The 112,647-nt window shown below is 37.0% G+C and carries 135 protein-coding genes and 1 riboswitch (2 of these 136 running past the window's edge); of the genes, 25 read left to right on the top strand and 110 right to left on the bottom strand.

Going from position 1 to position 112,647, the window contains the following annotated elements:
- Together mfd and pth are read right to left on the bottom strand one after the other, a co-directional pair.
- On the bottom strand, positions 1-1,734 hold the 5' end (the start) of the coding sequence (gene mfd, locus IGJ52_RS01160) for a transcription-repair coupling factor (protein WP_010714993.1). It extends 1,806 nt beyond the left edge of the window; only the first 1,734 of its 3,540 coding nucleotides appear in the window; it begins with the start codon at positions 1,732-1,734; its stop codon lies off the left edge, out of view.
- Between the two features lie 19 nt (positions 1,735-1,753).
- A complete protein-coding gene (gene pth, locus IGJ52_RS01155) occupies positions 1,754-2,320 on the bottom strand; it encodes an aminoacyl-tRNA hydrolase (protein WP_002361556.1) in 567 nt (188 codons plus the stop codon).
- A 335-nt stretch (positions 2,321-2,655) separates the two neighbouring features.
- Between pth and IGJ52_RS01150 the strand changes: the two genes are divergently transcribed.
- Positions 2,656-3,639 carry an L-lactate dehydrogenase gene (locus IGJ52_RS01150; protein ID WP_002356251.1) on the top strand — a complete coding sequence of 328 codons (984 nt, stop codon included), beginning with the start codon at positions 2,656-2,658 and terminating at the stop codon, positions 3,637-3,639.
- 233 nt (positions 3,640-3,872) lie between these two features.
- Here IGJ52_RS01150 and IGJ52_RS01145 read toward each other — a convergent pair whose 3' ends face one another.
- The 5 genes from IGJ52_RS01145 to IGJ52_RS01125 all read right to left on the bottom strand — a co-directional run bounded on the left by IGJ52_RS01145 (position 3,873) and on the right by IGJ52_RS01125 (position 9,466).
- Positions 3,873-5,363 (bottom strand): aldehyde dehydrogenase family protein, encoded by a 1,491-nt coding sequence (locus IGJ52_RS01145; RefSeq protein WP_174094122.1) that lies wholly within the window; start codon positions 5,361-5,363, stop codon positions 3,873-3,875.
- A gap of 277 nt (positions 5,364-5,640) precedes the next feature.
- Positions 5,641-7,152, bottom strand: a complete 1,512-nt coding sequence (locus IGJ52_RS01140) for a glucosaminidase domain-containing protein (RefSeq protein ID WP_289854218.1) — start codon at positions 7,150-7,152, stop codon at positions 5,641-5,643.
- 227 nt (positions 7,153-7,379) lie between these two features.
- Positions 7,380-7,892: a transcription repressor NadR gene (locus tag IGJ52_RS01135; protein ID WP_002356248.1), complete on the bottom strand. Its 513-nt coding sequence runs from the start codon at positions 7,890-7,892 to the stop codon at positions 7,380-7,382.
- Positions 7,893-7,902: 10 nt separating this feature from the next.
- Positions 7,903-8,748 (bottom strand): chorismate mutase, encoded by an 846-nt coding sequence (locus IGJ52_RS01130; RefSeq protein WP_002383873.1) that lies wholly within the window; start codon positions 8,746-8,748, stop codon positions 7,903-7,905.
- 4 nt (positions 8,749-8,752) lie between these two features.
- The gene (locus IGJ52_RS01125) at positions 8,753-9,466 is read right to left on the bottom strand and encodes an NAD-dependent protein deacylase (RefSeq protein ID WP_010816261.1); all 714 of its coding nucleotides are present in this window, start codon (positions 9,464-9,466) and stop codon (positions 8,753-8,755) included.
- 172 nt (positions 9,467-9,638) lie between these two features.
- Between IGJ52_RS01125 and IGJ52_RS01120 the strand changes: the two genes are divergently transcribed.
- The 3 genes from IGJ52_RS01120 to IGJ52_RS01110 all read left to right on the top strand — a co-directional run bounded on the left by IGJ52_RS01120 (position 9,639) and on the right by IGJ52_RS01110 (position 12,829).
- Positions 9,639-9,935: a hypothetical protein gene (locus IGJ52_RS01120; RefSeq protein WP_002356244.1), complete on the top strand. Its 297-nt coding sequence runs from the start codon at positions 9,639-9,641 to the stop codon at positions 9,933-9,935.
- Between the two features lie 189 nt (positions 9,936-10,124).
- Positions 10,125-10,299: riboswitch (Lysine riboswitch) on the top strand.
- Between the two features lie 194 nt (positions 10,300-10,493).
- Complete coding sequence (locus tag IGJ52_RS01115; RefSeq protein ID WP_002381368.1) at positions 10,494-12,077, top strand: ABC transporter substrate-binding protein/permease; 1,584 nt, start codon at positions 10,494-10,496, stop codon at positions 12,075-12,077.
- Between the two features lie 11 nt (positions 12,078-12,088).
- Positions 12,089-12,829, top strand: a complete 741-nt coding sequence (locus IGJ52_RS01110; RefSeq protein ID WP_438791837.1) for an amino acid ABC transporter ATP-binding protein — start codon at positions 12,089-12,091, stop codon at positions 12,827-12,829.
- A gap of 44 nt (positions 12,830-12,873) precedes the next feature.
- Here the strand turns inward: IGJ52_RS01110 and IGJ52_RS01105 are convergent, their stop codons facing one another.
- On the bottom strand, positions 12,874-13,458 hold the full coding sequence (locus tag IGJ52_RS01105) for a TIGR00730 family Rossman fold protein (RefSeq protein WP_002383869.1): 585 nt from the start codon (positions 13,456-13,458) through the stop codon (positions 12,874-12,876).
- 173 nt (positions 13,459-13,631) lie between these two features.
- Here IGJ52_RS01105 and IGJ52_RS01100 point away from each other — a divergent pair, with 173 nt between their 5' ends.
- The 3 genes from IGJ52_RS01100 to IGJ52_RS01090 all read left to right on the top strand — a co-directional run bounded on the left by IGJ52_RS01100 (position 13,632) and on the right by IGJ52_RS01090 (position 16,012).
- A complete protein-coding gene (locus IGJ52_RS01100) occupies positions 13,632-14,123 on the top strand; it encodes a GNAT family N-acetyltransferase (RefSeq protein ID WP_002376398.1) in 492 nt (163 codons plus the stop codon).
- Positions 14,124-14,213: 90 nt separating this feature from the next.
- A complete protein-coding gene (brnQ, locus tag IGJ52_RS01095; protein ID WP_002383868.1) occupies positions 14,214-15,569 on the top strand; it encodes a branched-chain amino acid transport system II carrier protein in 1,356 nt (451 codons plus the stop codon).
- Positions 15,570-15,700: 131 nt separating this feature from the next.
- Positions 15,701-16,012 carry a heavy metal-binding domain-containing protein gene (locus IGJ52_RS01090; protein ID WP_002381365.1) on the top strand — a complete coding sequence of 104 codons (312 nt, stop codon included), beginning with the start codon at positions 15,701-15,703 and terminating at the stop codon, positions 16,010-16,012.
- A gap of 50 nt (positions 16,013-16,062) precedes the next feature.
- Here IGJ52_RS01090 and truA read toward each other — a convergent pair whose 3' ends face one another.
- The 42 genes from truA to rpsL all read right to left on the bottom strand — a co-directional run bounded on the left by truA (position 16,063) and on the right by rpsL (position 43,653).
- Positions 16,063-16,812, bottom strand: coding sequence for a tRNA pseudouridine(38-40) synthase TruA (gene truA, locus IGJ52_RS01085; protein ID WP_002376397.1), 750 nt, complete (start codon positions 16,810-16,812; stop codon positions 16,063-16,065).
- A gap of 18 nt (positions 16,813-16,830) precedes the next feature.
- Entirely contained in the window at positions 16,831-17,628 is a 798-nt protein-coding gene (locus IGJ52_RS01080; protein ID WP_002373841.1) for an energy-coupling factor transporter transmembrane component T family protein, read from the bottom strand.
- Complete coding sequence (locus IGJ52_RS01075; protein ID WP_002381364.1) at positions 17,625-18,494, bottom strand: energy-coupling factor ABC transporter ATP-binding protein; 870 nt, start codon at positions 18,492-18,494, stop codon at positions 17,625-17,627. The genes IGJ52_RS01080 and IGJ52_RS01075 overlap by 4 nt, the downstream gene beginning before the upstream one ends.
- Positions 18,470-19,309 (bottom strand): energy-coupling factor ABC transporter ATP-binding protein, encoded by an 840-nt coding sequence (locus IGJ52_RS01070; RefSeq protein ID WP_002359354.1) that lies wholly within the window; start codon positions 19,307-19,309, stop codon positions 18,470-18,472. The genes IGJ52_RS01075 and IGJ52_RS01070 overlap by 25 nt, the downstream gene beginning before the upstream one ends.
- A gap of 201 nt (positions 19,310-19,510) precedes the next feature.
- Positions 19,511-20,686: a M20 family metallopeptidase gene (locus IGJ52_RS01065; protein ID WP_002419398.1), complete on the bottom strand. Its 1,176-nt coding sequence runs from the start codon at positions 20,684-20,686 to the stop codon at positions 19,511-19,513.
- A 15-nt stretch (positions 20,687-20,701) separates the two neighbouring features.
- Complete coding sequence (locus IGJ52_RS01060) at positions 20,702-21,901, bottom strand: DUF819 family protein (protein ID WP_002356229.1); 1,200 nt, start codon at positions 21,899-21,901, stop codon at positions 20,702-20,704.
- Positions 21,902-21,927: 26 nt separating this feature from the next.
- Complete coding sequence (locus IGJ52_RS01055; RefSeq protein WP_002383863.1) at positions 21,928-22,131, bottom strand: hypothetical protein; 204 nt, start codon at positions 22,129-22,131, stop codon at positions 21,928-21,930.
- A gap of 45 nt (positions 22,132-22,176) precedes the next feature.
- The gene (rplQ, locus tag IGJ52_RS01050; protein WP_002356228.1) at positions 22,177-22,560 is read right to left on the bottom strand and encodes a 50S ribosomal protein L17; all 384 of its coding nucleotides are present in this window, start codon (positions 22,558-22,560) and stop codon (positions 22,177-22,179) included.
- Between the two features lie 73 nt (positions 22,561-22,633).
- Complete coding sequence (locus tag IGJ52_RS01045; protein ID WP_002356227.1) at positions 22,634-23,572, bottom strand: DNA-directed RNA polymerase subunit alpha; 939 nt, start codon at positions 23,570-23,572, stop codon at positions 22,634-22,636.
- Between the two features lie 80 nt (positions 23,573-23,652).
- Positions 23,653-24,042 carry a 30S ribosomal protein S11 gene (rpsK, locus tag IGJ52_RS01040; RefSeq protein WP_002356226.1) on the bottom strand — a complete coding sequence of 130 codons (390 nt, stop codon included), beginning with the start codon at positions 24,040-24,042 and terminating at the stop codon, positions 23,653-23,655.
- 27 nt (positions 24,043-24,069) lie between these two features.
- Positions 24,070-24,435 carry a 30S ribosomal protein S13 gene (rpsM, locus tag IGJ52_RS01035; protein ID WP_002356225.1) on the bottom strand — a complete coding sequence of 122 codons (366 nt, stop codon included), beginning with the start codon at positions 24,433-24,435 and terminating at the stop codon, positions 24,070-24,072.
- Positions 24,436-24,454: 19 nt separating this feature from the next.
- Positions 24,455-24,571, bottom strand: a complete 117-nt coding sequence (gene rpmJ, locus IGJ52_RS01030; protein ID WP_002288710.1) for a 50S ribosomal protein L36 — start codon at positions 24,569-24,571, stop codon at positions 24,455-24,457.
- A 32-nt stretch (positions 24,572-24,603) separates the two neighbouring features.
- A complete protein-coding gene (gene infA, locus IGJ52_RS01025) occupies positions 24,604-24,822 on the bottom strand; it encodes a translation initiation factor IF-1 (RefSeq protein ID WP_002356224.1) in 219 nt (72 codons plus the stop codon).
- 210 nt (positions 24,823-25,032) lie between these two features.
- Entirely contained in the window at positions 25,033-25,683 is a 651-nt protein-coding gene (locus IGJ52_RS01020) for an adenylate kinase (protein ID WP_002356223.1), read from the bottom strand.
- A gap of 86 nt (positions 25,684-25,769) precedes the next feature.
- Entirely contained in the window at positions 25,770-27,068 is a 1,299-nt protein-coding gene (secY, locus tag IGJ52_RS01015; RefSeq protein WP_002383860.1) for a preprotein translocase subunit SecY, read from the bottom strand.
- Complete coding sequence (gene rplO / locus IGJ52_RS01010; RefSeq protein WP_002356221.1) at positions 27,069-27,509, bottom strand: 50S ribosomal protein L15; 441 nt, start codon at positions 27,507-27,509, stop codon at positions 27,069-27,071.
- A 47-nt stretch (positions 27,510-27,556) separates the two neighbouring features.
- The gene (gene rpmD / locus IGJ52_RS01005; RefSeq protein WP_002356220.1) at positions 27,557-27,736 is read right to left on the bottom strand and encodes a 50S ribosomal protein L30; all 180 of its coding nucleotides are present in this window, start codon (positions 27,734-27,736) and stop codon (positions 27,557-27,559) included.
- A gap of 14 nt (positions 27,737-27,750) precedes the next feature.
- The gene (rpsE, locus tag IGJ52_RS01000) at positions 27,751-28,251 is read right to left on the bottom strand and encodes a 30S ribosomal protein S5 (protein ID WP_002356219.1); all 501 of its coding nucleotides are present in this window, start codon (positions 28,249-28,251) and stop codon (positions 27,751-27,753) included.
- 20 nt (positions 28,252-28,271) lie between these two features.
- Complete coding sequence (gene rplR / locus IGJ52_RS00995; protein ID WP_002356218.1) at positions 28,272-28,628, bottom strand: 50S ribosomal protein L18; 357 nt, start codon at positions 28,626-28,628, stop codon at positions 28,272-28,274.
- A 160-nt stretch (positions 28,629-28,788) separates the two neighbouring features.
- Entirely contained in the window at positions 28,789-29,325 is a 537-nt protein-coding gene (rplF, locus tag IGJ52_RS00990; RefSeq protein WP_002356217.1) for a 50S ribosomal protein L6, read from the bottom strand.
- 31 nt (positions 29,326-29,356) lie between these two features.
- Positions 29,357-29,755, bottom strand: coding sequence for a 30S ribosomal protein S8 (rpsH, locus tag IGJ52_RS00985; protein ID WP_002356215.1), 399 nt, complete (start codon positions 29,753-29,755; stop codon positions 29,357-29,359).
- A gap of 35 nt (positions 29,756-29,790) precedes the next feature.
- Positions 29,791-29,976 carry a type Z 30S ribosomal protein S14 gene (locus IGJ52_RS00980; RefSeq protein WP_002356214.1) on the bottom strand — a complete coding sequence of 62 codons (186 nt, stop codon included), beginning with the start codon at positions 29,974-29,976 and terminating at the stop codon, positions 29,791-29,793.
- 18 nt (positions 29,977-29,994) lie between these two features.
- Positions 29,995-30,534, bottom strand: a complete 540-nt coding sequence (gene rplE / locus IGJ52_RS00975) for a 50S ribosomal protein L5 (RefSeq protein ID WP_002356213.1) — start codon at positions 30,532-30,534, stop codon at positions 29,995-29,997.
- 25 nt (positions 30,535-30,559) lie between these two features.
- Complete coding sequence (gene rplX / locus IGJ52_RS00970) at positions 30,560-30,871, bottom strand: 50S ribosomal protein L24 (RefSeq protein WP_002356212.1); 312 nt, start codon at positions 30,869-30,871, stop codon at positions 30,560-30,562.
- Between the two features lie 35 nt (positions 30,872-30,906).
- On the bottom strand, positions 30,907-31,275 hold the full coding sequence (gene rplN / locus IGJ52_RS00965; protein ID WP_002356211.1) for a 50S ribosomal protein L14: 369 nt from the start codon (positions 31,273-31,275) through the stop codon (positions 30,907-30,909).
- A gap of 57 nt (positions 31,276-31,332) precedes the next feature.
- Entirely contained in the window at positions 31,333-31,599 is a 267-nt protein-coding gene (gene rpsQ, locus IGJ52_RS00960; RefSeq protein WP_002359348.1) for a 30S ribosomal protein S17, read from the bottom strand.
- A 23-nt stretch (positions 31,600-31,622) separates the two neighbouring features.
- A complete protein-coding gene (gene rpmC, locus IGJ52_RS00955; protein ID WP_002383858.1) occupies positions 31,623-31,811 on the bottom strand; it encodes a 50S ribosomal protein L29 in 189 nt (62 codons plus the stop codon).
- Complete coding sequence (gene rplP, locus IGJ52_RS00950) at positions 31,801-32,235, bottom strand: 50S ribosomal protein L16 (protein WP_002356208.1); 435 nt, start codon at positions 32,233-32,235, stop codon at positions 31,801-31,803. The genes rpmC and rplP overlap by 11 nt, the downstream gene beginning before the upstream one ends.
- Positions 32,236-32,237: 2 nt before the next feature.
- Positions 32,238-32,894, bottom strand: a complete 657-nt coding sequence (gene rpsC, locus IGJ52_RS00945; protein ID WP_002356207.1) for a 30S ribosomal protein S3 — start codon at positions 32,892-32,894, stop codon at positions 32,238-32,240.
- A gap of 66 nt (positions 32,895-32,960) precedes the next feature.
- On the bottom strand, positions 32,961-33,308 hold the full coding sequence (rplV, locus tag IGJ52_RS00940) for a 50S ribosomal protein L22 (RefSeq protein WP_002356206.1): 348 nt from the start codon (positions 33,306-33,308) through the stop codon (positions 32,961-32,963).
- Positions 33,309-33,329: 21 nt separating this feature from the next.
- The gene (gene rpsS, locus IGJ52_RS00935; RefSeq protein WP_002356205.1) at positions 33,330-33,608 is read right to left on the bottom strand and encodes a 30S ribosomal protein S19; all 279 of its coding nucleotides are present in this window, start codon (positions 33,606-33,608) and stop codon (positions 33,330-33,332) included.
- 42 nt (positions 33,609-33,650) lie between these two features.
- A complete protein-coding gene (rplB, locus tag IGJ52_RS00930; RefSeq protein ID WP_002356204.1) occupies positions 33,651-34,481 on the bottom strand; it encodes a 50S ribosomal protein L2 in 831 nt (276 codons plus the stop codon).
- Positions 34,482-34,520: 39 nt separating this feature from the next.
- Complete coding sequence (locus IGJ52_RS00925) at positions 34,521-34,811, bottom strand: 50S ribosomal protein L23 (RefSeq protein ID WP_002356203.1); 291 nt, start codon at positions 34,809-34,811, stop codon at positions 34,521-34,523.
- Entirely contained in the window at positions 34,811-35,434 is a 624-nt protein-coding gene (gene rplD / locus IGJ52_RS00920) for a 50S ribosomal protein L4 (protein WP_002356200.1), read from the bottom strand. Before rplD ends, IGJ52_RS00925 begins: the two co-directional genes overlap by 1 nt.
- 25 nt (positions 35,435-35,459) lie before the next feature.
- Positions 35,460-36,089, bottom strand: coding sequence for a 50S ribosomal protein L3 (rplC, locus tag IGJ52_RS00915; protein ID WP_002356199.1), 630 nt, complete (start codon positions 36,087-36,089; stop codon positions 35,460-35,462).
- A gap of 21 nt (positions 36,090-36,110) precedes the next feature.
- Entirely contained in the window at positions 36,111-36,419 is a 309-nt protein-coding gene (gene rpsJ / locus IGJ52_RS00910) for a 30S ribosomal protein S10 (protein ID WP_002389727.1), read from the bottom strand.
- Between the two features lie 349 nt (positions 36,420-36,768).
- Entirely contained in the window at positions 36,769-37,935 is a 1,167-nt protein-coding gene (locus IGJ52_RS00905) for an SAM-dependent methyltransferase (protein WP_002391607.1), read from the bottom strand.
- 270 nt (positions 37,936-38,205) lie between these two features.
- Positions 38,206-39,030, bottom strand: a complete 825-nt coding sequence (gene thiD / locus IGJ52_RS00900; RefSeq protein ID WP_033600598.1) for a bifunctional hydroxymethylpyrimidine kinase/phosphomethylpyrimidine kinase — start codon at positions 39,028-39,030, stop codon at positions 38,206-38,208.
- 180 nt (positions 39,031-39,210) lie between these two features.
- Positions 39,211-40,398 (bottom strand): elongation factor Tu, encoded by a 1,188-nt coding sequence (gene tuf, locus IGJ52_RS00895; RefSeq protein ID WP_002356194.1) that lies wholly within the window; start codon positions 40,396-40,398, stop codon positions 39,211-39,213.
- A 150-nt stretch (positions 40,399-40,548) separates the two neighbouring features.
- Entirely contained in the window at positions 40,549-42,630 is a 2,082-nt protein-coding gene (fusA, locus tag IGJ52_RS00890; RefSeq protein WP_002356192.1) for an elongation factor G, read from the bottom strand.
- A gap of 83 nt (positions 42,631-42,713) precedes the next feature.
- Positions 42,714-43,184: a 30S ribosomal protein S7 gene (gene rpsG, locus IGJ52_RS00885; protein ID WP_002356191.1), complete on the bottom strand. Its 471-nt coding sequence runs from the start codon at positions 43,182-43,184 to the stop codon at positions 42,714-42,716.
- Positions 43,185-43,239: 55 nt separating this feature from the next.
- Complete coding sequence (gene rpsL / locus IGJ52_RS00880) at positions 43,240-43,653, bottom strand: 30S ribosomal protein S12 (protein WP_002356190.1); 414 nt, start codon at positions 43,651-43,653, stop codon at positions 43,240-43,242.
- 344 nt (positions 43,654-43,997) lie between these two features.
- Between rpsL and rpiA the strand changes: the two genes are divergently transcribed.
- The 3 genes from rpiA (at position 43,998) to gpmA (ending at position 46,156) form a co-directional block, all read left to right on the top strand.
- Positions 43,998-44,678 (top strand): ribose-5-phosphate isomerase RpiA, encoded by a 681-nt coding sequence (rpiA, locus tag IGJ52_RS00875; RefSeq protein WP_002383851.1) that lies wholly within the window; start codon positions 43,998-44,000, stop codon positions 44,676-44,678.
- A gap of 41 nt (positions 44,679-44,719) precedes the next feature.
- Complete coding sequence (locus IGJ52_RS00870; RefSeq protein ID WP_002356188.1) at positions 44,720-45,295, top strand: recombinase family protein; 576 nt, start codon at positions 44,720-44,722, stop codon at positions 45,293-45,295.
- A 174-nt stretch (positions 45,296-45,469) separates the two neighbouring features.
- A complete protein-coding gene (gpmA, locus tag IGJ52_RS00865; RefSeq protein WP_002359343.1) occupies positions 45,470-46,156 on the top strand; it encodes a 2,3-diphosphoglycerate-dependent phosphoglycerate mutase in 687 nt (228 codons plus the stop codon).
- A gap of 56 nt (positions 46,157-46,212) precedes the next feature.
- Here gpmA and IGJ52_RS00860 read toward each other — a convergent pair whose 3' ends face one another.
- From IGJ52_RS00860 to IGJ52_RS00845, 4 genes are all read right to left on the bottom strand, one after another.
- A complete protein-coding gene (locus tag IGJ52_RS00860; RefSeq protein ID WP_002408242.1) occupies positions 46,213-47,415 on the bottom strand; it encodes an iron-containing alcohol dehydrogenase in 1,203 nt (400 codons plus the stop codon).
- A 113-nt stretch (positions 47,416-47,528) separates the two neighbouring features.
- A complete protein-coding gene (locus tag IGJ52_RS00855) occupies positions 47,529-48,533 on the bottom strand; it encodes a FecCD family ABC transporter permease (protein ID WP_438791836.1) in 1,005 nt (334 codons plus the stop codon).
- Positions 48,530-49,540, bottom strand: a complete 1,011-nt coding sequence (locus tag IGJ52_RS00850) for a FecCD family ABC transporter permease (RefSeq protein WP_002367634.1) — start codon at positions 49,538-49,540, stop codon at positions 48,530-48,532. The genes IGJ52_RS00855 and IGJ52_RS00850 overlap by 4 nt, the downstream gene beginning before the upstream one ends.
- On the bottom strand, positions 49,537-50,343 hold the full coding sequence (locus tag IGJ52_RS00845; RefSeq protein WP_002356183.1) for an ABC transporter ATP-binding protein: 807 nt from the start codon (positions 50,341-50,343) through the stop codon (positions 49,537-49,539). The genes IGJ52_RS00850 and IGJ52_RS00845 overlap by 4 nt, the downstream gene beginning before the upstream one ends.
- A gap of 229 nt (positions 50,344-50,572) precedes the next feature.
- Here IGJ52_RS00845 and IGJ52_RS00840 point away from each other — a divergent pair, with 229 nt between their 5' ends.
- Positions 50,573-51,511, top strand: a complete 939-nt coding sequence (locus IGJ52_RS00840) for an iron-hydroxamate ABC transporter substrate-binding protein (protein WP_010816252.1) — start codon at positions 50,573-50,575, stop codon at positions 51,509-51,511.
- Positions 51,512-51,550: 39 nt separating this feature from the next.
- On the opposite strand, the gene deoD is transcribed toward IGJ52_RS00840, so the two are convergent.
- The 12 genes from deoD to IGJ52_RS00780 all read right to left on the bottom strand — a co-directional run bounded on the left by deoD (position 51,551) and on the right by IGJ52_RS00780 (position 64,321).
- Positions 51,551-52,258 (bottom strand): purine-nucleoside phosphorylase, encoded by a 708-nt coding sequence (gene deoD, locus IGJ52_RS00835; protein ID WP_438791835.1) that lies wholly within the window; start codon positions 52,256-52,258, stop codon positions 51,551-51,553.
- Between the two features lie 18 nt (positions 52,259-52,276).
- Positions 52,277-53,095 (bottom strand): purine-nucleoside phosphorylase, encoded by an 819-nt coding sequence (locus IGJ52_RS00830; RefSeq protein ID WP_002356180.1) that lies wholly within the window; start codon positions 53,093-53,095, stop codon positions 52,277-52,279.
- Positions 53,096-53,111: 16 nt separating this feature from the next.
- Complete coding sequence (gene deoB, locus IGJ52_RS00825; protein ID WP_002356179.1) at positions 53,112-54,278, bottom strand: phosphopentomutase; 1,167 nt, start codon at positions 54,276-54,278, stop codon at positions 53,112-53,114.
- Between the two features lie 309 nt (positions 54,279-54,587).
- Positions 54,588-55,541, bottom strand: coding sequence for an ABC transporter permease (locus IGJ52_RS00820; RefSeq protein ID WP_002383846.1), 954 nt, complete (start codon positions 55,539-55,541; stop codon positions 54,588-54,590).
- Complete coding sequence (locus tag IGJ52_RS00815; protein WP_033624533.1) at positions 55,541-56,674, bottom strand: ABC transporter permease; 1,134 nt, start codon at positions 56,672-56,674, stop codon at positions 55,541-55,543. Before IGJ52_RS00815 ends, IGJ52_RS00820 begins: the two co-directional genes overlap by 1 nt.
- Positions 56,667-58,235, bottom strand: coding sequence for an ABC transporter ATP-binding protein (locus tag IGJ52_RS00810; RefSeq protein WP_002383844.1), 1,569 nt, complete (start codon positions 58,233-58,235; stop codon positions 56,667-56,669). The genes IGJ52_RS00815 and IGJ52_RS00810 overlap by 8 nt, the downstream gene beginning before the upstream one ends.
- A gap of 205 nt (positions 58,236-58,440) precedes the next feature.
- Positions 58,441-59,526: a BMP family lipoprotein gene (locus IGJ52_RS00805; protein ID WP_002356169.1), complete on the bottom strand. Its 1,086-nt coding sequence runs from the start codon at positions 59,524-59,526 to the stop codon at positions 58,441-58,443.
- 53 nt (positions 59,527-59,579) lie between these two features.
- Complete coding sequence (locus IGJ52_RS00800; protein ID WP_010714989.1) at positions 59,580-60,653, bottom strand: BMP family lipoprotein; 1,074 nt, start codon at positions 60,651-60,653, stop codon at positions 59,580-59,582.
- Positions 60,654-60,748: 95 nt separating this feature from the next.
- A complete protein-coding gene (locus tag IGJ52_RS00795; RefSeq protein WP_002383839.1) occupies positions 60,749-61,213 on the bottom strand; it encodes a cytidine deaminase in 465 nt (154 codons plus the stop codon).
- Positions 61,182-61,844, bottom strand: a complete 663-nt coding sequence (gene deoC, locus IGJ52_RS00790) for a deoxyribose-phosphate aldolase (protein ID WP_002359333.1) — start codon at positions 61,842-61,844, stop codon at positions 61,182-61,184. Before deoC ends, IGJ52_RS00795 begins: the two co-directional genes overlap by 32 nt.
- 27 nt (positions 61,845-61,871) lie before the next feature.
- Positions 61,872-63,173, bottom strand: coding sequence for a pyrimidine-nucleoside phosphorylase (locus IGJ52_RS00785; RefSeq protein ID WP_010816250.1), 1,302 nt, complete (start codon positions 63,171-63,173; stop codon positions 61,872-61,874).
- 140 nt (positions 63,174-63,313) lie between these two features.
- Positions 63,314-64,321 (bottom strand): substrate-binding domain-containing protein, encoded by a 1,008-nt coding sequence (locus tag IGJ52_RS00780; protein WP_002356164.1) that lies wholly within the window; start codon positions 64,319-64,321, stop codon positions 63,314-63,316.
- A gap of 141 nt (positions 64,322-64,462) precedes the next feature.
- Here IGJ52_RS00780 and add point away from each other — a divergent pair, with 141 nt between their 5' ends.
- A complete protein-coding gene (gene add, locus IGJ52_RS00775; protein WP_002356163.1) occupies positions 64,463-65,494 on the top strand; it encodes an adenosine deaminase in 1,032 nt (343 codons plus the stop codon).
- Between the two features lie 32 nt (positions 65,495-65,526).
- On the opposite strand, the gene IGJ52_RS00770 is transcribed toward add, so the two are convergent.
- Positions 65,527-66,135, bottom strand: coding sequence for a class I SAM-dependent methyltransferase (locus IGJ52_RS00770; RefSeq protein WP_002356162.1), 609 nt, complete (start codon positions 66,133-66,135; stop codon positions 65,527-65,529).
- A gap of 14 nt (positions 66,136-66,149) precedes the next feature.
- Entirely contained in the window at positions 66,150-66,737 is a 588-nt protein-coding gene (locus tag IGJ52_RS00765) for an SGNH/GDSL hydrolase family protein (protein ID WP_002383835.1), read from the bottom strand.
- 154 nt (positions 66,738-66,891) lie between these two features.
- Here IGJ52_RS00765 and coaA point away from each other — a divergent pair, with 154 nt between their 5' ends.
- On the top strand, positions 66,892-67,815 hold the full coding sequence (gene coaA / locus IGJ52_RS00760; RefSeq protein WP_002361524.1) for a type I pantothenate kinase: 924 nt from the start codon (positions 66,892-66,894) through the stop codon (positions 67,813-67,815).
- A gap of 311 nt (positions 67,816-68,126) precedes the next feature.
- Entirely contained in the window at positions 68,127-69,689 is a 1,563-nt protein-coding gene (guaA, locus tag IGJ52_RS00755; protein ID WP_002356158.1) for a glutamine-hydrolyzing GMP synthase, read from the top strand.
- 77 nt (positions 69,690-69,766) lie between these two features.
- Here guaA and IGJ52_RS00750 read toward each other — a convergent pair whose 3' ends face one another.
- From IGJ52_RS00750 to IGJ52_RS00710, 9 genes are all read right to left on the bottom strand, one after another.
- Positions 69,767-70,933, bottom strand: a complete 1,167-nt coding sequence (locus IGJ52_RS00750) for a site-specific integrase (RefSeq protein ID WP_010773682.1) — start codon at positions 70,931-70,933, stop codon at positions 69,767-69,769.
- A complete protein-coding gene (locus tag IGJ52_RS00745) occupies positions 70,926-71,138 on the bottom strand; it encodes a DUF3173 domain-containing protein (protein WP_010773681.1) in 213 nt (70 codons plus the stop codon). Before IGJ52_RS00745 ends, IGJ52_RS00750 begins: the two co-directional genes overlap by 8 nt.
- A gap of 80 nt (positions 71,139-71,218) precedes the next feature.
- The gene (locus tag IGJ52_RS00740; RefSeq protein WP_010773680.1) at positions 71,219-71,587 is read right to left on the bottom strand and encodes a hypothetical protein; all 369 of its coding nucleotides are present in this window, start codon (positions 71,585-71,587) and stop codon (positions 71,219-71,221) included.
- 67 nt (positions 71,588-71,654) lie between these two features.
- Positions 71,655-72,191, bottom strand: coding sequence for an EF0163 family protein (locus tag IGJ52_RS00735; RefSeq protein WP_104846675.1), 537 nt, complete (start codon positions 72,189-72,191; stop codon positions 71,655-71,657).
- Positions 72,188-72,412 (bottom strand): hypothetical protein, encoded by a 225-nt coding sequence (locus IGJ52_RS00730; protein ID WP_342813293.1) that lies wholly within the window; start codon positions 72,410-72,412, stop codon positions 72,188-72,190. The genes IGJ52_RS00735 and IGJ52_RS00730 overlap by 4 nt, the downstream gene beginning before the upstream one ends.
- 19 nt (positions 72,413-72,431) lie before the next feature.
- Positions 72,432-72,728 (bottom strand): hypothetical protein, encoded by a 297-nt coding sequence (locus tag IGJ52_RS00725; protein ID WP_438791834.1) that lies wholly within the window; start codon positions 72,726-72,728, stop codon positions 72,432-72,434.
- 11 nt (positions 72,729-72,739) lie between these two features.
- Positions 72,740-73,768, bottom strand: a complete 1,029-nt coding sequence (locus IGJ52_RS00720; RefSeq protein WP_010773676.1) for a phage tail tip lysozyme — start codon at positions 73,766-73,768, stop codon at positions 72,740-72,742.
- Positions 73,769-73,810: 42 nt separating this feature from the next.
- Positions 73,811-75,856, bottom strand: a complete 2,046-nt coding sequence (locus IGJ52_RS00715; protein WP_438791833.1) for a hypothetical protein — start codon at positions 75,854-75,856, stop codon at positions 73,811-73,813.
- 15 nt (positions 75,857-75,871) lie between these two features.
- A complete protein-coding gene (locus tag IGJ52_RS00710; protein ID WP_438791832.1) occupies positions 75,872-78,376 on the bottom strand; it encodes an ATP-binding protein in 2,505 nt (834 codons plus the stop codon).
- 161 nt (positions 78,377-78,537) lie between these two features.
- Between IGJ52_RS00710 and IGJ52_RS00705 the strand changes: the two genes are divergently transcribed.
- Both IGJ52_RS00705 and IGJ52_RS00700 read left to right on the top strand, forming a co-directional pair.
- On the top strand, positions 78,538-78,756 hold the full coding sequence (locus IGJ52_RS00705) for a hypothetical protein (RefSeq protein WP_002394251.1): 219 nt from the start codon (positions 78,538-78,540) through the stop codon (positions 78,754-78,756).
- 5 nt (positions 78,757-78,761) lie between these two features.
- Complete coding sequence (locus IGJ52_RS00700; RefSeq protein ID WP_002394252.1) at positions 78,762-79,070, top strand: hypothetical protein; 309 nt, start codon at positions 78,762-78,764, stop codon at positions 79,068-79,070.
- 78 nt (positions 79,071-79,148) lie between these two features.
- Here IGJ52_RS00700 and IGJ52_RS00695 read toward each other — a convergent pair whose 3' ends face one another.
- The 5 genes from IGJ52_RS00695 to IGJ52_RS00675 are packed head-to-tail and all read right to left on the bottom strand — an operon-like array spanning position 79,149 to position 81,744.
- Positions 79,149-79,538 carry a conjugal transfer protein gene (locus IGJ52_RS00695; RefSeq protein ID WP_081115961.1) on the bottom strand — a complete coding sequence of 130 codons (390 nt, stop codon included), beginning with the start codon at positions 79,536-79,538 and terminating at the stop codon, positions 79,149-79,151.
- 8 nt (positions 79,539-79,546) lie between these two features.
- Positions 79,547-79,771, bottom strand: a complete 225-nt coding sequence (locus tag IGJ52_RS00690; protein WP_002365201.1) for a hypothetical protein — start codon at positions 79,769-79,771, stop codon at positions 79,547-79,549.
- The gene (locus IGJ52_RS00685) at positions 79,771-80,757 is read right to left on the bottom strand and encodes a conjugal transfer protein (RefSeq protein WP_438791831.1); all 987 of its coding nucleotides are present in this window, start codon (positions 80,755-80,757) and stop codon (positions 79,771-79,773) included. The genes IGJ52_RS00690 and IGJ52_RS00685 overlap by 1 nt, the downstream gene beginning before the upstream one ends.
- Entirely contained in the window at positions 80,738-81,205 is a 468-nt protein-coding gene (locus IGJ52_RS00680; protein ID WP_002365204.1) for a hypothetical protein, read from the bottom strand. Before IGJ52_RS00680 ends, IGJ52_RS00685 begins: the two co-directional genes overlap by 20 nt.
- Entirely contained in the window at positions 81,202-81,744 is a 543-nt protein-coding gene (locus tag IGJ52_RS00675; RefSeq protein WP_438791830.1) for a hypothetical protein, read from the bottom strand. The genes IGJ52_RS00680 and IGJ52_RS00675 overlap by 4 nt, the downstream gene beginning before the upstream one ends.
- A 73-nt stretch (positions 81,745-81,817) precedes the next feature.
- Between IGJ52_RS00675 and IGJ52_RS00670 the strand changes: the two genes are divergently transcribed.
- Positions 81,818-82,438 (top strand): hypothetical protein, encoded by a 621-nt coding sequence (locus IGJ52_RS00670; RefSeq protein WP_438791829.1) that lies wholly within the window; start codon positions 81,818-81,820, stop codon positions 82,436-82,438.
- On the opposite strand, the gene IGJ52_RS00665 is transcribed toward IGJ52_RS00670, so the two are convergent.
- From IGJ52_RS00665 to IGJ52_RS00580, 18 genes are all read right to left on the bottom strand, one after another.
- Positions 82,413-82,595 (bottom strand): hypothetical protein, encoded by a 183-nt coding sequence (locus IGJ52_RS00665; protein ID WP_142428260.1) that lies wholly within the window; start codon positions 82,593-82,595, stop codon positions 82,413-82,415. The two genes, IGJ52_RS00670 and IGJ52_RS00665, sit on opposite strands and share 26 nt — an antisense overlap.
- A 167-nt stretch (positions 82,596-82,762) precedes the next feature.
- On the bottom strand, positions 82,763-85,486 hold the full coding sequence (locus IGJ52_RS00660) for an MSCRAMM family protein (RefSeq protein ID WP_438791828.1): 2,724 nt from the start codon (positions 85,484-85,486) through the stop codon (positions 82,763-82,765).
- A 159-nt stretch (positions 85,487-85,645) separates the two neighbouring features.
- Positions 85,646-86,659, bottom strand: coding sequence for a hypothetical protein (locus IGJ52_RS00655; protein ID WP_438791827.1), 1,014 nt, complete (start codon positions 86,657-86,659; stop codon positions 85,646-85,648).
- A 169-nt stretch (positions 86,660-86,828) separates the two neighbouring features.
- Positions 86,829-87,395 (bottom strand): hypothetical protein, encoded by a 567-nt coding sequence (locus tag IGJ52_RS00650; protein ID WP_438791826.1) that lies wholly within the window; start codon positions 87,393-87,395, stop codon positions 86,829-86,831.
- Entirely contained in the window at positions 87,395-88,009 is a 615-nt protein-coding gene (locus IGJ52_RS00645) for a Phi-29-like late activator (RefSeq protein WP_126268930.1), read from the bottom strand. Before IGJ52_RS00645 ends, IGJ52_RS00650 begins: the two co-directional genes overlap by 1 nt.
- A 77-nt stretch (positions 88,010-88,086) precedes the next feature.
- Complete coding sequence (locus IGJ52_RS00640; RefSeq protein WP_438791825.1) at positions 88,087-89,370, bottom strand: replication initiation factor domain-containing protein; 1,284 nt, start codon at positions 89,368-89,370, stop codon at positions 88,087-88,089.
- A gap of 290 nt (positions 89,371-89,660) precedes the next feature.
- The gene (locus IGJ52_RS00635; RefSeq protein ID WP_002414864.1) at positions 89,661-90,065 is read right to left on the bottom strand and encodes a hypothetical protein; all 405 of its coding nucleotides are present in this window, start codon (positions 90,063-90,065) and stop codon (positions 89,661-89,663) included.
- A 9-nt stretch (positions 90,066-90,074) separates the two neighbouring features.
- A complete protein-coding gene (locus IGJ52_RS00630; RefSeq protein ID WP_002359297.1) occupies positions 90,075-90,362 on the bottom strand; it encodes a hypothetical protein in 288 nt (95 codons plus the stop codon).
- Positions 90,363-90,382: 20 nt separating this feature from the next.
- Entirely contained in the window at positions 90,383-90,916 is a 534-nt protein-coding gene (locus IGJ52_RS00625; RefSeq protein ID WP_002359296.1) for a hypothetical protein, read from the bottom strand.
- 39 nt (positions 90,917-90,955) lie between these two features.
- On the bottom strand, positions 90,956-92,467 hold the full coding sequence (locus IGJ52_RS00620) for an FtsK/SpoIIIE domain-containing protein (protein ID WP_438791824.1): 1,512 nt from the start codon (positions 92,465-92,467) through the stop codon (positions 90,956-90,958).
- Positions 92,468-92,851, bottom strand: coding sequence for a HepT-like ribonuclease domain-containing protein (locus IGJ52_RS00615; RefSeq protein ID WP_002359294.1), 384 nt, complete (start codon positions 92,849-92,851; stop codon positions 92,468-92,470).
- On the bottom strand, positions 92,841-93,173 hold the full coding sequence (locus tag IGJ52_RS00610; RefSeq protein WP_137274391.1) for a nucleotidyltransferase family protein: 333 nt from the start codon (positions 93,171-93,173) through the stop codon (positions 92,841-92,843). The genes IGJ52_RS00615 and IGJ52_RS00610 overlap by 11 nt, the downstream gene beginning before the upstream one ends.
- Positions 93,174-93,284: 111 nt before the next feature.
- Positions 93,285-93,689, bottom strand: coding sequence for a hypothetical protein (locus IGJ52_RS00605; RefSeq protein ID WP_137274390.1), 405 nt, complete (start codon positions 93,687-93,689; stop codon positions 93,285-93,287).
- The gene (locus IGJ52_RS00600; protein ID WP_137274394.1) at positions 93,671-93,862 is read right to left on the bottom strand and encodes a DUF6906 family protein; all 192 of its coding nucleotides are present in this window, start codon (positions 93,860-93,862) and stop codon (positions 93,671-93,673) included. The genes IGJ52_RS00605 and IGJ52_RS00600 overlap by 19 nt, the downstream gene beginning before the upstream one ends.
- 28 nt (positions 93,863-93,890) lie before the next feature.
- Positions 93,891-94,115: a hypothetical protein gene (locus tag IGJ52_RS00595; RefSeq protein WP_137274389.1), complete on the bottom strand. Its 225-nt coding sequence runs from the start codon at positions 94,113-94,115 to the stop codon at positions 93,891-93,893.
- A 154-nt stretch (positions 94,116-94,269) separates the two neighbouring features.
- Positions 94,270-94,677 (bottom strand): DUF961 family protein, encoded by a 408-nt coding sequence (locus tag IGJ52_RS00590; RefSeq protein ID WP_002359289.1) that lies wholly within the window; start codon positions 94,675-94,677, stop codon positions 94,270-94,272.
- A complete protein-coding gene (locus tag IGJ52_RS00585; RefSeq protein WP_002359288.1) occupies positions 94,677-95,003 on the bottom strand; it encodes a hypothetical protein in 327 nt (108 codons plus the stop codon). The genes IGJ52_RS00590 and IGJ52_RS00585 overlap by 1 nt, the downstream gene beginning before the upstream one ends.
- 86 nt (positions 95,004-95,089) lie before the next feature.
- Positions 95,090-95,341: a hypothetical protein gene (locus tag IGJ52_RS00580; RefSeq protein WP_002359287.1), complete on the bottom strand. Its 252-nt coding sequence runs from the start codon at positions 95,339-95,341 to the stop codon at positions 95,090-95,092.
- Positions 95,342-96,533: 1,192 nt separating this feature from the next.
- On the opposite strand from IGJ52_RS00580, the gene IGJ52_RS00575 reads away from it, so the two are divergent.
- Entirely contained in the window at positions 96,534-96,905 is a 372-nt protein-coding gene (locus IGJ52_RS00575; protein WP_142431100.1) for a helix-turn-helix domain-containing protein, read from the top strand.
- 10 nt (positions 96,906-96,915) lie between these two features.
- Positions 96,916-97,554: an ImmA/IrrE family metallo-endopeptidase gene (locus tag IGJ52_RS00570; protein ID WP_137274387.1), complete on the top strand. Its 639-nt coding sequence runs from the start codon at positions 96,916-96,918 to the stop codon at positions 97,552-97,554.
- 41 nt (positions 97,555-97,595) lie between these two features.
- Here IGJ52_RS00570 and IGJ52_RS00565 read toward each other — a convergent pair whose 3' ends face one another.
- Positions 97,596-98,171, bottom strand: coding sequence for a restriction endonuclease (locus tag IGJ52_RS00565; protein ID WP_002359282.1), 576 nt, complete (start codon positions 98,169-98,171; stop codon positions 97,596-97,598).
- Positions 98,172-98,790: 619 nt separating this feature from the next.
- On the opposite strand from IGJ52_RS00565, the gene IGJ52_RS00560 reads away from it, so the two are divergent.
- A complete protein-coding gene (locus IGJ52_RS00560; protein ID WP_113793210.1) occupies positions 98,791-100,626 on the top strand; it encodes a DUF262 domain-containing protein in 1,836 nt (611 codons plus the stop codon).
- Between the two features lie 101 nt (positions 100,627-100,727).
- Here IGJ52_RS00560 and IGJ52_RS00555 read toward each other — a convergent pair whose 3' ends face one another.
- From IGJ52_RS00555 to IGJ52_RS00530, 6 genes are all read right to left on the bottom strand, one after another.
- Entirely contained in the window at positions 100,728-101,927 is a 1,200-nt protein-coding gene (locus IGJ52_RS00555) for a tyrosine-type recombinase/integrase (RefSeq protein WP_208772198.1), read from the bottom strand.
- Entirely contained in the window at positions 101,920-102,117 is a 198-nt protein-coding gene (locus IGJ52_RS00550) for a DUF3173 family protein (RefSeq protein WP_113793206.1), read from the bottom strand. Before IGJ52_RS00550 ends, IGJ52_RS00555 begins: the two co-directional genes overlap by 8 nt.
- A complete protein-coding gene (locus IGJ52_RS00545) occupies positions 102,110-102,922 on the bottom strand; it encodes a rolling circle replication-associated protein (protein WP_113793222.1) in 813 nt (270 codons plus the stop codon). Before IGJ52_RS00545 ends, IGJ52_RS00550 begins: the two co-directional genes overlap by 8 nt.
- Positions 102,923-103,104: 182 nt before the next feature.
- A complete protein-coding gene (locus IGJ52_RS00540; RefSeq protein WP_438791823.1) occupies positions 103,105-103,452 on the bottom strand; it encodes a hypothetical protein in 348 nt (115 codons plus the stop codon).
- A gap of 215 nt (positions 103,453-103,667) precedes the next feature.
- Positions 103,668-104,039, bottom strand: coding sequence for a hypothetical protein (locus IGJ52_RS00535; RefSeq protein WP_113793201.1), 372 nt, complete (start codon positions 104,037-104,039; stop codon positions 103,668-103,670).
- 233 nt (positions 104,040-104,272) lie between these two features.
- Positions 104,273-104,650 carry a hypothetical protein gene (locus tag IGJ52_RS00530; protein ID WP_227280386.1) on the bottom strand — a complete coding sequence of 126 codons (378 nt, stop codon included), beginning with the start codon at positions 104,648-104,650 and terminating at the stop codon, positions 104,273-104,275.
- Positions 104,651-104,983: 333 nt separating this feature from the next.
- Between IGJ52_RS00530 and IGJ52_RS00525 the strand changes: the two genes are divergently transcribed.
- From IGJ52_RS00525 to IGJ52_RS00515, 3 genes are all read left to right on the top strand, one after another.
- The gene (locus IGJ52_RS00525) at positions 104,984-105,325 is read left to right on the top strand and encodes a hypothetical protein (protein WP_002383834.1); all 342 of its coding nucleotides are present in this window, start codon (positions 104,984-104,986) and stop codon (positions 105,323-105,325) included.
- Positions 105,326-105,475: 150 nt separating this feature from the next.
- A complete protein-coding gene (locus IGJ52_RS00520) occupies positions 105,476-106,021 on the top strand; it encodes an ATP:cob(I)alamin adenosyltransferase (protein ID WP_002383833.1) in 546 nt (181 codons plus the stop codon).
- A gap of 14 nt (positions 106,022-106,035) precedes the next feature.
- On the top strand, positions 106,036-106,479 hold the full coding sequence (locus IGJ52_RS00515; RefSeq protein ID WP_113793198.1) for a MepB family protein: 444 nt from the start codon (positions 106,036-106,038) through the stop codon (positions 106,477-106,479).
- Positions 106,480-106,528: 49 nt separating this feature from the next.
- On the opposite strand, the gene IGJ52_RS00510 is transcribed toward IGJ52_RS00515, so the two are convergent.
- The 3 genes from IGJ52_RS00510 to IGJ52_RS00500 form a co-directional block, all read right to left on the bottom strand.
- Positions 106,529-107,797, bottom strand: a complete 1,269-nt coding sequence (locus IGJ52_RS00510) for a RidA family protein (RefSeq protein ID WP_113793195.1) — start codon at positions 107,795-107,797, stop codon at positions 106,529-106,531.
- A gap of 284 nt (positions 107,798-108,081) precedes the next feature.
- Positions 108,082-110,589 carry an EndoS/ChiA family endoglycosidase gene (locus tag IGJ52_RS00505; RefSeq protein WP_113793193.1) on the bottom strand — a complete coding sequence of 836 codons (2,508 nt, stop codon included), beginning with the start codon at positions 110,587-110,589 and terminating at the stop codon, positions 108,082-108,084.
- A 210-nt stretch (positions 110,590-110,799) separates the two neighbouring features.
- The gene (locus IGJ52_RS00500; protein WP_002419416.1) at positions 110,800-111,816 is read right to left on the bottom strand and encodes an NADP-dependent oxidoreductase; all 1,017 of its coding nucleotides are present in this window, start codon (positions 111,814-111,816) and stop codon (positions 110,800-110,802) included.
- A 179-nt stretch (positions 111,817-111,995) separates the two neighbouring features.
- On the opposite strand from IGJ52_RS00500, the gene IGJ52_RS00495 reads away from it, so the two are divergent.
- Both IGJ52_RS00495 and IGJ52_RS00490 read left to right on the top strand, forming a co-directional pair.
- On the top strand, positions 111,996-112,331 hold the full coding sequence (locus tag IGJ52_RS00495; protein ID WP_002356136.1) for an ArsR/SmtB family transcription factor: 336 nt from the start codon (positions 111,996-111,998) through the stop codon (positions 112,329-112,331).
- A protein-coding gene (locus IGJ52_RS00490) for a type 1 glutamine amidotransferase domain-containing protein (protein WP_002359260.1) crosses the window boundary here: on the top strand, positions 112,328-112,647 show its 5' end (the start). The gene runs 361 nt beyond the window's last position; only the first 320 of its 681 coding nucleotides appear in the window; it begins with the start codon at positions 112,328-112,330; its stop codon lies beyond the right edge, outside the window. The genes IGJ52_RS00495 and IGJ52_RS00490 overlap by 4 nt, the downstream gene beginning before the upstream one ends.

Genomic DNA, 112,647 nt, shown 5'->3' with positions numbered 1-112,647 from the left:
AACTTTTCGTTTGGTTTTCGTCCACTCACTGCCGCCTAGCTTGTTAATTTTCGGCGTTTTAGACTCGGAAGCAACGAACTTTTGAATCAAGTTCAATTGTGTGACTGGAATAAATAACTTGTCATCATTTTGGTACAAGATAGTCATGTAATCTTGATGGACCCCATCAACTTCTAAGGTTTCCATACCAATATATTTACCAATCCCGTGATTCGCATGAACGACATAATCGCCCGTTTTTAAGTCGCTATAACTTTTCAAACGTTCCGCATTAGAGATTGTTTGACGACGTGCCCGTTTTTTGGTCGTTGTATGAAAAATTTCTTTTTCCGTAATCGCCACGAGCTTGTTTTTAGGTAATTCAAACCCTGTTTGTAATGCCCCTTGGACAATTTGGACATGCCCATCTAACAACTGATCCCAATTGCTTACTACGCTAGGTATGTCAAAGTCCTGAAATAGCTCTTCGACTTTTTGAATCCGTTCTTTCGTAGGAACAAAAACAACGACCGTTTGGTTTTGCTTTTGCCAACGGTCCACTTCCGCTTTCAGCAACGGCATTTGACCGAAGAATTGTTGCATTGAACGATATTGAAAATTATGGACTTCTTGGAAACGAAGATTCCCCATTCCTTTTTGAAAAAGTGAAAAGAAGGTCGTATTTCGTGCAGTTTTTCGCAATTGATCATGAAAGTCTACGCCAAAAGTTTGTTCAGAAAACACGCGCATTTCTTCAATTTTCAGGGTTTGCCATTCCGCTTCCTCTCTAGCAATCTCTCGCTCCGTTTCCATCATACGAGAATAATCATCCACAAAAAGCAAACTATTTTCTGGTAAATAATCTAACAGCGTAGTTTTTTGTTGGTACAGAAAATCTGTATAATAGTGAGCATTTTCTGTAGGAATTCCTTGTTCCCAAGAAGACAGCAACTGACCAAAATATTCTTCTAAAAAATCGGTCTCCGTTTGATCTTTAGCTGTCGCTAAACGTTTTTCTAGAGCATCTTGTAACCTCATCATGCCATGATTCATATCTGACTTTGAGAACACTAAATCAGTCATTGGTGAAATCGTTACTTCTTCAAGATTTTCTAATGAACGTTGGGTATCCGCTTCAAAATAACGGATTGAGTCGATTTCAACATCAAACAGTTCCACACGAACAGGGTATTCGGCATTTAGCGGATAGACATCAATAATGCTTCCACGAATACTAAATTCGCCGGGTTTTCCGACCATCGATTGGCGTTCATAGCCCATTAACACTAAGCGTTGCGCGAGGATTTCAGGTTCTACTTCTGTCCCGATTTCCCAATGGAGTTGCGCATTTTGCCACGTTTCTTTCGTTGGCAAATATTTTCGTAGTCCAGCTACTGGCACGACCACAATTCCTGCATTCGCTGTCATCAGGAAATTTAACGCACTCACTCGATCTGCGCGCGCTTCTGGTGAAGAAAAGGCCATTTCGGCGGATAACACTTCATCTACTGGAAATAGATGAACTTGTTCTGAAGGTAAAATATTTAAAAAATCATCTACTAATTGATTGGCATAGTATAGGTTTGGGACCGCAATAACAATTTTTTGATGCGTCTTTTGTAAAGCGCCTGCCATCAGTAATGTTTTAGCAGAGCCTGATAACCCAGTAATTAGTTGGCGCGTTCCTGTTGTCATTAGTTGACTGCGCCATGATTTAGCAATTTCTGTTTGGCTAATTCGTTCGATAATATTCAAACAAGGGCCCTCCTTTCTGCTATTTTCCATTAAATTGATTCATTGTTTCAACAAACGTATGTCCTTCGCATGCATATAAAGCGGCATCGGCTGCTTTTTTTACAGCAAGTAACATCTCTTCGTGTGTTTCTTTGGGAAAAGTACTTAGTACATGGTGGATAACTGTATCATTTTTTGAGGGCCGACCAATGCCAATTTTAATTCTAGGAAAGACATTAGTTCCTAAATGGGCAATCAGACTTTTTATCCCATTGTGGCCGCCAGCACTACCTTTTTGCCGTAAACGAATTTTACCGACCTCTAAGTCTAAGTCATCATAAATAACAATCAAGTCTTCCTCATCTACCCCAAAGTAGGTCAACAACGGACCAACAGAGCGACCTGATTCATTCATAAATGTTAATGGTTTCACTAACAATACTTTCTCAGTCCCTATAAAAAACTCTGCAATATCTGCTTCAAAATTACTATTATTAAACGAAACATTTTGCCGATACGCAATTTCATCTAGCGTAATAAAGCCAATGTTGTGTTTTGTTTCTTTGTATTTACTACCGGGATTTCCCAGTCCTACGATTACTTTCATCTTTCATTCTCCTTGGATTATAAGCTTGCCAACACAAAATGGCTGGGAAGCGTATGCGCTACCCAGTTTTATTCATTATACCATAGAAATAAAAAAACTCGCAGTCTTTGAAGATTAAGAAAGATGTAAAAAAATTTTTTAGAAATTTAAATATGCGTAAGATAGTGAAGTTACGCACATGTAAGAGCTACCATTTTGAAACAGGTCTGAAAACTGTATCATTTTTACAATCAAAGTTCGTGACTTTTTTTACAAACCATGTTACTATCACTTTAGCAACAGGAAATAAAAACTCGTTGCTCACGAAAAAGAATGTAGAGGAAGGAATGGTACACATGACTGCAGCCGCAGGGAATAAAGATCACCAAAAAGTAATTTTAGTCGGGGACGGTGCCGTAGGTTCTAGCTATGCCTTTGCTTTAGTAACTCAGAATATTGCTCAAGAAGTTGGGATTATTGATATTAATGTACCAAAAACTGAAGGAGACGCGTTGGACTTATCTCACGCATTAGCATTTACTTCTCCTAAAAAAATCTATGCTGCTACTTATGACGATTGCCATGATGCAGACTTAGTTGTCTTAACAGCTGGCGCGCCTCAAAAACCAGGCGAAACTCGTTTAGACTTAGTTCATAAAAACTTGAAAATTAATAAAGAAATCGTTACAACAATTGTTGATTCTGGTTTCAACGGTATCTTCTTAGTTGCCGCAAACCCAGTTGATATTTTGACTTATTCAACTTGGAAATTCTCTGGCTTCCCGAAAGAACGAGTAATCGGTTCAGGAACTTCACTAGATTCTGCTCGTTTCCGTCAAGCAATTGCCGAATTAGTTGACGTTGATGCACGAAATGTCCATGCCTACATCTTAGGGGAACACGGAGATACAGAATTCCCAGTTTGGTCACATGCGAATGTCGCTGGCTTACAAATTTACGAATGGGTGAAAAATAATCCTGACGTCGATGAAGAAGCAATGGTTAATTTATTCTTCAACGTACGCGACGCTGCTTACACAATCATCGAGAAAAAAGGAGCTACTTTCTATGGAATCGCGGTTGCACTAGCGCGTATCACTAAAGCTATCCTAAACGATGAAAACTCTGTGTTACCACTATCTGTTTATTTAGAAGGTGAATATGGTCAAAACGATATTTATATCGGTGCACCAGCGATCATCAACCGCCAAGGAGTTAAACAAGTCATTGAAATTCCATTAACAGATGCTGAACAAGAAAAAATGGAAGCTTCTGCTTCTGCATTAAAAGAAGTTATTGAAACAGCTTTTGCTAAATTTGAAGCAGAAGAAGCAAAATAACTCCTTCTATAATATTCAATAGTCGAAAATTAAAAACAACCAAGAGTGAACACTATTGTTACTCCGCTTTAAAGCCTGGTACAAAAATCCAAAGTGATTTTTGCACCAGGCTTTACTTTTAATTTGTTTTACTTTACTCATCACCCAATTTTTTCAAAAAATTATTGTTTTGTTTAGCTCTAAAAATAACAATAACCAAAAATAAGTTTATTATCTAAAATTCACTACACTACTTAATACAGTCCATCTGCTTCTTCTTTTGTCACAATGTAAATATTTTTCATTTGCGTATAAGCATCTAGCATTGATTTATGCGTTTCTCGACCAATTCCTGATTTTTTATAACCGCCAAATGGCGCGCCCGCAGGCAATTGATTGTATGTGTTGACCCACATCCGACCTGTCCGTACACCACGAGCAACCCGTAATGCCACATTGATATCTTGAGAAAAGACGGCGCCACCTAGGCCATATTCAGAATCATTAGCTAAACGAATGACTTCTTCTTCCGTTTCAAATTTAATCACTGTTGCAACAGGACCAAAGATTTCTTCTTGGGCCACACACATTGTATTCGTGCCGTTTGCTAATAACGTAGGAGCTAAAAATGCCCCCTTGTCTAGCCCATTTTCTGTTAAACGTTGCCCTCCAGTAATCAGCGTAGCTCCTTCCTTCACACCAATTTCGACATATTTTAAAATTTCTTCCAATTGATGCTCATTGATCTGAGCGCCCATTTCAACATCTTTTTCCCACGGGAATCCAACGTTCACTTGTTCAAATTTTTCCTTTAAAGCTTCTACAAATTGATCATAAATACCTGACTGAACGAACACACGAGACCCAGCACAACAAACTTGCCCTTGATTGAATAAAATCCCTAACTGCACGCCTTCTAATGCACGTTCCCAATTGGCATCTTCAAAAATAATGTTGGCTGATTTTCCGCCAAGTTCTAAAGTGGCTGGAATTAGGCGGTAGGCCGCCGCTTTAGCGACAGTGTACCCCACCTCTGTTGAGCCTGTAAAAGCTAGCTTATCAAATCCTGGATGTGCCAACATATAATTTCCTGAATCAGAACCACGACCGGTGATTAAATTCACTACTCCTTTCGGCAAGACTTGATCAAAAATTTTAAACAATTCCAACAGACTTAATGATGTGCTCGAGGATGGATGAATCACAACAGTATTACCTGCTGCCAACGCTGGCGCTAATTTCCAAGCGCCCATTAATAAGGGGAAATTCCACGGAATAATTTGACCCACAACACCGATGGGTTCTTTCACAACAATGGATAACGTATCCTTATCAAATTCTTTGACAGACCCTTCTTCTGCACGAATCACACTAGCAAAATACCGAAAATGGTCTGCACTGGCAGGAACATCAATCGATTGCGTTTCCCGAAGCGGTTTTCCATTATCTAAAGTCTCCACCATAGCCAAATGTTCTTGATTTTCTTCAATCAAATCAGCAATTTTCAATAAAAGATTGCTTCTTGTTACAACATCAACATCTTTCCATGTCTGAAACGCTTCTTGAGCTGCTTCTACAGCTCGATCCACATCTTCATTTGTGGCATCAACAAATTCTGCTAATTTTTCGCCATTACTAGGATTGTAACTAGCAATCATTTTGTTACCACTACCTGTTGTCCACTCTCCATTAATATACAATTGATAGCTACTGGCAACTACTTGATTTATTTCTTTTTTACTCATTTAACCACCTCTTTTTTTATTTTTTGTATCCGCTTACAATTATAAGACATCTTTCACCTAAAAGTAAATGATTCTACCTAAAAAAAATATAGTTCTCGGCGACTGTTGCTAACTTATCCCGACCTGAAATCTCCTGGCAATAACTGAATGTATTAAACTTTATTGGAGAAACTTTTTGCCACAAAAAAAGCTAGCACTGAAGAATTAAAATTGCTTCTTCAGTGCTAGCTTTGATTTTTACAACTCATTCGTTCTTATTGACAAAGAGCTGATTTTTTTATTTATCCTTTGGAACGATATAGTTCATTAAATGTGTTTCATCGGCTGAGATTGTACGTGTCGAAACAACGTTTAATCCCTTCACGTTCATTTCAGAAATTAAGATGCTACCATCTTTAAAGACTTTTTCCACAAATGCGACATGACCATAAGTATTGTCTGCGCCTAAAACACCAGCTGGGAAGGAAACCGCTGCGCCTGCTTTTGGTGTACGACTTACTTTGTACCCGCGTGCACGACCTGTTTCGCCCCAATCTTGACCATTCCCCATTGTTAAGTCCACACGTTTACCTAATTGCGTAATACGGTTGTAGACATATTGTGTACAGTTGCCCCAAGCATAACTATTAAAGATGTCATAGTTTTTGCCATTATAGGCTGGGAAATTTGATTCCATTGGTTCAACGGTTGCTTTTTCTTTATCATAATAAGTTAAATCGTATGTTTTAATTAACGCATTTAATTTCTTATGATAATCTTTGTCCGTTGCATATTTTCCTGTTAGGAAACGTGTCGCTTCTTTGTATGTTTTGGCTTCCGTTTTCCAGACACCATGATAGAAATCTTTATTGGAATCTAAACCATTTTTCAATAATTTCGCATAATCTTCCATTGATTCTTTATACGTTGGATATTGACGGAATTTTGCTTCTACTGTGTATAGGTTACCGAAACCATTGTCTTCATAGGTAATAAAAGAAACAGATTGACCTTTGTAATCGCCTTTAATACCAAACAAATTGTAGTTTGGTTTCTGGCTTAATTTACTATTGCCGCTGCCACTTTCTAAAATTGCTTGAGCAATCATCACACTAGCATATAAGTTTTTGTCCTTGGCCACTTTCCGAGCAGATTCACCGATTTCTTGAATAAACTCTTCTGTCTTCTTCGTTTTGCTGACCGTAAACGTCTCATCGTCTTCCACTAACCCAACCGTTTCATTTGTAACTGGTGGGACTATTTCAGGCTGCGGTGTTGACGCTGCTGGTTGCTCTACTGGCTTTTCAGCTGGTGCTGTTGGTGTCACTGGTTTCGCCGGCTGTTTTGATTCAGAAGTACTCGTGCCAGGTTTTGGCTGTTCTTTAGAAGAACTTGGTGTGGTCGTTGGCGTGGTACTTGATTCAGTTGTACTTGTTGACGTAGAATCTGTGGTTGACTCTGTTGTACTCGTCGAGGTGGAGTCAGTAGTCGATTCTGTCGTACTTGTGGATGTAGAATCCGTTGTGGAATCTGTCGTTTCGGTTCCTGACGTTTCCGTGGACTCCGTGGTTGCAGATTCACTTGATTCGGTTGAACTTTCTGTTTCAGTTGTTGATTCTTCTGTCGCTTCTGTTGTTTCACTAGTCGCTGTCGTTTCAGTGGCTTCAGCAGTTGTTGCTTCTGCGGTTGTTTCTGCGACAGAACTATTTTCAGCTACCAAGTTATTACCTTCTGCAAATGCACCTACTGGCATTGATGAACCTAAAAGTAATAAGGTAGAGAACAGGGCAAATTGTTTTTTCATACTCATTCTCCTTTTTTATTTTTCTCCATTTATTTTTATGTACCAACATAATAATTGACATAGTTATTGTTTAAATGGCTCCTTTTTTAATAGTATACTGTTTCATAAAAAATTTCTAGCAAAAAGTTAAAAAAATAGAAGAAAATTCACAAATTCTTCTATCTTTTTTTGGTAATTTTCTAAGAAAAAAAAGAAAGGGCTTGAACAAACATCAATGTCCTCTCTTTTTCTCGTTATCCTTCAAACAAAATACTTTTTTTTCGAAGCGCCTCTTTGATTTCTTGGAAAGTTTCTTCGTCTGCACAGCGAATAGTATGCAGATGGACGCCTCCTGTTAAAACTGATAGTAATGTAGCATGCTCTTTTTGATACTTGTCCATAAATTTATCAATATCTTTCTCTGATTGAATGCGCAAACTGCCGATTAATTCCCCATAAAGCGGATGTGCAATACTCACATCTACCACTTCTCCACCTTTGGCAACAATGACTGACAATTCTTCTCTCGTTTGTTCAGGCGTATGTTGACAAGCAATTTTCCGCTCAATTCCTTCTAAAGGTTGTTCCAACATATACCCTCGAGCTGTTGCGACAATTTCGACCCCTGTCGCCCGTAATAGAGCGACATCCCCTACAATAATTTGTCTGCTGACATCAAAAGCTTTTGCAAAACGAGTGGCACTAATTGGCTTTTCGGTCTCTCTTAATCTTTTAACAATCTCTCTTCTTCTGATTTCTCCATCCACAACCTTCGCCTCACTCTCCTAAATGTTTTTCTTGGAAACGTTTAGAGGCGTCCATAATTCCCTGGAAAGTCTCAGATAATGTTTCTTCATAATCGGCATTTTCAACATGATTCAGAATAGTTTCTAATACTTGTTGTTCTCTTTCAGAATCAAAAACCGCATGACCTGCTTTCTTTTTCACTGCAGCAATCTCTGCGACGACATCCATCCGCTGTTCTAATAAACGGACCAGTTCCTTATCGATTTGGTTAATCTTTGCTCGTTGTTGTTCTAAAGAAGTTGTTGGGGCGTCATCTTCAGTCAATTCTTTAATTATCCGTGCTGGATTACCTGCGATCACACAGTTTTCTGGGAACGATTTGGTCACAACAGCACCTGCTGCCACCACTACATTATCACCTAATGTTACGCCAGGAAGGACAATCGCTCCACCGCCAATCCAAACATTGTTGCCAATGATAATTCGTTTCCCTGATTCCATTCCGCTATTACGCTTGGCCGCTTGTAATGGATGCTCGGCTGTATAGAGTTGCACATTGGGGCCAAACATACAGTTATCGCCAATTTCAATTGGACAAACATCTAAAAAAACGTTATTAAAATTGGCATAGAAATTTTTCCCCACAGAAATGTTGTAGCCGTAATCAAATTGAATCATCGGTTCGATGTACGTCCCGACACCCACTTTTCCAAATGTTTCTTCTATTAATTGACGACGAATATAAGTGTCTGGTTGTTGGTTAATTAACGCCATTTGTTCACGGGCTTTTTTGCGATCAGCCACTAATTCAGGATCTGAGGCAAAATATAGTGTACCTGCGATCATTTTTTCTTTTTCTGATTTAAATTCTTCCATTCCGTTACTCCTTTATCGTTAATTCTGCAAATATCGTTTCGGCTTTCGCTTCTAAAAAATAATAAGGTTGTTGTAAAAATAGCGGCGTTTGATTAATGGCTAAAATAGCTGCCGTTGGTTGTTTATAATGAATCAAATCGCAAAATGGATGCACTTGAAAACTCGTGCCGACAATCACGATTAAGTCGGCAGAAGCAACGGCCTGAATGGCTTTTTCGATTGCCTCTTCGGATAATCCTTCTTCATACAAAGTAATAGCTGGACGGATTTGTCCATGACAATCAGCGTGCCGATCACTAAGCAAATAATCTTGCCAAGGAACCGTTGCACCACAAGTTTGGCAATAACATTCATATAAATTACCATGAAAGTCCACCACTTCTTGGCTACCTGCTTTTCGATGAAGCCCATCAATATTTTGTGAAACAATTTTTCCCCGTTTCATTTGCTCTAATTGTGCCATTTTCTGGTGAATGATATTAGGTTGTGCGTCTGGATGATAGAGCGTTTTAACGAATTGATAAAACTTTTCTGGCTCTGTTTTTAAGCAAGTCCGGCTCAATAAGTATTCCGGTTGCTGGATTCCTTGATAGACACCTTTTAAGGAACGATAATCTGGCACACCTGAGGCTGTCGAGATACCCGCACCTGTTAAAAATGTGAGTTTTTGTTGGGTTGCCAACCAATGAATTGCCTCGGCTTGCGTGATATCTTGCATATCGATTCAGCTCCTAATCTTCTATATTATAACGTATTTTAACATTAGCACCAAAAGTTTTTCCACTTTTTGAAAACTTCTTACCTATATATTGATTTATCTTGAAAGAGTTTGTGACAAATTTCTCAACTCGTGGTAAAATATGCATGAGTAAAAGTGAGGTGAAACAACAATGGTCGCATTTATTATTTATTGGGCTGCAATTATTGCCTGCATCGCTTGGGGCGTTTTAAGCATTTGGTTCTCTGTTTTTTATCTTTCTCGTAAAGAAAACGGAAATCTTTGGGCTTTTGCGTTCTTCAACGTTATCGCTATTATCGCCTTAGCAATTGTTTTATTAGTTTACAAAACTTGGGATTTCGGTATCTTAACTTACTCAAGTCTAATTTATACAATTTTAGCTTCTTTAGGTGTATTGACTGTTCTTCAAGCTATTTTAGGTCGTGAACCAAAAGCTGTCAAAGCTTAAGTAAAAAGCAACTGTTCCTTTAGGAATGGTTGCTTTTTTCGTATTAGTTTCTATTTCGTAGGGAAAATGTTACGCTAATTTCATGGTGTTTGTGTCCTCTTGATAAATTCCTTTGCTGGAACATATTGACTTTCTTCTGGATTTATCCTAAAATTAATAACTGAATTTAATAACTGAATAGTGCCTCAAAAAAGAGGTAGAGGTCGCGGTTTTTATTACGCTTGTGGAGTGAGAGGACACTGGGAAGCAAGTTTAGGATCAATCGCCGAAATGCATAACGGAGCCTCTTCTGTTGTGTGTTGGGACGTAAGTTAAGAGCTTGCGGACTGTCTTAGTAGTGATGCTAAGTTGTGCTATGTTTCGTTGAGGAATTTTTTTCGACATTACCTAGCAACCTTACATCTGTTTGGTTGTTTTTTTGTATTCAAAAATAGGTTGTGACAGAAGTATTCTCCTTTAAAAAGACAGAATCGCTTTTGCTCAGCTGATTATCAAAGCTTGTTGATTGAAAAAAGACAAAACGATCAATCAGACAAGAAATTTAAAGGAGAGAAAAAGATGAACAAAAAAGTTTTTTCATTCAGTCTACTACTTGTCACGCTATTTTCGTTACTTGGCATGACAACCAACGCTTCGGCGGAGGAAAATGGTGAATTTCGTGTCGGCATGGAAGCTGGCTACGCCCCTTTTAACTGGTCACAGAAAAATGACGCACATGGCGCAGTGCCTATTCAAGGCAACTCTTATGCAGGCGGCTATGATGTTCAAATTTCTAAAAAAATTGCCGATGGTTTAGGTCGTAAATTAGTAATCGTCCAAACCAAATGGGACGGCTTGGCGCCCGCCTTACAATCTGGAAAAATTGATGCCATTATCGCCGGAATGAGCCCAACCGCTGAACGAAAAAAAGAAATTGCTTTTACAAACCCTTATTATGAATCACAATTTGTCGTAATTGTAAAAAAAGATGGCAAATACGCTAATGCAAAAAGCTTGAAAGATTTAGCTGATGCTAAAATTACAGCTCAACTAAATACATTCCACTACGGATTAATTGATCAAATTCCAAATGTCAATAAACAGCAAGCAATGGATAACTTTTCAGCTATGCGAACAGCACTTGCTTCTGGCATGATTGACGGGTATGTTAGTGAACGCCCTGAAGGCATAACAGCAACTAGTGTCAATAAAGAATTAAAAATGTTAGAATTTCCAAAAGAAAATGGCTTTGATGCTAGCGCTGAAGACTCGCAAGTAGCAGTCGGCATGCGTAAAGGCGATCCAGACATTGAAAAAGTAAACAAAATTTTAGCAGGTATTTCTCAAGATGAACGGACAAAAATTATGGACCAAGCAATCAAGGATCAACCTGCAGCAACAGATAGTGATGAACAAAAAACAGGACTTATTAACGATTTCAAAAATATTTGGAATCAATATGGCGACATGTTTTTACGTGGTGCTGGTTTAACGCTATTTATCGCGTTAATTGGGACGGTCGTCGGAACAACCCTTGGTTTACTAATTGGTGTCTTCCGTACAATTCCAGATTCTGAAAACCCAGTCGCTCGTTTCTTCCAAAAATTAGGAAATTTAATTCTTTCTATTTATATTGAAGTTTTCCGTGGTACACCAATGATGGTTCAAGCAATGGTTATTTTCTATGGTTTAGCTCTAGCTTTTGGCATCTCTTTAGACCGAACAGTGGCCGCACTATTTATCGTTTCTGTGAATACTGGTGCCTATATGTCTGAAATTGTTCGCGGAGGTATTTTCGCAGTGGATAAAGGACAATTCGAGGCAGCACAAGCGATTGGGATGACCCATGGACAAACAATGCGTAAAGTCGTTATTCCCCAAGTATTACGTAATATTTTACCTGCAACAGGGAATGAATTTGTCATTAATATCAAAGATACGGCCGTGTTAAGTGTTATCGGTGTTGCAGATTTATTCTTCCAAGGGAATGCTGCTTCTGGCGCAAACTTCCAGTTCTTCCAAACCTTTACAATTGTCGGCATCATGTACTTGGTAATGACTTTTGTGATCACACGAATCTTACGTGTTGTGGAACGTAAAATGGATGGCCCTTCTGCTTACGTTAAAGTAGAAGAATTAACTGAAGAAGGAAAAGAAAGCTAGGAGGCAAACAGATGAGTACAATTATTGAAATTGAACATTTACGAAAAAGCTTTGGCGAAAACGAAGTATTAAAAGATATTAATATGAACGTCAACAAAGGAGAAGTTGTCACCATTATCGGTTCTTCTGGTTCTGGTAAATCAACGTTACTACGTTGTATTAATTTGTTAGAAAAACCAACAGATGGCAAAATCATCTATAATGGTAAAAATGTTTTAGAACGTGGTTATAGTTTGCCCAAATATCGGACCCATTTAGGTATGGTTTTCCAATCATTCAATTTATTTAATAATATGAATGTCTTAGAAAATTGTACTTCTGGTCAGATGACTGTCCTAAAAAGAAACAAAGAAGAAGCCAAAAAAATTGCCTTAGAAAATTTAGAAAAAGTTGGCATGGCTCGTTTTATTGATGCCAAACCTGCTCAATTGTCTGGTGGACAAAAGCAACGGGTAGCCATTGCTCGAGCATTATCAATGGATCCAGATGTTTTACTTTTCGATGAACCAACTTCTGCATTGGATCCTGAAATGGTTGGCGAAGTGCTAAAAACGATGAAAAATCTTGCCCATACAGGGCTAACAATGGTGATTGTAACACATGAAATGGAATTTGCGCGGGACGTATCCGATCGTGTTATTTTCATGGATAAAGGTGTCATTGCCGAAGAAGGGACCGCTGAAGATATTTTTATCCATCCAAAAGAAGCTCGGACAAAAGAGTTCTTACATCGGATTTTAACGAAAAACTAGTAAAAAAGAGGCAGTCATTCTGGTTAGAGTGACTGCCTCTTTTGTTATTTTTTGTATTGACGAATCATTGGCGGTTCATAGGAATCAATAAATGCACCAATTTCTTCTAAGGAATCTGAAATGAAAATTTTAGCTCGATCCGCTTCTGTTAAGAAACTAGTTTCTACCATTTTATCAAAAAAAGCAGCTAATAAATCATAGTAACCATTCACGTTGTATAAAATACAAGGATTCATATGTTCACCGACTCGGCCCCAAGAGATCACCTCGCTAATTTCTTCTAGCGTGCCGGGCCCACCGGGTAAAGCTAAATATACATCTGCCAATTCAATCATCTTTTTCTTACGCGCATGCATATCGCTAACTGTATGCATCTTTGTAATGCCATTATGTGCAATCTCCCGCTCCATTAAAAAAGTGGGCATAACACCAATTACCTCTCCACCTTCTGCTAAAAGCGTGTCAGCCACCGTACCCATTAGACCAACATTGCCACCGCCATAAACTAGATCATAGTGATTTTCTTTCATCCAAGCGGCTAACGCTACTGCAGCTTGCTGATAGATTGGCTCATTCCCCAGACTGGCGCCACAATATACTGCCATTTTTTTCACAAACATACCCTCCATTTAGATAGATTCTTTTTTACCATCTATCCTCTGGTAGCTATGGTAGCATATTTTGATTTTCTCGAAAAGGTGCAGCCATTTTTCTTTTCGTTTTAAAAGTATTTGAATTTTCAGACAATAAATGCTATAGTCTTTTTATATTTTAAAATTTCAGAAAAAGGAGCCCTATTATCTTGTCTACCTCACTCACTATTCGCTTAGTTGCCGAAGCCGATTGGCCCGCATTACATGCCTTGGACCAAATCATTTGGACAAAAAAGAATACCCCTGCCGAGATACAACCACTCTCGCTTGCGGCATATCAGGAAAAAATGAAAGATGAAACGATTTTTGTTGCCATTAGCGGACAACAACTCGCTGGATTTATTGAAGTCCATCCGCCCACTTCGTTAGCAGCTCATCAAAAACAATGGCTACTAAGTATTGGCGTTTCGCCAGATTTCCAAGGCCAAGGGATTGGTGGTTCTTTGTTGTCGTATGTCAAAGAGATGGCCCAGATAAGCGGGATTCATAAGCTGAGTTTGCGAGTAATGGCTACCAATCAAGAAGCCATTCGATTCTATGAAAAACATGGTTTTGTGCAGGAAGCACATTTTAAAGAAGAATTTTATATAAATGGACACTATTGTGATGATTATCAGTATGCTTATTTCATAGAAAAATAAGAAAACCAATGTTTTCTATAAAAACTGGTTGCTCTCTGTTTCTTCTTCTGTTATTTTAAATAATAAGACAATATTAAGGAGTGTGAATCTATGCAAAAAAAGTTAGTTTGGCGTGATTATCTATACGTTGGTTCAATGTTATTCGGTTTGTTTTTCGGTGCTGGAAATTTAATTTTCCCTGTACATATGGGACAAGAAGCGGGGGCTTCCGTCTTTTTAGCAAACTTGGGCTTCTTAGCCACTGGAATTGGCTTACCTTTTCTTGGTGTCATTGCTATGGGTGTTTCTAAAAGTTCAGGTGTTTTTGACTTAGCTTCTCGGATTAATCGTCGTTATGCTCTTATTTTTACCTTACTATTATATTTAACGATTGGTCCTTTCTTTGCTTTACCAAGGTTAGCAACTACTTCTTTTGAAATTGGTCTTGCACCATTTGTCCCTAAAGACTTGCAATGGCTGGTTCTTGCTGGTTTTTCCGCATTATTTTTCTTAGCTGTTTGGCTCTTCTCTAGAAAGCCAAGTAAAATCTTAGATTATGTGGGTAAATTTTTAAATCCGTTATTTTTAGCATTGCTAGGAATTTTGATTGTTTTAGCCTTTGTAAAACCATTAGGTCATGTGGCCAGTGCCGCTGTTGGTGAAAATTATATTTCAAGTCCTTTTTTTAAAGGATTTACAGAAGGTTATAATACGTTGGATGCTTTAGCTTCATTAGCTTTTGGGATTGTTGTCGTTTCCACTTTACGAAATATGGGCGTCGAAAAACCAGGAGATATCGCTAAAGGAATGATTAAATCAGGTGCTTTCAGTGTTGTATTGATGGGGATTATCTATACCTTACTTGCTTATATGGGAACAATGAGTATCGGGGCTTTTCCAATCAGTGAAAACGGCGGGATTGCCTTAGCCCAAATTGCTAATTACTATTTAGGCCTACCAGGGAGTATTTTACTGGCTTTTATCGTAGTTCTTGCTTGTTTAAAAACTGGTATCGGCTTAAGCACAGCCTTTTCTGAGACTTTTGAAGAAATGTTTCCGAAAGTTTCCTATCAAAAATTCTTGGCAATTGTTGTTATTTTACCAGCTATTTTTGCAAATGTCGGCTTAACCAACATCATTCAATTTGCCGTTCCAGTCTTGATGTTCCTTTATCCATTGGCGATTACTTTAATGCTTTTGGTAATCATCAGTCCTATTTTCAAACATCGACGGGAAGTCTATCAAGCAACGACCTATATCACATTGATTGCTGCTGTTTTAGATGCATTAAATAGCGCGCCTACCTTTATCAAAGATACGGCGTTTGTAACAACGCTTTTAGAAAAAGCCGGCCAATACTTACCATTGTTCACTATTGGCATGGGCTGGGTCGTTCCAGCAACGGTTGCTTTTCTAATTAGTTGGGTTTGGGTCATGATTTCTAAAAAAGATCCTATTCTTGATTAATTATTACTAAAACGGCACTAGAAAAATGTGGAAGCGCATCTTTTCTAGTGTCGTTTTTATGTATATTCGTTGTACCAAACTCTTGACTATGGTAAATTGAAGTTACCAACAAGTACTGGAGGAAATTGCCCATGTTAGTTACAACAACCGAGAGAATTAGCGGTCAAGAATATGAAATTATTGGAGAAGTTTTCGGGTTAACCACACGTTCTAAAAATATGTTTAAAGATTTAGGTGCTGGACTAAAAAGCGTAGTTGGCGGTGAAATCAAAGGTTACACTGATATGCAACGAGAAGCACGCGACCAAGCAATCGAACGTTTAAAAGCAGAAGCCTCTAAATTAGGTGCAGATGCCGTTGTGATGATGCGTTTTGATTCTGGCACAATTGGCACAGACATGCAATCTGTCGTGGCTTACGGAACAGCTGTTAAATACATCTAAATTTTGCAACTAAAAAGACGCAGACCTTTTCTTGTAAGGTCTACGTCTTTTTATTTTTCATATTTCACTTCTGCTAAATACAATCCTTCTGGATGAGCAGTCGGACCTGCTAAATTTCGATCTTTGGCTGCGATAATTGCTGGAATCGCGGTTGGTTCCAGCCGCCCATTGCCGATTTTCAATAGCGTACCAACTAAAATCCGAATCATTTTGTACAAGAAACCATCGCCCCGAAAAGTGAATGTTAATTCATCCCCCGTTTCATTGACATGAACACTGGCTTCATGAATAGTTCGGACTTTATCTTCTACTGAACTTCCTGAGGCACAGAAAGAGGTAAAATCATGGGTACCTAATAAATCAGGTAAAGCTTGTTGGATTTTTTCGAGATCAATGGGATACGGAAAATAACTGGCATAAAAACGTCGAAATGGACTTCGTGGTTTGCCAATGTCCACTTTAAATTGATAGGTTTTTTCGATCACGTGATAACGTGCATGAAAGTCTTCTGAAACACGTTCCACGCTTCGCACAGCAATGTCTTCGGGTGTTTGTGTGTCTAACGCAAAGCGCATTTTTTCCAACGGACGTTCCTGCGGATAATCAAAGTGAATCACTTGGCCCATTGCATGAACACCTGCATCTGTTCGTCCTGAACCAAAAACCGTCACGGAGCGTCCGTTATTCATGCGTGCTAACGTTTTTTCTATTTCTTCTTGAACGGTACGCTCATTAGGCTGCTTTTGAAAGCCATGAAAATGAGTGCCATCATAGGCAATGATTGCTTTATAGCGGGGCATAATTTTTCTTCACCTTTTCTAAGTTCTTAATACAAATAAGCCAATGGTTAACAAGACAAAGCCAAACATTACTATTGTATCTCGTAGGTGCCAATGAAGAATGCGGTATTTTGTCCGTCCTTCGCCACCTTGATAACCTCTTGCTTCCATGGCAGTCGCTAAGTCTTCCGCACGATTAAAACTACTTACGAAAAGCGGAATCAAAAGTGGAACAATAGCTTTCATTTTTTGAAGTAAGTTTCCTTCACCAAAATCAACACCACGGGCACGTTGGGCATTCATAATCTTTTCCGTTTCATCCATTAATGTTGGGACAAAACGTAAGGCAATTGATAACATCAATGAAACTTCATGAACTGGAAATTTCACCACACGAAGTGGACGTAGCAAATATTCAATCGCATCTGATAACTCTAATGGTGCCGTCGTTAAAGTTAATAACGTTGACATGAAAATAATTAAAACAAAACGACAGAAAATAAATAGCCCATTCGTCACACCAAACTGGGTAATGGAAATAATTCCCCACTGAAAGTACACCTCTCCCCCTTGTGTAAACAAGGTTTGAAGAGCCACAGTAAACAGAATTAGCCATAATAATGGCCGAACACCGCGGATAAAGAAGCGGGCGCTGATTTTTGATAATGAAATAGCAAAAGCAGTAAAGGCTGCTATTAAAACATAACTCTGCCAATTATTTGCTAAAAAGATAATTCCAATAAAATAAAAACTAGCTAATAATTTTGCACGCGGATCTAAACGATGGATAAAAGAATCGCCTGGAATATAACGCCCAAAAATCAATTTATTCATCATTTTGCCTCACCTGCTTCCTGCATTTTTTTCAGAAGCTGATCGGCTAATTGATCGGCCGTTAATGGTAATTGCTCAAAAGAAAAGCCTTTTGCCACTAATTTTTCAGCAAATTCGGCTGCAGTTGGCACGCCTAATTGTTTTTCTTTCAGCCATTGTGTCTCTTGAAACACTTCTTGTGGTGCTCCCGCTCGGACGATTTGTCCTTTTTCTAAAACAATCACATGATCTGCGTAATTAGCCACGTCATCCATCAAATGTGTCACTAAAACGATGGTCATATTATGTTCCTTATGCAGACGACTAAACATCTCCATCATTTCTTTACGACCCTTAGGATCCAAACCAGCGGTCGGTTCGTCTAATACTAAGACTTCTGGTTCCATCGCTAGCACACCAGCAATTGCGACACGGCGCATTTGGCCACCTGATAACTCAAACGGAGAATGTTGTAAGTATTTTTCATCTAAGCCGACTAAATCAAGCATTTTCTTAGCTAACTTTTTCGCTTCTTCGTCTGAAACACCAAAATTTTTCGGTCCGAAAGCGATGTCTCGCTCCACTGTTTCTTCAAACAATTGTGCTTCTGGAAATTGAAAAACGATCCCAACTTTTTTACGAATTGGTTTTAAATTCTTATTATCAGTTTCTGGCGTAATCACACGCTCTCCAATTGTCACTTGGCCTTTAGTTGGTTTCACCAAAGCATTCAAATGTTGTAATAACGTTGATTTGCCACTGCCAGTATGTCCGACAATCGCTGTATAAGAGCCGTCTTGAATCGTTAAATTAATATCGAATAATGCCCGTTGCTCAAAAGGAGTATTGGGTTGGTAAGTAAAATCTACTTGTTTAAAACGGATGTCCATAACCAATCCACCATCCCTTCTTCTGTTAAATAATTCGTTGGCACAACAACGCCACGCTCTTTCAAAGCTACTTTTAATTTTTCAGGAAACGGTAAATCCAAGCCCATTTCAACAAGCGCTTCTCCTGCAGAAAAAATCTTTTCTGGTGTTCCTTCGTTTGTCAATTGTCCTTGGCGCATCACTAAAATACGATTCGCATTAGCCGCTTCATCAATATCGTGGGTAATAGAAATAACTGTTAAATTGCTTTCCTCTTTAATCTTTTGAATGGTAGCAATCACTTCTGCACGACCTTCTGGATCTAACATACTTGTCGCTTCGTCTAAAATAATAATATCTGGTCGCAAAGCAACCACACCAGCGATAGCTACTCGTTGTTTTTGGCCACCAGATAGCCGAGCAGGTTCTCGCTTGGCAAAATCTAACATACGAACCCGTTCTAATGCATCGTGAACACGTTCGACCATTTCATCACGCGGAATACCTTGATTTTCTAAACCAAAAGCCACATCGTCTTCGACTGTTGAACCGACAAATTGGTTATCTGGATTCTGAAAGACCATTCCTACCATACGCCGGATATCCCAGACGTTTGCTTCATTTAATTCTTTGCCGCCAACTTTGATAGTCCCAGCAGCTGGCAGTAACAGACCATTGATCGTTTTGGCTAACGTTGATTTACCAGAACCATTATGGCCAATAATAGCGACCCATTCGCCTTGTTGAATGGAAAAAGACACATCTTTTAAAGCGGGAGAAGCATCTTCTGGTTGATAATTAAATTGGATATTATTTAGTTCAATGATTGGTTGCATCGCGTACTCCCTCAATCTATTTATTCTTTCTAACACTACCAAAAAAGTAGCGTTTTTTCAATCATCTGTTCTGATTCTTCACACTATTTTTTATTATACCAAAAGAACGGTCATTATGGGAGCTCTTATCTGTCTTGACAGGTCTATTTTTCATAAAAATAACTTCTTGTTCTCATAAAACAAGAAGTTACTGATTTTCTTTTAAAAATGCGTCTTCAAATATTCAAACGCATATTGGGCATATAACTCAGCACCCATTGCCATCGCATCTTCATCAATATTGAAACGACCATGGTGATGTGCCCATTCCGTATCTTTCTCTGGATTACCACTTCCCACTAAGGCAAAACAACCAGAAGCATGTTCAGTATAATAACTGAAGTCTTCACCACCGGTTGTCGGCTCTTCTTGTCTTAAGGCCGCTTCACCAAAATTTTCCTTAATTAGTGTTTGAGCAAACAAGGCATCTTGCTCATCATTAATCACTGGCAACGTCCCATATTGATAATCTAACGAAACCGTCCCACCGTAAATAGCGGCTGTTTTTTCCGCATAGCGTTGCAGCGCCTGTTCTACTCGATTACGCGTTGCTACACTAAAGCAACGAACCGTTCCTTCTAAACGTGCATTCTCAGCAATCACATTAAAACGGGTCCCCACATCCATCCGTCCAATCGTGACAACTACTGGATCTAAAGGATCTGTCTCCCGAGAAACAATCGTTTGCAGATTCATCACGAAAGAAGAAGCTATGACTGCCGCATCAATACAAGCGTTTGGCATGGCACCATGGCCACCACGGCCTTTAAAATCAACAGAAAAAATATCTGCGGATGCGAAACTTGAGCCCACTCGACACGAAGCGGTTCCTACAGGCATTTGTGACCAGATATGTAAGCCAAATACATCATCAACACCGGTCATTGCGCCTTGCGCAACCATTGCTTTAGCACCTTGCGCATTTTCTTCAGATGGTTGAAAAATTAACCGTACCGTTCCCTGAAGTTCTTCTTGGATTTCTTTTAATACTTTAGCTGCTGTTACTAACATCGCGGTATGGGAATCATGCCCACATGCATGCATCTTGCCAGCTTCTAAAGATTTATAAGCTAAATCTTCATTTAATTCCTGTACAGGTAAGGCATCCATATCCGCCCGCAGCGCAACCACTCGGCCTGGTTTGCCGCCCACAATTTCAGCAATTAAACCCGTCGGTTCTGTTTTGCGATAAGTAATTCCTAATTGATCAAGAACTGCCGCGACTTTTTCTGTCGTTCGAAATTCTTCAAATTGTAATTCTGGATGTTGGTGTAAATCCCGTCGAAAAGCAATCATTTCTTGTGCATGCTGCTTGACTAGTGCTTTGATTTTTTTCATACTTACGCCCCGTTTCTACAAACTTAATAAAATACTTGAAAAAATACCCGCTAAAATAACCGAAACAATGGTGACTGTTACGAAACCTGCCACTAACATCGGTGGCATTAAATGGCTCGTTAAAGCCGCCTGTTCTTGTTCATCTTCTGTCAATGATTGAATCACTTCATTCGTAATAATATAATCGGCTGGAAAGCCATATAAAGCTGTCAACGAAACAGCGAATGCCATCTCTTTACTCACACCTAATACACGACCAACAATTGCTGAAAAGATGTACATCCCGATAACACCAATCACAATAATCCCAATCATTGGTAAAAATAAATCCATCAACATTTCAGGTGTGGCTTGTTTTAAGCCATCAAAGACAAAAAGCATTAACCCTAAAATCGCAAAACCAAAGCTATTTGCTTTCTGTAATGGTTGCTTTTCTAAAAAGCCTAAAGACGTTGCAATCACGCCAAAACATAAACACAGCACAAAAGGACTAATCGTCACAAACGGTGCCGTCCACACAGAAACATAATAAGCGAGTGTGGCAACTAAGGCTAAACGTAAAATTCGTGAATAATCTGTATGATATCGTTTGGGTACTTTTTCAAATAGTTTAGGCACATCTGGTTCTGCTCCTGTTTCTTGCCCCTCTTGTTCATGAACTGGCTGCCATGTCCCTGCTCGATATTCTTGAAGCTTCCGCTTTCCTTCTTTTTTTAGAACAATTGAAGTTAAGGGATAACCAGCAAACCCTTGAATGACATAAATTAAAATTGCCAAAACTGAAAGTGAGGCTAAACCAGCTGATTGAGCCGCTTCTGACATTACTAATGAAGAAACTAAACCTCCTACTAACGGCGGGATTGCAACTAAAACTGTTTTTAAGTCAAAAACAAAAGTCCCTACAGCTAATAACAAGGCAATAATGCCCAGAATACCTGACAAAGCAATCACAATCGTTTTCCATTGATTAACCAATTCTTTAACAGAGAGCAGAGTGCCCATATTAGTAATCAACAGATACATTAATAAAGTGGCAACCACTGTAGGAATCCCTGCCACTTCCACAATATTTTGTGGAAAAATAGTCCAATAACCAAGAATAAATAAAACACCACAAACAAAAACAGATGGAATCCAAGCTTTTGTTTTGATAGAAACTACATCACCAATGTATAAAATAACCATCAGCAACGAAAAAGCAAACATTTGCGACATATAATTCCCCCTTCTACTAACTCAAATTATTTAATTATCTGAAAATTCCAATTAATAACCAGTATAACAAACCGCAAAAGCTTCCGCAATGCTTTTAAGAAACAAAAAAGCTTTGAGAAAACAGCGTTTTCCCAAAGCAAAAAAAAATCACCTTTATATGATGAGTGCTCCCCTGCTAAAGCCATCTTTAGCAGGGAAAGCAGAGCTAGACTCGGAGTCGCCTCCAACATCATAACACTCTAAAAGAAACATCTATAAAGTGATCGGTTTATTAATTATTTAACAAATTCGATAACTACCATTGGTGCTGCATCGCCGCGTCTTGGTTCTGTCTTCAAGATACGAGTGTAACCACCTTGGCGTTCCGCGAAACGAGGTCCTAAATCGTTAAATAGCTTTTGTAAAGCTGATTCAACAACGATAGACTCATCTTCTTCACGAACACTAGCAACTTCATTACGAACGAAAGTAGCTGCTTGACGACGTGCATGAAGATCTCCACGTTTACCTAAAGTAATCATTTTTTCTACAGTTGAACGTACTTCTTTCGCACGAGCTTCAGTAGTTACGATGCGTTCGTTGATGATTAAATCAGTTGTAATATCACGTAGCATAGCTTTACGTTGGCTTGATGTGCGTCCTAATTTACGGTAACTCACGTTGGGTTCCCTCCTTCGTTTCTGTTCTCACGAGCCACTGCTGTTAAGCAGGACTGGAAACTTCGTAAAAGTCTTAATCGTCCTTACGTAATCCTAATCCTAGATCATGCAATTTAAGTTTTACTTCTTCAAGAGATTTACGACCTAAATTACGTACTTTGATCATTTCTGGTTCAGATTTGTTTGTAAGTTCTTGTACAGTATTAATGCCTGCACGTTTTAAACAGTTATATGAACGAACTGATAAATCAAGTTCTTCAATCGTCATTTCTAGCATTTTCTCTTTTTGAGTTTCTTCTTTTTCCACCATGATTTCAGCGTTTTTCGCTTCGTCAGTAAGGTTTACAAAGATATCTAAATGCTCAGTCATGATTTTCGCAGCTAAACTTAGTGCTTCTTGAGGAATGATTGAACCATCTGTCCATATTTCCATTGTTAATTTGTCGAAATCATCACGACGACCAACACGTGTATTTTCTACTTGGTAGTTAACACGACGAACGGGTGTGTAGATGGAATCAACTGGAAGTACACCGATTGGCATATCTTCTTTTTTGTTTTCGTCTGCTTGAACATAGCCACGACCAGGTTTCACTGTTAAGCGAGCATGGAAAGTAGCTCCTTCAGCAACACTACAGATAACTAAATCTTTATTTAGGATCTCAACATCACTGTCCACGATAATGTCGCCGGCAGTCACGGTAGCGGGTCCTGTAATATCGATCTCAAGGGTTTTCTCTTCTTCAGCATATAATTTCAATGCTAAGCCTTTAATATTCAAAATAATTTGTGTTACGTCTTCTCGTACACCTGGAATGGTTGAGAATTCGTGTAAAACACCATCGATTTGAATATTCGTAATTGCAGCTCCTGGTAAAGAAGACAATAAAATACGACGTAGAGAGTTACCTAAAGTAGTTCCGTAACCGCGTTCTAATGGTTCAACGACGAACTTACCATAATCTCTATTTTCATCAATTTTTTCGATTCTTGGTTTTTCAAATTCAATCATTCTTATCTATACCCCTTTCAAAACGAAAAGTGTCTTGTTCAATGACGTTCCTAATTCAAACTCAGAATGAGTGGCGCTCATTAAACACGACGGCGTTTTGGAGGGCGGCATCCATTATGAGGAACTGGAGTCACGTCACGAATTGCAGTCACTTCTAAACCTGTTGCTTGTAATGAACGAATTGCTGCTTCACGTCCAGAACCAGGTCCTTTAACTGTTACGTCTACAGTTTTAAGTCCATGTTCCATTGCCACTTTAGTTGCGGCTTCTGCAGCCATTTGAGCGGCAAAAGGAGTTGATTTTTTGCTTCCTTTAAAGCCTAATGATCCTGCTGATGACCATGCTAATGCATTACCATGTGTATCAGTAATCATTACGATTGTATTGTTGAATGTAGAATGGATATGTGCTACACCTGATTCTATATTCTTTTTGACACGGCGTTTACGACTAACTTTTTTTGCTGCCATGAAGTTCTAACCTCCTTCACTTAGGAATTATTTTTTCTTGCCTGCTACTGTTTTAGTAGGGCCTTTACGAGTACGTGCATTATTTTTCGTGTTTTGTCCACGAGTTGGTAATCCACGACGGTGACGGATTCCACGGTATGAACCGATTTCCATCAAGCGTTTGATGTTTAAGTTCACTTCACGACGAAGATCCCCTTCAACTTTTAACTTATCAATTTCCGCACGAATCGCATCTGTTTGTTCGTTTGTTAAATCACGTACACGAACATCTTCAGATACGCCAACGTTTGCTAAAACTTTTTTAGCTGTAGTGTTACCAATACCATAAATGTAAGTAAGAGAAACTACTACACGTTTGTCACGAGGGATGTCTACTCCTGCAATACGAGCCATTATTCGTTACACCTCCTAATTATCCTTGACGTTGTTTATGTTTTGGATTTGCTGGGCAAATAACCATAACACGTCCTTTACGGCGAATTACTTTACAATGTTCACACATTGGTTTTACTGATGGTCTTACTTTCATGATAATACCTCCTGTGGTTTTACGGAGTACAATTATTTAAAGCGATAAGTAATACGGCCACGCGTTAAATCATACGGTGATAATTCAACTGTTACTTTGTCACCAGGTAAGATACGGATGTAGTGCATACGGATTTTACCTGAAACAGTAGCAAGAACTTGGTGTCCATTTTCTAGTTCGACTTTAAACATTGCATTCGGCAAAGTTTCGACGACTGTACCTTCGACTTCAATCATATCTTCTTTTGCCACGCACAGTACCTCCTTGTACTTGTTTCGCGTTTTCACACGATAAAACGGCGGAAACTCCAGCTCCCACCTAGAAATTCTCAACTAACTTCGTTATTCATTTTGATGTCACAAAACTGTAGAAGTCGGACTGATATATTCTACCATATTTAGTTATGTTTTGGCAAGAGAAACTGAATACAACAACAGGGTTAAACTGCGGGCAATTGGAAATTAGTTTTCGTCAATGATTTTTTTCACATCAGAAAAAACAGTATCGATTTCGCGATTGCCATCGATTGTATGCATCAAGCCTTGTTCTTTATAGAAAGCCAAGATTGGTGCGCTACTTTCAATGTTGACTGCCAAACGATTTTTAACCGTTTCGGGCTTATCATCTTCTCTTTGGTAGAATTCATGTCCGCCACAGCGATCACAAGTGCCTTCAACTTTTGGCGGGTTGAATAATTTATGATACGTTGCGCCACATGTGCGACAGATGAATCGTCCAGCTAAACGCTCGATTAATACATCTTCTTCTACATGGATGTCAATGACAGCATCAATTTTTTTGTTTAATTCTTTAAGCATTGTATCTAATGCTTTTGCTTGATCCAGTGTACGTGGGAAACCATCTAATAGGAATCCTTTGTCTGTGTCTGGTTCAGCAAGGCGTTCTTTAACAATTCCGTTTGTTACTTCGTCAGGAACCAGTTCACCTTTATCGATATAAGATTTCGCTTCTAGGCCCAAGGCAGTTTCATTTTTCATTGCTGCACGGAACATATCTCCAGTAGAAATATGTGGAATGCCATACGTATCAATGATTTTTTCTGCTTGGGTGCCTTTACCTGCTCCAGGTAATCCCATTAAAATGAGGTTCATATATTCTCCTCCTAATTTTAAAGACCGGCTTATGAAGCTAGCCATATGTGAGAATGGTGCTGAGGTAAAACCTCAACACTCGATTCTTACTTATTGATAAAGCCGACATATTGACGTTTCATCATTAATCCTTCTAATTGTTTCGTTGTTTCTAATGCAACCCCGATAACGATTAGTAAACTTGTTCCACCTAAACCGATTGATTGAGGTAAGTTCCAAACCATTTGCGCAATGATTGGAAGTAAAGCAACAAGTCCTAGGAAAATTGAGCCGACAACACTTAATCTCATTAACACGCCAGATACATATTCTTCTGTACCTTTACCTGGTCGCACGCTTGGAATGTAGCTTCCTTGTTTTTGTAAGTTTTCCGCTAATTTCTCAGGGTTTACTTGAACAAATGCATAGAAGAACGTAAACGCAACGATTAGGACAGTATAGATGATTGCCCCTGGAACTGTGTTATAACTGAAGATTTTTGTCATAATGTCATACCAATTTTCACCAGCGAATTTTGATGAGAAAGCTTGTAAAATGGCATTTGGTGTTGCAATTAACGAGCTGGCAAAGATAACTGGAATAACCCCAGCAGCATTTACTTTTAACGGTAAATAACTACTTGTTGGTGCACCAGAAACACGTTTTGTATATTGGATTGGAATCTTACGTTCTGCTTGTTGGAAGAACGTTACGACTGTAACAATCACCAAAATAGCAATAACTAAGATTGCAATGAAAATAACAGATTGCCAAATGCGAGAAGGCTCGATATTGACGAAGTAATCTTCATAGATTTCTTTGACTGCTCCTGGCAAACGAGAAATAATCCCGGCAAAGATAATCATTGAAACACCATTTCCGATTCCTTTTTCTGTAATTTGTTCACCCATCCAAGTCACAAACATCGTCCCAGCAGTTAAAATAACTGCAATCATCACAAAGGTACCTAAGGTTGGATTGTTGACAATCCCAGTTTGACTTAAGCTATTAAAACCAGCAGTAATCCCCATTGACTGAGCCACACCCAAGACAATCGTTAGATATCTTGTTGCTTGATTTAATTTCTTACGCCCAACTTCCCCTTGTTTTGACCATTCTACAAATCTAGGTACAATATCCATTTGCAATAGTTGAATAATAATAGAGGCTGTAATGTATGGCGAAACCCCCATCGAGAAGATAGAGAAGTTTTGCATGGCACTACCACTCACCATATTCAACATATTCAAAAAGGGTAAGCTACTTAAATCAGACAATCCCTTTGCATTCACCCCGGGCACAGTAATGTGCGCACCTAGGCGAAATACAAACAAGATTAAAACTGTAAATAAGATTTTTGATCTAATGTCTTTGACTTTAAAGGCGTTCTTTAATAGCTTGAACAATTAGATCACCTCGATTGAACCACCAGCAGCTTCGATAGCTTCTTGTGCTGATTTCGAGAATTTAGCTGCTTTCACAGTTAATTTTTTCGTTAACTCACCATCTGCAAGAACTTTGATTCCCGCTTTTTCGTTTTTAACGATTCCTGCTTCTTTTAGGACAACAGGAGTTACTTCTGTTCCATCTTCAAAACGGTTTAAAGTATCTAAGTTCACAACAGCGTAATCTTTACGATTGATGTTTGTAAACCCACGTTTTGGTAAACGACGGAATAATGGAGTTTGACCCCCTTCAAATCCTAAACGAACACCACCGCCTGAACGGGCTTTTTGCCCTTTTTGTCCACGGCCAGCTGTTTTACCATTACCAGATGAAGTACCACGTCCAACACGGTTACGTACTTGGCGTGAGCCCTCAGCAGGTTTTAATTCATGAAGTTTCATAGGTTTGGCACCTCCTTAAGCAATCTTCTATTACAAATCTATAAATCTTAAACTTCTTCTACGTCCACTAAATGTGAAATAGTGTTAACCATACCTTTGATTGCTTCATTGGCAGGTTTTGTAACAGTACTATTCACTTTACCTAAACCTAACGCTTTAACTGTAGCACGTTGGTTTTGAGGACGTCCGATAACACTGCGTTTTAAAGTAATTTTTAATTCAGCCATTATTTTTGTCCTCCTTAACCGATAATTTCTTCTACAGATTTACCGCGAAGTGCTGCCACTTCTTCGGCACGTTTTAATTGTTTTAGACCTTCAACAGTTGCGCGAACAACGTTAATAGGTGTGTTTGAACCTAGTGATTTAGATGTAATATCTGCTACACCAGCTAATTCCAATACGGCACGAACTGGTCCACCAGCAGCTACCCCAGAACCTTCTACTGCAGGTTTCATAAGGATACGGCCGCCACCGAATACGCCAATTACTTCGTGCGGGATAGTAGAACCAACCATAGGCACTTCAACTAAGTTTTTCTTCGCGTCTTCGATTGCTTTACGGATAGCTTCAGGTACTTCTTGTGCTTTACCAGTACCGAAACCAACGTGTCCGTTTTTGTCACCGACAACAACTAAAGCTGCGAAACGTAAACGACGTCCACCTTTAACAACTTTTGTTACACGGTTGATCGCTACAACGCGGTCTTCTAATTCCAAATGTTTTGGATCAATATAAACCATGAATGGTGTTCCTCCTTCTCCTAAAATTCTAGTCCATTTTCACGAGCAGCTTCAGCTAAAGCTTGCACGCGGCCATGGTAAAGGTATCCACCACGGTCGAAGACTACTTTTTTGATGCCTTTTTCAGCGGCACGTTCAGCAACTAGTTTACCAACAGCTGCAGCTGTTTCTGTTTTTGTTCCACCTGAAATTTCTTTATCCAAGGCAGAGGCACTTGCTAGCGTCACACCCGCTACGTCATCAATGACTTGCGCGTAGATGTTTTTGTTAGAACGGAAAATGTTCAAGCGTGGGCACTCAGCAGTACCAGAGATTTTGTTACGTACACGACGATGTCTCTTTTGACGTGTTTTGTTTTTATCTGGTTTTGTAATCACAATTTTCACCTCTTTGATTTAATGTTTACTACTAATATTTCAAGCAGTCAGCAGATTACGGAAAAGAGAAGCTGGCAGACAAGACAAAAGCATTTTATTGGAAAAATCCCATAAAATGACAGTTGCTTGTTGTTGACTTCTGTTTTCTACACAGCTGTTATTATTTACCAGTTTTACCTTCTTTACGGCGTACAAATTCACCAACATAGCGAATCCCTTTGCCTTTATAAGGTTCTGGAGGACGAACGCCACGGATGTTAGCAGCTAATTCACCAACAACTTCTTTGTTGATGCCTTTAACGATAACTTGTGTGTTCGCAGGTACTTCAAATGTTACGCCTTCTGGTGCTGTCATTTCGACAGGATGAGAATAACCAACGTTTAAAGTTAATTTGTTGCCTTGTACTTGGGCACGGTATCCGACCCCGATAAGTTCAAGTGCTTTTTGGAAACCTTCAGAAACACCAACAACCATGTTGTTGAAGTTTGCACGAGTTGTTCCGTGGATTGTTTTCATTTCTTTTGAATCGTTTGGACGAGTGAATGTCACTTCGTTTCCTTCGATGTTCATTTTGATATCAGAAGAAAATTCGCGTGTTAATTCACCTTTAGGTCCTTTAACTGTAATGTTGTTTCCGTCTTGCTTGATTTCAACACCAGCAGGAAGAACAACAACTTTATTACCAATACGGCTCACTTAGAGACACCTCCTTGTGTATTTTTTAGAATTACCATACGTAGGCGATTACTTCGCCGCCGATATTTTTCGCTCTAGCTTCTTTGTCAGTAATTACACCCTCTGATGTAGAGATGATTGCAATTCCTAGACCGTTTAATACTTTTGGTACTTCGTCAGCTTTTACGTATGCACGTAAACCTGGTTTAGAAATACGTTTTAAGTTTGTGATAACACGTTCTTCGTTTTTACCATATTTTAGGAAAACACGGATTACGCCTTGTTTGTCATCTTCGATGTATTCTACGTCGCGGATAAATCCTTCACGTTTCAGGATTTCTGCGATATCACGTTTGATTTTTGAAGCAGGTACTTCTAAAGTTTCATGTTTAACCATGTTCGCATTACGAATGCGAGTTAGAAAATCTGCAATTGGATCTGTCATGACCATTGAACTATTTACCTCCTTTATGCGAGTTTACTTGTTTACCAGCTAGCTTTCTTCACGCCGGGAATTTGACCTTTATAGGCAAGTTCGCGGAAGCAAATACGGCAAAGATGAAATTTACGATAAACTGAATGTGGACGTCCACAACGTTCACAACGAGTATAAGCTTGTGTTGAATGTTTAGCAGGACGTTTGTTTTTAGCAATCATTGATTTTTTAGCCACGTAGTTCGCCTCCTTATATTATTTTTGGAATGGCATACCTAATTGTGCCAACAATTCGCGAGACTCTTCGTCAGTGTTCGCTGTTGTAACAATTACGATGTCCATACCGCGTACTTTATCTACTAAATCATAATCAACTTCTGGGAAGATTAATTGTTCTTTAATACCTAAAGTATAGTTACCACGACCATCGAAAGCTTTTTTGCTGACACCGTGGAAGTCACGTACACGAGGTAAAGAAACTGTTACTAATTTATCTAAAAATTCGTACATTCTTTCGCCGCGTAGCGTTACTTTCGCACCGATTGGCATTCCTTCACGTAAACGGAATCCAGCGATAGATTTTTTAGCTTTTGTGATAAGTGGTTTTTGACCAGTGATTAATGCTAATTCTTCAACAGCTTTGTCTAAGTTTTTAGCATTTGATACTGCATCACCCACACCCATGTTGATAACGATTTTATCAACTTTAGGTGTTTGCATAACTGAGCTGTAATTAAATTTTTCCACCAATGATGGTGTTACTTCTTTAATATATTTTTCTTTCAGGCGGTTCATTCAGTAAGCCCTCCTTCCGCAATTTTTATTTATCTAAAACTTCACCTGTTTTTTTAGAAACGCGGACTTTTTTGCCGTCGACTTCTTTAAACGCAACTTTAGTAGCTTCTCCGTTTGAAGGATCAATCACCATTACATTAGAAACATGAATTGGCGCTTCCACTTCAAGGATTCCACCTTGTGGGGCTGCTTGGTTTGGTTTTTGGTGTTTTTTAACGACGTTGACACCTTCAACGATAACTTTATCTTGTTTAGGAAACGCTGCTAAGACAACGCCTTCTTTGTTTTTATCTTTACCAGTGATAACTTTTACTTTATCGCCTTTTTTAACAAACATTACTGTTTCGCACCTCCTTTAACGTGGGCTCGAGATTATAATACTTCTGGTGCTAGAGAAACGATCTTCATGAAGTTGTTTTCACGTAATTCACGTGCAACTGGTCCGAAGATACGTGTTCCGCGTGGGCTTTTATCGTCACGGATAATTACCGCAGCATTTTCATCAAATTTGATGTAAGAACCGTCAGCACGACGAGCGCCAGATTTTGTACGAACGATAACGGCTTTAACTACTTCACCTTTTTTAACAACCCCACCTGGCGTTGCTTGTTTGACAGTAGCAACAATAACGTCACCGATGTTAGCAGTTTTACGACCAGATCCGCCTAGGACTTTGATCGTTAAAATTTCACGTGCGCCAGAATTGTCAGCGACTCTTAAACGACTTTCTTGTTGGATCACGATGTGTATCCCCCTTTCAGATTTTGTGCTTCAATCTATTAGGAAATTCTCGTTTTATTAGATAATAACTGCTTCTTCGACTACCTCTAGTAAACGGAAACGTTTTGTAGCTGATAATGGACGAGTTTCCATGATTTTTACGATGTCTCCAACTTTCGCTGTGTTGTTTTCATCATGCGCTTTATATTTTTTAGAATATTTCATACGTTTGCCATAGATAGGGTGGTTTTTCTTTGTTTCAACGACAACTGTGATTGTTTTATCCATTTTGTCTGATACCACGCGACCTTGGTAAACTTTACGTTGATTTCTTTCTTCAGTCATACGCGTTTGGCCTCCTTCCACTATTAGTTAGCTTGTTCACGCAATACTGTTTTGATGCGTGCAATCGATTGACGTACTTCTTTAATACGTGCAGTGTTTTCTAATTGACCTGTTGCTAATTGGAATCTTAAGTTGAACAATTCTTCTTTTAATTGTTTTTCTTTATCTAGCATTTCGGCAGTGGTTAATTCTCTGATTTCTTTAACCTTCATTCGATTCACCACCCATTTCCTCACGTTTTACGATCTTAGTTTTTACCGGCAATTTGTGAGATGCAAGACGAAGAGCTTCACGAGCTACTTCTTCAGGAACGCCTGCGATTTCAAACATGATTTTACCACGTTTAACTGGTGATACCCAGCCTTCTGGTGCCCCTTTACCTTTACCCATACGTACGCCGATAGCTTTACTTGTGTAAGACTTGTGAGGGAAAATTTTAATCCATACTTTCCCGCCACGTTTCATGTAACGAGTCATTGCAATACGGGCTGCTTCGATTTGACGGTTAGTAATCCAGTGAGATTCAGTTGCTTGTAAACCCCATTCACCAAATGCTACTTCTTTTCCGCCTTTAGCTTCACCGCGCATTTTTCCGCGGAATTCACGACGGTGTTTTACACGTTTAGGTACTAACATGATTATTTCCCTCCTTTCTCAGTGTTTTTTTTCGTTGGAAGAATTTCTCCACGATAGATCCACACTTTAACTCCTAGTTTTCCGTAAGTAGTGTCCGCTTCTTCCCATGCGTAATCAATGTCCGCACGTAATGTGTGAAGTGGTACAGTTCCTTCAGAGTATCCTTCTGAACGAGCGATATCCGCACCGTTTAGACGACCTGATACTTGAGTTTTGATTCCTTTAGCGCCAGCACGCATTGCGCGTTGGATCGCTTGTTTTTGAGCACGACGGAAAGCAACACGGTTTTCTAATTGACGTGCAATTCCTTCGCCTACTAATTTTGCATCTAAATCTGGTTTTTTGATTTCAACGATGTTGATGTGAACTCGTTTGCCAGTTAATTTGTTTAATTCTTTTCTTAGGTTTTCGACTTCAGATCCGCCTTTACCGATAACCATACCTGGTTTAGCTGTGTGAATTGAAATGTTAACACGGTTTGCAGCGCGTTCGATTTCAATTGTAGATACAGCAGCATCAGCAAGTTTTGTTGCGATAAATTTACGGATTCTTAAATCTTCGTGTAAGAATTCAGCATACTCTTTTTCAGCATACCATTTCGCATCCCAGTCGCGGATGATGCCTACACGCATTCCAATTGGATGTACTTTTTGACCCACTGATTGTCCCTCCTCTTAAATGTTTAAGCTCTGTTTTCATAAAGAAAACAGCCTATTTCATGAGACTTATTTCTCTGTTACAACTACTGTGATGTGACTAGTACGTTTGTTGATTGGTGAAGCTGAACCTTTTGCACGAGGACGGAAACGTTTCATTGTTGGTCCTTCGTTAACAAATGCTTCAGATACGACTAAGCTTTCAACGTCTAAGTCAAAGTTGTTTTCTGCGTTAGCAACTGCTGACATTAAAACTTTTTCAATGATTCCAGCAGACTTGTTCGGTGTGAATTTCAAGATTGAAATTGCATCCGCAACGCTTTTCCCTCTGATAAGATCGATTACTAAACGTGCTTTACGAGGTGAAGTGCGAACTGTTTTTGCAGTTGCTTTAGCTGATGTAATTTGTTCTGACATTTGCATATCCTCCCCTCAAAATTAGCGTTTAGTTTTTTTATCGTCAGCAACGTGGCCACGATAAGTTCTAGTTGGTGCAAATTCACCTAATTTATGTCCTACCATGTCTTCTTGAATGTAAACAGGGACATGTTTCCGTCCATCATATACAGCGATTGTGAAACCTACGAATGATGGAAAAATTGTAGAGCGGCGAGACCAAGTTTTAATTACTTTTTTCTTTTCGGCACCTTGTTGTGCTTCGACCTTTTTCATCAAATGATCATCGACGAAAGGTCCTTTTTTTAAACTACGACCCATGGTGAACCTCCTCTCAAAATGTACGACACATGGTCAAAAAAATTATTTAGTACGACGACGAACGATAAGTTTGTCTGATTTAGCTTTTTTATTACGTGTTTTGTATCCAATTGCTGGTTGACCCCATGGAGATACTGGCGCTTTACGTCCAATTGGTGTTTTACCTTCACCACCACCGTGTGGGTGATCGTTAGGGTTCATTACGCTACCACGAACAGTTGGGCGTTTACGCATCCAACGAGAGCGGCCAGCTTTACCAATGTTGATTAATTCGTGTTGTTCGTTACCAACTGAACCGATTGTTGCACGGCAAGTTGCTAAGATCATACGAACTTCGCCAGAGTTTAAGCGGATTAATACGTATTTGCCTTCTTTACCAAGTACTTGCGCGCTTGTTCCAGCTGAACGGATTAATTGTCCACCTTTACCAGGTTTCATTTCAATGTTGTGGATAACTGTACCAACTGGAATGTTTTCCAATGGTAATGCGTTACCTACTTTAATATCTGCTTCTGGACCAGATACTAGGCGCATGCCTACTTCTAATCCTTTTGGTGCTAAGATGTATGCCTTAACCCCGTCTTCGTAATGAACTAACGCGATGTTAGCAGAACGGTTTGGATCGTACTCGATCGTTTTAACAACCGCTGCGACGTTATCTTTATTACGTTTGAAGTCAATCACACGGTATTGACGTTTGTGACCGCCACCTTGGTGACGAACCGTAATGCGACCGTTGTTGTTACGACCGGCATTGTTTTTTAATGGCTGTAACAATGATTTTTCTGGTGTTGAAGTTGTGATTTCAGCGAAATCAGAACTTGTCATGTTACGACGGCCATTTGTGGTAGGTTTGTACTTTTTAATCGCCACGTCTTATTTCCCTCCTACGTTGATATTGTTCAGGACTGCTTATTCAGCAGCTTCGAATAATTGAATTTCTTTTGAATCTTCAGTTAATGTAACGATCGCTTTGCGACGTTTTTTTGTATAACCTGCATATTTACCCATGCGTTTGAATTTTGGACGCACGTTTAAGATGTTTACGTTTGCTACTTTAACATCGAATGCTGATTCAACAGCTTGTTTTACTAAAGTTTTGTTTGCGCGAGTGTCCACTTCGAAAGTATATTTCTTTTCGTCCATAGCTAACATGGATTTTTCAGTGATCACTGGGCGTTTGATTACGTCTAGTAATTCCATTATGCAAGCACCTCCTCAATTTGAGTAAGAGCTGTTTGTGTTGCCAAGACTTTGTTAGCTGACACAACATCTAACACACTAACGTTATCAGAAGTTACTACAGAAACGTTTGGTAAGTTACGAGCTGATAAAGCTGCAAAGTCGTTACCATTTTCTAAAACAACTAATACTTTAGTATCGATAGACAAGTTAGCAAGAACTTGTTTGAATTCTTTTGTTTTTGGTGCATCGAAGCTTAAACCTTCTACTGCTACCAAGTTATTTTCAGCAACTTTGTCTGATAATACAGATTTCATTGCTAAGCGACGAACTTTTTTAGGAAGTTTGTAGCTGTATGAACGCGGTGTTGGTCCAAAGACTACGCCACCTCCACGCCATTGTGGTGAACGGATTGAACCTTGACGAGCACGACCAGTTCCTTTTTGACGCCATGGTTTGCGGCCACCGCCACGAACAGCGCTACGGTTTTTAACTGCGTGTGTTCCTTGTCTTAATGAAGCACGTTGCATGATGATTGCATCATAGACAACACTTTCATTAGGTTCGATTCCGAAGATTTCTTCATTTAAAGTGATTTCACCGTTTTGAGTTCCATCTTGTTTGAATAATGCTACATTCGGCATTCCTTAGTTCCTCCTTTCCCTACACTTATTTAGCTTTCACAGCTGATTTGATTGTGATTAAAGATTTTTTCGCTCCAGGAATGTTTCCTTTGATTAAGATAACATTTCTTTCTACGTCCACTTTAACAACTTCAAGGTTTTGAATTGTTACGCGGTCGCCACCCATACGGCCGGCTAGTCGTTTATTTTTAAATACACGGTTAGGCGCTACTGGACCCATTGACCCAGGACGACGGTGATAACGAGAACCATGAGACATAGGTCCGCGGCTTTGGCCGTGACGTTTAATTGCCCCTTGGAATCCTTTACCTTTCGTAGTACCTGTAACATCAACAACGTCTCCTGCTTGGAAAACATCTACTTTGATTTCTTTACCTACTTCATATTCTCCTAGCTCAACATTCTTGAATTCTTTAATGAAGCGCTTAGGAGCCGTGTTTGCTTTTGCAACATGACCTTTCGCAGGTTTGTTTGATAAAACTTCACGTTTGTCTTGGTAACCAACTTGGATAGCTTCGTATCCGTCAGTTTCAACAGTTTTTACTTGTAAAACTACGTTTGGCGTAGCTTCAACTACTGTTACTGGAATTAATTCACCAGACTCAGTAAAGATTTGTGTCATTCCCACTTTTTTCCCTAAGATTCCTTTGGTCATGAGTACACCTCCATCTTAATTTTATAGTTTGATTTCAATATTAACACCAGACGGTAAGTCAAGCTTCATTAGAGCGTCAACTGTTTTTGGTGTTGGGTTCACAATGTCAATTAGACGTTTGTGAGTACGCATTTCGAATTGTTCGCGAGAATCTTTGTATTTATGAGTCGCACGAATAACTGTGTAAAGTGAGCGTTCTGTTGGTAATGGAATCGGACCTGATACGTCAGCTCCAGTTCTTTTTGCTGTTTCCACAATTTTATCCGCTGATTGATCTAAAATACGGTGTTCATACGCTTTTAAACGGATACGAATTTTTTGTTTTGCCATCTTGTTCCCTCCTTCGCCTATTTTAAAAGTAGACATAGCTCCACGAAAATTTATCCGGCATGCTCGTTCATGGCAAAGCGTCCGAGCGTGTCGCAACCTCTCGCTTCACAGCCGGCAAATCAAATCGTTGATCTACCAATGCTTTTTACACTCCTGTAAACAGCACCTTTTTGATTATACTATGAAAGGATAGTGTTAGCAAGGATTTTCTGCGTTTTTTTGAAAGAATTTTTTCTTGTTTTGAAAAGCATTTGTTTTGTTTTTCAATTCTTTTCATTCTATTTTTATAAAAAAAAGAATTTGGGATTCCTTTTTTACCAGAATCTCAAATTCTTTCTTTTTTATTCTATTAACCAATCCGGCGCATTGGAATATCATTGTTATCTGGATGAACCAATAAATATTGAATAACATCAATATTGCTTGCTTGGAATGAGGCTGCACATGCTTGCAAATATAAGTCCCACATTCGATAGAAGCGCTCCCCTTTTTCGTCAACAATTTCTGCTTCTATATTATGGAAGTTTTTTGTCCAATGTTCCAACGTCAATTGATAATCTCTGCGCAAACTTTCCAAGTCAATCACTTGCAAGTCATTTTCTGTCATATGACCGACTAGCTCAGTGACACCAGGAATATAGCCACCAGGGAAAATATAACGATTAATCCAAGCATTTTTAGCCCCACCTTGTTGGCGACTGATACCATGAATCAACGCCGTACCTTTAGGCGCTAAGTTTCGTTGAACGACGTCAAAATATTCATGTAGATTTTCTGCACCGACATGTTCAAACATCCCAACACTCGTAATATGGTCAAAAGACTCTCCTTTTAAATCACGATAATCCATCAATTTGACAGTCATTCGATCTTGCAGACCTTCTTTTTCTATAATATGGCGAATATGATGAAATTGCTCTTCACTTAATGTAATCCCAGTTGCTTTGGCTCCGTATTCTTTCACCGCAGTTAAAATTAACGTGCCCCAGCCGCAGCCAATATCCAGTAAAGTGTCGCCCTCTTTGATAAACAATTTATCTAAAATATGATGCACTTTATTCACTTGCGCTTGTTCTAATGTATCTTCAGGCGTTTTAAAATAAGCACATGAATACGTCATTGTTTGGTCAAGCCATTTTTTGTAAAAATCATTTCCTAGATCGTAATGGCTGTGAATATCCTCTTGCGAACGTTTTTTTGAATGACTTTCTTTAGGAAGCCATTTAATAAATTTAGCATTGTGTAAAAAGCTATCCTTTTGGTTATACACATCATAAATCAGCGCTTGGATATCGCCTTCGATTTCAATTTTGCGATCCATGTAGGCTTCCCCTAAAGTTAACGAAGCGTTATTCAGTAAATCCTTCACAGGAATTTTTTCATTGAATACAATTTTAAAAACCGGATCCCCCGACCCTTGCCCATACTCTTTGACAGTACCATCCCAGTATGTGACTTGTGTCTTTTTTGAAAAAGACCATTTAAACAGTTGACTGTACGTTTCTTTTTCTAACATTGCATTCCCTCCATTAAATACCATTTGAAGCCAAAACAAAAAGGAGTAGCTTTCGGTAGTTCGTCAAAACAAACACCACAGTCCGTTCTAAACTGAAGCACAGAAAAGTTAACACCCCTTCTATGTTCCGCTTCTTTTTTTGCAATTACAGTTCTATTCTACTCCTCTTTTAAAAATTTGAACATTCTTTTAACGTAATACCTACTATTGTTATTCTTTATCACAAAAAAACTAGAGCCAGTCCTTGACAGACTCCTCTAGTTCTAAACATTATGCTTTCTTACGCATCCGTTGTTCCGCATGGGTGTATGCACCATGCCACACGTGCCCCACATAAGGATTAACTTGAATACCGTGTTTAATCGCCGCCGCTACAAATTTTTTTGCTAAAGTTACTGCTTCTAACACCGAATAACCTTTCGCCAAGCCAGCTGTGATCGCCGCTGAAAAAGTACAACCTGCACCATGATTATAATCAGTAGGATATAATTCATTTTCCAAAAGATGCGCGGTGTGACCATCGTAAAACAAGTCCAGTGCTTTTTCACCAGCTAAGCGATGTCCCCCTTTAACCACGACATGTTTGGCTCCCATTTGTACAATTCGTTTTGCCGCTTCTTCCATCTCCGCCACGGAAGAAATTTCGCCTAAACCAGATAAGATGCCCGCTTCAATTAAATTAGGCGTAGCAACTAATGCTAATGGCAGTAAATCGTTTTTTAGGCCTTCCACACTTTTGGGTTGCAGAATTTGTGCCGTTCCCTTACAAGCAATGACTGGGTCAATCACGACTTTTTGAATTTTTTCTTGTTTAATGTATTTGCTAGCCATTTTAATATTTTGTTCATTGCCCATCATCCCTGTTTTCAAGGCCGCTACTGGACCGCCTGCAAAAACCGAAATCAATTGTTTTTCTAAGAGCGTTTCTGGCAATTCAGTTACTTCATGTGACCAGCCTGTCGTAGGATCCATCGTCACAATCGAGGTTAAACTTGAAAATCCAAAAACTCCATACTCTTCAAATGTTTTTAAATCTGCTTGAATCCCTGCCCCTCCAGTTGAATCGGAGCCTGCAATCGACAATACTTTTTCCATTAAATCACCTAACCTTTTTCTCCAAGTATACTGAAGAAACAAGTCTGCTAAAACAGCCAATTGGCTTATTTTTTAGCCAGCCAATTTCTAAACAAAAAAAGACCAGAGAATAAATTCTCTGGTCTTACGTCCGAATACCCCAGTTTTTCACGCTGGTTAAAACTATAGTTAAAAAGTTAATTATTTAACGATTTCAGTAACAACGCCTGAACCTACAGTACGTCCGCCTTCACGAATAGAGAAACGAGTTCCGTCTTCGATAGCGATTGGGTGAATTAATTCAACGTCCATAGCAACGTTATCACCAGGCATTACCATTTCAGTACCTTCTGGCAATTCTACAACACCAGTAACGTCTGTTGTACGGAAGTAGAATTGAGGACGGTAGTTAGTGAAGAATGGAGTGTGACGTCCGCCTTCTTCTTTTGATAATACGTATACTTCAGCTTTGAATTTTGTGTGTGGAGTGATTGTAGCTGGTTTAGCTAATACTTGTCCACGTTCGATATCTTCACGTGCTACACCACGTAATAAAGCACCGATGTTGTCGCCTGCTTCAGCGTAGTCTAATAATTTACGGAACATTTCAACACCTGTAACAGTTGTTTTAGATGTTTCGTCTTTAATACCAACGATTTCAACTTCGTCACCAACGCGAACTTCACCACGTTCAACACGGCCTGTAGCAACAGTACCACGTCCAGTGATTGAGAATACGTCTTCGACTGGCATCATGAATGGTTTGTCAGTATCACGTTCTGGAGTTGGGATATATTCGTCAACTGCAGCCATTAATTCTAAGATTTTTTCTTCATAAGACTCGTCGCCTTCTAAAGCTTTCAAAGCAGAACCTGCGATAACTGGAACATCATCGCCTGGGAAATCGTATTCTGATAATAAGTCACGAACTTCCATTTCTACTAATTCTAATAATTCTTCGTCATCAACCATATCCATTTTGTTTAAGAATACAACGATGTATGGTACACCAACGTTACGTGATAATAAGATATGTTCACGTGTTTGAGGCATAGGACCATCAGCAGCAGAAACTACTAAGATAGCTCCGTCCATTTGAGCAGCACCAGTGATCATGTTTTTAACGTAGTCCGCGTGTCCTGGGCAGTCAACGTGTGCATAGTGACGAGTTTCAGTTTCATATTCGATATGAGAAGTGTTGATTGTGATTCCACGTTCTTTTTCTTCTGGAGCGTTATCGATAGAATCGTAGCTTTGTGCTTCCCCGCCACCGTGTTTTGATAATACAGTAGCAATTGCAGCTGTTAATGTAGTTTTACCATGGTCAACGTGTCCGATAGTACCAATGTTAACATGGGATTTAGAACGGTCAAATTTTTCTTTTGCCATTTTGAATGTTCCTCCTAAAAATATAAATTTTATTGTTTGTTTTATATGTGATAGACGTTACTAAAAATCGTCTGATCATCATAAGCTATTTTACACGAAATCTTGAAAAAAGGATAGTTCTAAAAACAAACCTTTTATTCTCAAGGAAAATTATGCGTTGCCGCCGTTTTTCTTGATGATTTCTTCTTGAACAGACTTAGGTACGTCTTCATAGTGGTCAAATACCATCATAAATGTACCGCGTCCTTGTGTTGCTGAACGTAATGTTGTAGCATAACCAAACATTTCAGCTAAAGGTACCATCGCATTAACGATTTGAGAGTTACCGTGTGCTTCCATACCTTCAACACGTCCACGACGACTTGTTACGTGTCCCATGATATCACCTAAGTAATCTTCAGGAACAGTAATTGTAACTTTCATCATTGGTTCTAAAATAACTGGGTTTGCATTTTTAGCCGCAGCTTTCAATGCCATAGAAGCAGCTACACGGAAGGCCGTTTCATTTGAATCGACATCGTGGTATGAACCATCGTAAAGTTTTGCTTTGATATCAACTAATGGATAACCAGCAAGAACACCGTTGTTCATAGAGTCTTCTAACCCTTTTTCAACTGCTGGGATGTATTCACGAGGAACCACACCACCGACAATTGCGTTTTCAAACTCGAAGCCTTTACCTTCTTCATTTGGTGTAAATTCAACCCATACGTGACCGTATTGTCCTTTACCACCAGACTGACGAACGAATTTACCTTCTGCTTTAGTCGCAGCACGGAATGTTTCGCGGTAAGATACTTGAGGAGCACCTACGTTAGCTTCAACTTTGAATTCACGTTTCATACGGTCTACTAAAACGTCTAAGTGCAATTCACCCATACCAGAGATAACTGTTTCACCAGTTTCAACGTTTGTTTCAACGCGGAATGATGGATCTTCTTCAGCAAGTTTTTGTAGAGCCACGCCCATTTTATCTTGGTCAGCTTTTGATTTAGGTTCAACAGCGACTTGGATAACTGGATCAGGGAATTCAATAGATTCAAGAATAACTGGTGCATCTAATGCACATAATGTATCACCAGTTGTTGTGTCTTTCAGACCAACAGCAGCAGCGATATCACCAGAGTACACTTTGTCAATTTCTTGACGAGTGTTGGCGTGCATTTGTAGGATACGACCGATACGTTCTTTTTTGCCTTTTGAAGCGTTCAATACGTATGAACCACTTTCAAGGACACCAGAATAAACACGGAAGAAAGTTAAACGACCTACGAATGGGTCAGTCATAACTTTAAATGCTAATGAAGCGAAAGGTGCTTCGTCATCAGCTGGACGAGTTGTTTCTTCGTCTGTTTTAGTATCGATCCCTTTGATAGCATCGATATCTAATGGAGATGGTAAGTAATCAAGAACAGCGTCCAACATTAATTGAACCCCTTTATTCTTGAATGCTGAACCAGCTAATACAGGGAAGAACTCAACGTTGATTGTTGCTTGACGGATACCAGCGACTAATTCTTCTTCAGTGATTTCTTCACCTTCAAGATATTTCATCATTAAGTCTTCGTCAGTTTCAGCAACAGCTTCAACTAATTTTTCGCGCCATTCTTGCGCTTTTTCTAAATAATCTTCAGGAATATCAGTTTCTTGAATATCTGTTCCCAAATCATTTGTGTAGATTTCAGCTTTCATTTTAATCAAGTCAATGATTCCAGTGAAGTCTTCTTCAGCTCCGATTGGAATTTGAATTGGATGAGCGTTTGCTTGTAAACGATCATGTAATGATTCTACTGAATAGAAGAAGTCCGCACCGATTTTATCCATTTTGTTACAGAATACAATACGAGGAACTTTATATTCAGTCGCTTGACGCCAAACAGTTTCTGTTTGAGGTTCTACACCTGATTGAGAGTCAAGAACTGTTACCGCACCATCTAATACGCGTAGAGAACGTTGTACTTCAATTGTGAAGTCCACGTGTCCTGGAGTATCGATGATATTTACACGGTAGCCTTTCCACTGTGCAGTTGTCGCAGCGGATGTAATCGTGATACCACGTTCTTGTTCTTGTTCCATCCAGTCCATTTGTGAAGCACCTTCATGGGTTTCACCGATTTTATGGATTTTACCAGTGTAGTACAAGATACGCTCAGTTGTTGTTGTTTTACCAGCATCAACGTGGGCCATGATACCAATGTTACGAGTTTTTTCAAGTGAAAATTCTCTTGCCATTTTGTATGTTTACTCCTCTCTTTATTTAAATCGATTGTAAATTGACTTTCTGCTGCCACTTTACGCGACAGACAGAGAGGATCTTACCAACGATAATGAGCAAATGCGCGGTTTGCGTCTGCCATTTTGTGTGTGTCTTCGCGTTTTTTAACAGAAGCGCCAGTGTTGTTAGCAGCATCCATGATTTCTTTCGCTAGACGTTCTTCCATTGTGTGTTCACCACGTAGACGTGCGTAGTTAACTACCCAACGTAAACCTAAAGTTGTACGACGTTCTGGACGAACTTCAACTGGTACTTGGTAGTTAGAACCCCCAACACGACGTGCTTTAACTTCAAGAACAGGCATAACGTTTTTCATTGCTTGTTCAAAAACTTCCAATGGATCGTTACCTGTAGATTCTTTGATGATATCAAATGAATTATAGATAATGTTAGCAGCAATCCCGCGTTTACCGTCAACCATTACACGGTTGATTAAGCGAGTTACTAATTTTGAGTTATAAATTGGATCTGGTAAAACATCACGTTTTGCAACAGGACCTTTACGAGGCATCCGTAACTCCTCCTTCCGAAATATGATTTTTCAAGTTGTTATTGTCTTATTATAATTAAGCTTTAGGACGTTTTGTACCGTATTTAGAGCGGCTTTGTTTACGGTCGTTAACACCGGCAGTATCAAGCGCACCACGAACGATATGGTAACGTACCCCTGGTAAGTCTTTTACACGTCCACCACGTAATAATACCACGCTGTGTTCTTGTAAGTTGTGACCGATACCTGGGATATAAGCTGTAACTTCGATTAAGTTTGACAAACGAACACGGGCATATTTACGTAAAGCTGAGTTCGGTTTTTTAGGTGTCATCGTACCCACACGTGTACAAACTCCACGTTTTTGCGGAGAGTTAACGTTTGTTTGAGTTTTCTTAAAACTGTTATATCCTTTGTTTAAGGCTGGTGAATCAGATTTTTCTACTTTAGATTTACGAGGTTTACGTACTAATTGGTTAATTGTAGGCATTCCTTGTTCTCCTCCTTCCTTACTTCGCTTCTAGTTCCACACATCCAGGTGGTTCTTTTTTCGCGATAAAAAATAATGCAATCTCTGCACTCTTTATCAAATATGCTTTGATAGACAGTCAGCACGTCCCTATAAGGAACCTGTAGATAAAGCACCTTTGTTAGGATACCACGATAAGTATCAGCTGTCAACCCTCTTCTTTCGCCTTTCGTAAAAAAGCTTTTCCTTCTATTTAAACGGACTTTTCCTTTAAAAATTTTTATGACTTTTTCAAAAACTTTCTATCTTTTTTAGTTAAATAACGGTACAATATCTTTGACTATTGAAGGGGGCGGAAAACAGCGATGAATCTGAAACAAATGGTAGGAATCGAAGCTGCAAAATATGTAGAAGACGGCATGATTGTCGGTTTGGGTACTGGCTCAACAGCAAAATTTATGGTAGACGAAATTGGTCGTCGCGTAAAAGAAGAAGGATTGTCAATCGTGGGGGTTACTACTTCAAAAGAAACAGAGAAACAAGCCTTAGCCTTGGGCATTCCTTTAAAGGGTATTGATGAGGTTCCGTATGTGGATCTTACGATTGATGGCGCCGATGAAATCAGCGCTGATTTTCAAGGAATCAAAGGCGGTGGCGCTGCCTTACTTTTTGAAAAAATTGTGGCCACTTATTCAAAGAAATGTATTTGGATTGTGGATAAATCAAAAATGGTGGACGATTTAGGGGCTTTCCCACTTCCTGTTGAGGTTGTCCCTTATGGCAGCTGCCAACTAGTGCATTTATTTGAAGAAAAAGGCTATCACCCAGCACTTCGTCTAAACGCTGCTGGCGAAACATTAATAACAGATGGAGGCCACCATATCATCGATTTGCATTTAGAAAAAATTACAGATCCAGAAGCTTTAGGTTCTTATTTAGACAACTTGGTTGGCGTCGTCGAACACGGCTTATTTTTAAATATGGTTTCTATGGTAATCGTCGGTTATGAAGATGGACCGAAAACCTTACATGTTCCCGCACGTTAAGAATGTGTGAAAAAAGATTATTTATATAGGAAGGATAATATATGAAACGAATTGGTTATGCACGCACAACTATTATTGAAGACGATTTAAAAAATCAACTAACCACTCTCCAATCGTTTGGTTGTGATGATATTTTCCAAGAGACATTTGATCCTCAAGCGGAGATCAGTGTCTTAGACGAAGTCGAAAAACTTCTTTCTGCTGGGGATACACTTATTGTTTGTAAATTGCACCATTTAGGTAAAACAACCCGCCAATTAACAGACTTTATGAAAATGTTAAAGGAAAAACAAGTTGATTTTGTCAGCATTTCAGAAGGAATTGATACTCACCTTCCAACAGGTGAAGCCTATTTCCAATTAATGGAGAGCTTATCTGCGATGGAATGTGCACTAATTAAAGAACGAACACTCGTCGGGCTCCACAAAGCTCGTGAAAACGGAAAAGTAGGTGGACGTCCAAAAATCGATGGACGCACCGTCCGCAAAATCCGTGCATTATATTACGAAAACAAAGAAACCATCCAATTTATTTCTAATAAATGCGGCGTTTCGGTGGGCACTTGTTATAAGTACATCAATTTACCTGAGACAGATGTCGAACGGCTGTATTCCTAAGAATAAAAAAGAAGTCCTTCAGATGGGGCTTCTTTTTTGATTCGATTTCACTCTAATTTTTCAGCAACTTTCACGTTTTTTTACTATTTTCCATTGGAAATCTTGCGCAAAACGGTGTACAATAAACGTGGAAATCTTATTTTCAGAAAACTAAACTCAAAGGAGAGCTTATACATGCCAAAATTAGTTTTTTCTCGTCATGGACTTAGCGAATGGAATGCCTTAAACCAATTTACTGGATGGGCTGACGTAGATTTAGCACCTGAAGGTGTTGAAGAAGCAAAAGAAGGCGGCCGTAAAATTAAAGAAGCAGGCATCGAATTCGACGTTGCTTATACTTCTGTTTTAACTCGTGCCATCAAAACTTGTAACTATTTACTAGAATACTCAGATCAATTATGGGTACCTCAAATCAAATCTTGGCGCTTAAACGAACGTCACTATGGTAAATTACAAGGACTAAACAAAAAAGAAACTGCTGAAAAATACGGAGACGAACAAGTCCACATCTGGCGTCGTTCTTACGATACTCTTCCTCCATTAATGGAAGCAACAGATGAAGGTTCTGCAGCAAACGACCGTCGTTATGCAATGTTAGACCAACGCGATATTCCTGGTGGCGAAAACTTGAAAGTTACTTTGGAACGTGCATTACCATTCTGGCAAGATGAAATTGCGCCAGCTTTAAAAGACAACAAAACTGTCTTAGTAGCGGCTCATGGTAATTCATTACGTGCTTTAGCTAAACACATCGAAGGCATTTCTGATGAAGATATTATGGATCTTGAAATCCCAACAGGTAAACCATTAGTTTATGAATTAAACGATGATTTAACTGTGAAAGAAAAATACTACTTATAAGAACTTGTTTCTTATTAACAAAAGCGGTTTGCCAAGGCAAACCGCTTTTTTATGGATTAAATAAATTGACTTTCGGTTAAACAATCTTTATAAATCGCTACTATATCCGCTGCATCCAATGGTACATAAGCCTTTTCGGCAATTGCACTATGGGCCACAGCTTGTTGTGCCATTTCTTCAAATTTATCTGCTTCGATGCCAACTTCTGGTAATGTCATTGGAATGCCACAAGCCACAAAGTAATCATATAATGCTTGAATACCTTTTTTCGCTGCTACTTCCTCTTCTTGTTCGACTATTCCCCAAACATTTCGAGCAAACTGTGCAAATTTGCCTACGGTTTGTTCAGACAAAACGTAATTCATCCAACGAGGCGTTAAAATTGCTAAGCCAATCCCATGCGTAATGTCATAAAACGCACTTAATTCATGTTCCATTGGGTGACAAGACCAAACACCTTGTTTGCCGCGCCCTGTTAAACCATTTAAGGCTAAACTACTTGCCCACATTAAATTAGCACGTGCATCATAATCTTCTGGATTTTCTAAAGCAATAGGACAATTTTTGATAACCGTTCGCATTAAGCCTTCTGACACAAAATCTTGGACGTCCGTGCCTGTCGAAATACTAAAATAGTTTTCAATCAAATGACTGAAAATATCCGCTGAGCCAGCTGCTGTTTGATTTTGAGGAACCGTAAAAGTATTCGTTGGATCCAAGAACGAAACTTTTGGAATCATATTCGGACCACCAAAGCCTAATTTTTGATTGGTTTCTAAGTTAGAAATGACAGCACCTGCGTTCATTTCACTACCTGTCGCTGCTAAAGTCAAGATGGTCACGATTGGTAAAGCAGGACCTGTATACCCTTTTCTGGCTGCAATAACTGTCCAGATATCTTCTTCCGAATAAAAGCCCGCAGCTATTGCTTTGGAACAGTCAATGGTTGAACCACCGCCAACTGCTAAAATAACATCGACTTGGTTTTCTTTACACAACTCAATTCCTTTTCTAACGGTTTCAATGCGCGGGTTTGGTTCGACACCGCTCAACTCAATCAGTGTATGCCCGTTTTTTTGGGCCAAATCAGTAATTTGTTGGTACAAGCCATTACGTTTGATACTACCGCCACCATAAACAAGTAAGACATTTTTGCCAAATTGATCTAACACAGCAGGTAATTCGTCTAAACGATCTTTCCCAAAACGGATGTCTGTTGGTACATAAAAATTAAAGTTTTCCATTCTTTCATCCTCCATTCAATGCTCTTACGCATTTATCATACTATTTTTTCAAAAATCCGCCAATAAAAAAGCCGAGCAAATGACAGTTGCTTTCACAACGATCGCTTGACCCAGCTTTCGATTCTTTTTTATAACGAATCGCTTGTTTTGATTAACAAATAAAGAAAATAAGGCGCACCGATGATCGCAACAATAATCCCTGCAGGCATTTCTCCATTGCCAGGCAATAGCCGACCAATCGTATCACTAACCAATAAAAGTAAACTCCCAAACAACGCCGCCAATGGCAATACCTGTTTTTGTTGCGTAAAACCACATTTGCGAGCAATATGTGGCGCAAGTAAACCTAAAAAATTAATTCCCCCTGTAACGGAAATCGCTGAAGCCGCCAACATCACCGCTAACAGCAGCGAAACGATTCGTTCTTTTTTCACAGCAATACCTACAGAAATAGCTGTTTCGTCCCCCAATTGTAAAATATCCAACAGACGATGACGCTTCATCGCAAAAAAGAACCCGATGACTAGCCAAGGCAACAAAGCGCCCACAAAGAACCAATTACTGCCCCAAATACTGCCTGCTTGCCACATTGTAACAAAACGGTACTTTTCAGTGTCAATTTTTGATGTAATTAATAAGGTGAGTGCTGAAATACCCGTACTCAAAATGACACCCGCTAAGACCATTCGAACTGGCGTTAATCCTAAACGATGATGATACGCGATTACCAAAATCCCAACAGCCGCTAGCAAGCCGCCAACTAAGGCCACAAGCGGAAGTGCAAACGTCGTGATACTTGTCGTCTCAACAAAACTAATAAACAAAATCACTGCCAACCCCGCACCGGCATTAATGCCTAAAATCCCAGTATCTGCCAACGGATTCCGAGTAATTCCTTGAAGAATAGCGCCGCTTAAGCCTAAAGCTACGCCCGAAAGGACCGCTAGCACAATCCGTGGTAACCGAAAATCCCAAACTAACAGTTGTTTGGCCTGACTTCCCTGTCCCAAAAGAAGGGCTTTTAAATCCATGACGGAAACAGATAATTCCCCTTGCGTTAAACTGATACAAGCAGTTAGGATAATCCCAACTATTAAGACAGCCACCCAACGGGACACTTTTTTCTGTGTCATCCTAGTTGCCCTCCTTTACGAAATAAATAAAGAAAGAATGGGATGCCAATTAAGGCCGTGATAATCCCAAATGGTGTTTCAAAAGGCGGATTCACCATTCGAGCGATTAAATCTGCCACCAAAACGAGGAGCGCACCGCCTAACGCCGAGAACGGAATCAAGCGACGGTAATTTTCTCCAGAAACTGTTCGCATCACATGAGGCACCACCAAACCAACAAAACTGACCGAGCCAACCAGCGCCACAGACAATCCTGATAAAAGCAAAATCGTTATACTGGCGAACAACCGAATACGTTGCGGATTTCGCCCTAAACCAATTGTTGCATCATCGCCAAACCGTAAAATAGTCACCGACGGACTAATCAGAATTGCTAATGCAAATGCACCCAGAAAGATAGGGACGACTATTTTTAATTGTGCCCAAGAAATAACGCTGACACCGCCAAGAAACCAAAACGTTAACTCTTGACTCAAATTGAACTGAATGGCTAAGAATTGACTAAATGATAAAAAAAGGGCACTAATACCAGCTCCCACCAAGGTCAGACGCATGGGGCTTGCTCCTCGAATTGAATGATTAGAAAGATAATAAATCAGTGCCACACTCACGCCGGCACCAAGAAAAGAAACAACTAAAAGCCACCAATAACTTGCCTGAGGGAGGAAAGCAAAAACAAGCGCTAAGCCCAAGCCAGCCCCAGCATTGATACCCAGCAAGCCAGAATCTGCCAATGGGTTTTGCGTAATCCCTTGCGCTAACGCACCACTCACCGCTAAACTTGCTCCCACAAAAGCGGCGCCTAAAATCCGCGGCAACCGAACCGTTTGGATGACTTGATGCGCTTGATTGGTCGCATCGAAGTGCGTAAAAGATTCAATAATCGTTTGAATCGAAACCGACGTCGCACCAAACATCAGCGACAGAAGCATTGTCCCCAGTAGCAAAAAAAGACAGACAAGTAACACTTGCCATTGGTGTCTATAAAATCCGCTTATGCCTTTCATCCATCCAGCTCCATTTCCATCAACTCATAAGAAAGCACTAGTGGCCGCTGTGTCTGACTATGATAACTAATTTCTGCTTGAATAGCGAAAACATCTGCTAAGCCAGTAACAGTAATCACTTCTTGCGGTGTTCCCTCATTGATAATCTTTCCCTCTTTCATCGCAATCACGCGATCAGAAAAACGAGAAGCTAAATTAATATCATGAATCGTCATCACGATAGTTTTCTGATGTTCTTGATTAATTCGTTTTAACACATTTAAAATTTCTAGCTGATGCGCTGGATCCAAATAGGTGGTCGGTTCATCTAAAATTAAAATATCCGTATCCTGTACTAGCGCCATAGCAATCCAAACCCGTTGGCGTTGTCCACCTGATAAAATCGCCACAGACTCTCTAGCTAATTCAGTTAAGCCTGTTAATTCTAATGCCCATTGTATGTACTCTTGATCTTCTGTGGTGACACTTTTCCAGCCCGATTGATATGGATACCGCCCAAAAGAGACGAGGTCAAAAACAGATAAATCGATTGTATTTTCTGGCGTTTGTGATAAAATCGCTAGTTCTTGCGCCACTTCTTTTGAAGAAAAATGTTGAAGTTCTTGGTTCTTAATGAACACCTTGCCTTTCTCGGCTGGCAAAATACGCGCAAGTGTTTTTAACAAGGTCGATTTGCCACAACCATTTGGTCCAATAATACTTGTAATAGTTCCCGCTTCAAATGAACAGTTCAGCGCTTCACTAATCACTTGACGACCATATCCTGTAGTTAAGTCCTCTGCCTCTAAATAATTCATAACCATTCCTCTTTAATTTTTCTGTCGTTATTTTACATTTATTGAGAATCGTTCTCACTCATTGTTCCTTGATTATAAAAGACCCTTCCTTAAAAAGCAATGTTTCTTCCAATCAAAAAACGAATTATCTAAAAAATGCAACTTATTTGCTCAAAAAAGCAAGCGATGATTGACAAACGGTCGTTTTTAACTGATAATGAGAATCGTTATCAACTAAAAATAAAGGAGTTACACAATGAAACTTTTAAAAAAGACGGTCCTAATTGGTACAACCCTTCTTCTTGGTTCATTCTTACTCGCAGCTTGTGGTAATACGAATAAAGAAGCCAACAACGCTGACAAAACACATGAAGTAACAGATACCTTAGGCAATAAAGTAACCGTCCCCGCGAAACCCAAACGGATTATTGCGAGCTATTTAGAAGATTATCTAGTTGCATTAGGAGAAAAACCAGTGGCACAATGGACAGTTGGACAAGGCAGCATTCAAGATTATTTAGCGAAAGAATTGAAAGATGTCCCCACTATTTCCTATGACTTGCCATATGAAGCTGTTCTAAAATTTGAACCCGACTTATTATTAATCAGTTCATCTGCTCTAGTTGAAGGTGGTAAATACAAAGAATACAGTAAAATTGCGCCAACTTATGTAGTCAAAAACGGCGAAAATGTCACCTGGCGTGATCAATTGGAAGATATTGCGACTGTTTTAGATAAAAAAGAACAAGCGAAAAAAGTGTTAGAAGATTATGATACCTTAACCAAAGGCGTCCAAGAAGACCTTGGCAAAAAAGATGCTGGCAAATCTGCGGCAGTCTTATGGGTAACCAACAACCAAGTCTTTATGGTTAGCGATAATCGCTCAAGCGGAACCGTGCTCTATCAGGACTTAGGCCTCCAAGTTCCAAAATTAGTGGAAGAAATTTCTAAAAATGCTACTGCGGATTGGAATCAAGTTTCTTTAGAAAAATTAGCTGAGCTTGACGCAGACCATATTTTCCTTGTAAACAGTGATGAATCAGCACCTCTTTTCCAAGAAGCAATTTGGAAGAACTTACCTGCTGTGAAAAATAACCAAGTTCATACCTATGATAAAAAAAGTAGTTGGTTATACAACGGACCTATTGCGAATACCCAAATTGTTGACGATGTAAAAAAAGCGCTCTTAAATTAAAAAAAATGCTTGGATGATTGTTTTCATCCAAGCATTTTTTTAATTAGCAATTGCCGTTTCTAAGCCAACTTCAATCATTTCATTAAACGTCGTTTGGCGTTCTTCTGCCGTTGTTTCTTCGCCTGTCACCAAGCTATCACTCACCGTCATAATCGCCAATGCTTCTACATCAAATTTTGCTGCTAAATAATATAACATTGCCGCTTCCATTTCAATCGCTAATACCCCGTATCGACCTAAATGAAAGACATCATCTAAGCTATCTTTGTAAAAAACATCATCTGACAATACGTTACCAACATGGGTAGTAAAGCCTTTTGCTTTGGCAATTTCGTAAGATTTGAGTAAAAGATCAAAGCTCGCAATTTGTGGAAAATCATATTTAGGAAAATCATTGCGAATCGCAGAAGAAGGCGTCGCTGCTGCTTGTGCGATAACTAATTCACGAACGTTGACTTTTTCTGAAATAGAACCACACGTACCAACACGAATTAACTTCTTCACATCGTAAGAGTTAATTAACTCATGGGCATAAATACCTGCTGAAGGCATCCCCATCCCTGTTCCTTGGACCGAAACACGCTGTCCCTTATACGTTCCTGTGTAACCTAACATCCCACGAACTTGATTATAGCAGACAGGATTCTCTAAAAAAGTTTCCGCAATATATTTTGCTCGGAGGGGATCCCCTGGTAGTAAAATTTTATCGGCAATTTCACCTGGTTTTGCTTCGATATGCACACTCATTCTGGTTTACTCCTTTTTTTATAAAGCTGCTAGTGTTGCTTTCACTAACTCTTTGAATTGTCCTTTAACGCGTTCAGTTGTTTCAACTACTTCTGCATGATTTAAGCTACTTTGCATACCAGCTGCTAAATTCGTAATACAAGAGATGCCTAGTACTTTCATGCCACTATGCACAGCTACAATGACCTCCGAAACAGTTGACATGCCAACTGCATCCGCACCCATCGTCCGTGACATCCGAATTTCTGCAGGCGTTTCATATGTCGGGCCAGAAAAGCCCATATACACGCCTTCTTTTAAATCAATATTTTGTTCCGCAGCCACTTTTTTTGCCACTTCCCGATATTCTTGCGTGTAAGCATGACTCATATCTGGAAAACGCGGCCCGATTTCTTCATCATTTTCACCAATTAACGGATTATCGCCTGTAAAATTAATGTGGTCATTGATTAACATCAAATTCCCCGGTGTATATGTTTCATTTACGCCACCAGCTGCGTTGGTTACAATCATTGAATGAATGCCTAAAGCAGCCATCACACGAACAGGATAAGTGACCGTTTGCATCGAATGTCCTTCATAATAATGAAAACGTCCTTGCATCGCCAAAACTTTTTTTCCAGAAAGCGTTCCGTAAACTAATTGTCCAGCATGTCCAACGACTGTTGAAACAGAAAAATGGGGAATTTCAGAGAAAGGAATAGCAATCGCATCGGTTATTTCATTAGCTAATTCACCTAACCCTGAACCTAAGATTAGACCGAAGTCTGCTTGTTGCACCCCTTTTTCTTTCAAAAACTCAGTTGTTTCGTTTAAATGATTCGTTAACGTTGTCATGTGTTGCCTCCTCGAATTATTGTAATTGATTTAAAAAGCTTTGACCGTTTTCCGTTGCAGGAACTTCAAAGTTTTCAGCAATCGTTGCTGAAATATCTGAATAAAATCCTTGTGGCAAGCTGCCTTGTTTTGTCATTTTTTTACTATAAGCCAATAAAGGCACATATTCACGTGTGTGGTCTGTTCCTGGGAAAGTTGGATCATTCCCGTGATCTGCTGTAATTAAAAGCAAATCATCTTCGGCCATAGCTGCCATAATCTCTGGCAAACGACCATCAAAATCTTCGATGGCTTTTGCATAGCCCTTCACATCACGACGGTGGCCATACAGCGCATCGAAATCCACTAAGTTAGTAAAACTTAAACCTGTGAAATCTTTGTTCATGACCGTTAATAATTGATCCACCCCATCCATATTGCTCTTCGTGCGGATAGCTTCAGTAATTCCTTGTCCATTAAAGATGTCGTTAATTTTCCCAACAGCGATCACATCATTGCCGTTTTCTTTCAACGAATCTAAAACAGTATGGCCAAAAGGATCTAAAGCATAGTCATGACGGTTACTGGTTCGAGTGAAATTACCTGGTTCACCAACATACGGGCGGGCGATAATCCGACCAATCATATAAGGTTCGTCTTTCGTAATGTCACGAACATATTGACAAATTTTATACAATTCTTCTAATGGAATAATGTCTTCATGCGCCGCAATTTGTAAAACAGGGTCTGCTGAAGTATAAACAATTAAATCCCCAGTTTTCATTTGATGTTCGCCATAATCATCAATGACTGCTGTCCCGCTATATGGTTTGTTACAAACAACTTTTCGCCCAGAAAAATCTTCAATTTGTTTCAGCAATTCTTCAGGAAAGCCGTTTGGGAATACCCGAAAAGGTTTTTTGATGTTCAAGCCCATAATTTCCCAGTGACCGGTCATAGTATCTTTTCCAACAGAAATTTCTTCTAATTTGGTGGCATAGCCATCGTGGTCTGCCACTGCTTTGACACCTGTTAAAGGAGCAATAGTTCCCAATCCAAGTTTTTCTAAATGAGGAATGGTTAGTCCCGCTTCTTTGGCAATATGACCCAGTGTATCACTGCCGACATCTCCAAATTTTTCAGCATCTGGTGCTTCACCAATACCGACTGAATCTAGTACGATTAAATGAACACGTTTAAACACACTTGCTTCCTCCTCTAAGGTCGTAAATACGTCAAGAATGACAATTATTTTACGCTAGCCTTTTAAATAGTCTCGAGAATCAAACAGAACAATCTATTTATTCTCAGCTCTTCAATTATACCATGAATCCGCTATTATTGCCTGAAAGAGCATTAAAATTTTCACTGATTCCTTCGATTTTAGCGGTTCTTAAGGTCCGTTAAAAGAAGAGTATCATCATGCTCTTCTTTTTACTGATGTTCACGAGTTACGCGCTTAATTATCGTTAAGAAAAAAGACCTTCGTCATAGATTGACGAAGGTCTTTTTCTTATTTCGTTTTGACGTAATTTTTCCCGTTCGCTTTTGGTCCCGATGATTTTCCAAAGAACACAACTAGGACTAAAATGGTCAATACGTATGGTGCTGCTTGTAGATAAACTTTTGGAATTTCTGAAATAATTGGTAAGTTTTCCCCAGCAATACTTAAGTTTTGTGCAAAGCCAAAGAATAAGGCTGCGCCCATTGCCCCAAGTGGATTCCATTTACCAAAGATCATTGCGGCCATTGAAATAAACCCTTGTCCTGCAATTGTGGTAATCCCAAAACGACCCGCAATACTTTGAGCAAAGACAGCTCCGCCCATACCGCCTAAGAAGCCGGATAGCAAGACGCCAGAATAACGCATTAAGTAGACATTAATTCCCAATGTATCTGCAGCTTGTGGATGTTCTCCCACAGAACGTAACCGTAAGCCAAAACGTGTTTTATAAATGACAAACCAAGCTAAAATCGCAATCAAAATTGCTACGAAAGCTGGCAAAGAGGTTTTTGCAAAGAATAGTTCACCAATCACTGGAATTTTTGACAATCCTGGGAAAGAAAAATAACCAAATGATTGTGTAATCATATCTGTTTGTCCTTTTTGATAAATAACTTTTACTAGGAAAACCCCTAGCGCCGGTGCCATCAAGTTAATGACAGTACCACTGATAATATGATCTGCTCGTAAGTTAATAGTTGCAACGGCATGTAAGAGAGAAAAGACAATCCCGACAAGGCCTCCTACTAAACAAGCAATCCATGGTGTCGCCGCGCCAAATGTATCAGCAAACGTCAAGTTAAAAACGACCGAACTGAAAGCGCCCATTACCATAATACCTTCCAAACCAACATTAACCACACCACTTCGTTCTGAGAACGTTCCGCCTAATGCTGTCAAGATGAGCGGAGTTGCATACACTAATGTTTGCGTGATGATTGAGGAAATTGTTGCTAAATCCATTAGATGTCTCCCCCCTCTTGATTGTTTTTGTCTGGCGCCGCTTCAATTGTTTCTACAATCGCTACTTCTTTTTTACTACCAGACACTTTTGCTAACAAGAAACGAATTAAATAACTAATTCCCACAAAGAAAATAATCGCTGCAATAACAACATCAACTAATTCGGTTGGTACACCAGCTATCAACGGCATTCCTTGTCCACCAAGTTTTAACATTCCAAACAGTAATGCGGAAAGTAAAATCCCGATTGAACTACCTGCTCCTAATAGAGACACGGCCATACCATCGAACCCAATGCTCAACGATGTGTTTTGAATAAAGAAGTTTTGGAAAGTCCCCAATCCTTGGACCGCACCACCTAAACCAGCCAGCGTTCCTGAAATCATCATGGATAAAATAATCGTTCGCTTGCTGCTCATTCCAGCATATTCAGAAGCAAATGGGTTTAACCCCACCGACCGAATTTCAAAACCAAGCGTTGTTTTTTTCATCAAGAACCACACAAGAATAAGGAAAATGAAGGCCAAGAAAATGCCGATGTTCAAACGAGAGCCATCACTGATACTTGTTAAAAACGGTGAGCGTAATGATGCATTCGCACCAATCATTTTGGTGATCCCTTTGTTCGCCATAATACTTGGTTTCATGACATTATTAGCAATATGATTTCCTGTGTATAATAAAATATAATTCAACATAATCGTAACAATAACTTCACTCGTCCCAAAATAGGCACGCAAGAAACCTGGAATGGCTGCTGCTAAAGCCCCTGCAACCGCGCCAACAATAATCGCCACCGGCAACGCAATCATCCGGGGTGCATCAGGCATGGATAAAGCGACCCAAATACTAGCCACCCAACCACATAAGGCTTGTCCAGAAAGCCCGATATTAAAGAATCCAGCCGAATTTGCCACCGAGAATCCTAAAGCGGTAAAAATCAACGGTGCTGCGGTTACAAAAATCTCACCAATACTTTTCTTTCCTTGGAAAGCTGTTTCAAACATCGCTTGATACCCAGCCACTGGGTCATAGCCAAAGATAACCATAATAATTGCCCCTAAGAGGAAACCCATAATAACAGATAACACAGGGACTAAAATATTTCTTATTTTTTCAGAACGATTATTCAACAGTTTCACCTGCCTCTACTTTTGATAACTCAGCACGGGCTTCTTCCAATGAGTAGCCAGCCATTAACAAGCCCAATTCATTTTCTGTCGTTTCTTTCGGATCAACAATTCCGACGATTTCCCCCGCATGAATAACAGCGATACGATCAGAAACGTTTAAAATTTCGTCTAATTCAAAACTTACTAATAAAACAGCTTTATTTTTATCTCTTTGTTCAATTAGTCGACGATGAATGTATTCAATAGCTCCGACATCTAAACCGCGTGTTGGTTGAGAAACAATCAACAAATCTGGATCGCGGTCAACTTCTCGGGCAATAATCGCTTTTTGCTGATTCCCACCTGAAAGCGCCCGAGCTGGTACTAATTCATTAGGAGTCCGTACATCATATTCTTCAATTAATTCACGGGCATGTTTGTTAATCATTCGATAGTTTAAAATACCTGTTGAACTGTATGGTTTTTGGTAATACGTTTGTAGGCCAATATTTTCAGCCAATGTCATCTCTAATACCAAACCATATTTATGTCGGTCTTCAGGAACGTGGGCGACACCCATTTCCGTAATTTCCCGAGGTTTGCGATTAGTAATCTCTTTTTCATTCAAATGAATGGAGCCTTTTTCGACTTTCGTTAATCCTGCTAAGGCTTGGATTAATTCTGTTTGTCCATTGCCATCAATCCCCGCAATCCCAACAACTTCCCCTGCTCGGACATCTAAGCTAAGATTTTTCACTGCATCTAAGCCGCGGCTTTCTTTCACTACTAAATCTTTAATTGATAAAATTGTTTCTTTCGGTTGCGCTGGTTTTTTCTCTGTTTTGAAAGAAACAGAACGTCCCACCATCATATCGGCTAACTGTTGCGAAGAAACGTCTTTCACATTGACGGTGCCAATACTTTGCCCCCGGCGAATGACCGTACAACGGTCTGCCACTTTTTTAATTTCATCTAACTTATGTGTAATTAAAATGATCGATTTGCCTTCATCGGTTAGTTCTTTCAAAATAATCATTAATTCATCAATTTCTTGTGGCGTTAATACTGCGGTTGGTTCGTCAAAAATTAAAACGTTCGCACCGCGATATAAGGTCTTTAAAATTTCAACCCGTTGTTGCATACCTACAGAAATATCGCGAATATAGGCATTGGGATTTACATCCAACCCGTATTGCTTAGACACTTCTTCAATCTCTTTTTTCGCTTTTTTCCGGTCTAAAATACCGCCATGGGTAGGTTCACTACCTAAGATAATATTTTCAGTCACAGTAAAGGCTTCAACTAACATAAAATGCTGATGGACCATTCCGATTCCTAAACGATTGGCTGCAGTAGGACTTGTAATGTTGACTTTTTCGCCATTCATATAAATCTCACCTGAGGTCGGTTCCAATAGCCCTGATAAGATATTCATCAAGGTCGACTTGCCTGCACCATTTTCACCTAGCAGTGCGTGGATTTCACCAGGTTTTACTTGTAAATCAATTTGGTCGTTGGCTTTGAACGTCCCAAATTCTTTGGTGATTTTACGCATCTCAATTACGTTTTCTTCTTGAGACAAGGTCTATTCACTTCCTAACAAAATTATATTGGCAATACTTTAGAGGGTAATTTTGACCCTTAACTAAGTAGTTGAAGAACCTCAACTATTTAGTTAAAAATCCAAACATCATAAAGGGTTTCCTTGGCAGCCGTCGCTGCCAAGGACCACTTCATTTTTAGAAGGAACAATAATGAGCCCTTCTTTTTTCATTTAGGAGCTTAAATTATTCTGGTTTTTCTGGGACTTTTACGTCACCTGAGATTACTTTATCTTTTGCTGTTTTAACAGCTTCTTTTGTTTTGTCGTTTAAATAGCCGTCTGTTAAGTCAACGCCACCATCTTTTAATCCATAAACTAAATGTTCGCCACCAGGGAATTTGTCTTCTAACGCACGGTTGGCAATATCTTGAACCGCTGTGCCGACACCTTTAAGGGTTGAAGTTAACGTGAAGTTGTCTTCTTTGCCGTCTTTTGTTTTGTACTTGCCATCAGCATCTTGATCGCGGTCAACACCGATTACCCAAACTTTGTCGCCAGAACCTGATTCATTCAAGTCTTTTGCTTCTTGGAAGACCCCTTGTCCAGTCGCACCAGAAGCATGGAAGATGATATCGACGCCATTTTGGTACATTGCAGCAGCTAAAGCTTTCCCTTTGGCAGGATCAGCAAATGAAGCCGCATATTTTGTATCAACAGTAATTTCTTTACCTAATTCTTTCGCAGCATCAGCCACACCTTTTTCAAAACCAGCTTGGAAACGGTCAATTACGACCCCTTCTTCACCACCAACAAAACCGACTTTGTTCGTTTTTGTTTCGTTTGCAGCAGCAACACCGGCTAAGTAAGCTGCTTCATTATCTCTAAATGTTGCAGAAACAACATTCTTTTTGCCATCGATTTGATCATCGATTAAAACAAAGTTTGTATCAGGGTTGGCATCTGCTGCAGAAGAAATTGCATCTTTTAGCAAGTAGCCAATACCAAAGATTGTGTTGAATTTACTTGATACCGCTTGGTCAATATTTGTTGTATAGTCAGCTGCATCATTCGATTGAATATATGCATACCCTTTTGAACCTTCTGGTAAATCATGTTCTTTACCCCAAGCTTGCAATCCTTCCCAAGAAGATTGGTTGAACGACTTGTCATCCACGCCGCCTGTATCTGTAATGATTACAGCACTATGCGCTGCATCCCCTTTGCCACCGCCGCTTTCAGCGGTTTTGCCTTTGCCACCACCACATGCTGCAAGTGAAACTGATAAACCTAATGCAATCAAACTAAAACCGAATAATTTTGCTTTTTTCATTTCTGTAAAGCCTCCTAAAAATAGTTTAATGTATTTAAACAACTAAGTTGTTTCTAAGGTTGGTCTGGGACTTTTACGTCACCAGAGATGATTTGTTCTTTGGCTTCTTTAACTGCCGTTTTGGCTTGATCGCTTAGGGCTTCTGTTGTTAAATCAACACCGCCATCTTTCAATCCATAAGTTAAATGTTCGCCGCCAGGGAATTTATCTTCTAATGCAAGATCAGAGATTTTTTTCACAGCAATATTTACCCCTTTAATGGTTGAAGCTAACGTTAAGTTATCATCCTTGCCATCTTTGGTTGTATATTTACCGTCTTCGTTTTGGTCACGGTCAACACCAATCACCCAAACTTTATCTTTTGAACCTGTTTCATTTAGCGCTTTGGCTTCTTGGAAGATTCCTTGTCCTGTAGTCGCCGCTGCGTGATAAATAATGTCGGCACCTGCTTGATACATAGAAGAAGCTAAGGCCCGTCCTTTTGAAGCGTCTGCAAATGTCCCTGCATAAGTAGACGTAATTTGAATATCTTTTCCTAATTTTTTGCCAGCATCTGCTACACCTTTTTCAAAACCAGCTTGGAAACGGCCAATAACAGGTCCTTCAACCCCGCCGATAAATCCTACTTTGTTGGTTTTCGTAGTGTTAGCTGCTGCCACACCTGCTAAATACGCAGATTCATTATCTCTAAATGTTGCAGAAGCGACGTTGTTTTTCCCATTAACTGTATCGTCGATTAGAACGAAATTCGTTTCTGGGTTGGCGTCCGCTGCATCTACTACTGCATTTTTTAGTAAATACCCAATGCCAAAAATCGTTTTAAATTGACTTGAAATGGCTTGGTCAATGTTTGATGTATAATCAGATGCTTCGTTTGATTGAATATACGCATACCCTTGAGGTCCTTCTGGAAGTTTGTGCTCTTTGCCCCACTCTTGCATTCCTTCCCACGCAGATTGGTTAAAAGATTTGTCATCAATGCCGGCTGTATCTGTGACCATTACGACACTATGTTGTGGATCACCTTTTGTGTTGGCGTTCTTTTTGCTATTGCCGCCACATGCAGCTAACCCAATGGTTAAGGCAACTGCTGCCAATCCTAGACCTAAAAATTTTACTTGTTTCACTTTCCGAAAAGCCCCCTACTATTTTATCTATTATTTCATTCGCATTTATGCTATTGAAATCTACTTTGAGCCCAACGAAACCTTATGTCCTTTTTTTAAAAATCTTTATCTGTAAATGAATAGGGCAATAATGCCTCAACTGTCATTGTTTTAGTCGCGCCATCTTTACCAACTAGCGTGACCGGCATTTGTGGATCAAAGAATTCAGCCATTACTTGACGACAAGCGCCACATGGAGAAATGGGTGCCTCTGTATTACCTGCTACAACTAAATGTTGGAAGGTCCGTTCATCTTCTGAAATGGCTTTAAAAATCGCCGTTCTTTCTGCACAATTTGTTAAACCAAAGGAGGCATTTTCAATGTTGACTCCTTGATACATTTTCCCGTCTGTAGTCACTAAGCAAGCGCCCACAGGAAAGTTAGAATACGGTACATAGGCGTGTGCCAATGCTTCTACGGCACAATCAAGCCATTCTTGTTTTACTGTCATCTTTTTCGCCACACCTTCGTTTAATTTGAAATACGAATTAATACCCTTCGCCAGTTGCGCCAGAAACAATTGCTACACCCGTACTTGCACCGATGCGTGTTGCCCCCGCTTCAATCATTGCTAACGCTTCTTCTGCATTATGCACGCCACCAGAAGCCTTAACGCCCATGTCAGGACCAACTGTCTCACGCATTAAACGAATGTCTGCTACTTTAGCGCCGCCTGTTGAGAACCCAGTAGATGTTTTAACGAAATCGGCCCCTGCTTCTTTGGCTAATTCACAAGCTTTAACTTTTTCTTCGTCTGTTAATAATGCTGTTTCAATAATCACTTTGACTAACGCTTTTCCTTTGGCTGCATCTACTACGCCTTGAATGTCTTGACGTACGTGATCGTATTGTTGTGATTTTAATGCACCAATATTAATCACCATATCCACTTCATTCGCACCATTTTTAATCGCATCAGCGGCTTCATATGCTTTAACTTCTGGTGTATTTGCCCCCAAAGGAAAGCCAATAACGGTACACACAGCGACGTCGGTATCTGCTAATTGCTCGCTAGCAAAAGCGACCCAACAAGGATTGATACATACAGAGAAAAAGTTGTACTCCTTAGCTTCGTCAATAATTTTTTGGACAGCGGCTTCTGTCGCTTCTGGTTTCAAAATAGTGTGGTCAATCATGCGGTTTAATTCCATGATGAGAATTCCTCTTTTCTTATTGTTTTATTCCGTAATAATATCGTGAATCAAAATAGGCTCTTCGCCGGTTGGTCCAATTTCAATGTTTTTATAAAGCAATTGTTCGACTTCTGTCACGTCTTCACGATTGGCATAAATAGTTAGTAATGATTCGCCTTTTTCAACTGGGCTCCCTACTTTTTTGTGAAGTTTCAAGCCAACTGCAAAATCAATCGTATCTTCTTTCGTAGCACGGCCAGCGCCCAGCAACATTGCGGCAACGCCAATTTCATTGGCAACGATTTTTTGTACCACGCCTGTTTCTTTGGCAGGTAAATCAAATTGATAAGTTGCGGTTAATAATTTTTCTGGCTGGTCAACAACGGAACTGTCGCCGCCTTGATTTTCAATCATTTCTTTAAATTTTGCGAGTGCTCGACCGCTTGTTAATGCTTCTTCTAATAAAGCCCGTGCTTCGTCTAACGTATCGGCTTTTTTAGCTAAAACGACCATCTGACTTCCTAAGACATAGCACATCTCCACTAAATCTTCTGGTCCATTTCCTTGCAAGGTCTCGATTGCTTCAACGATTTCTAAACTGTTTCCGATGGCCTCCCCTAAAGGTTGTGACATGTCTGAAATCACTGCCATCGTTTGGCGATTTGCCAGTTTCCCAATGCGAACCATTGTTTCCGCTAATCGACGAGCACTTGCTAGGTCTTTCATAAAGGCCCCTTCACCAGTAGTCACGTCTAAGACAATCGCATCTGCCCCTGCGGCAATTTTTTTACTCATAATGGAACTTGCAATTAATGGAATTGAGTCAACAGTGGCGGTCACATCACGTAACGCATAAAGTTTTTTGTCTGCTGGTGCTAGATCACCTGACTGACCAATTACTGCCACTTTTGTATCGTTCACCAATTGAATAAAACGTTCTTCTGTCAATTCAACTTTAAAACCAGGAATCGCTTCTAATTTATCCAACGTACCGCCCGTGTAGCCTAAGCCACGACCAGACATTTTTGCTACATTGACCCCGACACTAGCAACTAATGGCGCTAAAATAAGCGTCGTAGTGTCGCCTACGCCACCTGTAGAATGCTTGTCGACTTTGATTCCTTCTATAGAAGAAAGATCCACAATTTCGCCTGAATGGACCATTGCTAACGTCATTTGTGTAATTTCTTCGTCTGTCATATCTTGGTAAAAAACAGCCATTAAAAAGGCACTTACCTGATAATCTGGAATTGAACCATCTGTGTATCCGTTGATAATAAATTGAATTTCTTCGCTTGTTAGTTGATGCCCGTCACGTTTCTTTTCAATAATGTCTACCATTCTCATGAATTCGTTCCCTCCGATTTCCCGATAATGTATTATACAACAAAATCGTTCAGCTTTAAACCATTTAGTAAACCAGTTTACTATTATTTTTTTCTTGTGAAAACGCAAACAACACGAACATTCTATTTCTAAGCTGTTTTTTAAATCGGTTTTGTGCTTTTTCTAGCAATAAACGTTGCATCAAAAACTTTATTTGGAACTTTCCCTGTTGGATCTGCAATAGCTTCCACCAAAAATTTTGCTGCATAATAGCCAATATCAAAACTCGGCTGATAGACGGTTGTTAAACTCGGCACCAAATATTCGGAAATTTCCAAGCCATCAAAACCAACCACCGAAATATCGTCAGGAATTTTCTTGCCCGCTTCTTCAATGGCTTGATAAGCTCCCATCGCCATTTCATCATTGCCACAAAAAATTGCTGTGATTTCTTCATTTTTCAAAACTTCTTTTGCCGCAGCATAGCCGCCATGCAAGTTCAATTCCCCAGCACAAACATAATGCGGACGAAAAGGTAAATTGTTGTCCTGTAACGCATGCTGATACGCCGTCACTCGTTCCGTTAAACGATAATAGCCGGCACTTTCACGCAACATGCCAATATGCTGATGCCCTTGTTGAATCAAATGATGGACCGCTTGATAAGCACCTTCGTACTCTTTAACGATTAATCGTCCACTATCTCGTGGATTAATCCCACGATCGACAAGAATGACAGGAATCGGATGTTCTCGTCGGTCTTTTAAAATATGATTTTCTGGCAAAACATTCGGCGTGGCAAAAATAATGCCATCTACCGACCGATGAATCAGCTCGCTAACATATTGCATCGCTTGTTCGGAATCATGCTTTGAATTGCATAACAAAATCATGTAGCCTAACGAATTTAAATATGTTTCCACACCTTCAATCACTTTTGAGAAAAAGAAATCCGTCACATCTGGCACAATCATACCAATGGTTTTGGAATGACGGTTGATTACATTCGAAGCAAAGTAATCTGGTTTGTAATGATTTTCAGCGACTACCGCCAACACCTTGTTGCGGGTTTTTTCACTGAAACGACTCCCTTTATTATTCAGAATTTGTGAGACGGTTGTGACAGAAACACCAGCCATATCAGCAATTTCTTTAATCGTTAGTTTCATCGCGCCCCTCCCAACGTCTCCTTTTGCATTGACAGACATTTGTAGACGTGTTACAGTCTTCAAAATACTTATCGAATCTTTTACATTTTAACAAAAAAAAGACAAAAGAAATAGACTAAAAAGATTAAAAAACAAAAGAAAATGGAGGCTATTTTTTTCATGGAAGAATCCCGTGTCCGTCAATTACCAAAAATCGAGCTGCACTGTCACTTAGATGGGTCGATTCGACCAACCACTTTACGCACCATTGCTGAAAAACAAAACATTCCATTACCCCAAGACGAACAAGCCTTGAAAGAGTTAGTGGTTGCCCCTGAAAAATGCACCGATTTGAATGATTATTTAACTCGGTTCGACTTCGTGCTCACCTGTCTACAAACAGCTGAAGCTTTGCAAGCAGCGGCGTATGACGTGATTAGCCAAGCTGCCGAAGATGGCGTGGCTTACATAGAGGTGCGTTTTGCGCCTTCGCAACATACAGAAAAAGGCTTACGGTTACCTGAAATCGTGACTGCTGTTTTAACTGGCTTAAAACAAGGCGAAGAAGATTTTGGTGTAAAAAGCAATGCACTGTTATGCGGCATGCGGCATGATCAACAACAAGCCATAGAAAAAATCGTTCACTTAGCGCATGATTTCAGAGAGACAGGCGTTGTCGGCTTTGATTTAGCTGGCAATGAAGTCGATTTCCCTCCATACACATTTGAAGACGTATTAGCTTTAGCCAACCAATTGTCAATTCCATTAACACTCCACGCTGGGGAATGCGGCTGTGGCAAAAATGTCGCTGATGCTGTCACTTTAGGTGCTACTCGGATTGGCCACGGTATTGCTTTGAAAGATACACCCGAATACTTGGCGCTCTTAAAAGAAAAAAAGGTTCTTTTAGAAATGTGTCCAACTAGCAACTTCCAAACAGGCACCGTCAAAACATTGGCTGAATACCCTTTTCAACAATTTATAGAGGCTGGCTTAGCCGTCTGCATCAATACCGATAATCGCACTGTTTCAGATACTACGTTAACGAAAGAATTCATGAAATTGGCCACTTGGTATCAATTAAGTTATGACGAAATGAAGCAACTCACTAAAAATGCGCTTGCAGGTGCTTTTTTATCGCCAGACGAAAAAAAACTGTTGAACCAAAAAATTGATCAAGCGTATCTATTCTAAAAAAGAACCGCCACTAAAGTGGAGGTTCTTTTTTACTCTGCTTCTTTAACACTTCGTAAAATATAATAGCCTTTGTCTTTTGTCACAATTTCAACATTGCCAAATACTTCAGCCATTTTCTTTTCTGCACTAGGTGCACCTTGTTTCTTTTGAATAACCACCGTTAGTGTGCCACCAACTTTCAACAACGGAAAAGCCCCTGTTAAAATGCCATGGACAACTTTTTTGCCTGCACGAATGGGCGGATTGCTAACAATCGCCGCGTAGGTCGTTTCGTTTAAGGTTTCATACACATTGGAAGAATGGATATCCACAGTAGTAATTTGGTTGCGTTGGGCGTTCATTTGAGCTAGCCCAACTGCCCGTTGGTTGACATCCACCATTTCCACCAGTCGACCAGTCGCCGCTGCTAAGGACAACCCAATTGGTCCATAGCCACAACCAACATCTAACAAACGGCCTGCTGGTAAATTTTCCCATTCAAAGGCATCAATCAACACACGAGAACCATAATCCACTGTTCCTCTTGAGAAGACCCCGCTATCGGTCGTAAACTGAAAGGTCCGACCACGTAATGGAAAAGACCAGCTTTCTAAATCATGTGCTAATTCTGGATTTTCTGTATAATAATGATTCGCCATTTTGTTCTTCCTATCTATGCTTGTTTTGGTTTTAGTCTACCCTTTATTTCTCGAACAATCAAGGCACCTAATAATTCATAGCCCACTTGTGAAAAATGCAAACCATCTGCTTGTAAAAATTCATCCGTTCCAGGATAAACAGTCATCGCTTTATACAAATCAATAACTGGCAAGTTATGTGCCGCTCCGACTTCTTGTGCAACCTTGACCAATTCCTTGATACGCGTTTGTGGACGTTCTGGACGTCTGCCACTATCCGCATATGGTGGTGTAATTAAAATCACCTTTTCTGAACCAATTTCGTGAATCATTGTTTCAAGGTTTTCTCTAAACGTGGCTACTGTTATATTTCGATCCAGTGACGCATCATTGGCGCCAAAGAAAATCACCACCTCATCAGGTTTCTCAATTAGTACTTCTTTATTTAATCGTTTTAAACCATCCTCTGTTGTATCGCCAGGCATTCCAGCATTAATAACGGCCACTTCTTCTAGACCCATCGCAGCAATATCCCGTTTCACTAAGTCAACAAGAACAGGTGAGACGGCTTCCTCTAAATAACCAGCAGTAATGCTATCACCAAATAATACAATTTTTCTCATGGCTTTTCCCCTCTTTTCTAACAGTTTTCTCTTTTCATGATACCATTTTCATCATAAATTGGCGAAGAAGGGAATTCTTTTGTAAAATCCTGTGTTTCCCTTGTGAAATTATGGTAAAATGTACAAAGATTGAACAGGGTTTGGTGGAGGAACAATGGACGATAAAATGAATTACTACCCAATTTCCAGAGAAGAATGGCATGGGTTTTATCATGACGGCAAAGCACCGTTAACCGAAGCAGAATTGGATAACATTAAAAGTGTGAACGACCAAATTTCACTAAAAGATGTACAAGAAATTTATGTACCCTTAACGCATCTTATCCATTTATACATGAAAGAATTTGAATCGCTAACACTTAGCAAAGGATTATTCCTACATGAATATGTCTCTGTACCACCATTCATCATTGGAATTGCCGGCAGTGTCGCCGTTGGTAAAAGCACCACCGCTCGTCTTTTGCAAAGAATTCTGGCCCGAACGTTTAAACGAAGAAACGTTCAACTCATTACAACGGATGGATTTTTGTATCCCAATAAAGTGTTAGAAGAACAGGGAATGATGGACCGAAAAGGGTTTCCTGAAAGTTATGACATGGAAAAGCTAATTAATTTCTTAAACGAAGTCAAAAGCGGCAAAGACGAAATTAAAGCACCCGTCTATTCTCACAGTGTCTACGATGTTATCGAAGGCGAATATGAGTTGATTCAACAACCAGATATTCTGATTGTTGAAGGCATTAACACCTTACAGTTACCCGCCAATCAACAAATTTATGTGAGTGATTTTTTTGATTTTTCTATTTTTGTGGATGCCGATCCAGCCTTAATTGAAAAATGGTACCTAGAACGTTTTGGGGCCTTATTAGATACGGCTTTCTTAGATCCTAATAATTATTATTACCAATATGCAATTGGCAAACGAGAAGATGCTTTCGCCATGGCACGGAATGTTTGGAAAACCGTGAACTTGCCGAACTTGGAGGAATATATCTTGCCAACGCGCGGACGTGCGGACATTATTTTGCATAAAACGGAAAATCATTTGATTGACCAAATCTATCTACGTAAATATTAAGGGTTGACGAGCTAAGAAATATCCTGTATCTTTTGTAGAAATATCCTTGAAAATTTTCAGCAGAATGCATGACTTTCAAGGAGTAAAATGTTTTAATAAGTATAGCTAGACAAAGAAGAGTACGGAACAAAAGTGAACCACTTTTTAACCGCCTGATTTTCGGCTGTTTAAAAGTAGCCCCTGCGGAATTAAGCCAAAATTTTCTAAAAATCGTAAAACAATTTTTGAAAATCCTCTCTTAATTCTTGGTGCTGACCACTTTTTAACCGCCTTTTCTTTAGATAAATTTAAATGGATAAGGGGTAATAGACGTGACTAACGTTGCCGATTTGACATCTGTCGAAAAAATTATTGTTTTAGACTTTGGTAGTCAGTTTAACCAATTGATTACTCGTCGTATTCGTGAATTTGGCGTATTCTCTGAGTTATTAAGCCACCGAACTACGGCAGAAGAAATTCGCAAAATCGCGCCTAAAGGAATCATCTTCTCAGGTGGACCAAACAGCGTGTATGACAAAGATGCTTTTAGCATTGATCCAGAAATTTATGAGTTAGGAATTCCCATTCTTGGCATCTGCTACGGTATGCAATTAATGACTCATAACTTAGGCGGAAAAGTAGAACCTGCCGCAAACCGTGAATACGGAAAAGCAGAATTAGAAATCCTTGGTGATGCGACATTATTCCAAGGAACACCTGCGAAACAAACCGTTTGGATGAGCCACGGTGATTTAGTAACAGAAATCGCTCCTGGATTCGAAAAAGTTGGGACAAGCAACGACTGTCCAATCGCTTCTATCGAAGATGCCAACCGCAAATTCTACGGCGTACAATTTCACCCAGAAGTTCGTCATTCAGAATATGGTAACGACTTATTACGTCACTTTGCTTTTGATGTGTGTGGCTGTACTGGTGACTGGAGCATGGAAAACTTCATCGATATGGAAGTCGCTAAAATCCGTGAACAAGTAGGCGATAAAAAAGTCTTACTTGGTTTATCAGGTGGCGTTGACTCAAGTGTTGTCGGCGTGCTTTTACAAAAAGCCATTGGCGACCAATTAACTTGTATCTTCGTTGACCATGGATTATTACGTAAAGGTGAAGCAGAACAAGTAATGGAAAGTTTAGGCGGTAAATTTGGCTTAAACATTATTAAAGTAGATGCGAAAGAACGCTTCTTAAGTAAATTAGCAGGCGTTTCTGACCCTGAACAAAAACGTAAAATCATCGGTAACGAATTTGTGTATGTTTTTGATGACGAAGCAACTAAACTTGCTGGGGAAGAAGGCGTTTCATTCCTAGCACAAGGAACTCTTTACACAGACGTCATCGAATCTGGTACAGAAACTGCGCAAACAATTAAATCACATCACAACGTTGGTGGTCTTCCTGAAGACATGCAATTTGAATTAATTGAACCTTTAAATACATTATTCAAAGACGAAGTTCGTGCCTTAGGAACTGAACTTGGCATGCCTGATGCAATCGTTTGGCGCCAACCATTCCCAGGACCAGGATTAGGTATTCGTGTGCTTGGTGAAATTACAGAAGATAAATTACAAATTGTTCGTGATTCAGATGCTATCCTACGTGAAGAAATCGCAGCAGCTGGCTTAGATCGTGACATTTGGCAGTACTTTACTGTCTTACCTGGCATCCGCTCAGTAGGCGTTATGGGTGACGGCCGTACCTACGATTACACAGTCGGTATCCGTGCTGTGACTTCTATCGACGGCATGACCGCTGACTTTGCTCGTATCCCTTGGGATGTTTTACAAAAAATTTCTGTGCGCATCGTGAACGAAGTTGCACATGTAAACCGTATCGTGTACGATATTACTTCAAAACCACCTGCAACTGTGGAGTGGGAATAATAAACAAACCGCTAGAAATGCCTATATAATAGATTTTCTAGCGGTTTTTCTTTTTCATTATCACACTTTTATCACACTTATTTTTTTACTCCTTTAGTAAATTGATTAGTAACTTCTGAAGCCATATTACGTTCAGTAAACTCAACATTAACTATTCCCTTCAATTCATTAGCTATTTCAGTGGAACTACTTGGATATAAGTGTCCATAAGTACCTAAAGTTGTCTGCACATCTTCATGACCCAATCGTTCTTTAATTAACAAAGCATTAGTACCCATACTTATTAATAAAGACGCATGAGAATGTCTTAAAGCATGAATCCTAATATCATGTACCTCTGCTAATTTTGCATGACGTTTAATAATATGTCTTACTGTATGTTTTTGAGTAGGAACTGAATTATAAGATAAAACAAATTCAATTCCTCCAACATCATCTTGCCTTTTTTTCCAATCTCTTAAATAGTGAACTGTATCTTCATCTAAATAAATCGTCCTAATACTGGCTCTAGTCTTTGGAGATACAAATTCATAAGTTTGTGCATTTTTATAATATAGTGAATTTTTTACTGTTAAATATCTTCCATCTAAATTCACATCTTTCCAAGTTAAAGCAGTAGCCTCACCTATTCTCATGCCTGTCATAAATAATAACCAGATACAAATAAAAGAAAAATTTTGATAATAATCTTCTATATAAAAAGTCTTAATAACTTTTTCAAATTCTTCTTTTGTCCAAAAATCAATTTCTTTCTTACTTTTTTTCACATTACCAACGATTTTTGCTGGATTTGAAGAAATCATTCCTAACACAACAGCTCGATCTAAAGACATTTGAAACAGTCCATAAATGTTTCTTACATACGTGTTTTCATACTGTTCCAAAAGCTCATTCTGCCACTTCTGTATATGAACAGGAGCTATACTTTTCAACTTCATTTTAAAAAAATAGGCAAAGGTATTTTTTATCGTACTAAGCCTATTATTATAAGTTCTTTCTTTAACTCGTCCCTTATAATATGGCAAAAAAATAGTATAAAAAAATTCTTCATACAGCATTGTACTGTTTGAAGAATATGCTTCTTTACCAAAGTTACTAATTATCTCAGCATAAGCTTCTCTCGCTTCTTTAATCGTGGAAAAACCCGAACGCATTTTTTGAATCCTCTTACCAGTTACTTCGTCAAAACCCAAACTAGCAGTAAAATAATATTTTCCTCTCTTATCCTTTTTAAACTTAACCAACTGTTTCAACCTCTTTTGCTATAGACCCTAATTCTATACCTAACACACTCTCAACAGCCGAAACAGGTACTCTTCCTAAACGTTTGTTTAAATAATACGAATATCCTTTAGATACCATTGTTGCTTTTGCTTTTCGAATTATATCCTCTGCTTGATATTTGCCATATCCTAAATTCATTAACTCTTCTTTTGTTACAATTAACATTATTTCCCCTCCCAAAAATAAAAAGAGCAACGCTCTATGCATTGCTCTCAAACATAAATTTATTTATCTTAGTTCAGATTCTATTTAAATTTCCCTGATTTATACACTACTTCATAGTTACCTTGTGATTTAACATAATCAAATGAATCTCCATCAAAAGGTTCTGACTCTAATTTTTTATTCTCATTATATAAATATTTCTCTTCAATGTCATTCGATTTCCCTTCATAAGGAATCCATGCTTCAGCTAAATACCGATTTGTATCTTTATCCTTATAAATTAGAAAGCTAAAATCTGATTCTTTATAATCTTTATTATCTAAATCAGAATTCTCTGCAATTATTGCTTTTTTAAATTCTTCACCTGTTTTATCTAATTTAGAACCATTACATGCAGTTAATGTGAAACCTGCAACAACCATCAACAAAATTGAAACTACCTTTTTCATTTTCTCATCTCCTCACTTATACATACATTATACCATTAACTAAAGTACAAATCCATATATATCAAGGTTAATACTCTTGTTTCACTGAATTATAGGTCATTTCCACTACCTTATTTCCTTGCACTTTTGCCAGTAAAAGTACTCTTGTTTTTGTTCCGTTTTGTTCACAATCAAGTAAGACTGCGTATTCCTTTTTATCATTTTGATATATTGCACTTACTTCACCTTTACTTTCCAATTTTGCGCCAGTTTTCACATCAATACCATTTTTCTTTACACATTCAGCAGTCATTAATTTCTTTAATTTTTCGTTACGATCATTGATACTAGAAAAATTAGCATAAGCATTTCCAAAGTCCTCTACCAACTGGTAAGTATCAGATACTTTTTCTTCTGCTAGTTTATCTTTAATCTGCATAGGTTTAGTACTACTTTTTTCAGTTACTTCACTTCCTTTCGTAGAAGTCATATCATCAACTGGTTTCATATCCACAGAGTCAGTTGCTGACGAGACCACCGTTTCATGACCTTTAGTATTCCCGCCACATGCAGTAAATACTAATCCAGCACCTAATAATAAAACTACTAAACTTAACTTTTTCATTTTCTACCTACTTTCTTTGAAATGCGTTGTACTTCTTTAACATACACAATCTTTGAAAAAATCCCCTCAGAAAATTTAACACGATACTCTTTATTATTCATAGCTACTAAAAAACCATCTTGATACTTTTGAACTGCAAATTCATTTTTTTTACAGTTAAATCTCGAACAAACTTCTTTTATCTGACGATTGGTTAATCCACTTCTCTTATTTAAAAACATTTTTAACTTCCTCCTTAGCTTAAATTATCTTGGCTATCTCTGTTTTCATATCTAAAAGCATTCTCTGAACCGTTCGAGAATAATTTTCACTTTCAATAGACATCAAAAATTTTTTTAAATCCTCTAAGACCAATTGTATATAATTATTTTTTTCTAGCTCTGTTAAATTTCCCATAAAATCAGCTAAACTTATAAATAATTCTAAATCTATTTGTTTAAATTGCTTTTGATAGACAGGAAAATTTATCTCCCTTATTCCTAAAAAATAGCTATTGATAATATTTAATGAAACAACTTCTGATTTACAACTTACCATTCATAGCCCTCCTATTTTCTTACTAAACTCGTTACATGTGGGAAATCTAATCCCCAAGTTCGAGAATACTTAGCAACAATTTGACCTTGTTCCGCATTTTGCTCGTATGTTGTAAATTTTCCTTTGCCTTCTACGCCTGCAACAACACCAGTATGCCCATAAATACTAGTAGCCACACCACCTTGACCAAAATTAATGACATCTCCTGCTTTAATATCTGAATAATTTGGATTCTTTATCACTTTCCAACCTATTGACGGCCAATTGTAATCATTACCAATCTCACTTGCGAACATATGCCCTGTACCCATCATTTGAAAACCTCCTTGTTTTTCAACAAAAAAAGCAGATAAGCCATAACATTGACCACCATTAATAGTTTGTCCCATTACTTTTTCCAAGACATCAATTTTTCCACCACCAATATTGGCTGAACCTCCGCCCATGGAACCTGTAGAAAGTCGTTTATACCAATTGTTGGCACTAGTCTTTCTTTTTACTTGTTCTACAGGATCATCTTTTGTTCCAGCTCGTTCCCACAACTTCAAAATATCTACCGCAAGTGTATTCACATCTTTTGATTTAGACATTCTTTTAAGTAAGTCACTATCAGAACCATCCTTATTCCACGCAAAATCCATTTGTAAAGCTACTGATTTCCATTCCTTTTTTTGACTTTTTGCAAAATTTAATAAATTAACTCTTCGTCCTGAATCCCATTGTCCTAATCCAATTCCATAACCGCCTAAACTAGCGTTATAAGCAATAGAAGGATTAAAAGCCAAATCACTTTGAATTCTAGCAGGATTTAATCCACTTTCATGTTCCATATTGCCAATCCAAGCGGAAGCAAACTGCAACGTTCCACCGTGTGACGTCACGTAGTTAGAAACTTCTAATGCTACTTTTTCCTGTGGTGTAGCAGGCTGAAACTGGGAAGAATCTCCGCTTTCACTAGAAGAAAATACACCTAAAAATAATAAAAAAGGAAGAATAAAAATAAAACAACTAACAATTAAAACCTTGCCTAATTTCTTCATGATCTCTCCTTTCAATAAAAAAGAAGGCTGATAATCATTTCATCAGCCCTCTACAACATCAAAATTATATTCTTCCGTATTCACACTACCAAAAAATTGTTCCTCTGTTTGTTCTAAATTATTAAAGTTTTCTTCTGTTTGGTAAAATGAATAAACGTTATTTAATGAATCATTATTGTTTGTGATTAATTCGCTATCCTCTCCACCATCAAAAAATGCACGTTCTTCACGAGCAAATGCCAACTCATCAAAATTATCGACCGTAACATTCAAATTGTCCGCTATTTCTTGCTCATCAACTTCATGAATTGGCTCTTCTCTATCATTTTCACTTGATTCTACACTTGAATCTAAACTATCAAGTTCATTTTCAATAATTGGCTCTAACTCAATATTACTTTCATCAGCTAAAGAAGTATCAGAATCAGATACAGTTTCATCTAATACAGGAACATCAATTTCTTCTAAAGAATTATCCATTTCATCATCTGTTGAATCTTCAAAATTATCCACTTCATCAGTTAAAGCTTTATCTTCTATTTCTTCTAATTCTTCATTATCAACATTGGTTGGCTCTTCTACTTCCACAATTTCTTCTTCGGGCAACATATCGTCTTTAAATGGTTGTTGTTCTTCTTGAGTAGAACGATTCAACAATGAATTCAATCCTGTTTTAACACCAGCAAATTGCCCATTATCGTCAATAAAATGGTCTTTGGCTAAGTTCAATGCCTTGTCATGTTTTGGCATTAAATGACTAGCACCATCAGCAGCCAACGCTAAATTTCCAGTGGAAGCACCTATTCCTGCTTTTACTGCTCCAACACCAATTTCACCTGTACGCTCAACCGTTTCTTTTGTTTTTTCATTCATTTTTGATTCAAAAGAAGGTTGTTGAACTTGACCATCAGAAAAGAATGATAATATTTTATATCTGCTTTTCCAAATTTTCCGATACAAAATAATTTTCACCAATGCAGTAACAATTAATGTGCCTAAAAGAAAAACACCACCAGACATCACCATTAATAAACTACTACTTACTTTATCCATCAATCCTAAAAACGCTTGGTCAATTAACTTATTGATCCAAAATAACACAGACAAAAATATACCGAAAACTACAGGTAAAAATAAAATGCCAATTAATGATTTAAAAAATTTAAACATCATCATTTGACACCGAGGGAAGAAAGACACCAACGCAATAATCGGAAAAACAAGAATGAGTAAATCAACAATGATTTGAATTACGTTGAGCATAATATTAATATACGTGACAGGCACTGCTAAGACTGCTAAATTGACTACACCCACACCAACGCCAAAAGCTTTTTCCATTGTTTTTGCTCCGTCCTGTGCGAAGTATGGATTATCATCAACTACCTTATCTATATATTTTTTTCTATTTTTTTCAAATTTTTCTTTCTCTTCCTTAGACAATTTAGGCTTTTCTAGTAGTTTACTTTCATCTAATTTCTTACCATTCTCCATTTTCCCATCTAGCGAACCACTATTCACAAAATTAAATGTTTGTTTTACTGTGGCATCAAAAATTGGACTTTGATATACTTCTCCATCTTTAGAACCTTCTGTTCCTAAATTGGCACTTGTGGTAAACGTACTTTGTACTCCTTTAGCAATTGCGTTAGTTGATTGAATCAAGAACATTGAGCCACTTGTTGTGCCCGTTGACGTTGATACAGAGCCAAACCAAAAACCAAACAAAACAACAACTGCTAAATAATGAAGGAATACTTTTGAAAAGCTTCTACGACTGGAAAAGAAATGATAAAGCAGATAATATGCACTAATAAGAATCGCTAATGCTAGTAAAGAACCACCTCTAAATCCCTTGCCACCAATGCCACTTAGAACATTTTTTGACATATTCAATACTGTTTCTTGTTTTCCTTCAAAGAAACTAGATTGGTTTAAGACGTTCTCACAAAAAAGGAAAAAAGAAACAAACATTCGTAAGATAAAGAATGGTATATCTACAAAGAACCAATTCACTACTTGCCATCCTTTATCCAACAAACCACCATCAACCGTATACGCACTATAACTGTCAATTAGATACTGCATATTCTCACTTCCTTCCTATGCAACAAAGCGGTTCTCCATTTTAGAAGCTTCTGTATCATCAACGGTTTTGAACAGTTCCAACCATTCTTCAAAAATAACATGAACAACAATTCGATTAGTCTGACCAAACATATCTTTCATTAAACACTGACCTTGAACCATATTTGAGACCCATTTCATGTTAATTTCGTTCACTGGTAAATTGAGATATTTCAAAACACCTTCTCGATTTTGAACTTCATCAAAACAAATCACTGTACCAAAACCAGTACCATCTTCACTATCATCCAAATCATTTGTTGATTGTGTAATCAATACTAAGAAATTATTAAACGAACGACCAATACGTTTCATTGATTTTAAAATCGCTTTACCTTCTGGCGAAGATTGAAAAATCCAAGATTCATCAAAGAACGTCACTGTTTCTTCTTTTGGATTTCTTGAACCAAACTTCGAACAAAACGTTCCTAAAGCAAACATCAATGTAACAGAAAGACGTTTATTTTCATCTAAATTTTCATTTTTATCAGTTGGTAAGTCTAAGTCCTCAATTTCTAAAATTGTTACTTTCTTATCGAATGATAGACCCTCAACATCACCATGAGAAAAAGCTAATTCTAAAACTGAACCTTTAACAGTCGACAAAATAAATCTACCCATATCTTTCACGTCAGAAATTTCACTTTCCACTAATCGCTCAATTACATGCCAAAACCCAACCTTTTTGCCTTCTTTCCGTTCCAAAACAACTTTCGCAATCGCTTCATTAATTTCTGTTTTTTGCTTTAAATTCCATGTTCCTTCGTATATATTGGTTAACATTGCTTTAGTTGTTGCAATCGCTTCTGTTTCATCAAATAAAACAATCGGGTCAAGCACGCCATGGTTTTTCGTATCACGTACATCTAAAGTGACGAAATTAAAGGACTTCACAAAATCAACATCTAAAGGATATTTCTTTTGATATTCAAGGGCATTGATTGTATACATAAATTGCTTTCGCATTTCTTTTTTTGGATCAATGTATAACACTCTGTCTTTTAAAAGTGCCATTTGCATAAATAAGGTTTTAGCCGTCACTGATTTTCCATTCCCAGTATCACCTGTAAGCGCCCAATGTGGGTTGTTTGTTTTCTTTCCATCAACCCCTTCTTTATTTGCTAATAGCATGTTCATAAAAATTAGATTTTTTGAACTAGAAATAATAGATTTTCTATCTTCTTTTTCTTCCAAAGTTGTATCCACTCGTCCAAGGTAAAAGCCTAACTTCGTACCTGCATGAAGTGAAGTAAAGAAATTCAACTCGGCAAACGATTCAATTGTTGACGTGTGTTGCCAACGAGAAGTCTGCATGCGGATAAAATTACCAAACAAAGTGGATTGAAATAAATAAGGATTATCAAACGTTGCTTTAATAAGTGGAATATCTAAACTATCAAAACGATTGATTAAATATTTTTTTCTTGCACGCATTTGTTTTTTCGTGCTACCACTAACAACAATCACTGCTTTCCAGTCAATAATATCCACACCATCATCAATTTTTTGGTCTAAATCGTCTAGTGATAATTGCCCTTCAACAATCTTTCGTTTTTGTTTAGAACCAGCTAAGTGTGCTTCCTGCATGATATTCTTAGTGCGGGTTCTTGCACGTGACGAACGCCCAGACAGTGCTAATTGCCCTTTACTTTCTGCAAAAGTCGCTTGAATCTTCACTTCGACTGGGAAAGGCATTTTTTGAACGACCTCTAAAAAATGATTACCATCAAGAAAAACACCTACATCTCCCATTGGAAGATAGGATATATAGCTTTCGCCATAATCACAATTCAAATGCAATCCCCCGCCAAATAATGGTTTAATTTTTGTTGCCATTAAATTATCTAAATTTTGACTAGAAAGAACATCTTGTCGCTCATGAGGAATATTTTTCAAGAATTGGTACGCTTGGTAATAATACAATTCATCTTCCGATAATCGTTCAATTAACAATTCAGATAGATTTTGGTAAACCTCTAATTCTTGTTCTCGATAATCTTTTTCCCAATCTTCTGCTAGTTCTACATCAAAACCTAAGCCTTTGACAAACTTTTCCGATACGTTACTAATTGAGTTAGTAACGGTTTCTTTTAAATCAACAGCGAGATCTTTCTTGATTAAAGGTACACCAATAATCCACGTATATTCGTAAACCATACCCATTTCTTGTTCTAAAACCATTGCCGTTTTCATCAATTTATCTACGCCTACTTCATAATTATTAGAATCAATTAAAGAACGCATAGCACCCATTTTTCCTCGAATGTCGGCATTAACTGGCAAAAGGTTAATTTCAAATCCATCATTAGCTTTTAAACGATTTAACGCACGAGAAACTTTCCTTTTCGTTTTTAATTTCTTTTCAACATCAGTCAACATGACAGTTTCAGAGCGAACACGATAGTAAGCTATCGCTGTTTTTTCTTGTGTTAAAACAATATTTCCTTTCATATGATTCGTTAATGGATATTCTAATTGCATATTTTTTCCTTTCTTGTTGATTTTATTTTAGTAATTAACATTAAAAATGATTTTTCAGAAATTTCTATATATTATTGGACAACTTTTTTTCATTCAGTTATTATAAAATAAAGCTATATTTAATATAGCTTTTAAATAATAATTGGAAAGAAGGAAAGTGTATGAAGAAAAAAGTTTTTTTAGCTTTAACTATTTTCGCAATGGTAACACCTTTTATTTTTAGTTCAGAAGCTAGTGCCAGAGAAGCTGAATTTGGTAGCTCTTGCCCTGGTGGTTTTTATTTTAAAAAAGGTGGTTGGTCTACAGGTGGAAAAAATATGAGCGGTGGTTATTGTGTTCCTTTAGGAAATATGGGAAATATGAATAACAAAATTTGGTAATTAAAATGAGAAAAGAAAATGTTATCAAATCCTTTTTATACATTTTAACTCCTATAATCATAGGTACCATTATTTCACTTTTCACCAACGCTCCTATTTTCCTTATAGCGGGAATTATATATATTATTTTATTACTGTTTTTACTTCCTACTTTAGACTTTGGAATTACTGATTTTAACGCCAAACAAATTAATCCTAGCTATAGACCTGAAAGGAAAATAAATAAAAATGAAAGTATTGTTACTGTGCTACTTTTAGTCATTGGAATAATAGTCTGTGCAGTCATGCTTTATTTAAAATATAAAAATTCATAATTTAGACATAAAAAATAAGGAGCTAATGCTATGCGCTCCTTGTTTTTTTATATTCATAGATATAGTGCGCTTTTTGTACTAACGTTTAAATGAAAACTCTTCTATTTCTTTTACTCGTTCGAAAGCTACAATTGGTCTACTATCTAACACATAATTTTTCACATAGACACAACCATCTTTTAAAAAACCAAAGCCTGTTTTTCCTTCGAATTCCTTTTCGGAATACCAACGAGCAACTTTATTCGGCACCAAAACCATGATTAACAAATTTAAGTTAATTCCTAAAATTTGTGGTAATGGTACTTCTTTCCAAAACAAACCAGTTAACACAATCCCTAAGAATAGAATTAGGAGATAGGATAGGCTAACAGGTTGTGCAAATACCCACACCACTTGTCCTTTAGGCGACTTAATAACTTGCATTGAATAAGGGGCTTTTAAGCCCCTCGAATAATCGTAATATTTCATATACTCACCTACATCTTAATTCCAACTAAACTTAGGAACCATTTAACAACCGCAAAAATATTTTTTCCTTGATTCGTTGCAAAGTCCTGTAAGATTAAGGCAATGACAATTACTGAACCAATTTTTGCCCATTCAGCACCTTTCCAGTGTTTTAGAATCAAAATAATTACACCAGCCGCCATAATTGTAATAAAACTTGTACTTAAAAAATTACTCAAATTTCCTGTATTCATTAATCATTTCCTTCTTTCTCTGTAAAGTAATGTTTCATCGTATTAATAAAATAAGAATTCTCCGTTTTAGATAACCAAAGCGAAAAATCCTCTGTATGCGTTAATTTTGTTGTTTTATCTGAAAAAGTAACCGATACTTGAACCCCTGTTACGTCTTTCAGCTTTGTATCAAAAAATTTCATATCACCAGAATCTATTGAAACAAACGAGTCTTGACCTGCTGTCGTTGTTGGATTTTTCATTAACAACATTAATTCTTGTTTATTACCAATTGAATATTTTGTGAAAAACATCTTTAAAAATTTCTCTACAGATTGTTTTTCTTTTCCATCAACATCTATTGGATTTTCTGTCTGTTTTAGAGGTACTGTTTTCCCTTGTGGTAAACTACTTGCTACAAAATAAGGACGTCCTACAATTGAAAACAAATTGTCTTTTACTTGAATTGGTAAAACCATATTCTGTGTCACATTTTCAGTCTTTTTATCTTTCACCAATTCATAATTCATATTTAGATAAACCAAATAACAATCTTCCATTTTCTCTATACGTGATAGAGACGTATTTTTAAACGTACGCAAGACATTCCCTTGTAGGTTTTCTGTTTCATCAACATCTTTTACATCTAGTGATAAATATTTAGATAATCGATCGATACGAGCCTTTTTCGCTTCATCACTTGCTTTAGAGTTGTAATTTAAATACTCTTTCGCAAAATTTTCGACATAAAAAGAGAGGGCTGAATAATCAAGCTCCTCTCTATCAACTTTATTCTTTTTTGATTGTTCGCTTAACGTATCCACTTTTGAATACAAATTGTCTACATTACTTGCCATCACATTAGACCGAATCGCACCAACTCCTGACATCACCAGTAAAACACTAGCGCCAATTAACACAACCTGATTCGCTTTCTTTTGAGAAAAAGTTTTAACCTTTGATATTTTTTCTTTCTTCTCTTTCTTTTTAATTTTCTTTAAATTCATATTCCCCTCCTACTCTTAATAAGCCCAAACAACTTTCAAACGTTTTTAAAAAAGTAGATTTAATCGCCTTTTCAACATAAACTCTCTCTCTAACATGCCCCTTATGTGTTTGAAAGCCTTCTTTATACAAATAAAAATAATACGAATTGTACATTTTATCCCCGTTAGGCTTTCTCAAATATTGACCTTCTGCCATCAAACTAGTTATACCGCCATGAAAAACGTATTGCGCAACAAATTCCTTCTTAAAAGGTACTTCATCAATAATAATCCCCATTTTAAGTAAAGAATTTTTATATTCTTCCATATAAACAATATCTGCTTCATCAATTGGCATTTCATCAACTATGAATCCATGCAAGCGAAGCATTTCAGGAACTGGTACATTTGAATACCTTTGGTAAAATTTACTATGCTCTCTAAAAATTGGCATAATATGTTGATTCATAAAATACAACTCCTTTCCATTTTTCTGTAATATTTATGGTATCTTTCCATAAATTCTCCCCTTAACTCTTCCAAGCCTTGGGTAACTGCTTGTTTAGAACGACTTATCATTAGTTCTTCATAACCCATAGGAAAATCATCATGTGCGATAAAATAATTAATAGCTATCTTCTTTTCTCGTCCTAAAATATAAGATAAATCATCGGATTGATACTTTTCTAATGGCATTTGCTGTTTGACCATTTGTATGTGTAGACCACAAAATTTTTCTTCACTAATCACATCATATTCCACTCGAAATAACTTTAAACGGTCAAGAAAATTTCTTTGAACAATCCTCCCCAGTTCTTTTTCATCAGGCAGATAACCTTTATTTCGTTTATACGTTTCATAAAACAACACAGCAATCTTCTTTTCACATTCTAAAAGTCTTTCTTGCTTGGCAGTTATTTTTTCAGGATTTTTAGATTTAAAAATCAATACCTTAAAATCAAACATGTATTGATTAACAAATTCTTCTTTTGACAACTCTTTTACCATTTTTTATTAATGAATGACACCTCTTTCATATTTTACTTGCTATGCTATAATTTAATTAAAAAAGGAGAACTCTATGGATATTACTTTAGCTCTATTACCTGTTGTTATACCAGTTGTATTAACTGTCTTACTAGCTGAATTTCAACGAAAAAAAATAAATAAGGAAAAAACTTTTTCCGCCACATACGCTCCATATTTTCAACAACATCTTTTCAAAAAATATCTATACTCAATTGAACATCAATTATTTGTAAAAATAACGCAGAAAAACCAGCTTTCTATTCGTTTAGTTATGATCAAACTATTCAAGGATATTGAGAATGATAAAACTCTTTTCACATATTTGGATAACAATTTTATATCGTCCCTATATGATTTTATTCAGACCGCACCTACAAATCGGCATTACCAAGCTAAATACAACAAATTCTCGGCTAACTACTTATATTTACTAAATAAAACTAGAAAAGCACTTAGTTTAGAACCTAGAAAAGATTCTTATATCAAGACTTTCCACTTATATACAGAAAAATATTATTTTTACTATTTACAAAAGAAAAACATAAAAGATACATTTAACTTTTTACTACCCACATTTTTTCTATGTTTCTCTATTACTCTTTTAATCGCAGCCCTTATTAAATTTGTTATCGCCTCAATTCATGTAATCACAGAGTTAACCAAGATACTATAATAACAACCGCTGTTTCTGAGATAGATTGTTGTATATCAAATATTTCTTTATCTTTCAAAAAATTATTTATTTCATTTTGAAATTTAAATAGAGAATCTCCATTACCACCAAATCCTACTAATGAATGACAAAATATTTTAACTTTTCTTGATTTCATACTGTTCCTCCCTTATACAAGTTCTGCAATCACAACAATTCGTCCATCTGTTTTTGTTGCCTGATCACAAGTAATTAATGTTGTTAGTGAACAAGAAAAAATAATATACTTTCTTGTTCACTATTTTTTTAATAAAAAAAGACACAAAAGAATTTCTTTTCTGTCATTTACCCTTTATTTTTCTGTTTTTTTTTGCGTTTTTTGTATTGAATAAACACATACATACTACCTAAAATAACGAAACCGAGACCAACTAACAATGTATTTCCTTTTTCTCCTGTATATGGCAATAATCCACGTTCTGGTTTTTTAGGTTCCTCTTTAATAGTTGGGATAATATCTTGTGTTTTTTCTTTTCCATCAAAATTATGTTCTGTATCTTTTTTATACTCATGATCATTAGGTTTACTATAGCCAATCTCTTTAAAGAAATAACGAGTGCCTTTAGGGTCTTTTCTATAATCATAATCAGCTTTTACTGTTTGAATGGTTTCCTTATCAGATACTTTATAATCCACTTTACCAGAGGACCAAACATCTTTTTCTTTATTATCTGGGGTCACAGCGACTAAAATTGTTTCAAATGCACGTTCTGTGTCTACAGCAATATTTTTATGTGAAATTTTCACATCATCGTATTGTGTAACTAAATCACCCCAAACGAACGTTTGCGTTTTATTGTCTCCAGTATGAGCTTGGGTAGAAATAGAAACTTCAGGCTTTTCAGGGATTTCAGGGGTTAAATCTTGATTTTTTTGTTTTCCATCAAAATTGTGTTCTGTATCTTTTTTGTATTCTTTATCGGAAAGCTTACTGTATCCAACTACTTTGAAGAAGTAACGAGTGCCTTTAGGGTCTTTTTTATAGTCATAATCAGATTGAACACGGTGTGTCGTGTTATTTTCTGTTACTTTATAATCAATTTTCCCAGAAGTCCAAACATCCTTTTCTTTATTATCTGGAGTCACAGCAACTAAAGTATCTTCAAACGCACGTTCTGTACCTATAGCAATATTTTTATGTGAAATTTTCACATCATCATACAGTTTTACATCATCATCCCAAGTAAAGGTTTGTGTTTTCCCGTCTCCAATATGAGCTTGAGAAACAATATCCACGATTGGTGTTTCTGTTGGTGTTGCTTTGTCTTTAAGCGTATAAGTGCCAAGATCAACATTTTCACCTTTCGCTAATTCTTCTTGTGTGAATTGTTCTGTATTTAAGACATTTCCGCTTTTTTGGTCAATTACTGTAAATGTGAATGTATCTGTTTTTTCATCATAAGAGTATTTAATTTCCATGGGGTCAATATTTTGATAACCATCAACACCTTTTGTTTCAGTGATTACATAATCATCAATCGCTAAATCAGCGAAACGGAAGTAGCCTTTTTTACCATCTACATTTGCAGTTGTTTCGGTTTGAATTTCTCCTGTACGTTGATTTGTCAACGTGAACTCAACACCGTTTTTAAAAATTTCATTTGTATCGTTTTGAATTAATTTTTGTCCGTCAAGATTCATACGAATAACATCATCTTTGCTCTTTGAATCTTTAATTACAACAGGCGTGTTTTGATCTTTATATGTCAATTCTACCACGTGTTTTTCTGGATCTAATGTATATCCTGCTGGCGCTTCCGTTTCTTGCCAGTAATACGTTCCTAAGTCTAACTTGTCCATTGAAGCAGTTAGTTTCTCATCTAAAGTAAATTCTTTTAACAAGGTGCCATTTTCCTTAAATAAACCATACTTAGCTCCTACCATTGGATATGTAGGATTTAATGGTTTATCAGAATTAGTCGTTTTATCTTCTTTTATTAAGGTCGTTTTCCCAGTCGCTACTTCATTTTTAAATTCTACTGAAGCTGTTTTTCCAGCTTTTACTACGACTTCTTTGGTATTGTTTTTATCTAGGACATATGGAGCAGGTACAAAAATTTCCGTTGCTTTAACTTTGGCATTATGAGGAATATTTTTTACGATTGCTTCCCCTTTGGTATCAGTTGTGACCGTTTGCTTTTTCCCGTTATATTCTACTTCAAATTTTGTATTTAGAACTGGTTTTCCTGTTTTTTTATCTAATTTAACGATTTTCATTTCACCTGTTGTTACGATTTCAAAATCTATTTTGTACTTACTTGGATCCGCTACCCCAGCACTTAAAACATCTTGAGACCCTGCTTTTTTCCAAACAAAAGGAGTACCCTCTCGTAAGCTTTTTTTCAAAATTAATGTACCTGAAGTATCGGTCGTAATTTTAGGTGTAATCGTCAACTTATTCCCTGATTGTTTGAAATCTACATTAGCAGTATTTTGTGCTACCACATCAAATTGAGATAAATTTGAACCATTCGTATCTGTTAAAACAGTAGATTCACCTAACGTTAGTTTTACCTTACTATTATGAAAAGAGGGTTGTTTTTCATAATTTACAATAACATCGTTAATCTTATTCTTTATTGTCGTTCTTTGTTCTTCTTTTAAATCACCATTTGAATGGACAACAGCTCCCACTTCGTTATAAAGCATTTCTTGTGCTACAAACATTGTATCTAAGTCAGTACCAGCTAGATTCCACAGAGTACTTACCAAATTTGCCTTTCGATTTAAAGCAAAAGGATTACTCGAATATCCTGTACCTTCTAAAACATGACTAAATGGATCCACACAAAATACTAATTCCTTACCATTTCCTCGGTCAAGGTAAATCGGCGCTGTCCAAATGTCTCTTGTTTCTCCTTTCCACGTAACAGACATTTCTCTTTCGTTATTATGATCAAATGAAACATCTGAAGCAGTGACTGCATTGACTGGAACGGCAGTAAACAAAGTCTGCAGACCAATAACTCCAATCATCGCTAAATTTTTAATTTTTCTTGAAATTTTCATTTTTTTCTCCCTCTTCTTTATATTTATTTTGAAACATCAAAAACATACACAAAAAGAAGGTGCTCGTATCATAGTCAATTACTCACCTTCTTTATATATCTGTAATAAAAAAGACAACTCAGATTAATACATGAGTTGTCAGCTAACAAAAGTATTCATTTATAATTGTGAAGCTCCGTAAGTTCCTACCATTCCATTTGCATCATATAAAGCTTCAGCTGCAGCTAATGCTTCAGCCTGTGTATTATAAGTACCTCCAGTTTGGTGTAACTGTGTACCATCATTCCACCATCCTATCCATTTTTGACTCGGTGTTGGATCAGGGGTAGGTTCTGGTGCAGGTGTTGGTTCTGGAGTTGGACTCGGAGCTGGTGTCGGATTAGGCGTTGGTTCTGGGGTAGGTGTTGGTTGAATAGTATTTCCCCCAGTTGATCCACCACCTGTATTTGGATTATAATCAGGTGTTATTGAACCAGCGGCTTCGTTATTAGGACTAGGTTGGCTATTTGGTTCTTGTGCTGATTCCACACCTACTTCTTGATTTTCCGATGTAGCAGTTGGTGTGGCGTTCGGTTTTTCTTCATTTGTTTTTTCAGGAGTTACCTTCGCTACATTGCTTTCAATAGTTGAAGGTTCTTCCTCCTGTTTTGCCTTATCTTCTTCTGATTTTTTCTTCTTTTCAGTTTCTTTTCTCTTTTTTTCCTCAATTGATTTTTTTAATTTATCAAGACGAATTTGGTGTGATTTTTTATCTTTTACTAAATAAACATCTTTTTCAGAATCAATACTTTCCTGTGCTACTTTTACATCACTGTCCTTCTTAGACTTTTCAGAAATTGAAATCAATTGATCCGTCTTTTTAATTAATGCTAAAAACGATTCTAGCTTTAAAATCTTATTCATCGGCTTTTTTTTATCTTCATTTTTTAATCGATCAATTACTTCTTTTGCTAATTTAATCTCTTTAGCGCTACGTGTATCATAAGCTTTTTTAATAGCATTATCTGCTTGATACTGTAACTTTTTGTAGGATTCTTTTTCCTGTAATTCAATTTTTTCCGCTTGAACTTTCTGATTATGAACAACTAATCCAGCGCCACCACCAACAACTACAAGCGTAGCTATAACAACCAACATTTTCTTTTTCCCTGTCATCTTAGTTTTTTTCTCCATTTTCGTTCCTCCATTTTTTCACAATATTAGCTTACTTAATTATACTTGTTTTCGAAAAAAAATTGTGTGCTTTATCATTATTTTTTGTATTTCTATTTCATTTCTCCTAGATTTTGCATAAAAAAATAGGAGAGCCACGAGTCTTCTTTATTGGTTCACCTTTCCGCAGTTATTCACTTAAAAAGTTATTTGTATAAACTATATAGCGTAATACAGGAGCTTCTTGATTCTTTTTATTCTGGAATTCTTCTTCAAAATTTACATTTTCATATACATACTCCTCAACAACTATACAACTTTTCTTTGCTATACTAGCATTAAAAATCAACTCATTTTCTAAAGAGATTTCTGAAAAAACAAAACCTTCTTTCATTGAATCTGCATGCTTCAAACTATCTCCCTTTAAATAGAGTTTCTTTTCATAAAAAAGTAATCTATCCTTTACTCTATCAACAACTACAGGATACAATTCTTCTAACTCTCGAACATCTCTTATTTTCCATACTTTCGGTGCAAATTCTCTATAATTATCACGAGATAAAAAGCCAATATATGGTAAAAGTATCAAACCTACAAAACAAAAACCACTTACCCAACCTATGTTAAAATACAAACCTAAAAAGAATAAAAGTAGTGCTAACAGTGTATAGGAAAAATATCTTACCATATCCCGAAAATAAGAGCTGTGTGAATCATAATTATTTTCTAAACATGCCAATTGCCAAATCTTTTTCACTACAAAATGTCCTCCTTTAATTTCCCTTCCACAACTTCAAACTCAAACCATTCCGCAAAGTCTTGCTTAAATCCATCTACACTGTACAATTCTTGTAATCCAGCTTCTTCTCCATCAGTTGGATCTAAATAAGTTGGTTTATCTTTAGGTCTAGCATAAACGCCAATCCATCTTTCAAAATCTCCTTCAAATGGACTATCAACAATATACCCTTTCTTTTTCAACAACAAACGAGCTTGTTTTTTTAATTCTTCACTATTTTTAGGTTCAAAATATTTATACTTCTCTTTAAAACTGGCAAATTCTGAAAAATCTTTATCATACAATTTTTTTATACTGAAAAATTCTTCCCAAATTGCTTTCTCTTTAACCGTCATTTCTGCTTCATAAACCACATAAGTATTATCATATCTTGAAATTTCTTTTAAAAGCTCTTCATTTGATTCTGAAAGCTTTTCAAAAGTAGTCTTTAAAAAAGGAATAGTCAACTCTCGTCGCTCATCTAATTGAATAATTTTTTCTATGGCTTTTTTTAAATCATTTCTACCTTTTTTCATTTTTTCAGTAATAACAATTGCTACTTTCGTGTTTCGTTCAATAAATTCTCTACTCATAATTCATACATTCCTTTCAACTAAACTCATATCTATTTAAAATAACGAATCAAGTGTATCCACATCCCCCTTAATCTTTAAAATGGATATGCTTCCTCTAAATCAAATTCTTGTTCCATATAAGACCGAACACTACTATTTTGATTAGTAGTAAACAATAAATCTTTCGCATCCACGCATACCATTTCAATAATTTCCTCGTGTTTCTCTTTTAGTTCTGCTAAATCAATTCGTTCCATCAACTCATTTGTTCCTAACAAATTATCAATCTCTTTAATCATCTTTAGTGAAGGGGCTAAATAATTTGATAACCACCGAAGTGTTTTTTCAATAGAAGGCTTTTCACCTTGAATAGATAATTTTAAACCTTCCAATTTGTCAACGACATCATACCAAGATTTGCAATAGACTTTCATATCATCTTCAATGTCATAGACAGTCAAAGATTGATTAATAATTTCCTTGACTAGCCAATCCAACGTTTCACCACTAGAAAGAAAATATTCTACAAACAAAAACGCCTTTTCATCAGAAAGACGGATTTCATATCTATTTTTGATTTCATACTTTTCTCTTGCTTCTTCAACACTTGTACTTTCTTTCCGTGCTAACTCATAATCTTTTTGGTAAAAGTTAAAATACAATGGCGATTGACGACTACCAAAATAAAGAGATAAACCTTTATTTACCATTTTTTTATTTTCATAAGCAAAGCCCCCGCTAAAATCAAAATTCTTAAAAGTGGTATCCACAAGCCCTTGTTCCATTTTTTCTTTCAAAATATACAAATCAAAATTTTCTTGACCTTTCACAATCAATTCATCAAGAGCAATATCAATTCGTGTAATTTTTGTATCTACCAAAATACCTTGACCGAAAATATCATCATCATAAAGAGAACGAAAAAATTCTGTCCACGATCTGTTGTTATCTTCCTCAAAAATTTCTTCTAATAGGCGACAACCTTCACCTGATAAGTCTAACATGATACCCATATTCACGTTTTCTGGATTCCGAAAAATCCGAATAGAGCTATACGAAAATGTTTCAGTATAATGATAAAACCCTCTAGGTTCATGAGTAAACCAGTTCATATCCATATGCAACAACTTTTCAACAACTGTCCGAACATCTAATGTCTTAAATCGTATTCTCAAAAAGTCAATTTTTGCTTCTACCGAAGCATACCCACCATCTAAATTCAACACATCAATAATCTTTTGTTCTAACTCTTTAGAAATAACACGTTTTCCAGATTCTATTTTTGAAATTAACGAACGCTCAATTCCTAATTTACTTGCCAATTCTTGCTGTTTTAATTTTAGCTCTTTTCTATACCGCTTTAAATCAACACCTCTCACTGCTTTAAACCTACTTCCAAAAAATGTGACAACTTTAGTCGAAAAATGTGACAAAATTATAATCGCTCAATCCCTTGTGGGACATAGCGTTTAAGTAACTTTTTTATATGGTATATTAAATTCTACCCCCATGTTATAAATAGGGGGTTTTTGACGTAAGGTGGGCATTCGCCCACCTTACGTCTGTTCATTTTAAAAGGATTTTCCGTTGCTAAAAGTATACGTGGGCTTTCGCTCCGCTTCGCCCACGTATACTTATTACTAGCAACAATCCTTCAAATAAACAGCCGTTATTCAGCTGTTCCTCGTTCTAATGCACCAATTCTCTCTTTTAAGCTTGCATTCTCCGCAAGAATAGATTGAGACACCTTTAAAAGTTGCCTCATGTCTCTTTTCAAATCCTCAATTTCTTGTTTATTAATATGTGTAGCTTTATTCTCATCAGACATAAATACTTCATTTATTGCCTCATTAAGCGGAACATTATTTTCACGCAAACGTAGCAACTCTTGAAAATTTTCTATATCTTTAATAGAAAAAACCTTATAGCTATAACTATGACCTGCACTATTCTTTGCATATCGGCGTTCAAAACGTGTATCAGTCATTTTTTCAATCCTATTTGCCCAATTTTTCAGTGTTTTCAAAGCAATAGCATTGTCTAGCTCTAAAATTACTTGATCAAATGAATACATTTTCCACACCTACTTATTAAACATTTCTTTCCAAGCAGAATCCATATGCTCCTTAAATCTTGTTTCTAAATACTTATCAACTTCTTGTGATGTTGAAAATTTCTTTTCCTCAATTGGTCTATCTTCATCGTAAACAGCTTCTGCATCTAAAACAGAAATTACTAATAATTTATAATCAAGTAATCTATTATCATCTGTAACCCCCTCTTTTTCTGCTCTCCGATCAACTGTTTTCATGATGTCTGGTTTCTTCCCAATCACATAGTTTAACATTTGTACTCGAGATTTAAATTTCACTTTCTTTTTACTCCTTTCACTTAGTAATCCCCCAACGTGATATCTAAGTATAGAGCCTCTTCAATATCACATGAATCACGAATCAATTGCATATCAAAATTATCCGAATAAACAAAACCTTGATTATCCTGTTCTTCATACAACCTTTTCTTCATTTTTTTATAGATGATATTTTTTTCTACAAGTTGTTCAAATGCTTCTTCTTCCAAATCTACAAGCTCAGGGTGATTCTTTTTCTGATACCATTGACGTACTTTAGTAAGTACCTTTTGTTCGTATTCCATAGCTTGCATTTTTGGTTGATTATTCAATCCATCAAGTACTTCTGCAACAATCTTTACTCCTTTTGTATCCATAAACTTTTCAAATTTTCTAGGATCGGCTAACTTCTTAATCCTTTTACCATTTGCAAAGCTAACTAATTTCATATATGTTTCTGAACGATAATATAATACATCTTGAATACGAGTATCCAAATCGTCTCTAGTATATTTTTTCTTTACTTCTCTATATACTCGTTCTCTAACACGTTTAATTATTTCATTAGAATCCATAAAAACCTTCCTTTTCCAACTAATTTATGTGACTTCTTTTTAAGCAGAATATTTCTCACTTAATTCTGACAACTGATCTTTTTCTGCTTTAAATTCTTCATTAATTTCTGCCAGTGCTTCTTTATCAATATGTTTAGATATTTTTTGAGATACTTCTTCTTGTACTTCTTTTGGAACATCTTCATAACCTAACTCTTTAGAAATTTTGATAAATTCTTCAATGAAGTCAAAGTCTTGTGGTACTTGAGGACTATAAAATTCACGTGCAGTTCCTCCTCCTTGAGCCACATATCCACGACCATAGACTTTCTGACCGTCAATTTTTTCAACATATTTAAACTTTTTACTTTTATTTTCATCACCGAAAATCATCAAAATACCTGTTTCAGATAGACGTCCAACAGACATGCGAAACATAAATTGGTCACGTAATGCTGTTTTTAAAAATTCTCCATCTGGACGTTGCATTGCAACAATAAAGAAAATACCTGCTTGACGAGCTTTCAAAATAAGTTGCGTAAGATACTCATCTACTTCTCCGTCTGTTGAATAATCATTTGCCAATTCAGCTTTAAAGGCCGCAAATTCATCTATAAAAACAAATTTTGGTTTTAATCCATAATACGCATAGTTTTTCCCCATCTTGTAACGTGAACTATTATTCATCGTTTTAAAACGTGTTTCCATTAACTCCACTGTATTTTCCAAGCATTGAGTAATATCTTTTTTTCCAGTATGAACTTTTCCTGCAAATAGCGGTAACTTGCCTAAAGCCATCAAGTCAGAATTTTTCGGGTCACAGATTTCCACCTCACCCACTCGACAAAGCGCATAGATCAGAGACAAAATTGTAAAAGTTTTACCTCCACCAGTGCCTCCACCTAATAACAAATGTGGATCTTTATCAAAGTGCCAATACAACCCTTTCATCAACTGAACTTTGCCTTCGTCTGCTTGCATATCCTTAATCCAAATACGCTTATTGTACACATCTGTTGCTAATTCATAGGTAACAAAACCTTTTTCATCAATCTTATTTAAATTATCTGCATGAAACGTTGTTTCCAAAAAACCACCAATGGTTTCAAATTTTTCCTGAAATTTATTACCCGCTGTTTCAAATGAAACAAAAATACTATTTTTTGCAGACTTATAATAAATTTTTGGAAACTTGATTTTTTCTTTTGTTTTGCCGTCACTACTTTTCACTTGTTTTTTTGTGTAATACCCGTTGTCAATAATCATATGTGCTAATACTTGACGTTGTTCCACTTTAGAAAAATACCCCGAATTAATAATTGAAGCTTTAATAAGCAATGTAATTAGCACAATTGCACCTATAGAAATACCTACAATTATCAACGCTGGCACAATGTATATTTTCCAATCAGGCGGATTTGAAAGATATAAAGGATAAATCCATTTATAGCCAACAAAATACCCTAAACAAGCTAAAATTGGCATAAAAAATAACACTCGATAAAGTGCCAACAGGTTTCTTGAAGAATAACGAATACGCCTTCCTCTATATCTAAATAATTTTTTTAACATTTATTTACCTCGTCTCTTTTGCAATTCTGCTATTGCTTGTATACAAAATTCTTTGTACACCGGAATAAACATTGTTGCCATGCGGAAAATAAATCGCTCATTCATTGAATCATACGAATGTGCAAACATATTTCTTAATTTCTTTAATTTATTCCAGTCTACTTTATCTGAATTTTTCTCTTTAAATTCTACCGATAATCCATTGCTTCCTGTTCCTAGTTCTCCCACTTGCATTAAAGCCATTCCTATGGCATTAAAAAACACCCTATCGTGATAAAAGACCTCATACTGTCTTCCACAACGATTGAGTGTTTCCTCAATATCTTCTATATAGATTAACGTCCCTTTTAGAACACGCAAATCTTTTTCTGTACTATCTTTCAAATACTTTTACACGCTCCTTCAAAATATTTTCAAGCAAAGCTTTTCTTTCTGGTTTATCTTGTGAATCAAATAATGTCTCTAATTCGACTAAATCAATATCATGTCCTACCGCTTCTTTCAACTCTTCAAAAAAATCTCCATATAAATTCCAGTAAGCTTCTTCTTCATCAGCTTCTCCAGTTATGTCTACAGCAAAATCAATATCACTTGTTTCTCTTGCTTCATTTCTAGCATAGGAACCAAAAATGTAGATTACTGGAACATTATGTTTTTCAGCTACAGGTTTCACACGTTCTTTGATCTCATCAAGTGTCATTATCATTCGTATTCACTCCTTAAATGCCTATTCTAATCTTATTATAGAACAGCAAATCAAGCTAAACAACATATAAACACTAGCCCATTGCTCAGCTTTATTTCCTAAAACAGCCTATTAAATTGTTCCTACCATTTCCAATAATAGCTTTACTTGTTGTATATCTTCACTATTTCTTTCACTAGGTATAGCCATCATAATATCTAGACGGCCAATCGCTTCTTCAATATTATCCGAACCAATATAAACTTTTCGTTCAAAATCTTCATGTATTCTACAGGCATAAGACCTTACAAGTTGTTCTAAAAATCCTTCAAATAACTTTACTACTGCTTCTTCATTTTCAAAAAATATATTATCCAATAATAAAAATTGAACTAAATATTCACTCGTTTCTTCATATAAATTCAAATACAATTGATGATAATATGGAAAACTGCACCAACAACGATAGGCACTAAATTTACCATTTAAAAAACGTCTATACTTTTGTCGTTTTAATTCTAATTCTTCTGATAACATTCTTCTTTTAATGCACCCCCTTCTTTTGAAATTTCCTTCAAATTACCACTTCCTTTATGAAGAAAAACAATACTGCTCTTCAATCTTCTCTCAACTAGCCAATTTAATGGATTCAATCTACGACTTTTCAACAACTCTTTTTCTTTTCTAACTGGACGTTTCCCTTGTTTCATTCCAATCACTCCTATTTTTTTATTAACTTTACCCACTCTTTTTGAACTCACTCAAAATATTTTGAACTAAATCACTACTAATAAAACCTGCAAAATATAGTTGCATTAAGTATCTCCGAGCATAATCATACCTGCTCATTGGGAAAAATGGGTTCGTTTCAAAAGTAACAAATAATTCCCTTAATGAATCAATCGCTTCATTTGATAAGTTGAATTTTTTTGGATTCTTAATTAATTCCTCTAATCGATTCATCTTTTAACTAACCACCTCATTTTTTATTATTAATGTCTATTAACAAACCTTGTTGACACAAATTAATAATAAAAAGGGCACTCGTTAGAATGCCCTTTACAGCTGTTAAACGGCGCTACCATTCGTCCGAATACAATATTTATTTACTTTACTTCTATTGTTTATTTTCTTGTTTTTCCTTTGGTTGAGGTGCCTGTGTTTGTTTAACAGCCCCTACTTTTTTAATACCAGCTGCACGTACTTTAAAGGCTTGTTCTGTCTGCACATTGTCATTGTACCCTTTAAAAGTATAAAGCCAACCACGAGCAGTTACATTTCCAGTCAATTCAATTTCATCATCATAATTAATACCACTAACATCATAATCTGGATCAATCACAATTTCTACTTGGTCATTTAATTTGCTAGAATAAACAGTCACACGCTGTTCACGAACTTCTTCAGTGACATTGTTTTCTCCATCACGTTCATTAATTGCAACTACTTCTAAAAAATTCATCATACCAAATGTAGCTTGTACGTCAAAATTTTCAATCGTATTATTTTCAAATGTTAATCCCATTATTTATTACCTCCAACTACTTCCAAACGTTTTGCATAAACTACCATATCAATTGAGCGACTATTACCAATGTTATTTCGTTTCACATTGATTCGTGCTACTGGATCAATTAATTTAACTTCTTCACGACCATTCAACATTTGTGAATTTCGTAAATGAGGGACAAAAATTTCAAAATCACGTTGTTTTTCGCTTGAAGCAGTGAATACACGACCACGTACTGGCGCACCATTCACATAAATATCACGTTCTGTTTTATAAATAGCTTTAATTTTACTTCCTAGATTTTTTTCTGTTAATGCAATTTCCTGAATTCTATTTGCCAAAATAATTTCCTTCTTTCACTTAATTTTTATACAAAAATAAACAGTCAACAACTAACTGCCTTTCTCTCTTTATGCAATTCTTATTACTAACTAAAAAACACAACTTGACAAGGTTTATGATAACCTGTCATTTTATATGTCCGCTGTAAAATCTGATATTTTAACAATTGACTTTCAATTGTTAGACGGTCCATATTTGTTAACTTAACTGCACTCTTACCTAACTTCTTACGTTCTAAGTTATAGCTCTTTTCTATATCTGAAATAGAGAATGCTTTTTTCTGACGTTTCATACGTTCAACAAACTTCTCAACGAAAAGTAATAATTCTTCTATCACAACTTCCCTCCTCTGGGTAATTTATTTATCGATTTTTTCTTTTTTAAACACAAAAAAACACAACCAGAGAATTCTAGTTATGCTTCACTTACAACCGCTACATCATAAGTACCAACCTCCCTTATTATGTTAAAATAAAATAACTAAATAAAAGGAGGTGGTATCTATACGTAACTTCAAATATCTTTTTGAAGTAATCTTTGTTATCGCTGCTGTTTTAGCGACAACTCTTATTTACGGACCAATCGTAAATAGATTGCTTTTCTTAGGACTTTGTGCAATTGCATTTCTATATGCAACCACTAAAGTTCTAGAAAAAGTCTTTAAAGTGAAAATAGTCCATCTTTAAAGATTATATAAAATGGGAGTTAAGTAATTAGCTCCTATTTTTAACGTTTCCAGTTAAGGTTGGTTATTCTTTTAAAAAAATTCTTTTCCACTCGTGTAAATAACAACCTTAATTGCATTACAAATAAGCATTCTTACCTTCAAAGTAAATCATAGAATCATCGTTCAACGGCTAGTAATTAAAATTACATCACGGCACATTATTAGATTTACTTCATACAGTGTACAGCTCTCTCCTCCTTTTATTGAGCTTGCATAGATTGTTTTATTCAATCTAATTCGGCAATTATTTCTAACGTGTCATCACGACATGGTTATCGAAAATAATCTGATTCTTTTAAATGAACACCCTTCAATCACCAAGCGGAAATTACTCCATTGTTCTAACTGTTAATATTTTACAATTACACAGCATGCGAACCTAGTCCTCGTATGAAAGCTAGAAACCTTCCACCTAAAATCTTCATCAATATGGCTCTAATTAAAGATACTGCTGCCACCTTGCAAGTCATTCATTGGCTGACTATACCACACCACAAAAAGACTGATAACCTTGAATGAAAACTTCACTCTTGTATTATCTCGTCAAATGCCGTACAATAAAAGTGTCTAAGTTTTATTATGCGGCGTTTACGAAATGGAGATTCATTTTCTTCTCGTGAACGCTTTTTCGTTTATTTAATTTCATTTATCCAAAACAGAATGTCTATTATCTGTTTCAGACTTTATACACAGAGTGTATCATTCCAAAACAAACATGTCAACATCTGAAATAAACTTTTTTAAAAATCTATTTTAAATATATGTTAAACTAAAATAAACATTAGATAAGGACAGATATAGTATGAAAACTTACGAAAAGATAAAACAATTAAGAGAAAATAGGGAAATCACTCAAAAAGAAATTTCAAACGCACTAGACATTAATGTTAGTGTATATAATAAAATAGAACTTGGAATACGTCCATTAAGAGAAGAAGAACTTACTGCTATTGCTGATTTTTTTAATGTTTCAATTGATTATTTAACAGGACGCACTGATAACCCTACAACACCTTCAAATAATCAAAAAGAAGCTGGACAAAATATTATTTCACATTTCAGATTAAACACTAATGATTTAAGTTCTGATGACATAGAAGAATTAGAAAAAGAATTGATTGATTTTCAAGAATTTCTTATAAAACGAGCAAAAGAAAGAAAAAAAAAAGAGTGAGTAATTTTTTATGATACTTAATAAGAAAAAATTATATTTCGAAACACAGGCATTTACTGACAAACTTATAAATGAAATTTCAATCAATATGTCTAAAAGAAAAGAACTCATCAATTGTTATGATATTGAAGCCTACGTAAAAGAAACCGAAAACATTGATTTTTTTGATTATCCATTCAAAAAACAATCTAAAAAATTAATCTGGGGATCAGTAACAAAAATTGGTGATGTAACTATGGTAGCGACTGCCCAACACTTGAAAATAGAAATTAAAAATTTTACGAAAATGCACGAAATAATTCATCATTATTTTGACTATACGACAGATATACCTAACAATGAAAAATCATTTGATACACTACTTATAAAAAAGGGCTATCTTCCTGAAGATTATCCTAAAGAATTCAGAGCAAATAAGGGTGCCGGAATGTTACTTATTAATAAAAAAGCCTTAAAGTATGCATTTAGTACTTATGATGATCTTGAAAAAATGGCTAGTTTTTTCAACGTAAACGATATAGTTCTCAAGATAAGAATTCTTGACGAATTAATCTATTCCCACAACTTATCTTATAAACAAGCCAATCTTATTTATAATAGTTACTATTTTCAACAACAAACACAACTTAAAGAGATTTTATTCAAATAAAAAAGTCTAGAAACTAAACGTTACTAGACTTTTACTTCTCCCTATGTATGTTTCTTACAATCCATACAAATAAAATAAAACTTACTCGTATCTTCTGAGTAAACTTTCGTAGCATGCCCAATTTTACAATGCTTACATTTTTTTAAATCGTGTTTTTCAACTGATTCCAAATAACTAACCTCGACCAGTAAGCTAGGATCAGCCTTTGAAATTAAATCAAAAATATTTTTTCTGTCAAATAAAGTAACACCAATTTTTTTAGCTTCTATATATGCTGGATTTGTATAAACTCCTGTAGTTATATATATAGGTTTTTTTCTTTTTTCTCTTGCTTGCAAAGCAAATGACTCTACTCTTCTTTTGTTAATTGCTTTCGACTTATTATAGTTTAAGCTGTAAGCTTTTGCCTGTATTGCTAACTTTTCTGAAAACTTACTTGCGTATAAATCAATATTATTCATTCTCTCATTAAGTTCTACCTTATACCCCATAAGATTGTACAGCTCCCCAATAAACTTAGGAAACTCTTTGTAACTAATATTGTCCAAATTTCTTATCATATCAATCATTTGCATTCTTTCAAAATATAAGCTTTTATTTTTATTGTTAGTAAACATAAAATACCCCTTCTTTTTATTTTCAAAATACCTATATTAATTATACCACGTCGATAAGTTTAAACAACATAGTTTTTTTATACATAACAATATCATTCCAGATTAATTTAAAATAATAAATTCAAAAAGCAATAAGTGTTAACACAAAAGTTATTTTTTAACTTATTTACTATGCAAACAAAGACACTAAAAACCTGTATTTTCTATACTTTTATAATAAAAACTACTATACAAAACCATAATTTCTGTATATTTAAATTATTACTACAAATAAAACACATAGTAAATTTTAAATTATCAATAAAACTAAAAAAGAACATTATTCAAATTAAGCATATAAATAAATTCAGACAAATTTTTAATTACTAAAATCTATTTTTTCATCAAAAAAGTTTATCACAGTTTTATCACAGTATATATCATTTTAAGCCATATTTTAGCAATTCAACCAAACTTAAACCTTGATATACAAACAAAAGTAAGTCAAACTATTCTTTCTACTACAGAGTGGGAATAGTATAAAAGTTAAGCCTAGAAGTTGGTAATACACTAATCTAGGCTTTTTATATACATTACGGTACCCCTTTCGGTACCCAAAAAAATTAAGGAGATTACTTTCATGAAATTTGACCCTTTTTCAAAAAAAATAGAAGCCGTTCTAGGTGGTAACAATTCATACATTATTCCTAACTTTCAACGAGACTATTCTTGGGATAAAAAAAATTATGAAGATTTTATCAATGACATCCTTTCAGTAAATAAAGCTGAATATGATATAGAAACTAAAAAGCTTTCAAATGCCTCTGGAAAGGATAACGATTATTTCTTTGGTACTATACTAATAGTAGGTGAAGAAAACAAATCTAGTGTAACGAAACCTTATATTGTAATTGACGGCCAGCAAAGATTAACAACTATGACTTTATTTTTTGTTGCTATAAAAAATATTATAGAAAATTTTGATCCATCTTATGAACATGATTTTAACGATGCTTTAGTTAAAAAAGTTAAAATTAAGGGAAGGAGTCAAGAATATGCTCGTTTACAAAATAAAGCACTCAATCCTGTTCTTCCCGTTAATATATTAAACGTTAATGACCATAAGGAAAACGGCATTGAACATAATGCTTTAAACAGATCACAAAATTGGTTATTGGAAGCCTATGAAATTATAAGAAAAATGCTTGGTAAAAAAGAACTGGCAAAAAGGCTGTCTCAATCTAGAAAAAAAAATGACTTCGAAAATATTTGTGAAGAAAATTACATTGAATTCTTAGGTAATTTAGGTGATCAAATTCTTAATTCTACAGTAATATCTATATATTCTGCTTCTGAAAGTCAAGCAAATATTCTTTATCGTAATTTTAACTACAGAGGTATCCCTCTTAGTCAATCAGATTTAATAAAAAATGAACTTCTTTCAGCTTTAGATGACGATACAGATTCTGCAGTGACATTATGGAAAGAGATTGAGAACAATATTTTTTCTGTAGATGAATCCATAAATACCTTTCTATTTCATTATATGGTATCAAAATATCCTACAGGAACAAAAAATTCATTATTTAAAGCTTTTAAAAAACATATTAAAGACTCTCCTGATGCATATTCTAAGTTCTTGCAAGATATTGTAAAAAGTTCTAGATATTATAAATCTATTATTACACCTAGTGAAGATGAAAAATTATTTGGTACAAGTAATTTTTTCAAAAGAGATAGCAATCCTAATTTAAAAAGACAATTAATTTTCTTAAATATTATGGATACAACTCAAGTTAGAATTATTTTTTTAGGTCTTTTTTCTGCTATGGACAACGGAGTAATTACTTCCACTCAATTAAAAAAAATTGCTAATATTATTACTGCTCACCAGGCACTCCATGTATTAGCTAGTACATCAGCGAATAGTTTAACACCTATTTACAAAAAATATTCAAAAATTTTTAGATCCGTTGAAAAAAACAAAATTAATTCAGAAGTGAATAATCTGATTACAGACCTGAACAAAATATTACCTTCTCGAGAAACTATAATAAATAAAGCCAACCTGACCTATGATCATAAAATAAAAATAGATGATATGACCTCTAATCAGAAAAAAAATATGTTTATGATTAAGCATATTCTTTCAACTATAGCTTGTGACACACAATCATCGGAAACTGTTTCTGGAAATAATGGCTTTAACTTTATTTATGAGTCTACTCTAGAACATATTATTGATCAAAAAGAAGACTCTATAAACAACGTTATGAGTTTGGGAAACATATTATTATTAGAACGAAGTAAACATTCAAAAAGTCAAGATAAGAAAAAGATGTATTCTTTATCTGAAATAACTTCTACAAAAAATTTTTTCACGGTGTATAATACTTTTGATAACGCTAAAGATATAGAAAAAAGAAACGCAGATATACTAACAAAATATATAGATATAGTGAAAAACTTAAAATAGAAGATGATCTCTTTGTAATATTTTCTACAAAATTTATGTTTTATAAAAATAAAAATCCTATGTAATCAAGAATAATAATCTAGATTCATAGGATTTTTCTCTTATCTTTTTGTATATTGATTACCATTCCAATTTATCAATGATTTAGTAGATGTTTTAATCTTAATAATATTTTTCAAATTGTCTGCAACTTCTCTATCAATAGTTGGATATAGATGTGAATACGTTCCTAGTGTTATTTGTATATCAGAGTGTCCCAGTCTTTTTTGAACTGCTAAAGGATTAGCATTCAATTCATTAATCAACAAACTCGCATGACTATGTCTTAATCCCTTTGGCTGTATTTCCTTTACATGCCCCAATCTAGCATGTCTTCTTACAATCCTATTTATTGTTGATTTTCCCAACGGTGCACCCGTATAAGAAATAACAAATTCATATTTCCCCATAAATTCTTGATGTTTTTTCCATGCTTTTAAAACAGATATAGTATCATCATCTAATGAAATTATTCTACGACCTGCTTCTGTTTTCATTTTTGTTTTTCTTGTCCAAATATTACTATTGATAAAATCTAGATTATGATAAACTCTAATTTGAGCATTTTCTAAATCAATATCACTCCAATATAGTGCTGTTAATTCATTTACACGCAATCCTGTCATGTAATACATAAAAATCATTGTAAATGACATATGCTCATAAAAATCTTTTATATTGAATGTTTCAATAACTTTTTCAAATTCTTGTTTTGTCCAAAAGTCTACTTCGGGTTTCTTTTTTGGTATACCTTCCACAATTTCAACTAAATTTTCTTTTATCAATCCGTGTTTTTTAGCATGCTTCAAAGAACGTGAAAACATTCCAAATTTTAAACGAGCATAATTCTGTGAGTGCTTTTCCAATAGTTTATTTTTATAATCTAAAATATCTAAAGTTGTGATGTCTCTAGGTTTCTTTTTCCCAAACACCTCTTTTAATTCAAGTAAAACACCTTCCCTAGATTTCCACGTAGAAGTCTCTACACCGTTTCTATACTCTGGTATATAGTATTTATCCATGAACTGTTCATAAAGCATATGAGCATTCGTTAATGCTCCTAGATCATACTTTTTCTTCAATGCTGATGTTCTTGCTTCATGAGCTTCGCTTGCTGTTCTAAACCCTCTGCGATGTTCAGTTATCGCTTTTCCCGTCGCTCTGTCGGTTCCTAACTTTACCCTATAACCAAAAGTTTTATTACTTAAATCCTGATAGACACCTGTATATTTAGTTTTCCTAGTTTGTTCTTTTTTACTCATTTGAATTTCCAATTTTCACGCCAATAATTTCTTCAACTTGTTGTCTAGGTACTACACCTAACCTTTTATTTAAATAAAGCGTTTTCCCTTCTGCTACAAGCATTACTTTTGCTTGTCTTATAATTGATTGTGCTGTAGACTTCGGATAGCCTAAAGCTACCAAATCATCTTTTGTTACTGTACTACTCATTTCCTTCAACTCCCTCACTCAATTTTATTTTTCGGTATTTCACAGGGTTATCAATCATTTGATTTTTATTCTTATCGTAAATCTTAGAGACGTAGTTTGTTTCATAAAGAACTGTTGAATCATCAAAATCAAGTTTTTCCTCTGAATAAAATTTTGTTTCATCAATTTTCTTTAAGTTCCTTGAAAAGAAAAATGATTTCTTTCCAAAGCTATTTATCAGTTCTTCGCCTAAGCTTTTCTCCATGTACTTCGCTACATACCTAGACGTGTTCGAAATATCGTCTAACGTGTCTAAACGGTTGATGAACACAAAGCCGTTCCCCCACAGAGTTGTTAATGTATCGTGTGGAATGTACGGAACATTAAACATTAAGAAATGAGCATGATAAGCACCTCTACGTTGCGTTTCAATAACGTATATCCATTTAAGTTCTGCTTTTTTTGTTTTATAAATTTGATAGTTGAATCGCTTTATAAAATCTTTCACCATAGACATGAATTCTTCTCTATCTTGAATATTTTCAGTTACGGTCAAAGTCACGAAAGACGTTCTTTTGTCAACATTTGTATCAATTAAACGCATTAATCGCCACTTAGATTTAATCCTAACCTTGCTCATTTGTGTTAGTCGTTCAGTTTGCTCCTCGTCTGATAACTCTTCAAATGTTCGACGTTTAAAAGATTCGCTACTTGCTTCTTTGTCTTTTAACTTTTCACCTCTATTAAAAATTGGCTTGTCATATTCCCATATTTCCATGAAGCCAGAATTTAGTGAAGTAATTATTTTTTTATTATAGCTACCCATTTTCCAACCATTTACTTTCAGCACGTTTATTTCTTTTTGGTGGCTTTTTTCGCCAAACTATGTTTTATATATTAAATAAACTAGGAACCAATAAATTGCTTCCGTAATTCTAAATCAACTTGAGGACTATTTGCCTTCGTTGGAACTTCGGCATGCCCTCAAATTGATTAAGAATTACAAAACTATTTTCCTAGCGTTATTTTGTTATCCAAACTGGGTAAGACATCATCACAACTAAAGTATAACTTTCCTTTGTACTCCGAAATCGTAAATCCTGTTAAACGCACAGGTATAGTCTTATTATTTTCTAATTGTTTAACTGAAATTGTCGGTGATAAATTCTTCACCTTGATTTCTAAATTCTCATAAAAGAACGGGCTATTATCCGAAGCAATAAGTACACGTAATTTATACGCACTTAACATCTTTGTTTCAAAATCTAATACATCACAGTACCCCTTGATTGCCATGAATTCCGTACCAAATAAATTACTGCTTTGTTCGATTAGATCTCTAATTTCTACTGCCATGATTAATTCCTCTTTTCATTTTTTTATTGTAAATTAGATTTTAGACTCAGTCTGTTACTTCTATTATTAATAACTTTTTATCACAAAACCTTATCCCTATATATTGATTGCATTTTAAATGCCTTACAGGCATTTAAAATACAATCATTACATACGGGGAAATTTGTTGGTTAGTTATAAAGCATATACATTTCCTACTTACATCAAATATGCAATTATTTCAATTTTAAAAATTCAATAATCTTCTCCTCTAACTCTTGTAGCATTTCCAAAATATCTGAAGGTACAAAGGCTTCATTGTCTTTTTTTAATTCCTGTTTCTGATACGTATCAAACTCATCATATTTATTAATAAAATTAGTCGCCTCATCTATCAATTTTATGGCTTCTTCAAAATCATCATGCTTCACTCGGTATTCTATCCCATTCAACATAGAGCACAATTCAGAAAAGAGAATTGAGATATTACCATCAAAAGTTCTTGTTACATATAACGTCTTCGTATGTAAAGGGATTTGATATGCTAAAAAAGAAATACCTTCTTTTTCTTTAATAATTTTATTGAATTGATTAACATTTATTCTCATTTTTAATTACCTCACTTCTTTTTTTAGTTACAGTTTGCAGTAAACCTCCACATTTTTAAGCGGTTATAACTTTATAGATTTGATGTGTTTCTATCTTTTCACCTCCTTAAATTAAGTTTGAAAACTATCCCGTAAACCAGATTTTTAAAGGGATTTTTATATCCCGTTAAAACTAAAGTTTTACGGGATATAAACACCCCGTAAATTCAATATAATTTATTTTAAATAGAATGTCAAGTTACATTGTTGAGAAAATACGATTTAATACATAATCGTACACAGAAAGCTCTATGAATACGTTTAGCTCCAAATACATCTTTAAAATATACTTGTAATTCTAAAAGAAATTCCAAAACATCTTGTTCTAACATAAATGAAGTTTGATAATCCCAATCACTTTCTGAATTTAAATCACCAAGTTCAAGCTTTTTATCTTTAATACTAATCCAATAACTCTCCGGTCTCCTTTTATATTCAGTTCTTATAGCTTGATTTACTATACTAGAATAACTAACATCTAAACCAAATTTAGTTTTAAAATTTTTTTGTAATTCATCTAACAAGATTTTAGATTCAGATGACAATCGCATTCTTACATTTTCTTTTTTCATTACTAACACCTCCTACAATTGAATTTTATCCCGTAAATAAATTATATGTTATTTTCGAGATATGTCAATTCGGTAACTTGTTGGTAACTATCCTTATTGTATTATATGTTTTTCAACGTCTTTCAAACATCTCAAACGTTTTAAAAATAGTCTTTTCCATTTATCTCAATTTATACAATTGTTGAGTGGGAATAACAATCAACCCGCTAGAAAACCTATTTTATAGGTGTTTCTAGCGGGTTTTCTTTTGTGTTATCACACTTTCCTCCCACCATTCTCCGTTTTTCCTTTGCTCCACCGCCCTCAAAGTCCTATAATTTAATCATAAGAATAGTGGCTATTAATAAAATTCATCAATTAAAAGGAAGCGATTTCAACATGTCAAAAGCAACTTTTCTTAAGTATGGTTTTGTTGTCCTCTTCATAGGAATTTTTTTACTTCGTGCCCAAAAATTTATTTCTGAGCCCCTTTCGTACCTTTTTTCGGGTATTCTTTTGCTTATTGTTGCGTATTTAATACTCGTGAAAAAAATGAACTTTTTCTCAAGTTTGCTCACTGTTACCGATCAACCTTCTTCTACCCAACAACGATTGGGTCAAATCTCTGGTTTTGTCAGTTTATTGATTGGTTTACTTCTGGTAATTCTTAGCTTCATTTTCTTTCTCCAACTTTGATTCCCCCTTGACTCTCCCTTCACTCTTGGCTATGATTACCTTAGCAAGTACAATGGTGTACTGTAAACAGTCGAGCAACGGCGCTCAAAAAGATTGGCTTTCGTGCATTCTTTTTGAGCGCTTTTTATTTTTAGAAAGTAGGGAAATTGAATGGAAAAAATGTACCGCAGTCCGTATGAAGCGTACCCGTATCTATCTTCTAAACCAGAAGATTTACGATGTGATTTTGAATTAATGACTGATGAATTAGCCTCGATGACAGGTCTTCTACGAGGATATGTGCAACAATTAGACGTCCCTGAACAGCCTGCACTAACAGAAGAACTAGCTAAAATTTGCGAGTTAATCTACCATGTCAATCCAACGACCCGAACAAAATTAACAGTCACAGAGGAAGAAATAGCTTGGCTTTTGGAACGTGTCAATACTATGAATGAACTGACATACGAAGAAAATCGTCCTTTTGTTTTACCGATGGGCACAATCTGTTCCTCTTATGCACACATTTTAAGAGCCAAAGCCAAAGATATTGTTCGTTTACTTTATCGCATGGACTATGGTGGTAAAAAAATTGATCCGCAGCTGTATGATGTAGTCAACTTACTCTCAGGTTACTTTTTCATGTTAGCTTTGTATCTAAATCAGCTCGAAAATGGTGAAGAAGTCCCCTTTGTTTCTCGCAACTATTCTATTTAATTTGGAGGAAGATGATGAATTCATTACCGATACTTGAAAAAGCAGTGGGCGCGATCACGCTGCTTTCCGAAGAACAACAAAATGCCGAATATGAAGGCTTTTTATGCCAAGTTAATGAATCGCAACAACTTATCCGCAGTCGCTTAGCCAAAAAAACGCCGAAAAAAGAAGGCTATTTTGTAGCCTTTTGGGAAAAAAATCAACAAAATCAGAACGAAGCCTTTGATGCAAAGGAAGCCCCTGAAATGTTAGCAATTGTCATTTCTGATCAAGAAAAGCAAGGTCTCTTTCTTCTGCCGAAAGAATGTTTAATCCAACAAAAAATTCTCAAAACGCACCAACAAAAAGGCAAAATGGCAGCCCGTTTTTATCCTTCTTGGTGCCAAAACCTTAATCAAACCGCGAAAAAAACACAAAAATGGCAACTAGCTTACTTTACTGATTTATCTAAATACTAAAAACGTCATCTGGCTTCAGAAGCCAGATGACGTTTGTTTCTTCTACTATTTAACCAATTGGTGGCGTACCTTCTGCGTTCCCAGCAATCGCTTCGATTTGAATCTGAGCACCTTTTGGTAAATCCGTCACACCAATCACTCTTCTTGCAGGCGTACCTTCAGGGAAGTACGTTTGGTAGACGTCATCTACTGCCGCCAGCTCTTCAATCTCTTTCACAAAAATATTCACTTTCACCAGATCAGCTAAGCTGTGATCCACGCTTTCAATAATCGCTTTGATGTTTTCTAAACATTGCGTCGTTTGTTCCTTGATTCCGCCAGCGACTAACGCATTTGTTTTAGGGTCCAATGGTAGCTGAGCTGATAGATGGTTGTAATGAGAAAAAGCAACAGTTTGTGTCGAAAATGGACACTTCGGTGCGTGATCTGTATTATTTGCTTCAATAATTAATCCATGTCGATCTTCAATCGCTTGTGGTGGCGTACCATCCCCATGAGAAACCACCGCTTCTACTTGCACCGCCGCGCCCATTGGTAAATCAGCAACAGTAATCACTGTTCGTGCTGGCATATAATTGACCGTGCGCGCAATTCCTGAATCTGGGAAAAAAGCGGCATATACTTGATTGACAGCTTCCAGCTTAGATAAATCTTTTAAATAAATGTTGATCTTCACAATATCATCAAAAGGCACATCAATACTGGTTAAAATGGCTTTTATGTTTTTCAAACATTGTTTTGTTTGCGTTTTAACACAGCCAGCCACAACTCTGCCCGTTTGAGGATCTATAGGCAATTGTGCAGACAGATTGTTATAGTGAGAAAACGCGACCGTTTGACTGGCTAGAGCATCAATTGGTGCCTGAACAGTCTGATTTGTTAATTTAATTAAATCCCCAGCTTGAGGTGCATTAGGGATAGTTCCTTCCCCATTTGAAACAAGTGCCTCCATTTGAACAGAAGCGCCTAACGGCAAATCTGCGACGGCGACCACTGTTTTAGCTGGATAATAATGGGTAAAAAAGGCCGCATAGACCTCCTCAACTGCGGCAACATCCCGCATATCTTTGACAAAAATGGTCATTCTGACAATGTCACTCATCACGTGGTTGATACTTTCAACAACCGCTTGGATATTTTTCAAACATTGTGTCGCTTGGGCCCGAATGCCACCTTCTACCAATTGTCCAGAGGTTGGCTCAATAGGTAACTGTGCCGACAAATGATTATAGTGGGAAAATGCGACTGTTTGGGCTGCGAGAGGATGCTTTGGTGCACGCTCTGTATTTCTTGCTAAGACGATATTTTCATTACTCATAACTCTACTCCCTTTTTTAGCATTCCAACAAAAATGATTCCGCTTACATTTTCAAACATTAAACTTCCAACAAGATCCTTTTTATTTTCCTGCTTTTCTATTAATGGTGATAGCTTTCCACCACCACTTCTTTCAGTCTACAATAAGAACAGGAACATTTCAATAAGGCATTCCTAAATTGATTGTTGGCCCTCAAACAAATCTTCTTCCGTTAAAGAAGACTGGCACGAATCAAGCTTGATTCGTGCCAGTCTTTATAGATAACTCGTTAGCTTTAACTAGTTTTATTTAACCACCATATACTCACGATAATTCTCCGAGAACGTATCCATTAGCGTATAAATTCGTTCAAAATCATAGTCACGACGAGGGTCATCATACCAAACACATTGAATACTTCCAATAATTGGAAGATTTGGGCTACCTGCTGGCACATCTGTAAATGCTTTTTTCGACATATTTGCTAAAGCATCGTCATATTGATAAATGCCAGAATCAACATTGCCAGCGACCCAATACCACGCATCATTGGTATTAAAAATTTTGTGTCCTTTTTGAACAAAGTACTCAGGTTTGGCTACGTCATATCCGCTCCAACCGGCTGTCCAATAAGAAATAATAATCTCTGGGTCAAATGTACCGAAAGAATCGTCGCTGTTGTAATAAATGCCATCATTGAAGCTCATTGGCTGCATGCCCGCATCTTTAATTATTTTAGCTAAATCATTCGCATAAGCGACAAAATCCTTGTAGCGCCCAGAAGATTGCAGTTTCGCCCAACCGCCTGTATCGACATCATTTGCATACTCATCGCCACCAAAATTGAAAATTTCACTATGCGCGGAAAAATAAGCCACGTACTTACTGATAATCGCCTTTGTGAAATTCACTGCCTTTTGGTTCCCTAAGTCTACTGTTCGTTTTGAGCCATCAAAAGCGGGATTTTTAATCGCTAGTTTTTCCATAGCCACTAACAACGCATCCATATGTCCTGGACTGTTAATCACGGGAATGATGTTGATGTTGCGCGCTTTCGCAAAAGCCAACAACCGATCCATTTCTTTTTGTGTTAACGCGTTGCCATTAGGATCATTGTAATACGCGTTGTTGCCTCGTTGGATTGCTTTTGAAACCCGGTTGTGGTTGTATTTTTTACCATTCACATTGACCGACATATCATCCAAGATAAACCGTAAGCCATCATTTCCTAAAATTAATTGGACATCTGTGTACCCATTTTGACTGGCTTTGGCCACTAATTCTTCCAGTTGCTCCACGGAAAAATATTTTCTTCCCGCATCAATGGAAAAGACACTTTTTAAAGGTTGTGTTTGTTTCTCTTTTAAATTATCCAAAGCTGTTTGGACCTCCGTTTGCCAAGTAGTCACTTGTGCGGCTGTATACGTTTTTCCCGCAAGTTCTGTTGCGACTGTCTCTTTTGTTGTTTGTAGTGCTTGAATCGTTTCTGGTGTATAGTTTTCTGCCTTTTCAATGGCTGTAACTGCTTGATCCAACGCACGATATAAAGTGGTTAAGTCAATGGCTAACAGGCCTTTTTCTAATTCAGCATCATAGGTATTTGAAATCCCTTGGCCATAATCGCCACCTAAAATAGCTTTATTCACATCATAAAGCGTCGTTGCTTGTGTCACTGCTTCTGCGGCTTTATTTTGTGCTTCAAGGTCTGTGTTGGCGTAGCTAATTCGTTTTAAATAGTGTTGCGCAGCCGCTTTCATCTCTCCAAGAGAAACGCCTTTACTCTCTGCAATGGCCGTTTTTGTCCAAAGTAAATTAGAAGGTTTTATCTGATTTAAATCGTCTTCATTATAGGTGCGACCATCGCGATCTAAGGCATAGAGGAACATGCCCCCTAAATTATTTTCATAAGAATAACGAGCTACTTTATACATGTTACTTTCCATATACGGCTCTTTTGTGTCATACCAGCGGTTGCGATCTTGCTCTTCTGGGAAAGTTAATCCTGGAACAAATCGTTCCCCATTGAGAACCGGACTTAAATTATTTAATGCTCGTTGCGTGCGTTGGTCATCGCTGCCATACTGTTGATACGCGAGAAAATCGAAACAGTCACTAACATCTTGTAAAGGTGGTAAATATTCTGCATTGGTATCATACAAAAATGGACGATCCGTTCCCGACTTCGGCCCAATGTATTTTGATAATGCACGAATGACACCATTAGATAGAACAATATCTTTTTCACTTGGACGAGTTTCCATGTCAATATCTAACCCATCAATTCCTAAATCATCGACAAATTTGGTTAACAACTCTTTCGCATAAGCATCAAATTCTGCTTCTGTAGGCGTTGTTCCTGCGTAAGGAACTTTTAATAGCTCGCTGTAATCAATCCCTCGAACTAAACGAACACCTCGTGCATGTAATGCTGGCGCATACTCATTTTTTAACGTATCATAAAATGGCTGTGCAAGTGCTTCTTGTCCTTTTGGCACATAACTAAAGACATTCACAATGTCAATACCATAAGGAATATCGTGCATCGTTAGCCAATTTTCATCTGGCAATGTTGTATTAACTCCTTGCATCGTTTTGTCACGCCAAGCCCGATAATAAACCATAAAATGTTTCTCTTGGGTCGGCTCATTGGCTTGGCTGACCATTGGTTGATGAAACAGACTAAATAAGATAAACGTCAAGCCAACCAATAACAAAAGACCCAGCCAACTGACAATTGTTTCTCTGTTTTCTCCTCTTCCTGTCGATAAATCGTTCCCCACTTTGAACACCATTCCTTTCTGCACTCCATTCATTTTTGTGTATCCGCCTAAAAAGAAAGCGCATACACAGTCATCAATAGAATAACAAAAAATAACGAATTTGCAAAATAGAAACTGGAAAAATGAGGATTTTCTATAAAAATCTTTTCCCGCCTAAAATCACTTTCGTTAGGCGGCGTTTAAATGGTAAATTTTGAGACTTGCAAGAAAAACAGGCCTATTTTTCTTGCAAGTCTCCTTTACTTAGTCGTGATCAACATCGGCGATTTTCACAACAATTTTCCCTTGTGCTCGTCCTGTCAGTGAATAATCCACCGCTTCTTGAATTTGGCTAAAAGGAACGACTCGGTCAATTATCGGCTGTAATTTTCCCTGTTCAATGAACTCAGTGAGTAAAGCTAATTGCTCGCCATCTGGACGCATAAACAAAAAATGATAACTAACATCTGTGGCTTGCTCCAATCGATGAATCTTGCGAGTAGCTATTTTAAAGGCCCATTGTTTCCAAAGCGGCAAGCCATACTCTTTAGCAAAACGTTCGTTGGGAATGCCTGACAATGTAACGACTTTTCCCTGAGGTTTAACCACTGAGAAAGCTTTTTCTAAGATTGTCCCCCCCATTGTATCAAACACATAATCGTAGTCGGATAAAACTTCTTCAAAATTTTGTGTCCGATAGTCAATCACTTCATCTGCTCCCAACGCTTGAACCCATTCTTTATTTTTACTACTCGTGGTGGTGGCAACGTAAGCGCCTGCTAGTTTTGCTAATTGAATCGCAATGGTTCCAATCCCTCCTGAACCTGCTTGAATCAGGACTTTCTGGCCTGGCTGCACATTCATAATATCATGTAGCGCTTGATAACTTGTCAAACCGACTAACGGAATGGCCGCAGCTTCTTCAAACGTTAAATTTTTCGGCTTCATAGCTACAGCCGCTTGATCCACTGCAATATATTCAGCAAAAGTTCCCACGCGATTTTTGGGTACTCGTCCGTAAACTGCATCGCCCAGCCTAAAATTTTGAACATTTTTTCCAACAGAGACAACAATCCCAGCAAAATCACTGCCTAAAATCAGTGGCATTTGATAATTTAAAAGCATCTTTACTTTACCATCTTTTGTTTTTAAATCAATCGGGTTGATACTGGCAGCGATAATTTTGACCAAAACATCATTGTCATGAATGGTGGGTAAGGGCACCTCCTCGATTGCTAATTCTTTTTGTCCGTATTTATGAATTAAAGCGGCTTTCATCATTGAATCTTTCCTCTCTTTCTATCTCTTTTATTGGTTTAAAAGTTTAAACCTTTAATCAATTAGTATCTTAACGAAGAATGGAATCCACGTCAAGTTTCAGCCCTCAGCGTATTTTATTGACAAAAAACACGAAAAATGGTTTAATCGTTTAAAAATACGAACCAAAGAGGCGGAAAAATATGAAAGAATTAGAAGAAATTCAAACAGAATTTACTGCGCTTAGTGATTTTTTAATCGCATTGGGTGATGAAAAACGCCAAGCAATTATTATTGCACTGTTAGAAGACCAAGCCTGTGTTGGCCGTCGTGTCACTGAGTTAACAGAGGCGACACAGCTCTCACGCCCCGCTGTTTCTCACCACTTAAAAATTTTGAAACAAGCCAAATTAATTGATTGTCGCAGTGAAGGAACTAAAAATTATTACTCACTTTCTCACGATACCACCAAAATTGAGCAACTCCAACAACTATTGACCCACATTACGTCGATTATGCCAGGGAGGAAGCAAGCATGAAAAAAATTCTCGTGGTCCTCACAAACGTTTCCCGTTATCACGGCACCGAAGAACCGACTGGCCTCTGGCTAGGTGAAGCCACGGAGTTCGTGGAAGAAGTAACCAAAGCAGGATTTTCAGTTGACTATGTTAGTCCCCAAGGAGGCTATGTCCCTTTGGATCCCCGGAGTATGAAATATGTAGATTCATCCATTATGGCGGTTTATGAAAGTGCCGATTTTCAAGAACGAGCGCTAGCGCATTCCCTCTCTCTTGAAGAAATTGAGCCAGATGAATACGCAGCAATTTACTTTACAGGAGGCCATGGCGTTATGTG

This window comes from Enterococcus sp. DIV1758 (assembly GCF_051711985.1).
GTDB classification, from domain to species: domain Bacteria; phylum Bacillota; class Bacilli; order Lactobacillales; family Enterococcaceae; genus Enterococcus; species Enterococcus faecalis.
This window is presented reverse-complemented; position numbering and strand designations above follow the sequence as displayed.

What these genes read in the sequence shown, in the direction of transcription:
- brnQ (WP_002383868.1), top strand. Translation starts at nt 14,214, where the DNA reads ATGCAAAAAAAGTTAGTTTGGCGTGATTATCTATACGTTGGTTCAATG.
- IGJ52_RS00715 (WP_438791833.1), bottom strand. Translation starts at nt 75,856, where the DNA reads ATGCAGTATCTAATTGACAGTTATAGTGCGTATACGGTTGATGGTGGT.
- IGJ52_RS00655 (WP_438791827.1), bottom strand. Translation starts at nt 86,659, where the DNA reads ATGGAGAAAAAAACTAAGATGACAGGGAAAAAGAAAATGTTGGTTGTT.
- IGJ52_RS00600 (WP_137274394.1), bottom strand. Translation starts at nt 93,862, where the DNA reads ATGAAACAAGGGAAACGTCCAGTTAGAAAAGAAAAAGAGTTGTTGAAA.
- IGJ52_RS00680 (WP_002365204.1), bottom strand. Translation starts at nt 81,205, where the DNA reads ATGAATCAACATATTATGCCAATTTTTAGAGAGCATAGTAAATTTTAC.
- IGJ52_RS00805 (WP_002356169.1), bottom strand. Translation starts at nt 59,526, where the DNA reads ATGAAAAAAGCAAAATTATTCGGTTTTAGTTTGATTGCATTAGGTTTA.
- IGJ52_RS00500 (WP_002419416.1), bottom strand. Translation starts at nt 111,816, where the DNA reads ATGATGAAAGCCGCTTTAATTCATAAATACGGACAAAAAGAATTAGCA.
- IGJ52_RS00670 (WP_438791829.1), top strand. Translation starts at nt 81,818, where the DNA reads ATGGATATTACTTTAGCTCTATTACCTGTTGTTATACCAGTTGTATTA.
- fusA (WP_002356192.1), bottom strand. Translation starts at nt 42,630, where the DNA reads ATGGCAAGAGAATTTTCACTTGAAAAAACTCGTAACATTGGTATCATG.
- IGJ52_RS00660 (WP_438791828.1), bottom strand. Translation starts at nt 85,486, where the DNA reads ATGAAAATTTCAAGAAAAATTAAAAATTTAGCGATGATTGGAGTTATT.
- IGJ52_RS00595 (WP_137274389.1), bottom strand. Translation starts at nt 94,115, where the DNA reads ATGAATCGATTAGAGGAATTAATTAAGAATCCAAAAAAATTCAACTTA.
- IGJ52_RS01150 (WP_002356251.1), top strand. Translation starts at nt 2,656, where the DNA reads ATGACTGCAGCCGCAGGGAATAAAGATCACCAAAAAGTAATTTTAGTC.
- rplD (WP_002356200.1), bottom strand. Translation starts at nt 35,434, where the DNA reads ATGCCGAATGTAGCATTATTCAAACAAGATGGAACTCAAAACGGTGAA.
- IGJ52_RS00770 (WP_002356162.1), bottom strand. Translation starts at nt 66,135, where the DNA reads ATGGCGAATCATTATTATACAGAAAATCCAGAATTAGCACATGATTTA.
- IGJ52_RS01080 (WP_002373841.1), bottom strand. Translation starts at nt 17,628, where the DNA reads ATGATGAATAAATTGATTTTTGGGCGTTATATTCCAGGCGATTCTTTT.
- IGJ52_RS00675 (WP_438791830.1), bottom strand. Translation starts at nt 81,744, where the DNA reads ATGGTAAAAGAGTTGTCAAAAGAAGAATTTGTTAATCAATACATGTTT.
- IGJ52_RS00535 (WP_113793201.1), bottom strand. Translation starts at nt 104,039, where the DNA reads ATGAGAATAAATGTTAATCAATTCAATAAAATTATTAAAGAAAAAGAA.
- IGJ52_RS01060 (WP_002356229.1), bottom strand. Translation starts at nt 21,901, where the DNA reads ATGTCGCAAATGTTTGCTTTTTCGTTGCTGATGGTTATTTTATACATT.
- IGJ52_RS00860 (WP_002408242.1), bottom strand. Translation starts at nt 47,415, where the DNA reads ATGGAGGATGAAAGAATGGAAAACTTTAATTTTTATGTACCAACAGAC.
- IGJ52_RS00740 (WP_010773680.1), bottom strand. Translation starts at nt 71,587, where the DNA reads ATGAAAAAGGTAGTTTCAATTTTGTTGATGGTTGTTGCAGGTTTCACA.
- IGJ52_RS00705 (WP_002394251.1), top strand. Translation starts at nt 78,538, where the DNA reads ATGAAGAAAAAAGTTTTTTTAGCTTTAACTATTTTCGCAATGGTAACA.
- rplX (WP_002356212.1), bottom strand. Translation starts at nt 30,871, where the DNA reads ATGTTTGTTAAAAAAGGCGATAAAGTAAAAGTTATCACTGGTAAAGAT.
- IGJ52_RS01145 (WP_174094122.1), bottom strand. Translation starts at nt 5,363, where the DNA reads ATGAGTAAAAAAGAAATAAATCAAGTAGTTGCCAGTAGCTATCAATTG.
- IGJ52_RS00925 (WP_002356203.1), bottom strand. Translation starts at nt 34,811, where the DNA reads ATGGAATTACTAGACGTAATCAAACGCCCAGTGATCACTGAAAAATCC.
- IGJ52_RS01020 (WP_002356223.1), bottom strand. Translation starts at nt 25,683, where the DNA reads ATGAACCTCATTTTAATGGGATTACCTGGAGCAGGTAAAGGCACCCAA.
- rplV (WP_002356206.1), bottom strand. Translation starts at nt 33,308, where the DNA reads ATGTCAGAACAAATTACATCAGCTAAAGCAACTGCAAAAACAGTTCGC.
- rpiA (WP_002383851.1), top strand. Translation starts at nt 43,998, where the DNA reads ATGAATCTGAAACAAATGGTAGGAATCGAAGCTGCAAAATATGTAGAA.
- IGJ52_RS00505 (WP_113793193.1), bottom strand. Translation starts at nt 110,589, where the DNA reads ATGAATGGAGTGCAGAAAGGAATGGTGTTCAAAGTGGGGAACGATTTA.
- rpsL (WP_002356190.1), bottom strand. Translation starts at nt 43,653, where the DNA reads ATGCCTACAATTAACCAATTAGTACGTAAACCTCGTAAATCTAAAGTA.
- IGJ52_RS01090 (WP_002381365.1), top strand. Translation starts at nt 15,701, where the DNA reads ATGTTAGTTACAACAACCGAGAGAATTAGCGGTCAAGAATATGAAATT.
- rpmJ (WP_002288710.1), bottom strand. Translation starts at nt 24,571, where the DNA reads ATGAAAGTAAGACCATCAGTAAAACCAATGTGTGAACATTGTAAAGTA.
- IGJ52_RS00720 (WP_010773676.1), bottom strand. Translation starts at nt 73,768, where the DNA reads ATGAAGAAATTAGGCAAGGTTTTAATTGTTAGTTGTTTTATTTTTATT.
- rpsS (WP_002356205.1), bottom strand. Translation starts at nt 33,608, where the DNA reads ATGGGTCGTAGTTTAAAAAAAGGACCTTTCGTCGATGATCATTTGATG.
- IGJ52_RS00555 (WP_208772198.1), bottom strand. Translation starts at nt 101,927, where the DNA reads ATGAGTAAAAAAGAACAAACTAGGAAAACTAAATATACAGGTGTCTAT.
- rpsH (WP_002356215.1), bottom strand. Translation starts at nt 29,755, where the DNA reads ATGGTCATGACAGATCCAATTGCAGATTTTCTAACTCGCATTCGTAAT.
- IGJ52_RS00570 (WP_137274387.1), top strand. Translation starts at nt 96,916, where the DNA reads ATGATACTTAATAAGAAAAAATTATATTTCGAAACACAGGCATTTACT.
- deoC (WP_002359333.1), bottom strand. Translation starts at nt 61,844, where the DNA reads ATGGAATTAAACCGCATGATTGACCACACTATTTTGAAACCAGAAGCG.
- IGJ52_RS00645 (WP_126268930.1), bottom strand. Translation starts at nt 88,009, where the DNA reads ATGAGTAGAGAATTTATTGAACGAAACACGAAAGTAGCAATTGTTATT.
- IGJ52_RS00695 (WP_081115961.1), bottom strand. Translation starts at nt 79,538, where the DNA reads ATGAAATATTACGATTATTCGAGGGGCTTAAAAGCCCCTTATTCAATG.
- rpsE (WP_002356219.1), bottom strand. Translation starts at nt 28,251, where the DNA reads ATGGTTTATATTGATCCAAAACATTTGGAATTAGAAGACCGCGTTGTA.
- thiD (WP_033600598.1), bottom strand. Translation starts at nt 39,030, where the DNA reads ATGGAAAAAGTATTGTCGATTGCAGGCTCCGATTCAACTGGAGGGGCA.
- IGJ52_RS00625 (WP_002359296.1), bottom strand. Translation starts at nt 90,916, where the DNA reads ATGGATTCTAATGAAATAATTAAACGTGTTAGAGAACGAGTATATAGA.
- IGJ52_RS00870 (WP_002356188.1), top strand. Translation starts at nt 44,720, where the DNA reads ATGAAACGAATTGGTTATGCACGCACAACTATTATTGAAGACGATTTA.
- IGJ52_RS01070 (WP_002359354.1), bottom strand. Translation starts at nt 19,309, where the DNA reads ATGCAACCAATCATTGAACTAAATAATATCCAATTTAATTATCAACCA.
- IGJ52_RS01105 (WP_002383869.1), bottom strand. Translation starts at nt 13,458, where the DNA reads ATGGAGGGTATGTTTGTGAAAAAAATGGCAGTATATTGTGGCGCCAGT.
- IGJ52_RS00730 (WP_342813293.1), bottom strand. Translation starts at nt 72,412, where the DNA reads ATGTTTTTAAATAAGAGAAGTGGATTAACCAATCGTCAGATAAAAGAA.
- IGJ52_RS00565 (WP_002359282.1), bottom strand. Translation starts at nt 98,171, where the DNA reads ATGTTTACTAACAATAAAAATAAAAGCTTATATTTTGAAAGAATGCAA.
- IGJ52_RS00685 (WP_438791831.1), bottom strand. Translation starts at nt 80,757, where the DNA reads ATGAATTTAAAGAAAATTAAAAAGAAAGAGAAGAAAGAAAAAATATCA.
- IGJ52_RS00735 (WP_104846675.1), bottom strand. Translation starts at nt 72,191, where the DNA reads ATGAAAAAGTTAAGTTTAGTAGTTTTATTATTAGGTGCTGGATTAGTA.
- rpsM (WP_002356225.1), bottom strand. Translation starts at nt 24,435, where the DNA reads ATGGCTCGTATTGCAGGAGTAGACATCCCTCGTGACAAACGTGTAGTA.
- gpmA (WP_002359343.1), top strand. Translation starts at nt 45,470, where the DNA reads ATGCCAAAATTAGTTTTTTCTCGTCATGGACTTAGCGAATGGAATGCC.
- IGJ52_RS00785 (WP_010816250.1), bottom strand. Translation starts at nt 63,173, where the DNA reads ATGAGAATGGTAGACATTATTGAAAAGAAACGTGACGGGCATCAACTA.
- IGJ52_RS00845 (WP_002356183.1), bottom strand. Translation starts at nt 50,343, where the DNA reads ATGGTTATGAATTATTTAGAGGCAGAGGACTTAACTACAGGATATGGT.
- IGJ52_RS00745 (WP_010773681.1), bottom strand. Translation starts at nt 71,138, where the DNA reads ATGTTAATTGTAACAAAAGAAGAGTTAATGAATTTAGGATATGGCAAA.
- IGJ52_RS00725 (WP_438791834.1), bottom strand. Translation starts at nt 72,728, where the DNA reads ATGGTAAGTTGTAAATCAGAAGTTGTTTCATTAAATATTATCAATAGC.
- pth (WP_002361556.1), bottom strand. Translation starts at nt 2,320, where the DNA reads ATGAAAGTAATCGTAGGACTGGGAAATCCCGGTAGTAAATACAAAGAA.
- rplO (WP_002356221.1), bottom strand. Translation starts at nt 27,509, where the DNA reads ATGAAACTTCATGAATTAAAACCTGCTGAGGGCTCACGCCAAGTACGT.
- IGJ52_RS00840 (WP_010816252.1), top strand. Translation starts at nt 50,573, where the DNA reads ATGAAACTTTTAAAAAAGACGGTCCTAATTGGTACAACCCTTCTTCTT.
- IGJ52_RS00550 (WP_113793206.1), bottom strand. Translation starts at nt 102,117, where the DNA reads ATGAGTAGTACAGTAACAAAAGATGATTTGGTAGCTTTAGGCTATCCG.
- rpmC (WP_002383858.1), bottom strand. Translation starts at nt 31,811, where the DNA reads ATGAAGGTTAAAGAAATCAGAGAATTAACCACTGCCGAAATGCTAGAT.
- IGJ52_RS00605 (WP_137274390.1), bottom strand. Translation starts at nt 93,689, where the DNA reads ATGTTATCAGAAGAATTAGAATTAAAACGACAAAAGTATAGACGTTTT.
- IGJ52_RS00575 (WP_142431100.1), top strand. Translation starts at nt 96,534, where the DNA reads ATGAAAACTTACGAAAAGATAAAACAATTAAGAGAAAATAGGGAAATC.
- IGJ52_RS00495 (WP_002356136.1), top strand. Translation starts at nt 111,996, where the DNA reads ATGAAAGAATTAGAAGAAATTCAAACAGAATTTACTGCGCTTAGTGAT.
- deoD (WP_438791835.1), bottom strand. Translation starts at nt 52,258, where the DNA reads ATGAGTGTGCATATCGAAGCAAAACCAGGTGAAATTGCCGATAAAATT.
- coaA (WP_002361524.1), top strand. Translation starts at nt 66,892, where the DNA reads ATGGACGATAAAATGAATTACTACCCAATTTCCAGAGAAGAATGGCAT.
- tuf (WP_002356194.1), bottom strand. Translation starts at nt 40,398, where the DNA reads ATGGCAAAAGAAAAATTTGACCGTTCTAAATCCCATGTTAACATTGGT.
- IGJ52_RS00765 (WP_002383835.1), bottom strand. Translation starts at nt 66,737, where the DNA reads ATGAGAAAAATTGTATTATTTGGTGATAGCATTACTGCTGGTTATTTA.
- IGJ52_RS00830 (WP_002356180.1), bottom strand. Translation starts at nt 53,095, where the DNA reads ATGACAACGTTAACGAATCATTTAAACGAAACAACTGAGTTTTTGAAA.
- rpsG (WP_002356191.1), bottom strand. Translation starts at nt 43,184, where the DNA reads ATGCCTCGTAAAGGTCCTGTTGCAAAACGTGATGTTTTACCAGATCCA.
- truA (WP_002376397.1), bottom strand. Translation starts at nt 16,812, where the DNA reads ATGCCCCGCTATAAAGCAATCATTGCCTATGATGGCACTCATTTTCAT.
- rpsQ (WP_002359348.1), bottom strand. Translation starts at nt 31,599, where the DNA reads ATGACTGAAGAAAGAAATCAACGTAAAGTTTACCAAGGTCGCGTGGTA.
- IGJ52_RS00855 (WP_438791836.1), bottom strand. Translation starts at nt 48,533, where the DNA reads ATGACACAGAAAAAAGTGTCCCGTTGGGTGGCTGTCTTAATAGTTGGG.
- rpmD (WP_002356220.1), bottom strand. Translation starts at nt 27,736, where the DNA reads ATGGCTGAATTAAAAATTACTTTAAAACGCAGTGTTATCGGACGTCCT.
- IGJ52_RS00530 (WP_227280386.1), bottom strand. Translation starts at nt 104,650, where the DNA reads ATGAAAAAAGAAAATGTAAGAATGCGATTGTCATCTGAATCTAAAATC.
- IGJ52_RS01075 (WP_002381364.1), bottom strand. Translation starts at nt 18,494, where the DNA reads ATGGACATCCGTTTTAAACAAGTAGATTTTACTTACCAACCCAATACT.
- IGJ52_RS00560 (WP_113793210.1), top strand. Translation starts at nt 98,791, where the DNA reads ATGAAATTTGACCCTTTTTCAAAAAAAATAGAAGCCGTTCTAGGTGGT.
- IGJ52_RS01130 (WP_002383873.1), bottom strand. Translation starts at nt 8,748, where the DNA reads ATGGAAGAATTTAAATCAGAAAAAGAAAAAATGATCGCAGGTACACTA.
- IGJ52_RS00820 (WP_002383846.1), bottom strand. Translation starts at nt 55,541, where the DNA reads ATGGATTTAGCAACAATTTCCTCAATCATCACGCAAACATTAGTGTAT.
- rplC (WP_002356199.1), bottom strand. Translation starts at nt 36,089, where the DNA reads ATGACCAAAGGAATCTTAGGGAAAAAAGTGGGAATGACACAAATCTTT.
- IGJ52_RS00710 (WP_438791832.1), bottom strand. Translation starts at nt 78,376, where the DNA reads ATGCAATTAGAATATCCATTAACGAATCATATGAAAGGAAATATTGTT.
- IGJ52_RS01120 (WP_002356244.1), top strand. Translation starts at nt 9,639, where the DNA reads ATGGTCGCATTTATTATTTATTGGGCTGCAATTATTGCCTGCATCGCT.
- IGJ52_RS01125 (WP_010816261.1), bottom strand. Translation starts at nt 9,466, where the DNA reads ATGCAAGATATCACGCAAGCCGAGGCAATTCATTGGTTGGCAACCCAA.
- IGJ52_RS00690 (WP_002365201.1), bottom strand. Translation starts at nt 79,771, where the DNA reads ATGAATACAGGAAATTTGAGTAATTTTTTAAGTACAAGTTTTATTACA.
- rplE (WP_002356213.1), bottom strand. Translation starts at nt 30,534, where the DNA reads ATGAACCGCCTGAAAGAAAAATATATTAAAGAAGTAACACCATCATTG.
- IGJ52_RS01045 (WP_002356227.1), bottom strand. Translation starts at nt 23,572, where the DNA reads ATGATTGAATTTGAAAAACCAAGAATCGAAAAAATTGATGAAAATAGA.
- IGJ52_RS00520 (WP_002383833.1), top strand. Translation starts at nt 105,476, where the DNA reads ATGGAAAAAATGTACCGCAGTCCGTATGAAGCGTACCCGTATCTATCT.
- IGJ52_RS00780 (WP_002356164.1), bottom strand. Translation starts at nt 64,321, where the DNA reads ATGAAACTAACGATTAAAGAAATTGCTGATATGGCTGGTGTTTCTGTC.
- rpsK (WP_002356226.1), bottom strand. Translation starts at nt 24,042, where the DNA reads ATGGCAGCAAAAAAAGTTAGTCGTAAACGCCGTGTCAAAAAGAATATA.
- IGJ52_RS00510 (WP_113793195.1), bottom strand. Translation starts at nt 107,797, where the DNA reads ATGAGTAATGAAAATATCGTCTTAGCAAGAAATACAGAGCGTGCACCA.
- IGJ52_RS00515 (WP_113793198.1), top strand. Translation starts at nt 106,036, where the DNA reads ATGAATTCATTACCGATACTTGAAAAAGCAGTGGGCGCGATCACGCTG.
- IGJ52_RS01115 (WP_002381368.1), top strand. Translation starts at nt 10,494, where the DNA reads ATGAACAAAAAAGTTTTTTCATTCAGTCTACTACTTGTCACGCTATTT.
- IGJ52_RS00590 (WP_002359289.1), bottom strand. Translation starts at nt 94,677, where the DNA reads ATGGGATTAACATTTGAAAATAATACGATTGAAAATTTTGACGTACAA.
- IGJ52_RS00700 (WP_002394252.1), top strand. Translation starts at nt 78,762, where the DNA reads ATGAGAAAAGAAAATGTTATCAAATCCTTTTTATACATTTTAACTCCT.
- IGJ52_RS00635 (WP_002414864.1), bottom strand. Translation starts at nt 90,065, where the DNA reads ATGTATTCATTTGATCAAGTAATTTTAGAGCTAGACAATGCTATTGCT.
- IGJ52_RS01110 (WP_438791837.1), top strand. Translation starts at nt 12,089, where the DNA reads ATGAGTACAATTATTGAAATTGAACATTTACGAAAAAGCTTTGGCGAA.
- IGJ52_RS00610 (WP_137274391.1), bottom strand. Translation starts at nt 93,173, where the DNA reads ATGATAATGACACTTGATGAGATCAAAGAACGTGTGAAACCTGTAGCT.
- IGJ52_RS00540 (WP_438791823.1), bottom strand. Translation starts at nt 103,452, where the DNA reads ATGGCAGTAGAAATTAGAGATCTAATCGAACAAAGCAGTAATTTATTT.
- IGJ52_RS00545 (WP_113793222.1), bottom strand. Translation starts at nt 102,922, where the DNA reads ATGGGTAGCTATAATAAAAAAATAATTACTTCACTAAATTCTGGCTTC.
- add (WP_002356163.1), top strand. Translation starts at nt 64,463, where the DNA reads ATGGAGGCTATTTTTTTCATGGAAGAATCCCGTGTCCGTCAATTACCA.
- IGJ52_RS00620 (WP_438791824.1), bottom strand. Translation starts at nt 92,467, where the DNA reads ATGTTAAAAAAATTATTTAGATATAGAGGAAGGCGTATTCGTTATTCT.
- rpsJ (WP_002389727.1), bottom strand. Translation starts at nt 36,419, where the DNA reads ATGGCAAAACAAAAAATTCGTATCCGTTTAAAAGCGTATGAACACCGT.
- IGJ52_RS00905 (WP_002391607.1), bottom strand. Translation starts at nt 37,935, where the DNA reads ATGTTAGAAAAAGAAACGTACAGTCAACTGTTTAAATGGTCTTTTTCA.
- IGJ52_RS00665 (WP_142428260.1), bottom strand. Translation starts at nt 82,595, where the DNA reads ATGAAATCAAGAAAAGTTAAAATATTTTGTCATTCATTAGTAGGATTT.
- IGJ52_RS00850 (WP_002367634.1), bottom strand. Translation starts at nt 49,540, where the DNA reads ATGAAAGGCATAAGCGGATTTTATAGACACCAATGGCAAGTGTTACTT.
- IGJ52_RS01140 (WP_289854218.1), bottom strand. Translation starts at nt 7,152, where the DNA reads ATGAGTATGAAAAAACAATTTGCCCTGTTCTCTACCTTATTACTTTTA.
- IGJ52_RS01055 (WP_002383863.1), bottom strand. Translation starts at nt 22,131, where the DNA reads ATGTTGGAGGCGACTCCGAGTCTAGCTCTGCTTTCCCTGCTAAAGATG.
- IGJ52_RS01065 (WP_002419398.1), bottom strand. Translation starts at nt 20,686, where the DNA reads ATGAAAAAAATCAAAGCACTAGTCAAGCAGCATGCACAAGAAATGATT.
- rplP (WP_002356208.1), bottom strand. Translation starts at nt 32,235, where the DNA reads ATGTTAGTACCTAAACGTGTAAAACACCGTCGTGAATTCCGCGGAAAA.